This window comes from Hymenobacter daecheongensis DSM 21074, from assembly GCF_900141805.1.
In the GTDB taxonomy this organism is placed as follows: domain Bacteria; phylum Bacteroidota; class Bacteroidia; order Cytophagales; family Hymenobacteraceae; genus Hymenobacter; species Hymenobacter daecheongensis.
Window position 1 is genome coordinate 230687 of the sequence record NZ_FQYN01000005.1, and the last position, 114822, is coordinate 345508.

At 61.8% G+C, this 114822-nt stretch carries 99 protein-coding genes and 1 tRNA gene (1 of these 100 running past the window's edge); 41 read left to right on the forward strand and 59 right to left on the reverse strand.

Annotated elements, in window-relative coordinates; translation table 11 throughout:
• Positions 1-1546, reverse strand: partial view of a T9SS type A sorting domain-containing protein gene (locus BUB62_RS11535; RefSeq protein WP_073110198.1) — the 5' portion only. 590 nt of this gene lie to the left of the window's left edge; 1546 of the gene's 2136 nt are visible here — the first part of the coding sequence; its start codon is at positions 1544-1546; its stop codon lies beyond the left edge, outside the window.
• A 216-nt stretch (positions 1547-1762) separates the two neighbouring features.
• Between BUB62_RS11535 and BUB62_RS11540 the strand changes: the two genes are divergently transcribed.
• From BUB62_RS11540 to BUB62_RS11550, 3 genes are all read left to right on the forward strand, one after another.
• Complete coding sequence (locus BUB62_RS11540) at positions 1763-2623, forward strand: M48 family metalloprotease (RefSeq protein ID WP_073110200.1); 861 nt, start codon at positions 1763-1765, stop codon at positions 2621-2623.
• A gap of 195 nt (positions 2624-2818) precedes the next feature.
• Positions 2819-3649, forward strand: coding sequence for a DNA-formamidopyrimidine glycosylase (gene mutM, locus BUB62_RS11545; protein ID WP_073110203.1), 831 nt, complete (start codon positions 2819-2821; stop codon positions 3647-3649).
• Between the two features lie 302 nt (positions 3650-3951).
• Positions 3952-4461, forward strand: a complete 510-nt coding sequence (locus BUB62_RS11550) for a hypothetical protein (RefSeq protein ID WP_073110205.1) — start codon at positions 3952-3954, stop codon at positions 4459-4461.
• A gap of 88 nt (positions 4462-4549) precedes the next feature.
• On the opposite strand, the gene BUB62_RS11555 is transcribed toward BUB62_RS11550, so the two are convergent.
• The 7 genes from BUB62_RS11555 to BUB62_RS11585 form a co-directional block, all read right to left on the reverse strand.
• On the reverse strand, positions 4550-6250 hold the full coding sequence (locus tag BUB62_RS11555) for a flavin monoamine oxidase family protein (RefSeq protein WP_234988682.1): 1701 nt from the start codon (positions 6248-6250) through the stop codon (positions 4550-4552).
• A gap of 334 nt (positions 6251-6584) precedes the next feature.
• A complete protein-coding gene (locus tag BUB62_RS11560; RefSeq protein ID WP_073110208.1) occupies positions 6585-6884 on the reverse strand; it encodes a hypothetical protein in 300 nt (99 codons plus the stop codon).
• 27 nt (positions 6885-6911) lie between these two features.
• Positions 6912-7187 carry a hypothetical protein gene (locus BUB62_RS11565; RefSeq protein ID WP_073110211.1) on the reverse strand — a complete coding sequence of 92 codons (276 nt, stop codon included), beginning with the start codon at positions 7185-7187 and terminating at the stop codon, positions 6912-6914.
• Complete coding sequence (locus BUB62_RS11570; RefSeq protein WP_073110213.1) at positions 7187-8584, reverse strand: radical SAM protein; 1398 nt, start codon at positions 8582-8584, stop codon at positions 7187-7189. Before BUB62_RS11570 ends, BUB62_RS11565 begins: the two co-directional genes overlap by 1 nt.
• A 9-nt stretch (positions 8585-8593) precedes the next feature.
• A complete protein-coding gene (locus BUB62_RS11575; RefSeq protein ID WP_073110216.1) occupies positions 8594-9394 on the reverse strand; it encodes a hypothetical protein in 801 nt (266 codons plus the stop codon).
• Positions 9395-9423: 29 nt separating this feature from the next.
• Positions 9424-10209: a prolipoprotein diacylglyceryl transferase gene (locus BUB62_RS11580; protein ID WP_073110219.1), complete on the reverse strand. Its 786-nt coding sequence runs from the start codon at positions 10207-10209 to the stop codon at positions 9424-9426.
• A 300-nt stretch (positions 10210-10509) separates the two neighbouring features.
• The gene (locus tag BUB62_RS11585; RefSeq protein ID WP_073110222.1) at positions 10510-11535 is read right to left on the reverse strand and encodes an SDR family NAD(P)-dependent oxidoreductase; all 1026 of its coding nucleotides are present in this window, start codon (positions 11533-11535) and stop codon (positions 10510-10512) included.
• A gap of 216 nt (positions 11536-11751) precedes the next feature.
• On the opposite strand from BUB62_RS11585, the gene BUB62_RS19320 reads away from it, so the two are divergent.
• Entirely contained in the window at positions 11752-12252 is a 501-nt protein-coding gene (locus BUB62_RS19320; protein WP_073110225.1) for a hypothetical protein, read from the forward strand.
• A gap of 109 nt (positions 12253-12361) precedes the next feature.
• Here BUB62_RS19320 and BUB62_RS11595 read toward each other — a convergent pair whose 3' ends face one another.
• On the reverse strand, positions 12362-13129 hold the full coding sequence (locus tag BUB62_RS11595) for a sulfite exporter TauE/SafE family protein (protein WP_073110228.1): 768 nt from the start codon (positions 13127-13129) through the stop codon (positions 12362-12364).
• A gap of 143 nt (positions 13130-13272) precedes the next feature.
• Here BUB62_RS11595 and BUB62_RS11600 point away from each other — a divergent pair, with 143 nt between their 5' ends.
• From BUB62_RS11600 to BUB62_RS11620, 5 genes are all read left to right on the forward strand, one after another.
• Entirely contained in the window at positions 13273-14877 is a 1605-nt protein-coding gene (locus tag BUB62_RS11600) for an MDR family MFS transporter (RefSeq protein WP_073110231.1), read from the forward strand.
• A gap of 158 nt (positions 14878-15035) precedes the next feature.
• Positions 15036-16085 carry an LLM class flavin-dependent oxidoreductase gene (locus BUB62_RS11605; RefSeq protein WP_073110456.1) on the forward strand — a complete coding sequence of 350 codons (1050 nt, stop codon included), beginning with the start codon at positions 15036-15038 and terminating at the stop codon, positions 16083-16085.
• A gap of 212 nt (positions 16086-16297) precedes the next feature.
• Entirely contained in the window at positions 16298-17335 is a 1038-nt protein-coding gene (locus BUB62_RS11610) for a bile acid:sodium symporter family protein (RefSeq protein ID WP_073110234.1), read from the forward strand.
• Positions 17336-17517: 182 nt separating this feature from the next.
• Positions 17518-17970 carry an ankyrin repeat domain-containing protein gene (locus BUB62_RS11615; protein WP_073110237.1) on the forward strand — a complete coding sequence of 151 codons (453 nt, stop codon included), beginning with the start codon at positions 17518-17520 and terminating at the stop codon, positions 17968-17970.
• Between the two features lie 149 nt (positions 17971-18119).
• Entirely contained in the window at positions 18120-18386 is a 267-nt protein-coding gene (locus tag BUB62_RS11620) for a hypothetical protein (RefSeq protein ID WP_143164129.1), read from the forward strand.
• 428 nt (positions 18387-18814) lie between these two features.
• Here BUB62_RS11620 and BUB62_RS11630 read toward each other — a convergent pair whose 3' ends face one another.
• From BUB62_RS11630 to BUB62_RS11675, 10 genes are all read right to left on the reverse strand, one after another.
• A complete protein-coding gene (locus tag BUB62_RS11630; RefSeq protein ID WP_073110246.1) occupies positions 18815-21445 on the reverse strand; it encodes an MGH1-like glycoside hydrolase domain-containing protein in 2631 nt (876 codons plus the stop codon).
• Positions 21446-21670: 225 nt separating this feature from the next.
• Positions 21671-24310 (reverse strand): TonB-dependent receptor, encoded by a 2640-nt coding sequence (locus BUB62_RS11635; protein WP_200799921.1) that lies wholly within the window; start codon positions 24308-24310, stop codon positions 21671-21673.
• Positions 24311-24379: 69 nt separating this feature from the next.
• Entirely contained in the window at positions 24380-24739 is a 360-nt protein-coding gene (locus BUB62_RS11640; protein ID WP_073110249.1) for a winged helix-turn-helix domain-containing protein, read from the reverse strand.
• Between the two features lie 239 nt (positions 24740-24978).
• Complete coding sequence (ygiD, locus tag BUB62_RS11645; RefSeq protein ID WP_073110253.1) at positions 24979-25812, reverse strand: 4,5-DOPA-extradiol-dioxygenase; 834 nt, start codon at positions 25810-25812, stop codon at positions 24979-24981.
• Positions 25813-25944: 132 nt separating this feature from the next.
• Complete coding sequence (locus BUB62_RS11650) at positions 25945-26874, reverse strand: carbohydrate kinase family protein (protein WP_073110256.1); 930 nt, start codon at positions 26872-26874, stop codon at positions 25945-25947.
• 27 nt (positions 26875-26901) lie between these two features.
• Positions 26902-28089: a glucosidase family protein gene (locus tag BUB62_RS11655; RefSeq protein WP_073110258.1), complete on the reverse strand. Its 1188-nt coding sequence runs from the start codon at positions 28087-28089 to the stop codon at positions 26902-26904.
• Positions 28090-28234: 145 nt separating this feature from the next.
• Positions 28235-29596: an MFS transporter gene (locus BUB62_RS11660; RefSeq protein ID WP_073110261.1), complete on the reverse strand. Its 1362-nt coding sequence runs from the start codon at positions 29594-29596 to the stop codon at positions 28235-28237.
• 215 nt (positions 29597-29811) lie between these two features.
• On the reverse strand, positions 29812-31881 hold the full coding sequence (locus BUB62_RS11665; protein WP_073110264.1) for a kojibiose hydrolase: 2070 nt from the start codon (positions 31879-31881) through the stop codon (positions 29812-29814).
• A gap of 192 nt (positions 31882-32073) precedes the next feature.
• Positions 32074-33639, reverse strand: coding sequence for a RagB/SusD family nutrient uptake outer membrane protein (locus BUB62_RS11670; protein WP_073110267.1), 1566 nt, complete (start codon positions 33637-33639; stop codon positions 32074-32076).
• Positions 33640-33658: 19 nt separating this feature from the next.
• Positions 33659-36652, reverse strand: a complete 2994-nt coding sequence (locus BUB62_RS11675) for a SusC/RagA family TonB-linked outer membrane protein (RefSeq protein WP_073110270.1) — start codon at positions 36650-36652, stop codon at positions 33659-33661.
• 284 nt (positions 36653-36936) lie between these two features.
• Between BUB62_RS11675 and BUB62_RS11680 the strand changes: the two genes are divergently transcribed.
• The 3 genes from BUB62_RS11680 to BUB62_RS19745 are packed head-to-tail and all read left to right on the forward strand — an operon-like array spanning position 36937 to position 39163.
• A complete protein-coding gene (locus BUB62_RS11680) occupies positions 36937-37977 on the forward strand; it encodes a LacI family DNA-binding transcriptional regulator (protein WP_073110273.1) in 1041 nt (346 codons plus the stop codon).
• A 16-nt stretch (positions 37978-37993) separates the two neighbouring features.
• On the forward strand, positions 37994-38662 hold the full coding sequence (locus BUB62_RS19740; protein WP_317041379.1) for an MFS transporter: 669 nt from the start codon (positions 37994-37996) through the stop codon (positions 38660-38662).
• 6 nt (positions 38663-38668) lie between these two features.
• Complete coding sequence (locus BUB62_RS19745; RefSeq protein WP_317041380.1) at positions 38669-39163, forward strand: MFS transporter; 495 nt, start codon at positions 38669-38671, stop codon at positions 39161-39163.
• Positions 39164-39225: 62 nt separating this feature from the next.
• Here the strand turns inward: BUB62_RS19745 and BUB62_RS11690 are convergent, their stop codons facing one another.
• Both BUB62_RS11690 and BUB62_RS11695 read right to left on the reverse strand, forming a co-directional pair.
• On the reverse strand, positions 39226-39627 hold the full coding sequence (locus BUB62_RS11690) for a hypothetical protein (protein WP_073110276.1): 402 nt from the start codon (positions 39625-39627) through the stop codon (positions 39226-39228).
• 87 nt (positions 39628-39714) lie between these two features.
• Positions 39715-39999 (reverse strand): hypothetical protein, encoded by a 285-nt coding sequence (locus tag BUB62_RS11695; RefSeq protein WP_073110279.1) that lies wholly within the window; start codon positions 39997-39999, stop codon positions 39715-39717.
• 182 nt (positions 40000-40181) lie between these two features.
• Between BUB62_RS11695 and BUB62_RS11700 the strand changes: the two genes are divergently transcribed.
• Both BUB62_RS11700 and BUB62_RS11705 read left to right on the forward strand, forming a co-directional pair.
• Complete coding sequence (locus BUB62_RS11700) at positions 40182-40421, forward strand: DUF433 domain-containing protein (protein ID WP_073110282.1); 240 nt, start codon at positions 40182-40184, stop codon at positions 40419-40421.
• Positions 40405-40731 (forward strand): DUF5615 family PIN-like protein, encoded by a 327-nt coding sequence (locus BUB62_RS11705; protein WP_073110285.1) that lies wholly within the window; start codon positions 40405-40407, stop codon positions 40729-40731. The genes BUB62_RS11700 and BUB62_RS11705 overlap by 17 nt, the downstream gene beginning before the upstream one ends.
• Positions 40732-40881: 150 nt before the next feature.
• Here BUB62_RS11705 and BUB62_RS11710 read toward each other — a convergent pair whose 3' ends face one another.
• The 3 genes from BUB62_RS11710 to BUB62_RS11720 form a co-directional block, all read right to left on the reverse strand.
• Positions 40882-43113: a xanthine dehydrogenase family protein molybdopterin-binding subunit gene (locus BUB62_RS11710; protein WP_073110288.1), complete on the reverse strand. Its 2232-nt coding sequence runs from the start codon at positions 43111-43113 to the stop codon at positions 40882-40884.
• Between the two features lie 5 nt (positions 43114-43118).
• On the reverse strand, positions 43119-44138 hold the full coding sequence (locus BUB62_RS11715; protein WP_073110291.1) for an FAD binding domain-containing protein: 1020 nt from the start codon (positions 44136-44138) through the stop codon (positions 43119-43121).
• 90 nt (positions 44139-44228) lie between these two features.
• Positions 44229-44762 carry a (2Fe-2S)-binding protein gene (locus tag BUB62_RS11720; RefSeq protein ID WP_073110294.1) on the reverse strand — a complete coding sequence of 178 codons (534 nt, stop codon included), beginning with the start codon at positions 44760-44762 and terminating at the stop codon, positions 44229-44231.
• A gap of 656 nt (positions 44763-45418) precedes the next feature.
• Here BUB62_RS11720 and BUB62_RS11725 point away from each other — a divergent pair.
• The 4 genes from BUB62_RS11725 (at position 45419) to BUB62_RS19325 (ending at position 51014) form a co-directional block, all read left to right on the forward strand.
• Positions 45419-47947, forward strand: coding sequence for a TonB-dependent receptor (locus BUB62_RS11725; RefSeq protein WP_073110297.1), 2529 nt, complete (start codon positions 45419-45421; stop codon positions 47945-47947).
• A 118-nt stretch (positions 47948-48065) separates the two neighbouring features.
• Positions 48066-49277: a PepSY-associated TM helix domain-containing protein gene (locus BUB62_RS11730; RefSeq protein WP_073110299.1), complete on the forward strand. Its 1212-nt coding sequence runs from the start codon at positions 48066-48068 to the stop codon at positions 49275-49277.
• Between the two features lie 204 nt (positions 49278-49481).
• The gene (locus tag BUB62_RS11735) at positions 49482-50738 is read left to right on the forward strand and encodes a pyridoxal phosphate-dependent aminotransferase (protein WP_073110302.1); all 1257 of its coding nucleotides are present in this window, start codon (positions 49482-49484) and stop codon (positions 50736-50738) included.
• 117 nt (positions 50739-50855) lie between these two features.
• Positions 50856-51014 (forward strand): hypothetical protein, encoded by a 159-nt coding sequence (locus BUB62_RS19325; protein ID WP_159437450.1) that lies wholly within the window; start codon positions 50856-50858, stop codon positions 51012-51014.
• Positions 51015-51111: 97 nt separating this feature from the next.
• Here BUB62_RS19325 and dnaB read toward each other — a convergent pair whose 3' ends face one another.
• Positions 51112-52662: a replicative DNA helicase gene (gene dnaB / locus BUB62_RS11740; RefSeq protein ID WP_073110458.1), complete on the reverse strand. Its 1551-nt coding sequence runs from the start codon at positions 52660-52662 to the stop codon at positions 51112-51114.
• Positions 52663-52938: 276 nt separating this feature from the next.
• Here dnaB and BUB62_RS11745 point away from each other — a divergent pair, with 276 nt between their 5' ends.
• A complete protein-coding gene (locus BUB62_RS11745) occupies positions 52939-54324 on the forward strand; it encodes a UDP-N-acetylmuramate--L-alanine ligase (RefSeq protein WP_073110305.1) in 1386 nt (461 codons plus the stop codon).
• On the forward strand, positions 54321-55019 hold the full coding sequence (locus BUB62_RS11750) for an alpha/beta fold hydrolase (protein WP_073110308.1): 699 nt from the start codon (positions 54321-54323) through the stop codon (positions 55017-55019). The genes BUB62_RS11745 and BUB62_RS11750 overlap by 4 nt, the downstream gene beginning before the upstream one ends.
• A gap of 313 nt (positions 55020-55332) precedes the next feature.
• Here the strand turns inward: BUB62_RS11750 and BUB62_RS11755 are convergent, their stop codons facing one another.
• Both BUB62_RS11755 and BUB62_RS11760 read right to left on the reverse strand, forming a co-directional pair.
• Entirely contained in the window at positions 55333-55905 is a 573-nt protein-coding gene (locus BUB62_RS11755; RefSeq protein WP_143164130.1) for a hypothetical protein, read from the reverse strand.
• A gap of 24 nt (positions 55906-55929) precedes the next feature.
• The gene (locus BUB62_RS11760; RefSeq protein ID WP_073110314.1) at positions 55930-56724 is read right to left on the reverse strand and encodes a M48 family metallopeptidase; all 795 of its coding nucleotides are present in this window, start codon (positions 56722-56724) and stop codon (positions 55930-55932) included.
• A gap of 246 nt (positions 56725-56970) precedes the next feature.
• On the opposite strand from BUB62_RS11760, the gene BUB62_RS11765 reads away from it, so the two are divergent.
• Together BUB62_RS11765 and BUB62_RS11770 are read left to right on the forward strand one after the other, a co-directional pair.
• A complete protein-coding gene (locus tag BUB62_RS11765; protein ID WP_073110317.1) occupies positions 56971-57585 on the forward strand; it encodes a fumarylacetoacetate hydrolase family protein in 615 nt (204 codons plus the stop codon).
• 136 nt (positions 57586-57721) lie between these two features.
• Positions 57722-59713 carry a M23 family metallopeptidase gene (locus tag BUB62_RS11770; protein WP_084539018.1) on the forward strand — a complete coding sequence of 664 codons (1992 nt, stop codon included), beginning with the start codon at positions 57722-57724 and terminating at the stop codon, positions 59711-59713.
• A gap of 18 nt (positions 59714-59731) precedes the next feature.
• Here BUB62_RS11770 and BUB62_RS11775 read toward each other — a convergent pair whose 3' ends face one another.
• From BUB62_RS11775 to BUB62_RS11805, 7 genes are all read right to left on the reverse strand, one after another.
• On the reverse strand, positions 59732-60400 hold the full coding sequence (locus BUB62_RS11775) for a response regulator transcription factor (RefSeq protein ID WP_073110320.1): 669 nt from the start codon (positions 60398-60400) through the stop codon (positions 59732-59734).
• A 4-nt stretch (positions 60401-60404) separates the two neighbouring features.
• A complete protein-coding gene (locus BUB62_RS11780; protein WP_073110323.1) occupies positions 60405-61238 on the reverse strand; it encodes a sensor histidine kinase in 834 nt (277 codons plus the stop codon).
• A complete protein-coding gene (locus BUB62_RS11785; protein ID WP_073110325.1) occupies positions 61217-61882 on the reverse strand; it encodes a hypothetical protein in 666 nt (221 codons plus the stop codon). The genes BUB62_RS11780 and BUB62_RS11785 overlap by 22 nt, the downstream gene beginning before the upstream one ends.
• Positions 61883-61931: 49 nt before the next feature.
• On the reverse strand, positions 61932-62723 hold the full coding sequence (locus tag BUB62_RS11790; RefSeq protein WP_143164131.1) for a hypothetical protein: 792 nt from the start codon (positions 62721-62723) through the stop codon (positions 61932-61934).
• A 233-nt stretch (positions 62724-62956) separates the two neighbouring features.
• Positions 62957-64315, reverse strand: coding sequence for a hypothetical protein (locus BUB62_RS11795; protein WP_143164132.1), 1359 nt, complete (start codon positions 64313-64315; stop codon positions 62957-62959).
• 34 nt (positions 64316-64349) lie between these two features.
• Positions 64350-65015 carry a glycosyl hydrolase 108 family protein gene (locus BUB62_RS11800; RefSeq protein ID WP_073110334.1) on the reverse strand — a complete coding sequence of 222 codons (666 nt, stop codon included), beginning with the start codon at positions 65013-65015 and terminating at the stop codon, positions 64350-64352.
• Between the two features lie 148 nt (positions 65016-65163).
• Positions 65164-66579, reverse strand: coding sequence for a hypothetical protein (locus tag BUB62_RS11805; protein WP_073110337.1), 1416 nt, complete (start codon positions 66577-66579; stop codon positions 65164-65166).
• Between the two features lie 391 nt (positions 66580-66970).
• Between BUB62_RS11805 and BUB62_RS11810 the strand changes: the two genes are divergently transcribed.
• From BUB62_RS11810 to BUB62_RS11835, 6 genes are all read left to right on the forward strand, one after another.
• Positions 66971-67519 carry a lipocalin family protein gene (locus tag BUB62_RS11810; protein ID WP_159437451.1) on the forward strand — a complete coding sequence of 183 codons (549 nt, stop codon included), beginning with the start codon at positions 66971-66973 and terminating at the stop codon, positions 67517-67519.
• Positions 67519-67965 (forward strand): thioredoxin-dependent thiol peroxidase, encoded by a 447-nt coding sequence (bcp, locus tag BUB62_RS11815; RefSeq protein ID WP_073110343.1) that lies wholly within the window; start codon positions 67519-67521, stop codon positions 67963-67965. Before BUB62_RS11810 ends, bcp begins: the two co-directional genes overlap by 1 nt.
• A gap of 284 nt (positions 67966-68249) precedes the next feature.
• The gene (locus tag BUB62_RS11820; RefSeq protein WP_084539019.1) at positions 68250-69155 is read left to right on the forward strand and encodes a transketolase; all 906 of its coding nucleotides are present in this window, start codon (positions 68250-68252) and stop codon (positions 69153-69155) included.
• 133 nt (positions 69156-69288) lie between these two features.
• Entirely contained in the window at positions 69289-70689 is a 1401-nt protein-coding gene (locus BUB62_RS11825) for a vWA domain-containing protein (protein ID WP_073110345.1), read from the forward strand.
• 162 nt (positions 70690-70851) lie between these two features.
• Positions 70852-71151: a GIY-YIG nuclease family protein gene (locus BUB62_RS11830; RefSeq protein WP_073110348.1), complete on the forward strand. Its 300-nt coding sequence runs from the start codon at positions 70852-70854 to the stop codon at positions 71149-71151.
• A gap of 127 nt (positions 71152-71278) precedes the next feature.
• The gene (locus tag BUB62_RS11835) at positions 71279-72238 is read left to right on the forward strand and encodes a transketolase family protein (protein WP_073110351.1); all 960 of its coding nucleotides are present in this window, start codon (positions 71279-71281) and stop codon (positions 72236-72238) included.
• Between the two features lie 83 nt (positions 72239-72321).
• Here the strand turns inward: BUB62_RS11835 and BUB62_RS11840 are convergent, their stop codons facing one another.
• Both BUB62_RS11840 and BUB62_RS11845 read right to left on the reverse strand, forming a co-directional pair.
• Positions 72322-72744: a hypothetical protein gene (locus BUB62_RS11840; protein WP_073110354.1), complete on the reverse strand. Its 423-nt coding sequence runs from the start codon at positions 72742-72744 to the stop codon at positions 72322-72324.
• A gap of 11 nt (positions 72745-72755) precedes the next feature.
• Positions 72756-73397: a hypothetical protein gene (locus BUB62_RS11845; RefSeq protein WP_073110357.1), complete on the reverse strand. Its 642-nt coding sequence runs from the start codon at positions 73395-73397 to the stop codon at positions 72756-72758.
• Positions 73398-73615: 218 nt separating this feature from the next.
• Here BUB62_RS11845 and BUB62_RS11850 point away from each other — a divergent pair, with 218 nt between their 5' ends.
• The 4 genes from BUB62_RS11850 (at position 73616) to BUB62_RS11865 (ending at position 76694) form a co-directional block, all read left to right on the forward strand.
• Complete coding sequence (locus BUB62_RS11850; protein WP_073110360.1) at positions 73616-74167, forward strand: RNA polymerase sigma factor; 552 nt, start codon at positions 73616-73618, stop codon at positions 74165-74167.
• Positions 74168-74197: 30 nt separating this feature from the next.
• The gene (locus BUB62_RS11855) at positions 74198-74647 is read left to right on the forward strand and encodes a hypothetical protein (protein ID WP_073110363.1); all 450 of its coding nucleotides are present in this window, start codon (positions 74198-74200) and stop codon (positions 74645-74647) included.
• Positions 74648-74681: 34 nt separating this feature from the next.
• On the forward strand, positions 74682-75167 hold the full coding sequence (locus BUB62_RS11860; protein ID WP_084539020.1) for a hypothetical protein: 486 nt from the start codon (positions 74682-74684) through the stop codon (positions 75165-75167).
• A gap of 318 nt (positions 75168-75485) precedes the next feature.
• The gene (locus BUB62_RS11865) at positions 75486-76694 is read left to right on the forward strand and encodes an aspartate aminotransferase family protein (RefSeq protein WP_073110365.1); all 1209 of its coding nucleotides are present in this window, start codon (positions 75486-75488) and stop codon (positions 76692-76694) included.
• 136 nt (positions 76695-76830) lie between these two features.
• Here BUB62_RS11865 and BUB62_RS11870 read toward each other — a convergent pair whose 3' ends face one another.
• Positions 76831-77286, reverse strand: a complete 456-nt coding sequence (locus BUB62_RS11870) for a tellurite resistance TerB family protein (protein WP_073110367.1) — start codon at positions 77284-77286, stop codon at positions 76831-76833.
• A 246-nt stretch (positions 77287-77532) separates the two neighbouring features.
• On the opposite strand from BUB62_RS11870, the gene pfkA reads away from it, so the two are divergent.
• Positions 77533-78504, forward strand: a complete 972-nt coding sequence (gene pfkA / locus BUB62_RS11875) for a 6-phosphofructokinase (protein WP_073110462.1) — start codon at positions 77533-77535, stop codon at positions 78502-78504.
• Between the two features lie 168 nt (positions 78505-78672).
• Here the strand turns inward: pfkA and miaA are convergent, their stop codons facing one another.
• Both miaA and BUB62_RS11885 read right to left on the reverse strand, forming a co-directional pair.
• Positions 78673-79569 (reverse strand): tRNA (adenosine(37)-N6)-dimethylallyltransferase MiaA, encoded by an 897-nt coding sequence (gene miaA, locus BUB62_RS11880; RefSeq protein WP_073110370.1) that lies wholly within the window; start codon positions 79567-79569, stop codon positions 78673-78675.
• Positions 79566-80693, reverse strand: a complete 1128-nt coding sequence (locus BUB62_RS11885; protein WP_084539021.1) for a glycosyltransferase — start codon at positions 80691-80693, stop codon at positions 79566-79568. Before BUB62_RS11885 ends, miaA begins: the two co-directional genes overlap by 4 nt.
• A 153-nt stretch (positions 80694-80846) precedes the next feature.
• Here BUB62_RS11885 and BUB62_RS11890 point away from each other — a divergent pair, with 153 nt between their 5' ends.
• The 3 genes from BUB62_RS11890 to BUB62_RS11900 all read left to right on the forward strand — a co-directional run bounded on the left by BUB62_RS11890 (position 80847) and on the right by BUB62_RS11900 (position 86352).
• Positions 80847-84959, forward strand: a complete 4113-nt coding sequence (locus tag BUB62_RS11890; protein WP_073110372.1) for a PAS domain S-box protein — start codon at positions 80847-80849, stop codon at positions 84957-84959.
• A gap of 65 nt (positions 84960-85024) precedes the next feature.
• A complete protein-coding gene (locus BUB62_RS11895) occupies positions 85025-85402 on the forward strand; it encodes a response regulator (protein ID WP_073110374.1) in 378 nt (125 codons plus the stop codon).
• A 179-nt stretch (positions 85403-85581) separates the two neighbouring features.
• Positions 85582-86352 (forward strand): MBL fold metallo-hydrolase, encoded by a 771-nt coding sequence (locus tag BUB62_RS11900; protein WP_073110376.1) that lies wholly within the window; start codon positions 85582-85584, stop codon positions 86350-86352.
• Positions 86353-86361: 9 nt separating this feature from the next.
• On the opposite strand, the gene BUB62_RS11905 is transcribed toward BUB62_RS11900, so the two are convergent.
• Positions 86362-86844 (reverse strand): hypothetical protein, encoded by a 483-nt coding sequence (locus BUB62_RS11905; RefSeq protein ID WP_143164133.1) that lies wholly within the window; start codon positions 86842-86844, stop codon positions 86362-86364.
• A gap of 191 nt (positions 86845-87035) precedes the next feature.
• Here BUB62_RS11905 and BUB62_RS11910 point away from each other — a divergent pair, with 191 nt between their 5' ends.
• A complete protein-coding gene (locus BUB62_RS11910) occupies positions 87036-88604 on the forward strand; it encodes an NFACT RNA binding domain-containing protein (RefSeq protein WP_073110381.1) in 1569 nt (522 codons plus the stop codon).
• 40 nt (positions 88605-88644) lie between these two features.
• Here BUB62_RS11910 and BUB62_RS11915 read toward each other — a convergent pair whose 3' ends face one another.
• The 5 genes from BUB62_RS11915 to BUB62_RS11935 form a co-directional block, all read right to left on the reverse strand.
• Positions 88645-90984, reverse strand: coding sequence for a xanthine dehydrogenase family protein molybdopterin-binding subunit (locus BUB62_RS11915; protein ID WP_073110383.1), 2340 nt, complete (start codon positions 90982-90984; stop codon positions 88645-88647).
• Between the two features lie 153 nt (positions 90985-91137).
• The gene (locus BUB62_RS11920; protein ID WP_073110385.1) at positions 91138-92121 is read right to left on the reverse strand and encodes an FAD binding domain-containing protein; all 984 of its coding nucleotides are present in this window, start codon (positions 92119-92121) and stop codon (positions 91138-91140) included.
• A gap of 132 nt (positions 92122-92253) precedes the next feature.
• Entirely contained in the window at positions 92254-92889 is a 636-nt protein-coding gene (locus BUB62_RS11925; protein WP_073110388.1) for a (2Fe-2S)-binding protein, read from the reverse strand.
• Positions 92890-93098: 209 nt separating this feature from the next.
• Entirely contained in the window at positions 93099-93545 is a 447-nt protein-coding gene (locus BUB62_RS11930; RefSeq protein ID WP_073110390.1) for a guided entry of tail-anchored proteins factor 1, read from the reverse strand.
• A 202-nt stretch (positions 93546-93747) separates the two neighbouring features.
• Positions 93748-94605 carry an AraC family transcriptional regulator gene (locus tag BUB62_RS11935; RefSeq protein ID WP_073110393.1) on the reverse strand — a complete coding sequence of 286 codons (858 nt, stop codon included), beginning with the start codon at positions 94603-94605 and terminating at the stop codon, positions 93748-93750.
• Positions 94606-95318: 713 nt separating this feature from the next.
• Here BUB62_RS11935 and BUB62_RS11940 point away from each other — a divergent pair.
• The gene (locus tag BUB62_RS11940) at positions 95319-96530 is read left to right on the forward strand and encodes an MFS transporter (RefSeq protein ID WP_073110395.1); all 1212 of its coding nucleotides are present in this window, start codon (positions 95319-95321) and stop codon (positions 96528-96530) included.
• A 144-nt stretch (positions 96531-96674) separates the two neighbouring features.
• Positions 96675-97010 carry an ASCH/PUA domain-containing protein gene (locus BUB62_RS11945; RefSeq protein WP_073110397.1) on the forward strand — a complete coding sequence of 112 codons (336 nt, stop codon included), beginning with the start codon at positions 96675-96677 and terminating at the stop codon, positions 97008-97010.
• 106 nt (positions 97011-97116) lie between these two features.
• On the opposite strand, the gene BUB62_RS11950 is transcribed toward BUB62_RS11945, so the two are convergent.
• The 7 genes from BUB62_RS11950 to BUB62_RS11980 form a co-directional block, all read right to left on the reverse strand.
• A tRNA-Ser gene (locus tag BUB62_RS11950) sits at positions 97117-97204 on the reverse strand.
• 59 nt (positions 97205-97263) lie between these two features.
• Complete coding sequence (locus tag BUB62_RS11955; protein WP_084539023.1) at positions 97264-98355, reverse strand: asparaginase; 1092 nt, start codon at positions 98353-98355, stop codon at positions 97264-97266.
• Positions 98356-98531: 176 nt separating this feature from the next.
• Positions 98532-99299: a TatD family hydrolase gene (locus BUB62_RS11960; RefSeq protein WP_073110399.1), complete on the reverse strand. Its 768-nt coding sequence runs from the start codon at positions 99297-99299 to the stop codon at positions 98532-98534.
• A gap of 24 nt (positions 99300-99323) precedes the next feature.
• On the reverse strand, positions 99324-100436 hold the full coding sequence (locus tag BUB62_RS11965; RefSeq protein ID WP_084539024.1) for a glycosyltransferase: 1113 nt from the start codon (positions 100434-100436) through the stop codon (positions 99324-99326).
• A 3-nt stretch (positions 100437-100439) separates the two neighbouring features.
• Positions 100440-101057, reverse strand: coding sequence for a polysaccharide deacetylase family protein (locus tag BUB62_RS11970; protein WP_073110400.1), 618 nt, complete (start codon positions 101055-101057; stop codon positions 100440-100442).
• A gap of 203 nt (positions 101058-101260) precedes the next feature.
• Positions 101261-102478: a glycosyltransferase family 4 protein gene (locus BUB62_RS11975; RefSeq protein ID WP_073110402.1), complete on the reverse strand. Its 1218-nt coding sequence runs from the start codon at positions 102476-102478 to the stop codon at positions 101261-101263.
• A 143-nt stretch (positions 102479-102621) separates the two neighbouring features.
• Positions 102622-104061, reverse strand: coding sequence for an oligosaccharide flippase family protein (locus BUB62_RS11980; protein WP_073110403.1), 1440 nt, complete (start codon positions 104059-104061; stop codon positions 102622-102624).
• A gap of 197 nt (positions 104062-104258) precedes the next feature.
• Here BUB62_RS11980 and BUB62_RS11985 point away from each other — a divergent pair, with 197 nt between their 5' ends.
• The gene (locus BUB62_RS11985; RefSeq protein ID WP_143164134.1) at positions 104259-105329 is read left to right on the forward strand and encodes a GumC domain-containing protein; all 1071 of its coding nucleotides are present in this window, start codon (positions 104259-104261) and stop codon (positions 105327-105329) included.
• A gap of 154 nt (positions 105330-105483) precedes the next feature.
• Complete coding sequence (locus tag BUB62_RS11990; RefSeq protein ID WP_073110406.1) at positions 105484-106926, forward strand: O-antigen ligase family protein; 1443 nt, start codon at positions 105484-105486, stop codon at positions 106924-106926.
• A 109-nt stretch (positions 106927-107035) separates the two neighbouring features.
• Here BUB62_RS11990 and BUB62_RS11995 read toward each other — a convergent pair whose 3' ends face one another.
• The 7 genes from BUB62_RS11995 to BUB62_RS12025 all read right to left on the reverse strand — a co-directional run bounded on the left by BUB62_RS11995 (position 107036) and on the right by BUB62_RS12025 (position 114617).
• Positions 107036-108295 (reverse strand): PP2C family protein-serine/threonine phosphatase, encoded by a 1260-nt coding sequence (locus BUB62_RS11995; protein WP_073110466.1) that lies wholly within the window; start codon positions 108293-108295, stop codon positions 107036-107038.
• Between the two features lie 74 nt (positions 108296-108369).
• The gene (locus BUB62_RS12000; RefSeq protein WP_084539026.1) at positions 108370-109560 is read right to left on the reverse strand and encodes an ABC transporter permease; all 1191 of its coding nucleotides are present in this window, start codon (positions 109558-109560) and stop codon (positions 108370-108372) included.
• Between the two features lie 2 nt (positions 109561-109562).
• Complete coding sequence (locus tag BUB62_RS12005) at positions 109563-109883, reverse strand: hypothetical protein (protein ID WP_234988683.1); 321 nt, start codon at positions 109881-109883, stop codon at positions 109563-109565.
• Between the two features lie 88 nt (positions 109884-109971).
• On the reverse strand, positions 109972-110898 hold the full coding sequence (locus tag BUB62_RS12010; protein ID WP_073110410.1) for an NAD(P)/FAD-dependent oxidoreductase: 927 nt from the start codon (positions 110896-110898) through the stop codon (positions 109972-109974).
• 194 nt (positions 110899-111092) lie between these two features.
• On the reverse strand, positions 111093-111686 hold the full coding sequence (locus BUB62_RS12015; protein ID WP_073110411.1) for a hypothetical protein: 594 nt from the start codon (positions 111684-111686) through the stop codon (positions 111093-111095).
• A 51-nt stretch (positions 111687-111737) separates the two neighbouring features.
• Positions 111738-114167, reverse strand: a complete 2430-nt coding sequence (locus tag BUB62_RS12020) for a TonB-dependent receptor (RefSeq protein ID WP_084539027.1) — start codon at positions 114165-114167, stop codon at positions 111738-111740.
• Positions 114168-114272: 105 nt separating this feature from the next.
• Entirely contained in the window at positions 114273-114617 is a 345-nt protein-coding gene (locus BUB62_RS12025; protein ID WP_159437452.1) for a hypothetical protein, read from the reverse strand.
• Between the last annotated feature and the right edge of the window lie 205 nt (positions 114618-114822).

Here is a 114822-nt window from a genome sequence, read left to right on the forward strand (position 1 = left end):
ACGGGAACGAAGCCGTGCAGGGGTTGCTGGCGCTAAAGGTGAACACATCAGTGCCGCCGGCAATGTCGCTATCGGCATCCAAGGTGCGCTTGTTCACCCCGTTAGGCACGGAAAAGTGCATTACCGCGGGCGGGTCGATAAGGTGCGTGAGTTGGGTGCCGTGGCCCAGCTCGTGCAGGGCTACGGTTTCAAAATCATAATCGGAGCCGGAAGCCAGCGCGGGGCCGAACTGCCAGCTGGTGCTAGTATTGAAGGTATAATCCATTTCGACCAGCGAAAAGGCCGCTACACCGTTGACGCTGCAGCCCGAATAATAGGAGTTGGTAACGCCCAGCACCCCGCTGGGCACTTCTACCGCCGAGCCGAACCGCACCACGTTGACGCCGTCGCTAGCCGTCGCCTCGGGGCCGGCAGCAAGAACCATGACCCGGCGCAGGCGCGTGGCGCAGGCCCAGGTAGTGAGCGTGCGCTCGAAAGCCGCTTCCGCGCCCGCCCGGCTCGTGAAGCTGGGGCTGTATTGCAGCGAGTAGCCGCCCTGCCCGTCGTCGTTGATGAGGCGCGGCCGGTTGGGCGTGTCGCCGTTGTTGGGCACCAGGTTGATGAGGGCGTAGGTGACGGTAAGGGCCGTGGGACTGGTGCCGGTTTCGCCGGTGCCGTTCGTAACGCGGAACACGCCGGTGCCGGCCGTGTTGCCCGTTCCGTTCGAGACGGAGCCGCCTACAATCGCCGACGGTACGCGCAGCTGAATCCTGGTATCCGACCATAGCACATAGTCAGTCGGGTTGGCCGTGACGAACGTGGCCCCGCCATTGTCGGCGTTCGGGAAGCTCACGCTGCCGCTGCCGCGCAAGGCCCCGAAGTTGCTGCCGTCGATGGTGAGAACAGCGCCGGTGCCGGCCGTAAGCGCCTGCGGGCTGAACGAACTGATGCCGGGCTGGGCCGCGGGCCGGGCCTGGGGGAGCGGCGCGGCCAGCAGCAGATTGGGCCGCACCGGACGTGCTGCCTGCCCGGCCAGCTGCTCCAGCACCGGATACAGCGCCCCGGCAATGGAGGCGTAGCGGGCAAACGGCTCGACGGCCGTGCGGCGGGCCACATCGTAGCGAATAATGCCCTGGGGGCCGGCCTGCAGCCGATACAGCCCCGCTGTGCCGGAGGCCGGGTCGGGCTCCAGCAAAAACACACCCTGCTCATCGGGCAGCAGGCCGGCCGCGCTGCTCACCTCTTCGCGGCGCAGGCCCAGCGTGCCGCCGGGCTCAGCCAGCCGCACGCCCCCGGCCGGCAGCTGGCCCTGAAACACCTTATAGATGGTCAGCTCGCTGACCGTGAACAGGTGCCCGCCCCGCCCGGCCAGCACCTGCTGCGGGCCCACGCTGGCTTCTACCACCAGCGTGGCCGCCGCCATCCGCTCGGGTAGCGGCACGGGGCGCAGCATACAGCCTGTTTGGGCGACTGCCGCGCCGGTCCAGGCGCTCAGTATCAGCAGAAAGATAAAGAGCCGTGCCCCGGCGAAGGCAGCAGGCAGGCAGTAGCGTTGGTGTGCTTTCATGGCTCAAGAAGTAGAAAAGACCACACTTACCGGCCGGCCGCAGAGGGGCGGGCCAGCCAACCGTAACTCCGACCGGCCATTTGCGGGCCGCGAAGCACGAAAATGACGGGTTCAGCGTTTCATTCCCGTAGCTGATTTCTGGCCCGGCAGGCTACTGCTGGCTAAATTCTGGCTGAATTATTGAATTACGTCCGCCCTACTCAAAAGGATATCTGCATGATTGCTGACCGCATTTTCCGCCGTATTCCGAGCCTGCTGCTCACCGCCGGCCTCCTGCTCTCGGGCCGCCCGCAGGCCCAGGCCGCCCCCGCCCCGCGCGACGTGCTCCGCGAGATAACCGACGTGGTGGGCCTGAAGCCCCGCTTCGAGCTGCGCGCCACCACGGCCGTGCAGAATGCCGCCGCCGTAGTCTACGACGGCCACCGCTACCTGCTCTACAACCCCCGGTTTGTGGCGGCCGTGAACCGCGCCGGCCGCACCGACTGGGCCGGCATCAGCATTCTGGCCCACGAAATGGGCCACCACCTCAACGGCCACACCCTGCTGGCCGGCGGCAGCAAGCCCGCCGATGAGCTGGAAGCCGATGAGTTTTCGGGCTTCGTGCTGCGCAAGATGGGCGCCAGCCTGGCCGAAGCCCAGGCCGCTATGGCCCTGGTTTCCGACGAGGCGGCCTCGCCCACGCATCCCGGCCGCTTCAACCGCCTCACGGCCATCAGCCAGGGCTGGCAGCAGTCGAACAGCCAGATTGCGGCCAGCGCCCGCACGGCCGCGCCGTCGGCCACGCCGGTGGCGCTGGCCCGGCCCACTCCCACCGCCGAGCCGCTGCAGGTGGTGGGCAAAATCACCTTCCGGGCCAACCCTGACGAGGCCTACCTGCTCACCAGCCGCCTGAACGTGATGCGCGTGGATGCCGACAATGGCGCGCCCCAGCTGGTGGGCCGCCTCACCCGCTCGGCCAGCCCCGAGTTTCCCTACGTGCTGATCGATGGGCAGCAGCGCCGGCTGTATGTGAGTGCCAGCGGCGGCGTGTTCAACCCGCAGGGCCAGCAGGTGGGCCTGCTCTCCGACCCGTCGTAGCGCGGCTGATTCGGCCTGAGTGCCGGTTTGCAACGCCCCTCACCAGTTTGTGGTGAGGGGCGTTGCGCGTTTTGGGCCCGTTGGGTTGGGCCAAAATGGGCAGCCACCTGCTTCGGTCCAACCCAATGGGCCCAATGGCTGTTAAGCCCGACCAGCCCGCAAATTCTCCCTTTTCCATCCTCTTTCGTTTCTCCCGTGCCCGAGCTACCCGAAGTTGAAACCTACCGCCGCTTTCTGAACGAAGTCATTCTGCACCAGGCCATCGTGGCCCTAGAAGTGCGCGACGCGCATGTACTGGGCACACCCGAAGACGTGCTGCGCGAAAACCTGGTGGGCCGGCAAGTAACGGCCACCCGCCGCATCGGCAAAAACTGCTTTCTGGAGTTGAGCAGCGGCCAGGTGCTGGCACTGCACTTCGGCATGAGCGGCGACGTGGGGGCCTACCGCCACGACCACGACGCGCCCCGCTTCACCCGCGTGGCCCTGCACCTAGCCGACGGCCTGCGCGTAGCCTTCATCGACCCGCGCAAGTTCGGCCGCATCCGCCTGACCGAAAGCGTGGCCCACTACCAGCAGGCCAAAAAGCTGGGGCCCGATGCGCTGGACGTGACGGCGACGCAGCTGCAGCAGCGGCTGAGCCCCAAGAAAACCATACTCAAGCCGCTGCTGCTCGACCAGAGTATCACGGCCGGCCTGGGCAACTGGATTGTGGATGAGGTACTGTTTCAGGCCAAAATTCATCCCGAGCGGCGGGCCAATACGCTGGTGACGGCCGAATTTGAGGCGCTGCACGCGGCTATTCAGCTGGTGCTCACCACCGCCATCAGCCACGAAGCCACCTACCGTCACTTCCCGGCCTCCTTCCTTATTCATGCCCGCGGATGGGACGAATCGGCCACGCCGGGGACCGAAAAGCACTTGTTCTGCCCCAAACATTCAAAAACCAAAATTGCAAAAAGCTACGTTGGCGGAAGAGCCACTTATGTGTGCCCGCGCTGCCAGCCCGAACCCGTAAAATCAGAATAGTTATATATAATTTTATTAATAATGCCATTTAAAGCCCTTTTTGAGGGCTTTTTTGCTTCTTTTCAATTAACCGACTATGCTTTGCCATAATTTTGTTTTGCTAAATTCGAATATTAATTTCCTGACATAAAGTTTGAATTATTGTCTTTTTCCGCGAAAAGCCGAACTATTTGAAAATCCGGCAGGTTAGCACCGCAGATTCGAGGCAGCGTGCCCCGATAAAAGTGTTGTTGGACCCGAATATCATCGCTCATACTGCTTGGCGGGATATTCAAATCACCTAAATCACCTAATTCGTTGCCATGAAGAAAATGTCCGTTTTCCTGAGCCTGGCCGCCGCTGCCACCCTTTCCTTGTCCTCGTGCCAGAAAGAGCTGGAAGAAGTACAGCCCGCCACTCAGGAATCTGCCGCCGCTACGCAGAACCTATCGAAGAGCGACCTATTGACGGCCAGCCCATGGCACCTCACCGGCCTGACTACCACCGCCGTAGCCGCCGACGCTAAAGAAACCACTACCATCAGCCTGCTCGACCGCCTCAAGCCCTGGGTGCGCGACAACGTATTCTCCTACAAAGTAGGTGGCACTTACATCGTTGATGAAGCCGCCGTCAAAGTTCATCCGCAGGCTGCGCAGCAGCTCACCGGCTCGTGGAAGCTCAGCGAGCAGGGCGATTCGCTGATCGTGACCCAGTCGCATGGCGTGCACCGCTTCGCCGTGGCCGAGCTGAGTGCCACCACGCTGCGCCTGACCCACACTGAGGCCGGCACCAACGGCGCTGCTGCTTCGTTCACGAACGTGTATTCGCACTAATCACCCCTAGTTCCACCGTTCAGCTTAAACAGAAACACCCCGCCGTGCTGGCGGGGTGTTTCTGTTTGAGGCCAGCAGCTGGGCGGCGCTATACCAGCGCCTGGGCCCGCTGCCGCAGACGGCCCTGCAGCGCGGCGATGCCCTTGCCGCGCAGGGCCGCCTGCACATCGGAGGCCGCCATGCGGCCGGTTTCGGCGGCCCCGTTCATGAAGCCCTGGTACCAGGCGCTACAATGCTCGCCGGCAAAGAACAGGTTGCCAACTGCCTTGCCTTCAGCCCCGGCGATGGTGGTGTACTGGCCCGGCGCGTAGCAGGCATAGCTGGCCAGCGTGTGCGGGTGCGTGGGCCAGTGCATTCGCTCGGCGCGGCCATTGTATTGGCCGCGGGCGGCCGGCCAGGCCGCTTCCAGCACCGGCAGGTAGCGGCTCACCTGCGACTGGGCCGAGCCCGTGCCGACGCGCACGCCTTCCTGCCCACCCAAATACACCGTGAAGGCCGATTGGGTGGTGGGCTGCAGCTGGCCCGAATCCCAGCCGCCCTGCGCGGCGCGGTCGGAGAAGAGGTAGCCGGTGTAGCCTTCGGTGCGCCAGGGGCGGCCATTGAAGCCCAGAATCAGTTTGGCATTGGTGCCGTAGCCCAGGTTGCGGATGGCGTTGGTTTTCCAGGCGGGCAGCGCCATCTGCATATCCACCTGCCGCAGCAGCGTGAAGGGCAGCGTGAGCACCACGTAGTCGGCTTCTACCTGCACGCGGCGGCCATTGGCCTGCTCAAACGTGAGGACGTAGGCACTCCCGGCGGGCTGGGCCACCGCTACCAGCTTGTGCTGCAGCACGATCTGGCCGCTGAGCTGCTGGGCCAGCGCGTCGGTGAGGCGCTGATTGCCGCCCTGAATCTTGTAGCGCTCATCGCTGATGCCGAAGATGTCGAACGTGCCCTTGTGCGTATCGGCCGAGAACAGCCACAGGAAGTTGATGGCGGTCTGCTCGCTCACTTCGCGGCCGTATTCGGTGAGGTAAGCCACTTCCAGCAGCGTCCGGATCAGGCCCGTCAGGCCGATGGAATCGAAATAGGCGGCAATGGAAAGCTGGTCGAAGCGGGCAGCGGCGGCGGTCAGGTTGTCGTAGGTGATGGTGCCCGGCAACGAGCGGCAGTCGGCCTCAATCTGGCGGGCGTAGGGCTGAAAGGCTTCAATTACTTGCGCCACGGTGTAGTGCTGGCCGCCAAAAAAGTAGGCGTCTTTGCGGAGCACGGTTTCGCTGGGGGCTTCCACGTCGAGCAGCGGCAGGCCAAACTCCTGGGCCAGCAGCAGCATGTCGCGGTGGCCGCTGTCAATGAATTCGCCGCCCAGCTCGGTGGTCAGGCCGGGGGCCATGAGGCCGGTGGCGGTGAAGATGCGCCCGCCCGTGCGGGAGCTGGCATCGTAGATGGTGGCGCGCTGGCCAGCTTTGCGCAGCTGGTAGGCGCAGTTCAATCCGGCCATGCCCGCTCCTACTACCACAATGCGTGCTGGCGAAGCCTGGGCATCGGAGGCGGCCTGGCCGCGGGGGCCGGCGGGTTCCACCACGTCGGTTTCGCAGGCCGCGAGCAGGCCGCCGGCGCTTACCAGCAGGCCCATTTTGGCGGCGTTGGTCAGAAAGTCGCGGCGGCTTTGGGTGGTGGCCATCTCGGCCAGTACTTCCGCCGAGGGTGCTTCGGGCTGGTTGGCCGCCACGGCCAGACCAAACGCTTGTTGCAGCGCCCGCAGCAAAGGAGTACGGGCTTTGGGAAAAGGAGTAGAAGTATTCATCATATGCAAAAAGTGAAAGAAACAGATCCTCTAAACATACCTATTCTCGCTTGAATAAAAGCAAGTGAATGTGAATCAACTTAGAGAAAACAGGAATTAAGGCAAACGCCGCGCACTGGATTTTCCGTTCAGGCAGAGCATAGCGCCTGAAGCAATTCAGTTCCGCGTAGCGGCGGCAGGTTTGTAGGATCGACGGGAGCCTAAACGACCAAGCCGCGCAGCGGTGACAGAGCCGCCTCAACGACTTCACCACCGCTACGCGGCTTGGTTCTCTTTACGCACAGCTCTCTACAAACCTGTCTTATTCAGCCCTGGAGCTTGCCAGCTTCCGCACCCGTTAATGCATGTTGCCCAGGTTGGTTACCACCATCAGCCCGCAGGCTCCGAAGCCAATGAGCAGAACCAGCAGGGCACTGAGGAAATAGGGCGCGGCTCCCGGCGGCGTGGCGTTGCCCAGGCGGGTGATGCCGAGAATCACATTCACGAGCACCTGCACGCCGTAGCCCAGCGCAAACACAACGGTGCTGGCACTATCGGTTACTCTGGAAAGCAGGCCCAACACCACGGCCGCGGCCAGCACGCCCAGCAGGTTGTTGCGCAGAATGTGGTTTGGTGGGATGGGTTTAACAGGCTCCATAGTACCCGGAAGATACTGAATGGCAGCTCATAAAGACTTGGCGCAGTCGCTGAAGCCGACCAGCAGGATCACGAAGGCCGATACCAGGCAGGCCAGCTTGTTTTCGCTCTCGTCCCGCTCGATGAAGAAAATCAGCATCACCAGATTGATAAGCACCACCCCGAACAGGGCGCCGAAGATATGTACATCCGGGGCCAGCTGCTGCCGGCCCACATGCAGCAGCACCACCACCGCCAAGTTGAGGGCCAGAATCCGGCCGAAGTAGCTGTCGGGCTTCTTCTTTTCTTTCTCTATTTTCTCCATCACAGCACCGATTTGGCGCGCAGCTCGGCCAGGCGGGCCAGCTTTTCCGGGTCGCGGTAGAATATATTCATTGTCTCGAAAGGAATGATTTTCAGGTCTTTGCTCACGATATGAACGCAGGACTTCTTCACGGCCCGCACGTCAAAATTCCAGGCATCCATGAACTGCAGGATGATGACGCGAAACAGGTTTTCGTACTTCAGATTGGGGGCCTGAATGCTGGGCAGGCAGCACAGCAGCTGGTTCAGCTCCGGGATAATGGTATCCACGGTATTGGCGGTGCTGAACAGGCGCAGCAGGTGTTGGCGCAGGCGCTTATCGTGCTCATACACAATGGTGTTGCCGCCGCTCCGGAGCAGCTCGGCGGGCTGCACGTAGCGCGTGAGCGGAAACACCTGGCCGTCCAGCTTCAGGGCGTAGCCCATTACCAGCGCGTCGGGGTTGCAGGGCACGGGCAGCAGGTCCGCGGCCGTAAACAGGCTTTGGTCGATGATGCGCTGGCGGGTTTCGGTGAGGGTGAGGCGGTCGGTGGCGGGGTCGAAATTGGTGAGGCGGCCAGCGGACTGGGTGGGCTGAAACGTGACGCCGCGCACGCACCGCTGCTGCAGCGCAAAGTCGATGATTTCGCCCATCTCATCATCGTTCAGGCCCTTTTGCAGCGTCACGACCAGCGTGGTGCTGAGGTTGTACTTATTCAGGTGCGCCAAGGCCTGCAGGCGCACGTCGCGCAGGTCGCGGCCGCGCAGACTTTCCAGGGCTTCCTTCTTGAAGGAGTCGAATTGCAGATACACCTCGAAGGCTCCTTCGTAGGTAGCCAGCCGGGCCACGAAGGCTTCGTCTTTGGCCAGGCGCACGCCGTTGGTGTTCACCATCAGGTGCTTGATGGGCTTGCGCTTGCACATATCCAGAATCTCCCAGAACTGCGGGTGCAGCGTGGGCTCGCCGCCCGAAATCTGCACCACGTCGGGCTCCCCCTCGTTTTCGACCAGCACATCCACCATTGCCTCCACCTCTGCCAGGGTGCGGTGCCGGCCGTGGGTGGGGCTGCTTTCGGCGTAGCAGGTGGGGCAGGTCAGGTTGCAGCGGTCCGTTATCTCAATGACGGTGAGGCAGCTGTGCTGCTCGTGGTCGGTACAAAGGCCGCAGTCGTAGGGGCAGCCGTAGTGGGTGGCGGTATTGAAGCGGCGCGGGGTTTCGCTGGGCTTCACGTAGTTGCGGATGCTCTTGTAGTACTCGATGTCGGTGGCAATGAGCACGCGCTGCCGGCCGTGGTCGGGGCAGCGCTTGAGCATATACACTCCCCCGTCCTCAAATACGATTTTGGCCTCCACGCGGCGCAGGCAGTGCGGGCACAGGCTCAGGGTAAAGTCGTAGTAGGTGTAGGGGCGTTCGGGCATGAGCAGAAGTTATTTTTTATTGATCAGAAACTCTAAGAATTCCTTTCCAAATTCAGTTATACCCATTGCAGCAAAGGGTGTATAACCATAACTATCACCTCCAGTTGCGCTATCAATTAGCAAAGCTTTTGAATACAGATTTTGTTTGTAATACAAAAATTGTTTTTCCGAAATATTATAAAAATGCGCCTCTCTACGAACATCATAAACTAATAACTCAGCTTCTAAATTCACAATACCATCTTCTACTAGGGTAATATTATCCTTTACTTGTGACTTATTATTCGCATGACCTTCAATTGAAAGCTTGAATTCATCTCTGTATTGAGACATCAATTGGGTCTTTTGTTGCCTGAATGATTCGAGCAGTTCACTATCCTGTTTATAATGCTCGTCAAAGACCCTATGACTATCTAAAATAGCTATTTCACTTTCATTAAGAATTGAAACTAAATCAAGATACCTGGCTGAGTTATTTTCATCCGGCAAAGTATTTTCAATTTTCTTAATCAAAATATCCCTATATCTAATATGCTTTGCCTCTGACTTCGTTTGAATAACATGGTTTATTACAGCCTCAAACAAATCCCCAAAGTCCTCGGTTCTTAAAGCATCTGTATCGAATTCTGGTTTACCAATAAAATACTCGGCAAACATTTCCGTAAATTTATTAAGCCGATCTTGTTTTACGCGGCCTCTAATATCAAAAACAAGCTCATTGAGTACTGGCCCAACATACGGCACTAGGTTGAAGGCTAAGCGCAATACTGCTACATCTGCTTCTCTCGAGTACTTACCCAATTCTTTCATATGCAAAAACTGCGTTCGATAGCCTACAATTAATGGATCGAATGTACTTTAAATACATTACTTGATGGGTTATCACCCTTGCGACCGTTTATCCACAGCCACCCATAATACCCCAGCCCCGCCACACAGGCCCACTGAATGGCCGTAAGCCCCCAACCACTGGGCGCGGGCGTAGGCTTGAGGAATTCGACCAGCAGACGGAACAGCAAGTAACCTACCATAAAAAGCCGAAACCGCCAGCCATCCGGCAGCGGGCCGCGCCGCTCCAGCAGCCACAGCGCAGCGCCCAGTAGCCCGAGCCACCCAATTTCGTAGAGGTTGGTGGGGTGGCGCAGGATTCCGTCGCCGAAGTTGATGCCCCAGGGCAAGGTGGTGGCGGTGCCGAACGTGCCGTCTTCGAGGCCGGCGAGGTGGCAGCCCAGGCGGCCGATGCCCATGGCCAGCAGGATGGGAAACACCATCAGGTCGCCGCTGGAGGCCGTGATGCCGAGGCGCTTTTTGGTTAGCTCCACTCCTATCAGGCCGCCCAGCAGGCCGCCCACGATGGTTTTGTTGGTGAAGTAGTGGAGCCAGCCGCCGGGCGGGTGCCGCAGCAGCTCGGGGTGCTCCAGCAGGCCCAGCAGGCGCGAGCCCAGCAGCGCCCCGGCCGCGCAGCCCACAAAAATCCAGAGCCGGTGCTCATCGGAAATCGGGTCGGTGGTGCGCGTGCGCAGGTGCTGATACAGGCGGTAGCCGATGGTGTAGGCCAGCACTTCCAGCAGCAGGTGCACCGGCAGCACCAACGGGCCCAGAGCAAGGTGAACGGGGTAGGTCAAGCTGGTTTTCGGTGGGTGGTGGTAGCGGGCTTCCTCTCGCCTGCCAGCTGGGGCGGGGAAGGCGGCGGGAATTCTTTGGGCAAGTACGCAAGCTTTTGTAAAGCGCAAAGCCCATTGCCGTTGGTACGGTAATGGGCTTTCGGAAATTGAAGCTGTTTAGAAGCGTAAATCGTCTGTCATCCTGAGCAAAGCGAAGGACCTTATGGGATAAGCACGAGCCGTTACCACGATTATCGTTCTCATCCTGTAAGGTCCTTCGCAAGCTCAGGATGACAGACGATTTGCGCTTCCAAATACCTTCTACAGCTCATTGTTCTGCTTCTCCGCCTTCTTCGTCAGCGTCGTCAGCCACGACTCGGAGAGGGCTGACTGGCTTTCGGAGCCGCGGCGGCGCTCGTTGCCGAACACGTCGGCGGGGCCGGGCAGGGTGCGGTTGGCCCAGCTGAGCAGGTCGGCGGTGGTGCCGGGCAGCAGGCCGTGGAAGGCCGCGAGCAGCTTGGCGGGCAGGCCCAGAATCACCTCGGCATCGCCGCGGCGGCAAGCGTTCCATATGAGGCGGCCGGCGCTGTCGGCATCCATCGAAATAACGGGCAGCGAGTCGGCGATGCTGAAGGCGGCGTATTCCTTTTCGTGCTGGCCCTTCACGGTGGCGTTGCGCGGGCTGCCGGTACGCATCAGGCCGGGGCATACGGTGGTTACCTCAATACCGTACTGGAGCAGCTCGGCCCGGAAGCCTTCGGAAAGGCCCACCAGCGCGAATTTGCCGGCGCTATACGGCACTAAGTGCGGCACGGCCACCTTGCCGCCCACCGAGGCAATGTTCACGATTTTGCCCTCGCCCCGCCGCCGCATGGCGGGCAGCACGGCCTGCATGGCGTGCAGCGGGGCCCAGAAATGCACATCCAGGGACTCCTCATAATCACGCACTTCCATGTGGTCGAGCGGGCCGGCCGTGATGATGCCAGCGTTGTTGATGAGCACATCGATGGGGCCGAGCCGCTGCTCCACTTCGGCCACCAGGGTGCGGACTTCAACGGCATCGGAAAGGTCGCGCACCAGGGCCATTACCTCGGCCCCGGAGGCGGCAAGCTCCTGGCGGGCCCGCTCCAGCTCGTCGGCATCGCGGGCGCAGATGGCCACGCGGGCCCCTTCGGCTACGGCCTGCCGGGCCAATATCAGCCCCAGGCCGCGCGAGCCGCCGGTAATGAGCACCACGCGCCCCCGCAGCTCGTAGGAGCCCCGGCGATTGGCGAAAAGAGTAGCAGCGGCCAGCAATACGCCCGCGCCCGCGGCGGCCAGCCAGTTGTTTCGGGTAGATTGCTTCATAGGCCTATGTAAGCAAACCCGGCCGGAAAGGTTACGCTCCGGGCCCCGCAGAATTTGGCAGCGGGCTGTATGAAATGACCGTCTGCCCACGTTATGAGGGCCGCAGTGTGGTTTTTGGCACCATATTTACGTGCCCGAACCGCCCAGCCGGCACTTTTGCCCCACCAAAGGCCGGCCCCTTTGCGTTGCCCTATGTTCTCTCCTGCTCTCTCTTCTATGAAAACCTCCCTGCTCGCCGCCCTGGCCCTGCTGACTGCCACCGCCACCCAGGCCCAAACCGCCCCCGTCAAGACGAAAACCAAGACGGAAACCGCCGCGGCCACCACCAAAACCAAGGTCAAAGCTCCGGCCGCCGCCCCGCCAGCCATCAAGCCCGCCCCTACGCCGGCCGCCGACAAAGTGGAAGCCAAAGCCACGGCTCTCACCGCCAACATGCGCCAAGCGCTGAATCTGACCCCCGCCCAGGCCGAAAAAGTGCAGACCATCAATGAGGTGAGCGTGCGCAACGTGGAAACCGCCCGCCTGCGCTACCGCACCGACCTGCGCAAGCTCAACGCCGTCGTCGACGACATCGGCCAGTCGCGCCTGGCGGCGCTGAAAGACGTGCTGACCCCCGACCAGTTTGCCCGCTACCAGCGCAAGCGGGAGGAGAAAATGGGCGTGCCCAGCCTGAAAGGCAACCAGGGAAACCCGGTGCCTGGCTTGCCGGGGGAATAGGTGGTGAGATAGTGAACTGGTGAGATAGTGAGTTTGATGTTCGGTTTGCGCAAGTGGCGCATATAGCGCAAACCGAACATCAAACTCACTATCTCACCAGTTCACTATCTCACTGTATCACCGTCTCATAACCCAGCTTCAGAATAATACTGCAGACCACCACTAGAAACAGCCCCCGCACGAAGCCGGTGCCGCGTTGCAGGGCTAGTTTGGCGCCCAATGCCGAGCCGAGCATGTTGCAGGCGGCCATGGGCAGGGCCACTTGGTAGAGAATCTGGTGGGTGAAGGCGAAGTAGGCCACGCCGGCCACGTTGGTGGCCACGTTCACGAGCTTGGCGGAGGCGGAGGCGGTGAGAAAATCGTAGCCGAACAGGCCCACAAAGGCGAAGAGCAGGAAGCTGCCCGTGCCGGGGCCGAAAAAGCCGTCGTAGAAGCCCAGCACCACGCCGATGGCAATGCCGTAGAGCGGCTCCCGATTTGGGGGCAGGCGCGGGGCATGAATGGCTCCGAAATCTTTGCACCAGAAGGTGTAGATGGCAATGACCACCAGCAGCCCCAGCACCAGCGGCCGCAGCAGCGCCGCGGGCAGCAGGCTCACAATGCGGGCCCCGAAAAACGAAAACAGCGCCGCCGTGATGGCCGCCGCGCCCACCGCCCGCCACCGCATGGGCACCTTGCCCGCGTAGCGCCGCAGCGCCATGGAAGTGCCCGCCAACGACGACACTTTGCCCGTGCCGAAAATGGTGGGCACCGGCACGCCCTTGAGCAGCAGCAGCATAGCCGGCAGCTGGATGAGCCCGCCCCCGCCCACGATGGAGTCGACGAAACCGGCCAGAAAGGCGAACAGGCAGAGTAGGGCAAGCGTGGTGGTGAGCATAGGGCCGGCAGCAAAACGGGGCCGCGAAGATAGCGGCCCGCGGCCCGCGCAAGCACAACCGCCACCGATAATATCTGCCGCCGGCACCAACACCGGCCCCCAAAGGCACGTACCTTCGCCCGGCCTTCCCGCTCCGTTTCGCTATGTCCCCTATTCTCACCGCTACCGCGCCCGCTACGCTCACCCGGCGCACCAAGCTCTTCACCCTGGCCGGCGTGCTGCTGGCGCTGTTTCTAGGCTCCCTCGACCAAACCATCGTTTCCACGGCCATGCCCCGCATCGTGGCCGATCTGCATGGCTTCGACCGCTTTACGTGGGTGGCCACGGCCTACCTGGTAGCCAGCACCACGCTGGTGCCGGTGTATGGCAAGCTGGCCGATATGTACTCGCGCCGCGCCATTGAGGTGGCGGCCATCCTGATATTTCTGGCCGGCTCGATGCTGTGCGGGCTGGCCGGCGAGTTTGGCCCCTTGCCCCTGCTGGGCGATGGCATGAGCCAGCTCATCATCTTCCGGGCGGTGCAGGGGCTGGGCGGCGCGGGCTTGTTTGCCATGGCCTTCATCGTCATTGCCGATCTGTTTGCGCCCGCCGAGCGCGGGCGGTATCAGGGGTTTGTGGGCGCTACTTTCGGGCTTTCGTCGGTGCTGGGGCCGTTTCTGGGCGGGCTGCTCACCGACCACGGCACGGGGCTGGTGCCGGGCATTGCGGGCTGGCGGCTGGTGTTCTACGTGAATCTGCCGCTGGGCCTGCTGGCGCTGTGGTTTATCCTCTCGAAGATGCCGCGGCTGAAACCGCGCGGCGAAAAGCAGCCGCTCGACTATATCTCGGCCCTGCTGCTGATGCTCGGGCTGGTGCCGCTCATTATTGCCCTGCAGCTCAATAAAGCGCACTATGGCTGGGCCTCCGGCACCACGCTGGGGCTGCTGGCCCTGGCGGCGGCGGCACTGGCGCTGTTTGTGGTTCGCTCGCTGCGCTCTGCCAATCCTATTCTGGATCTGAATCTGTTTCGCAACCACGTTTTCCGGCCGGCCATTATTGCCGTGTTTCTGCTGGGCGGCTCGTTTCTGAGCATCGTCATTTTCGAGCCTTTGTTTATGGTCAATGTACTGGGTGTATCGGCTACTAAGGCCGGCGTAAGCCTTATTCCGCTGTCGTTGGGCGTGGTGGCGGGCTCCATGCTGGCGGGCCGGATGGTGTCGCGCTTCGGCCACTACAAGCGCTGGATGCTGGGCGGACTGCTGCTGCTGCTAACTGGCCTGCTGCTGCTGGCCACCATGCCCATGACGGTTTCCTACGCCCAGGTGCTGGGCTACGTGCTGCTCTGCGGCCTCGGCCTGGGGCCCACTATGCCGCTCTACACGCTGGCCATTCAGAATGCCATTGAGCCGCGCTTCATGGGCCAGGCCACGGCTGCCAGCCAGTTTTTCCGCCAGATTGGCGGGGCCGTGGCGGCGGCGCTGCTCGGCACCATGCTCACCGTGAGCCTGGCCGGAGCCCTGCCGCCCGCCGGGGCTGTGGCTCCGGCCAGCCGGCCGGTCGTGGTGGCTGAGGGCGCGGCGGAGCTGGCCGGCACCGCGCCGGGCGGGCTGCCGGTGTCGCCGGCGCTGCGGGTGGCGTTTGCGCGCGCCATCTCGCACATCTATCTGTTTACTATGTGCCTGGTGGCGGCCGGCTGGGTGGTGTCGCTGTTTATCCCGGAGCTGCCGCTGCGCCGCTCCAATGCCGAGCCGGGCGCAGCGAAGCAATAGCTGATAGCCAGCGCTTTATACAGCCTGAAAACCCGTCATTTCGCCGGCCGGCGTGCGGCAAAGCGTGGCTTTTATGATTGGATTGAAGCGAATCGGGCCCGTGGGTTGTTATGCTCCGAATGCCGCGCCGCGGCATTTCCACCCGCAATTTCAACCTCATGTCTGATAAAAAGCTTCAACTCAGCGTCCTCGACCAGTCGCCCATTCGGCAGGGCGGCACGGCCCGGCAGGCGCTGCTGGAAACCATAGAATTGGCCCGCCTCACCGACCGGCTGGGCTACAGCCGCTTCTGGGTATCGGAGCACCACAACGCCGGCTCGCTGGCCGGCTCGGCGCCGGAAGTGCTGCTGGCTCGCCTGGGGGCCGAAACCAGCCGCATCCGGCTGGGCTCGGGCGGCGTGATGCTGCCGCACTACTCGGCGCTGAAAGTAGCCGAAAACTTCCGCCTGCTCGAAGCCCTCTACCCCGGCCGCCTCGACCTGGGCATTGGCCGCGCCCCCGGCACCGACCGCCTCACGGCCCACGCCCTGAACCCGCACAACCAGTTCCGCGACGAGGAATTCGCCGAGCAGCTCATGGATCTGCGCGCCTACCTGCACGACGAGGTGGTGCCCGATACCATTCATGCCCGCGTGAAAGCCGCGCCCTTCATCGATACGGTGCCGGAGCTGTGGCTGCTCAGCTCCAGCGGCCAGAGCGGGCTGTTTGCGGCCGAAATCGGGGCGGCGTTTTCCTTCGCTCACTTCATCAACCCCGTCGGAGGGCCGGATATGGTGCGGCTGTACCGGGAGCGGTTCAAGCCCTCGGCCGAGCTGGCCGCGCCCCAGGCCAACGTGGCCATCTTCACTTTCTGCGCCGATACCGAGGCCAAAGCCCGGGAGCTGGCCGACGGTCTGGCACTGCAGATGCTCAAGCTCGAAATGGGCGACCGAACGCCCATCGGCCCACCCGACGCGGTGCGCAATTTCCCCCTCGCTCCCGAGCAGCGCGCCCGCCTGGCCTACCACCACCAGCGCATCATCAGCGGCACGCCGGGGCAGGTGAAAGCGAAATTTGAGCGCCTGGCCGCCGCGTATGGCGTAGAGGAAGTGGTGGCCGTGACGATCTGCTACGACTTTCAGGACCGGCTGCGCTCGTATGAGCTGCTGGCGGAGGCGTTTGGGCTGCAAGCGGCTGAAGGAAAAGCGAAGATGGCGGCGGCGCATTAAACCCGTCTGTCATCCTGAGCAAAGCGAAGGACCTTCCTCGGTTAAGTGACAAGCCTTGTAAAATGAACAAAGCCCTTTACCACGTGCTGGCATAGGGCTTTGTGCGTCGAATAACAAGTGCAGTAAACTGTGAGGAAGGTCCTTCGCAAGCTCAGGATGACAGACGACAATTAGGACGGTTCCCGCCATATTTACGCCTATAAGAACCCGTTATGACCAACCCAACGCTCCCCCAGCCGCCCGCCAAACCCGCCCATCCGCTCGTGGCTCTGCTCAGCAGCGCCGGCCTCGACTGGTTTCTGTTCGGGCTCCTGGGCGTGGTGGCGCTGGCCTATTTCTTCCCCGAAACTGGCAGCAAAGCCAGCCCGCTCCCGTGGAAAGCGCTGACGACCGGCGGCGTGGCCCTCATTTTCTTTTTCTACGGCCTGCGCCTCAGCGCCGCGAAGCTCACGGCTGGGCTGCGCAACTGGCGGCTACATACAGTGGTGCAGCTCACCACGTTTGTCTTGTTTCCGCTGCTGGCCCTGGCCGCCCGGCCCTTCCTTACTTCAGAGAAGGGCGAGTTGCTGTGGCAGAGTATTTTCTTTCTCTGCACGCTGCCCAGTACGGTTTCTACCTCCGTGGTGATGGTAGGCATTGCCGGCGGCAACCTGCCGGCGGCCATCTTCAACGCCAGCATTTCCAGCCTCATCGGCATCTTTGTTACGCCGCTCTGGTGCAGCTTTATTCTGCACACCGGCACTACCGACGGGCAGCTTGGAAGCCTGGTTTTGAGCTTATTGTGGCAGGTAGTATTACCGGTAGCGGCGGGGGTGCTGCTCAACCGTCGCTTCGGCCACCTGGCCGAGCGGCACCGCCAGGGCCTGCGCACCTTCGACCAGCTTATCATTCTGGTCATCGTTTTCACCTCGTTCTGCGACTCGTTTGCCGAGGGCGTGTTCCGCAGCTACCGGCTCACCGATATTCTGGCGCTCAGCGCGGGCATGGTGGCCCTGTATTTCCTCATTTTCGGGCTGGTGTGGGGGCTGAGCCGGCTACTGAATTTTTCGCGCCAGGACCGGATTGTGGCGCTGTTCTGCGGCTCCAAGAAGTCGTTGGTGCATGGCAGCGTGCTGGCCAGCCTGCTGTTTCCGGGCGCGGCGCTGGGGGCGCTGCTGTTGCCGCTGATGCTTTATCACGCTCTGCAGATTATCATGGCCAGCGTAATGGCGCAACGGATGGGGCGACAAGTGGCGGGGCAGGCGCTATAGCCAAACGGAATATTGAATAATATCACTATTCACCTGACCAAAATCCGGCAATCGGCTTTGTCAAAACCCGTATTATTCAGCAATTAGGTTTCCTGATGACCCTTTCTGCGGAAGATTGGGAACAGCCGCGGTATTTTGTACTTTTGCCGCCCCCTATGTTTTTGCTTCCGCCGGTTCCATTTATGAAAAAGAGCTTCCTTCTCATCGCCCTGCTCACTAGCCTTACTCTAGCCGCCCTGGCTACGCCCCCCAACAAGGAGCTATTTGTGGCCGTGATGAAAAATAATGCACCTCAGGTAGAAACCCTACTGGCCGCCGGCGCCGACCCCAACTCTCCCATCGAGGTTGTGCCCGGTTTCCCAACCACCTATCTCATCACGGCCGCCGGCAATGGCAGCCTGGAGGTGGTGAAAGCTCTGCTCAAGCACAAGGCCCAGGTAAACCAGCCCGATGCCTTCAAGAGCACGGCCCTGATGGCGGCGGCCGGCAAAGGCAACAAAGCTGTGGTGGAGCTGCTGCTGGGCAGCGGGGCCGATGCCAAAGCCAAAGACGACGATGGCAAAGACGCGTTGGCCGCCGCTAAAGAAAGTGGCAACGCGGAGGTAATCAAGCTGATAGAGGCCAAGCTGAAATAGAACGTCTCTTCGGACAGTATAGCCAGTATAGCACAAGCGGCCGGGTAAATTGCCCGGCCGCTTTTTTGTGGTTACTGCTCTAGTAGCTGGTTTTCGGAATATTTAAAAAACTATTTATCCAATAGGAACTATCTTAGTAATCCTTGCATTTGGGTGGCACAAACCAATTCTACCTGATAATGCTGAACGTGCAGTTGGCCAACGCTGGATTCTACGAAATTGCTACCCCCGACCATTCTGCGGCGGGCGTGACGCTTGTCCGGCCCGGCCGGCGCGAGGCAGTTCGTGTGTTTCTGCCCTACCATTCGCCGGAAGTAGAAGTGTATGCCGGATCGGTGAAAGAGGGCCGGCTGGTGTACCAGGGGCCGGCCGAAATTGCGGCTCAGCTGCCGCTGCTGGCGGTTCAGAGAAACTGACTGGCGGCTGGCGCAGCTTGTTGGTAAGTCACAGAAGTTTCACAATACATATGCTGGCCGTTTGCTTCGGTCCGATGGCAGAAGCCGCCGGACCGGAGCAAACGGCCGTTTTGCTGCTCAGCGCTGGGACAAATTGCGGTTTGGTTTAATGCGGGGGTGAGCCGGCTTAGGACAGGATTGAACGTTGTAGTTTTTGCGGCTGCAGATTGAAATTACATCCGATCAGGAAATTTGAGCCGCAGCTGGCGGTCTACATCGAGGGCACCAGCAATACACCACGCCAGCATCTCTTCCGAATCGGAACCGGTTGCCTCTACTTTCGGCCCGTGCCGCGAGGTCAGACATATATAATACTGCCCTCTCGACCGCTCATCGAACGTCAGCATCCAGCCTTCCGGAATTTTTTCATCTTCACTCATACGTCATTTTCACATCTGCAATAGTCTCACAATCAACCCCGTCCAGCCGGTTTGGTGGCTGGCGCCCATACCGCGGCCGTTGTCGCCGTGGAAGTATTCGTGGAAGAGCAGGTGGTCGCGGAAGTGGGGGTCGGTCTGGAGTAGGTCGGAGTCGCCGAAGGCGGGGCGGCGGCCGGTTTCGTCCTTCAAAATCAGCTGGGTGAGGCGGCCGGCCAGGGCGTGGGCTATTTCCTGCAGGTTGAGCTGCCGGCCCGAGCCGGTCGGGTATTCCACCATAAACTTCTCGCCGTAGTAAAAATAAAACTTCTGCAACGACTCGATAATCAGGTAGTTGATGGGGAACCAGATGGGGCCGCGCCAGTTGGAGTTGCCCCCGAACATACTTGATTCGGCCTCACCCGGCACGTACTGCACGGTGAAATCGGTATCCTCGGTGCTGTACACGTAGGGCGTGTCGAGATGGTGGCGCGACATGGCCCGGATACCGAACTCGGATAGAAATTCCTGCTCATCCAGCATGCGGTGGAGCAGGCTTTTGAGCCGGTCTTGGCGCATGAGCGAGAGCTTGTGGCGGGCCCCCTTGCCGGGCTCGTCCCAGCGGCTGACCAGCCGGGCCAGGTGGGGCCGGTTTTCGAGCAGCCAGCGGGCCCGGGCCGTAAATTCGGGCAGCGCATCGAGCAGCTCCTGCTCAATTACTTCTACCGCAAACAGCGGAATCAAACCCACGATGGAGCGCACCTTGAGCTTGGTCCGCTCGCCGTCGGGGGTGTGCAGCACATCGTAGTAAAACCGGTCCTCGGCGTCCCAGAGGTTGAATTCGCCGTCGCCGCCGTGGGTCATGGCCTCGGCGATGTAGAGGAAATGCTCGAAGAACTTGCCGGCCATTTCCTGGTACACGGGGTTGGTGCGGGCCAGCTCCAGGGCCATGCGCATCATGTTCAGGGCAAACATGGCCATCCAGCTCGTGCCGTCGCTCTGCTCGATGAAGCCGCCGGTGGGCAGCGGGGCCGAGCGGTCGAACACGCCAATGTTATCCAGCCCCAGAAAGCCGCCCTCAAATACGTTCCGCTCGCTTTTATCCTTGCGGTTTACCCACCAGGTAAAGTTCAGGGCCAGCTTGTGGAACACGGCTTCCAGAAAAGCCCCGTCGCCAACGCCCGCGTTCAGCTTTTTATCCATTTGGTACACGCGCCAGGTGGCCCAGGCGTGTACCGGCGGGTTCACGTCGTTCAGGTTCCACTCGTAGGCCGGCAGCTGGCCGCTGGGGTGCATGTACCAGTCTTTGGTGAGCAGGCGCAGCTGCTGCTTGGCAAACTCGGCATCGACCATGGCCAGCGGAATGCAGTGAAAAGCCAGGTCCCAGGCCGCGTACCAGGGGTATTCCCACTTGTCGGGCATCGAGATGATGTCGGCGTTGTGCAGGTGCCGCCAGGTGCTGTTGCGGCCGGTGCGGCGCTCCTTGGGGGCTTTCTGGCCGGTGGGGTCGCCGTCGAGCCACTGCGTTACATCGTAATAGTAGAACTGCTTGCTCCAGAGCATGCCGGCGAAGGCCTGGCGCTGCACGTTGCGGGCGTCGGGGTCGGTGAGCGGCTCCTGGAGGCAGTCGTAGAACTCGTCGGCCTCCAGCTTGCGCTCGGCAAAGAGCTGGTCGAAAGTGGCGAAGGGCTGATCGAACTCCATCTGGCTCAGGCGCAAACGAATCGTCTGGCTCTCGCCGGCCGGCAGCCGCAGCTTGTATTGTGCGGCCACTTTGGTGCCCTCCTGCTGGGCATTTATGGCGCTGCGCACGCCCTCCACCACGTAGTCGTTGATGCCGTCTTTGAAGTACAGCCCCTGGGCGGGCAGATCGTAGAGGCGGGCGCCGTTGGTGTCGTTTTCGCAGAACAGCAGCCGGGGCGGCTCGTTGGCGTGCTGGTCGCAGTAGAGGTGGTAGCGGCCCAGCGTGGGGTGCTCGGCCCGCACCGCGCCGGGCTGGGTTTCGCGCAGCGTGGGGCGCGCCTCCCGGGCATCCCAGCTCCAGGTATTGCGAAACCAGAGCTGGGGCAGCACCTGCACGCGGGCGGCTTTGGGGCCGCGGTTGTGTACCGTTATCTGCAGCAGGATATCATCGGGCCCGGCCTTGGCATACTCGATGAACACATCGAAGTAGCGGCTGTCGTCGAAAATACCGGTGTCAATCAGCTCATATTCGGGCTCCTGGCGGGTGCGGGCGGCGTTTTCGGCCACCAGCTCATCATACGGAAAAGCCCGCTGCGGATACTTGTAGAGCATGCGCATGTAGGAGTGCGTGGGGGTGCTGTCGAGGTAGTAGTACAGCTCCTTCACGTCTTCGCCGTGGTTGCCCTGACTATTGGTGAGACCAAAGAGGCGCTCCTTCAGAATCTCGTCCTGGCCGTTCCAGAGGGCCACGGCCAGGCACAGGCGCTGCTGGTCGTCGGAGATGCCGCCTAGGCCTTCCTCGCCCCAGCGGTAGGCCTTGCTGCGGGCCATATCGTGGGTGATGTAGTCCCAGGCGTCGCCGTGGGCGCTGTAGTCTTCGCGCACGGTTCCCCATTGCCTTTCAGTGAGGTAGGGGCCGAATTTCTTCCATTGGGCGCGCTGGGCGTTGGTATCCAGTAAGCGTAGTTGTTCCTGCGTCATGGGGGTGTGGCTCCGGGTTCCCGTATTGAATATAAGGATAACCCTATGATTGCGGGGCCGCGGGTGGGAAGGGCGGCTTCGGCAGAGCGGGCGGGCAAACCGGGCCTGGAGTGGCCGGGCCGGTTCGGGGTGAGTGAAGTTCTGCCGTACTGGTTTTGGGGGGTTTGGGTTGCTTGCTGGCCGTATTGAGCTGACCAGTTTTACTACCCAGCCAATAAACTACTGCTACCGTCCCCCATACGTCACTGACATATAATACAGCCCGCCCACGCTCGGCCCGCCCAGATACGACACGTAGTACCGGTTCAGCACGTTGGTAGCGCCCAGCTTGAGGCGGAGCAGCTGTTGCGGCGGCGCGTAGCTTAGCTGGGCATCAAGCGTGTGGTAGCTGGGCACTTCGCCGCTCACCAGGAAAGTTTGGGAGTAGTAGCGCTGCTGCCAGCGGTAGGCCAGCGCGAAGCCGAAGCCGCGCCAGGCATCCTCGTTGCCGAGGCCGGCCGTGTACATCCAGCGCGGCGTGTTGAAGCCGTCTTCCAGGCCGTCGCCGGATTCCGTGCGGGCCAGGCGGGCGTAGGTGGCGCTGGCGGTGGCCTGGTAGCCGCGGGGCAACTCGTAGCGCAGGCCCAGCGAGCCGCCGTAGGTATATACTTTGGTCTGGGCGTTGGTCCAGAGGCGGTAGCGGCTTTGGGTGGCGCGGCTGTTGAGGTAGATGGCGGCCGAGTCGGGGTTGGTGGTTTTGGGCACGTAGGCTTCTACCTGCGCAATAAAGTCGCGGTAGGCGTTGTAGTAGAAATCCACGTCGGCGAGCAGGCGGCCGCCGGGCAGCAGCGCCGCCTTGTAGCCCAGCTCCAGGGAGCGAATATGCTCGGGCCGCAGATACGTGTAGGGCGTGCGGCGCAACAAACTCTGGCTCTGCTCAATGGCCTGCTGGCGCTTCTGCGCCGCTGTGGCCGCCGAGGTATTGGCGTTGATGGCCGCCGTTACGGCCGCATTGAACGCATCGATGCTACTGCGCAAATAGCTGTTCTCAAACACGCCTTCCGACATCACCCGCAGCCCGCCGATGCGCTTCACCTGCCCGCTGTTCACGTTGGAAAAACCCTCGAACAGGCTCGGGAAGCGGTAGCCGCTCTGGTAGCTCGCCCGGAAGTTGTGGCGCGGCGCGGGCGAATACCCGGCCGTGAGGCGCGGATTGAAGCGCGTGGTGAAGTAGTCGTTCTTATCGGCCCGCAGCGTGGCCGTGAGGCGGATTTTGTTCTGCAACAAGTGGGCGCCGGCCTGCACGAAGCCGCCGGTTTTGGCGTAGGTCAGGTTGTCGCGCAGCGGGTCTTTGCCCCTTTCGGGGTTGATGAAGTAGTTGCCATCGGGCACCACGATATAGGTGCGGTGGTCGGCGCCGGCCAGCAGATCAAGGCCCGCGGGCAGCCAGAGCCGGCCGGCCCGGCGCAGCGCCTCGGCAATGTTCACCTGGCCCTCGGCGTGCAGCATATTGGCTTGCACGCGCAGGGCCGCGCCCTGGTCCCAGTTGTTGATGTTCTGCAGCTCGCGCAGGCGCTGGCGGAACTCCGGCGTGCCGGGCTGCAGGCGGCCGGCATCGGCGGCGGCGCGGGCCGTGGCGTGGGCCTGGGCCACAGTCTGGCCGTTTTGGGTGGCCAGGTTCCACTCCCGGGTATAGTCCTTGTTCCAGGCATCATCGGGTTTAAAGCTGCGGTCCAGGTTTTCGGCGGCGGAGCGCAGGTTGTAGCTCCGGCCGGTATTTTCCTGGGTAAGGTAGGCCCGCGCCTGCACCACGGGGCCGCTGAGCTGCAGCGCGTGCTGCTGCAGGCGGTAGTTTTGCAGGCGGAAGCGGTTGGCGCGCTGGTACACATTATCGAGCACGGCCACGCGGTAGGTGTAGGCCAGCTCGGCGCGGGCCCCCAGCTTATAGTGTAGCGCCGCATCGGCCCTGATGGTTTGCAGGTGGTAGTCCACCACGGCGCGCTCCTGGTAGCCGGTGCGGGCCACCGAGTAGCTTTTGCCGCCCAGCGTGAGCGTGCTGCGGTCGGAGGACTCGTTGCCGTAGCTGTTCACCGGGTCGCGGGCGGGGTTGTCGCTCCCGAAAAGGCCGGTGGTGGCGTTGCCGTTGGGGTTCAGGTCAGTTTGGTCGGTAGCCATCCAGTCGTAGCCGCGCAGGTAGGTGCCGTTTACTTTGAAGGCCAGCCTGGAAGCCAGTACTTTGGCGTAGCGCAGGCTGGTTTCGGAGTAGGGCCGCGCCCCGGTATGCGGGTCGTGCAGGTGATTGACGCCGGTTTTTTGCTGTATGCTGAGCCCTGCCGAACTAAACGGGTTGCGGGTGCTGAAATTGGCCAGCCCGTTGATGGCGTTCAGCCCATACAGCGCCGCCGCCGCGCCCGGCACAATTTCCACCGTGCTGATATCCAAATCACTCGGCCCCAATACATTGCCAATGGGAGCCCCGAGGTGCGGAGCCTGGTTGTCGATGCCGTCCACGAGTTGGGCAAAGCGCACGTTGGTGGTGTTGGCGAAGCCGCGGGCATTCAGCACCCGAAAGCTCAGGCTGCTGGTGAGCACCTGCACGCCCTTCACCTGCTCCAGGGCCTCAAAAAACGACGGGGCCGGCGCCAGCCGCAGCTCCCGCACCGTGAGCTTCTCCACCGTCACCGGCGACTGCAGCAGGCTTTCCTCCACTTTCGAAGCCGACACGACCACCTCCCCCAGCGACACGCTCCGGCGGGTGGTATCGGCTGTTGCCGCTGCTTTTTGCGGGTTCGGGCGGCTGCGCTGGGCCGCCACGGGCATGGCCAGGAGCAGCAGGACGCAGACAGCAAGTGGAGCGCCGGAGCGCCAGGATAAAGCTGGGGACATAAAAACCGAAAGAATGCTTTGCGTTATATTTTCAAAAATACAACGCAAAACGCTGGTCGATGTTTGCCCCTACTCCGCCAGCCGCTGCGTTTCTGCCTCAAGAAAGGCCTGAAACCGCGCCTGCATAGCCCGAAACTCCATAATCAGCTGCTGCCCCTCGGCCGTGACGACGGCCCCGCCGCCGCGCCTGCCGCCTGTTTGAGTGCTCACCAGCGGCTGCCGTGCCTGCTGGTTCAGCGAATTCACCAGGTCCCAGGCCCGCTTATACGACATCTGCATGGCCTGCGCGGCTTTGGAAATGGAGCCGAATTCCTGGATCTTCTCCAGCAATTCCAGCCGCCCGATGCCCATAAACCGGTCATCCGGCCCTTCCATCCAGAGGCGGCCGTTCAGGCGAAACGGCAGATCAGGGCGCAGCAGGTCTTTCATACCCGCAATTTTAGGGAAATATGCGGGGCGGGTGTTGCCCCTCGCCTGTCATCCTGAGCTTGCGAAGGACCTTCCTCTTCGCCACTGCAAAGCCTTATAAAATGAGTAGAGCCCTTCAGCATAGTAAAGGGCTTTGAGCATTGAAAGGCGTTTTGCAGGGTGGAAAGAGGAAGGTCCTTCGCTTTGCTCAGGATGACAGATGTTTACAAAAGACAGACGACTAAAATTGGCACCTTCACTTACCCCACCACAAAACTCCGCATACTCAACCCGCCAAAGCTCACCTCCTCAAACACATGCCGAATATCCTCATCCGGCTCCGCCAGCGCCAGGCTATACAGCATCGGAATATAATGATCGGGGGTGGGCACGGCGAGTGGGCCGCTGGCGCCGGCCTGCTGGTAGTGGGCCAGCGCGGCCAGGTCGCGCTGCTCGATTCTGGTTTTGGCCCAGGCATCGAACTCCGCGGCCCAGGCGTAGGGCGTGGGGTCGTCGGCCATGAGCTTGGGCATGCTCTGGCGCAGGTTGTGCACGATGTTGCCGCTGCCGATGATGAGCACCCCGCGCCGCCGCAGAAACTGCAGCTGCCGGGCCAGCTCGGCGTGGTAGGTGATGGGTTTGTAATAGTCGATGCTGAGCTGGAAAACGGGAATATCGGCTTCCGGAAACAGGTGGTGCAGCACGGTCCAGGAGCCGTGGTCGAGGCCCCACTCGTCGGAGGGGTGCGCGTCGGGCAGGGCGGCCAGCACTTCCTGGGCCACGTCGGGCGCGCCGGGGGCCGGGTACTGCATGTCGAACAGCGCCTGCGGGAAGCCGCCGAAGTCGTGGATAGTTTCGGGCCGCTCGTTGATGGTGACGAATGAGCCGCGCGTGAGCCAGTGCGCCGACACCACCAGAATGGCCCGCGGCGGCTGCCGGTTGCGGATATCCAGGCCCAGCGCGTGCAGGGTTTGGGTGAAAGGGTTATCGGCCAGCGCGTTCATCGGCGAGCCATGGCCGATGAAAAGCACGGGCATCCTGGCCGTTTGCTGGAAGGCGGAGGCGGTTTTGTGGAGGTCTTGCAGGGTGCTCATTGAATAGTCAGGATAGCAACCGGAGCCGAAGTGGCGCGGGCAGTCATTGAAACGCTCTCTTAACAGGCACCCGGCAAAAAGTATTTCGCCCTCCCCCTTCCAGTTCCCACAATTCTTTCACCCTCCGGCGGCCTATGCCAGCTGGCCCTGCAGGCGGCGGGCGGCGGTCTGAATTCCGAGCTGCACGCACTCGTCCAAGGGGCGGTGCTGCATCCAGCGGGTGAGGAAACCAGCCCAGAAGGCATCACCGGCGCCGGTGGCGTCGTGCACGGTTACGGCGGGCGCGGATTGATGCTGCCAGAGGCCGCCGGCCCCCCGATACCACACGCCATCGGCCCCGCAGGTGAGGCACAGCACGCGGGCCGGCACCGCGTGCAGGAAAGCCTGGGCGGCCTCCACGGTGGCCGGCCCGCCGCTGAAGCGGGCCACATCATCGAGGCTGACCTTGAGCAGGGGCTGATAGGAAAGCAGCTGCTGCCACACGGCCGGGGCGTTGTTGCTGCGCCGCCAGATGGGCGCGGCATAGTTCCAATCAACCGACACCTGGCGGCCGTGGGCGGTGGCGGTGGCCAGGGCGGCCAGAATGTGGTCCTGGGCAGGCAGGCGACTCAGGGCGAAGGCCGTGGTGTGTACCACGGCGGCATCGAGCACCAGCGCAGGCTCTACGGGCGGCAGGTGGCGGTCAGCGCTGCGGTAGGGAATGAATGTGGGCGTATCGCGCGAGCGGCCCACCACGATGATGCTGGTGGCGCGGTCGGGCAGCTGGTGAATGTGCTCGGTGCTCAGGCCGGCGGCGGCCAGTGTGCGCAGCAGAATTTCGCCTAGCCCATCCTGCCCCACGGCAGCCACCAGCCGGGCTGTGCCCCCGCAGTCCTGCACGAAGCGGCACAGGTTGGCCGGACTGCCCCCGGCCATAGCCCGCAGGGTGGTCACCTGCGAGAGGTCGCCCACAAAATCGGTGGTCAGAATATCAATCAGCGCTTCGCCAATGGCCAGCAGGCCGTGACCGGCCGCGGCCGGGGGCGCAGCAAAATAAAGTGAGGAAGGCCGGGGCTGGATCATAAGCGGAAGCCTGAGTGGTGAGAAAAACTAATAAACCAACCGCTGCCCCCGGCCATACGCTTCGGCCAACACGCTGCCCGCGGCGCTCCAGGTGCAGAAGGGCACGCCAATGGGCTGCTGGATCTGGCCGTGCAGGTTTTCGTAGAAGCCCCAGGTGGCGGGTTCCGTCGGGTGGCGGCGGTTGGCGGTGGCCAGCCGGGCCGTCACGTCGGTGGCCAGCGCGGGGGCGGCGTGCTGGTGCAGGGCCGCCGCCAGCCAGCCGTTCCACACCGGCCAGAGCCCGCCGTTGTGGAATTCGTGGGGATGGTTGCGGAAAGTGTAGGCGTAGTTATCGGCCAGCTCGGCCATCAGCGGATTGGGGGGCGCAATGGCGGGGTCGAAGGCGGGCAGCAGGCCGGGGCGGGCAGCCAGCCGGGCCCCGAGCTGGGCCACCACGGCCGCTGCCTGAACAGCCGTGCCCAGCCCCAAGAGCAGCGCCAGCGCATTGGCGGCCAGATCGAACTGGGCATAAACGCGGGCCGGGTTGAAGCCCATGAGCCAGTGGCCAGTGGGGGCCTGCCGGAGCTGGTGCGCCAGGCTGGGCGCGTAGAGCGTGGCCGGGTCGGCGGCGGGGTCGTTCCAGTAGTTGCGGACCAGCACCGCCCGGATGCGGGCGGCCTGCTCGGCCCAGGCCGGGCGGCGGTAGTGGCGGGCGGCCAGCTCCAGGGCCCATACCCGCAGCAGCTGGTCGTAGAGCACGTAGCCGTGCTGCACATACTCGTCGGCCCAGTCGCCGCTCTGGGGCACATATACCAGGTTTCGGCCGTTGAATTCCCAGGCATCGAGCACGCCCAAGGCCCGCTCCACCGGCCGCGCGTAGGTGGCGGCCAGCGCGGCATCGTTGGTGAGGGCCGCGTATTGCAGCAGCCCGATAACGGCCCAGCTCACGTTATCGACGCGGCCGCAGTTGCCGCCGTAGCTGGCCCGGCCGGTAGCGGGGTCCACGTTGGAAGGGAAAAAGCCGGTGAGATGCTGATGACTGAAAATGGTAACCAGCGTGGCCCGGAACGTGGCTATCAGGGCCGCGTCGTCGGTGAGCAGGGCGGCCAGGCCCGTAATCACGCCGTCGCGGGTCCAGACGCGCTGGTAGTTGGCGGTGGGCTGAATGCTGGCCACGAAGCCCGGCGGCGTGGCGGCGCGGCGCATCAGGTCCAGACTTTGCTCGTAGGCTTGCATAGGGGTGGCAGTAGACGAAGGTTAGAGGGCTGATCAGAGGTTATTTAGCTTCTCTGCCCAACGATTCGCCTCACCCCCCGACCCCCTCTCCGAAAAAGAGAGGGGGAGCCAGGCGAAAAAGACGACGATATCTGAGTTGGACCAGTTAGTGCTCGGGCCGCGCCAGGGGCGGCACAAACAGCACGCAGGCGGCCCCGCAGAGCAGCAGCGCGCCGGCCAGGTGAATTACGTTTTCGGGCCGCGAGGCGAGCAGGTGGCGATAAATCCAGGAAAACGTGACCGTCTGGAGCAGCATGGGCAGCACGATAAACAGGTTGAAAATGCCCATGTACACGCCCGTTCGCTCCCGCGGAATGGCCCCGGCCAGCATCACGTAGGTGGTGCCCATCATGCTGGCCCACCCAATGCCCAGCCCGATCATGGGGGCCAGCAGCAGGGCCGGCGTGTGCAGCAGCGGCAAGCTTAGCAGACCCAGCCCAGCCAGGCTCAGGCTCAGCATGTGCACCGCCCGCGGCCCCCACTGCCGGGCCAGCCACGCCAGCCCGAAGGCCGCGCAAAACGTGACGACATTATAGGTGCCATTGATGCGCCCGGTGAGCAGCTGGGCCGCGCTGAAGCCCGCCGCCTGCTGATCCTGAGTGTGGTAGATGGTGCTGGCCAGGCTCAGGGTAATGTATTGCCAGTAGCAGAACATGGCGTACCAGGTACACAGCATCATCGGGGCCATGCGGCGCATCGTGGGGGGCATCTGGCGGATGGCACTGCCGATTTCGGCCAGCGTGTGGCCCAGCCCCTTCGGCTGCGTCCGGATGGCGGCCACCTCGGCCGCGCTCAGCGGGTGCTCTTTGGTGGTGATAACCGAGTACAGAATGGCTCCGATGCTCACGGCCGCCCCGATCAGAAAGGCGGCGTAGGTGGTGTGCGGAATGTTGTTGGCACTACGAGCCGTGCCGCTCACCAGGCCCAGATACACCAGCACCGAGGGCGTGAAATTGGCCAGCGTGATGCCCAAGCCGGTGAAAAAGCTCTGCGTCAGAAAGCCCAGGCTGTGCTGAGGCGCGGGCAGCTTGTCGCTCACAAAGGCGCGGTAAGGCTCCATGGTGATGTTGTTGGCCGCGTCCAGAATCCAGAGCAGGCCGGCGGCCATCCAGAGGGCGCGGCTGAAGGGCATGGCCAGCAGGCACAGACTGCACAGCACCGCGCCTACCAGGAAATAGGGCGTGCGGCGGCCCCAGCGGCTCAGGGTTTTGTCGCTCAGGGCACCCACGATGGGCTGCACCAGCAGGCCCGTCATGGGGCCGGCCAGCCACAGAAAGGGCAGCATGTCCGGATTGGCCCCCAGGTAGGAGTAAATCGGGCTCATATTGGTCTGCTGGAGCCCGAAGCTGTACTGGATGCCGAAAAAGCCCAGGTTCATGTTCAGTATCTGCCAGAAGGCCAGCCGGGGCCGGGGCAGGCCGGTGGCCAAGTCGGTAGGCGCGGTAGAAACGGTAGAGCTGAGAGCCATAAGGAGAGTCAGGTAGAGGAATAAAGCGGGAAGAAGCGCGGGCGAAATACCAGGGCAAGCGCCGCCCGCCTCGCGGCGGACGGCGGGCAGGCAGCCCTTCCCACAAGGCTTTCTGCCACCCCATACATCAGCAAAGGAGGCCTGCTGGTTGCAGCCAGCCAGGGGGTTGCTGAGGCGGTTTTAGAACAATCCAGTAGATCCGGGACGGCGGCCGTTTACCGCGTCACGGAGTACGTTTTACGCTCCACTCCCACCCCCGTTATCCGCACCGATTTCCAGCCCGTGGGCAGCGTGGCTTTGCGCTGCACCAGGCCCGCGGGCGTAATATCGAGGCCGCCGAAGCCCATGAGCACGGCCTGCAGCACCCCGCCCGCGCCGGTGGCGAAGTAAGGATTGGTGCCGCCCTTGGTTTCGGCAATCACCCGGAAAGGCGGCAGCAGGTTGGGCTCGTAGGCGTCGCGGAAGAAGTGTGCCGCCTTGCCGGCATCACCAAGGCGGGAATAGAGCAGGGCAAAAATGGCCTGAGTCATGGCGGGCGTGCCTTCGTTGGGCACGCGGGTTTCGTAGTAGGCCAGGTCCTTCCTGATTTGGGCAGGCTCAGTAATTACGCCCAGCGGATAGGCCAGCAGGTTCACATCGCCCTGCTTGATGCCTTCGCCCTTGTAGGTGGCGTGCTCCTGGGTGGTGCCGTCGGGCATTTTAAGAATGGGAATGTTCTGGGCCACGTGCAGCCAGTCGGGGTTGGCCCGCCGGCCCAGCACTTTGGCGGCGGCCGTGGCGTTGCGCAGATTCACCTGGGCGGCGGCGTTGGTGAAGGCGTTGTTGTCCACGTTTTCGGCCCACTCGTCGGCGGCCACCACGTTCTTGATGTCGTAGCGGCCGGGGCCGTTGCGCTCCACCCGGCTGGCCCAGAAATCGGCGGTAGCCGATAGAATCGGGTAGCCTTTCTCGCGCAGCCATTCCTTGTCCTGGGTCACGCAGTAGTACTGCCAGGCGGCCAAGGCCACGCAGGCCGAAATATGGTGCTCAAACGGCCCGCTCAGCGCCCACACCGGCGTTTCTTCCACGCCCGAGTCGGCACTTTCCCAGGGGTACATGGCCCCCTGGTAGCCATGGGCGAAGGCATTGCGCTGGGCCGCCTCCAGCCGCCGGAAGCGGTACTCAACCATCGACTTCGCAATTTCGGGGTGCAGCACCAGCAGGGCCGGAAACATCCAGATATCGGTATCCCAGAACACGTGGCCGTTGTAGCCCAGGCCCGAGAGGCCCATCGGCGAAGGTGAAAAATCGGTGCCGGCGCGCGAGAAGCTGTAGAGGTGGTAGAGCATGCTGCGCACGTCCTGCTGGGCCTGCGCGTCGCCCTCAATCTGAATGTCGCTTTTCCACAGCTCCTGCCAGGCTTTAGCATGAAACGCCAGCAGCCGCTCCTTGCCTTCGAGGCGGGCGAAGATGGTCAGGCGCTCGGCTTCGTTCAGCGGGTCGGCGTGGTGGGCCGAGGTGATGCTGGAGCCCGCCACGGCGTAGCTGTAAGTCTGGCCCGCCTTCAGGGCCTTGCTGAACTTCATCAGGTGCATGTTGCTGTCCCACATCTCATGAATCACCTTGGGCTCCTGGCCGTGGCCTTCCTCGAAGAGAAAAGTGTTGGAGGCGCACAGCTGCATCTTGCCCGTGGGGCTCTGGGCCACCGAGCTGAGCAGGCTCAGCGTGACGTGGGGCCTATCGATTTCGTTGTAGTAGTTCTGGGCCTCGCGCAGGGCATCGGGCGTTTCCATAATGCTGGCCGCGCCCAGATTCAGGTCTTTTTTGGCCGTGATGCTCACGTCGAGCAGCACGGTGAAGGGCAGGTGACGCAGGGCGTAGTAGGTGTAGCGGATGGTGGCCCGGTCCTGGTAGTCGAAGGTGGTGGTGAGGCTGGCGCGCTGCATGTCCAGCTCCTGCTGGAAGTTGGTGGCATCCTTGCCCGAGAGGCGGCGGCCGTCCACTTCCAGGTACATGTTCAGCAGGTTGAAGCTGTTGAGGAAGTTGCTCACCCGGCCCCGGCCATACTGATCGTAGGCCCCGGCCAGCACCACGCTTTTCACCTTAAACGGCTCCGGCGACGACACAATGCCCAGCATGCCGTTGGCCACCGTCACGCCGTAGTAGCTGGTGGGGTCAATCTTGTCGGCCGCAATGCGCCAGGGGTCGGGCGCGGGGGGTTGGGCCACGGCCGGCAGATGCACGGCCAGCAGCAGCGCCAGCGCGCCCAGGCCAGGCGCTAGTTTTTTGAATCGGGTGGTGAGCATAGAGCAGAAATGGGATGGAACGGGCAGAGCCGCCAACGCAGCCCCGCAGGAAGAACCCGGCGGCGGAAAAACCGTCCGGTGTACGGGCGCGCCGCTAAAAAGTCAGCACGGGCGGCCCCGGATGCAAACAGACCGCTGACCACTGCCAGCCGGCAGTACCCAACGGCCTGTTCGGGGGCTTTTGCACCAGCGCTAGTACCCCGGATTCTGAGTGATGTTGCTGTTTACATCTACCTGAGTCTGCGGAATCGGGTAAATCAGGTATTTCGGGGCGCTCTGGGGCTTGTCGGGGCGCGCCTGCAGAAACTTGCCGAACCGGATCATATCCTGCCGCCGCCACGACTCGCCGTACAGCTCGCGGCCCCGCTCGTTGAGCAGCTCATCCAGGCTGAGGCTGCCCAGGGCGCTGGCCCCGCGCGAAGGATGCGTGCGCACGGCGTTGACGATGGCCACCGGCGTGGCCCCATAGGTGCCGGCGCTGGTGCCCGTGCCGCCGCGCAGAATGGCTTCGGCCTTCATCAGCAGCACATCGGCCAGTCGGAAGGTCACATGGTCGTTGTCGCAGCCGCCACCTTTCACCTCGTTCGGGTAGTCCACGGGGTATTTCAGGGGCCGGATACCCTTCACTTCGAGGTCGTTGCCGGTTTCCAGCAAGCTGACTTCCTTGGTGAAAATCAGCGGCGTGCCGGCCCGCCGCGACTCCAGCGGCGCATCGTTCGTGAGATTGTACTGCTGGCCGGCCAGAAAGCCCACGTTGATGCGGCGGCCGGGGTTGGCGGGGCCGCCGGTTACGTCGTAGGCCACGCCCCGGCGCTTGTCGGTGGACTCAAATAGGTCGTAGAACGCGGCCGTGGTGGCCGGGCCGTTGTAGCCATCCACGGGCCGCATGTTGTAGTGCGACACAAACTTCCAGAAGTCGCGCGTGGGGCCGGCGTTGCCGTTGGAGTTGGCCTGGGTGAAGATATTCTCCCGGCCGATGGCCCCGTTGTTGGGCGCGAAATTATCGAAGAAGTTGGCAGTGAACGAGTACTTGCCGCTGATAATCAGCTCATCGGCCAGCGTGATTACCTGGTTCATATCGGCGGCGGCGAAGGTGGGGGCCGCGCGGTTGGCATATACGCCCTTGTTGAGGTAGCACTTCATCAGCAGCACGCGGGCGGCATCTTTGGTGGCGCGGCTCACGGGGGCATCGGGCAAATCCTTTTGCACTGCCGTGATTTCACCAATGATGAAGTTCAGTGCCTCGGTGCCCTTGCGCACCCGCGCCAGCTTGCTCAAGGTTTCGCCCGGCTCCCGGTAGAGCACCTGGTCGTAGAGGTCGAGCACCAGGTAGCTGGCCCAGGCCCGCAGAAACCGCGCTTCGGCCTGCTGCTGCGGATTGGGCGCGAAGCGCAGCAGGTCGGTGGAGGCGTAGATGATGCCGTTGAGCTGGGTGTAGGTTTCGCGCACCCGCTCGTTGCTGGGGTCCCAGGTGTGGTTGAACAGGGCCCGCCACTTACCGTTGTCGTCCCAGTCGGGCCCGCGGGTGGGCATGATGCGGGCATCGGTGGATACTTCTTCGAGGGCAAACACGCTCACACAACCCTGAATCGGGTCGCGCTGCGAGTTATACACGCCCTGGAGCAGCGCCGCCGGGTCGCCGCGCGGAATCTGGTCTTCCGTGAGCTGACCGTCCAAGGTTTCATTCAGCTCACAGCTGCCGGCTACCTGCAGCAACGCCAGAAGGGCGGCCGCACAAGTAAGTTTGGGGTATCGCATGGTGGGAAGAAATTAGAAGTTACAGGGAGAAGTTGACGCCGAACGTGAAGGTGCGGGCGCTGGGGTACGGCAGGTAGTCGATGCCCACGGAAGGTACTTGGTTGGCCTCGCGCTTCACGGTGTTCACCTCCGGATCAAAGCCGTCGTACTTGGTTATCACGAACAGATTCTGGCCCGTGGCATATATCCGCGCCCCTTTCACGAAGCTGCCCACATCGCCGAAGGCATAGGAGAGCGTGACGTTGGACATCTTCAGGTAGTTGCCCTTCTCCAGGTAGCGCGTGGAGGCCGCCGAGGCGTTGCCGGTGGCTTCTTTAATCGGGTTTTCAAACGTGGCCAGCGCAATGTTTTTGCCGCCCCCGATCTGTCCCACGTTCCCTACCGCGTTCAGCGTGTTGTTGTAAATCATCTGGCCCAGCACGCCGGTCATGTTGGCAATCAGGCTGAGCTTGCCGTAGCGGGCATTGGCGCTCAGGCCCAGCAGCGTGCGCGGGTTGGGGCTGCCGCTGTAGGCAATAGGCCCAAAGGGATTAGACAGCCCCTGCTCGTTCAGGCCAGTGTACTGGGGCAGGAAAAAGGCGTTGACGGGATACCCGTTGCGGATGCTCTGCGACAGCGCCCCCGACAGGCCCTGGCCGTTGATGGCCCCGGTCGGAATGGCCGCCCCGACCAAGTCCGACACTTCGTTGCGGATGAAGGTGGCGTTGGCGTTGAAGCCTATTTCTACCTGCTCGCGGCGCACCAGCGTGGTGCCCAGGGCCAGCTCCACGCCTTTGTTCACGATTTTGCCATTGAGGTTTTCCCACCGAATGGCCGCCACGGAGGGCCGGGGCTCGCCGGGCGTGGTCGGAAACAGCAGGTCGGTGGTGGACTTGTGGAAGTAGTCGACCGTGAAGGTGAGGCGGTTGTCGAACGCCCCAATGTCGATACCCGCATTGTACTGGGCATCCGACTGCCACTTCAGGTCGTCGTTCCGGTCGTTGAGCGGCGACTGCGCCCCGTTGTCGTCGAGGGTGTAGCGGTACTGAGCCGCACCGGCCGGAAACTCCTGGTTGCCGGTGCGGCCGTAGCCGGCCCGCAGCTTGAGTTGGGTGAGCTTTTCGGCCGGGAAGAACGATTCCTGGCTTAGGTCCCAGGCCGCGGCAAACGAAGGGAAGTAGCCCACGCGGCTGTTAGGACCGAATTTGCTGCTCTGGTCGCGGCGCAGCGTGCCGGTCAGCACGTAGCGGTCCTTGTAGTTGAGAATGGCGCGCCCAAAAACCGACTGCAGCTCCGACGAAGGGTCTACGAACGAGGATATCTTGCGCAGCGTGGCGCTCGAATACTGAATGTAGTTGGTGTAGTCGAGGCCGAAGGTGCCGAAACCGCCCACGGCGGGGTCAGAGTTGCCGTAGGCATTCACGTTGGAGCCGGAGTTGGCAAATTTCGTGTACTCGTAGCCCAGCAGCGCATTCAGGTTCAGGTCGGTGGTCACGGCCCGGTTGAAGCTGAGCGTGTGCGCAATCTGCTGGGTGGTCAGCTCATTGTTGCTGATGCTGGCAAAACCCTGGTCCTTGATGCCGGGCAGAGTGATGAGCCGCTGGTCGATGGAAGTGCGCCGCCCGCCCGTGTTGTAGTTCACGCTCAGCAGCGTGCGAAATTCCAGCCAGTCGGTAAACCGGAAATAAGGCGAGGCGCTGGCCAGAATGGTGGTCACCCGCGAGTTGTCGTTGTAGTACTCCTGGGCGGCCAGCGGATTCACGATGGCCCCTTCCTCAATGAAGAACGTGCCGTTGGAGTTGCGCAGCGGCTGCGTAGGGTTCCACTGCAGGGCCTGCCCGATCAGGCTGCCCCGAAAGCCGGCATCGGTTGTGATGGGGGCCAGCTGCTCACGAAACTGACTGGTCGTCAAGTTCATATCCAGGCCCAGCTTCTTGCTGGTCAGAAACTGCAGGTTGGTGGAGAGGTTGGCGCTGTATTTTTGGAAGCCGGTTTTGCGCACGATGCCATCCTGGTCGAGGTAGCCCAGGGAGAGGCGGTAGCGGCCGGTTTCGCCGCCCCCGCTCATGGCCACGTTGTAGTTTTGCAGGTAGCCGGTGCGCAGAATTTCGTCGAGGGCATCCACGTCGCTGCCCTTGTCGGTAGCGGCGGGCACGCCGTAGTATTTGATGGCTTCCCGGTACTGGCCGGCATCAAGGAACGTAGGCCGGCGCAGCAAGGTCGAGAAGCCGCCCGACACGCCCACGTTGAGTACCGGAGCCCCCGTTTTGCCCTTCTTCGTGGTGATGAGCACCACCCCGTAGGCGGCCCGCGAGCCGTAGATGGCCGTGGCCGAAGCGTCTTTCAGCACCGTCAAAGACTCAATATCGTCGGGGTTGAGGAAGTTGAGCGGATTGCTGTCGGCCCCGCTTCCCACGTCGGTGGAGGCCACCAGGCCGGGCCGGGCCGAGCGGCCGTCGAGCGGCACGCCGTCCACTACATACAAAGGCTGGCCGGTGCCCGTCACGGCCGAGTTGCCCCGGATGCGGATGGTAGAAGGCCCGCCGGGCTGGCCGCTGTTGTTGCTCACCTGCACCCCCGATACGCGCCCCTGTAGCAGCTGATCGGGCGACGTAAACGTGCCTTTGTTGAAGTCCTTGGTGCCAATCACGGCCACGGACCCGGTCATGTCCTGCTTGCGGGCCGTGCCGTAGCCCAGCACCACTACTTCGTTCAGCGCCTGGGCATCTTCCTGCAGCGTCACGTTCAGGGTGGCGGGCTCTGTTCCGGCCGTCACGCTCCGCGTTTGCGCCTTGTAGCCCACCGACGAAAACACGACCTCGTAGCTGCCCGGCGCCACGCGCAGCTCGTAGCGGCCGGCCACGTCGGTGGGGGCGGCCGTGGTGGTGCCCTTCACGAGCACCGTAGCCCCGATGACGGCGGAGCCGTTGGCTTCCGTCACGGTGCCCTGAATAATGCTTTGCCCCAGCACCGCATTGGCCAGTGCCAGAAAGACTACGAGTAGTCCGGCACGAATCGGTAGAAATACTGACATAGGGAAGTGGGATTTTAGGTGGAAAAAAAGCGACCTGTTTTGCTAAAGGTGGAGTATTAACTCCAACAAAATCAAGTAATAACAGCATTGTGAAGCCCGTTTTCTTTCCGAAATCGGTTACGTTATCGATTTCGGCGAGCCAACTTTTTTTTGCATTCTGGTGCCCGGCCGTATGGTTTCCCCCCGAAGTAGCCGACCTTACCGGCCCGGTGCTCCGGCCCTTCCCCTGGGCTGGCGGCCGCGGACATTTTCGTCCGTCTCCTAAATCCGTCCGGTTTTCCTCCATGAAGCGAGCTACCCTGCGCGACATTGCCCAAGCCCTCGGCATCACCGTGGCTACCGTGTCGCGGGCCCTGAAGGACTACCCCGACATCAGCGCCGCTACCAAGCTGGCCGTGCTGACCACCGCCGAGCGCCTGCACTACGCCCCGCACCCGCTGGCCGTGAAGCTGCGTCAGAAAGCCTACAAGGTGGTGGGCGTAGTGGTGCCCGACATCGTGCACCCGTTCTTCGCCGATGTTATCAGCGGCATCGTGGATGTGGTGGAGGCGCTGGGCTACCACGTGATTCTGAGCCAGAGCAATGAGAGCTACGAGAAGGAAATCCGCGTCACGCAGATGCTGCAGGCCACCGGCGTAGACGGCCTGCTGGTATGCCTCTCCAATGAAACCGTAGCGGTAGACCACCTGCGCGCCCTGCAGGACTACAACCTGCCCGTGGTGCTGTTCGACAAAATCAGCTCCGGCCTTGATGCCAGCACCGTCGTCACCAACGACTTTCAGGGGGCCTACGATGCCGTAGCCCACCTGCTCGACCAGGGCTACACGCGCGTGGCCCACCTCAAAGGCCCCGCCCACCCCGAAAATACCCGCCAGCGCTTTGCCGGCTACCAGGCTGCCCTGGCCGCCTACGGCCTCCCCTTCCGCCCCGAATATGTATTGGAGTGCCAGGCCGTGACCCACGCCGAGGGCTTCGCCTTTGCCCAGCAGCTGCTGGCCCTGCCCGAGCCGCCCCAGGCCATTTTCGCCGTCACCGACTCGGTGGCCATCGGCGCCATCACGGCCCTGAAGCAGGCCGGCCGCCGCGTGCCCCAGGATGTGGCCGTCATCGGCTTCAGCGACTGGGCCGTGTGCCAGCTGCTCGAACCCACAGTCAGCTCAGTGGCCCAGCCCGGCTACGACATCGGCCGCCGGGCCAGCGAGCTGCTGCTGCGCGAAATTCAGCAGCTGCGCGACGAGCAGCCCCCCGAGCATAGCCACCTGGTCCTCGATGCCACCGTTCGGGTGCGGCAGTCGTCGCAGCGGCCCCTGCCGGGCGGTGCCTGACCCCGCTCCGCTTGCTATGCGTCGGATTCTCCCGGTCATCGTTCTCGCGCAGTTTTTCTGCACCTCGCTCTGGTTTGCCGGCAATGCCGTAGCGCCCGATATCGCCGCCCGGTTTCAGCTGGGGCCGGGCTTCGTAGCCTCGCTCACCAGCGCCGTGCAGCTGGGCTTCATCAGCGGCACGCTCACCTTCGCCCTGCTGGCCGTCGCCGACCGCTTCTCCCCTTCCCGGGTGTTCTGCGTGAGTGCCCTGCTGGCCGCGCTCTGCAACCTGGGCCTCACCCTCAGCGGCCTCGATACCGCGGGCCTGCTGGCCTGCCGCTTCCTGACCGGGTTTTTCCTGGCCGGCATCTACCCCGTGGGCATGAAAATCGCCTCCGACTATTACCAGGCGGGGCTGGGCCGGTCGTTGGGGTTTCTGGTGGGGGCGCTGGTGCTGGGCACGGCGTTTCCGCATCTGTTGCGGGGCCTTGTTGGGCCGCTGCCCTGGCAAACCGTGGTGCAGGGCACCTCGGCGCTGGCCGCGCTGGGCGGGCTGGCGCTGGTGCTGCTGGTGCCCGATGGCCCTTACCGCCGCACCGGGCAGCATCTGCGCCTCACGGCTTTTCTGGCTGGGTTTCGGCAGCCGCAGTTCCGGGCCGCCGCCTTCGGCTACTTCGGGCACATGTGGGAGCTGTACACGTTCTGAGCCTTCGTGCCGGTACTGCTGGCGGCCTATGCGGCCCGCCACCCGGCGGCGCACTTTTCGGTGCCGCTGCTCTCGTTTGGCATCATTGGGGCGGGCAGCGTGGCCTGCGTGGGCAGCGGACTGCTCTCGCAGGTGATGCCGGCCCGCACGGTGGCGGCGGGGGCGCTGGCGCTGTCGGGGCTGTGCTGCGTGGTGTCGCCGGTGGTGCTGGGCAGCGGCTCGGCGGGGCTGCGGCTGGGGTTTCTGGAGTTCTGGGGCCTGGTGGTAGTCGCCGATTCGCCGCTGTTTTCTACGCTGGTGGCCCGCCACGCGCCGGAAGCCACCCGCGGCACCTCGCTCACCATCGTCAACTGCCTGGGCTTCGCGCTGACGATTGTCAGCATTCAGCTCACCAGTTGGCTGGCTCTCCGGCTGGGGCCGGAGTGGTTTTTGGTGCCGCTGGCGCTGGGGCCGGTGCTGGGGTTGTGGGGGTTATGGCGGGGAAGGGAAGTGGTGGGGTGATAATACTGTTACCAGAGAGCAAGAGAAAGCCCCGCTCCAGCTATCGGAACGGGGCTTTTGTTTTACTGTTTCTGTAAAGTCGGCAAATCCTGGTAGTACTCTCGCTCGTGGCGCACATCATTATCATCAGGCCGACGCTCGGGAATGTACTGACCCCACTTCGCCACGTTGGGGTAGTTCAGCGGGGTCTTGGGAAACACGTCCAGCCGTATTCGCTCCCCGTTCACCACCTTCACCGGCAGCGAAATATCGGGCCGCTCAAAGCCCCACATAATAAAGTGGTAGTCCGCGTTCAGCGTTTCTTTGAGCAGCGGAATCCAGTAGGCCTGCACCACGCCCTGCCCGCGCCGGGCTTTGTTAATCATGTCCAAGTCGGTGTGCAACTGCCCGCAGATCCATTTCTTGTTCAGAATACGGCCCTCGCGGGCGCACCGCTCCAATTCCTTCACCAGCCGGTAGCGCATCCACGCATCGAGCCGCTTGATCGTATCACGGGGTGGAATGCCCGAGGTGGCCGCTTTGTACTTGCCGCGCCGCTCGGGGTCGGGGTCTTACACCCCAAACAGTATAAAGTGGTAGTCGGCCCCGTACACGTCTTTCAGGCGGCGGGCGAGGGCCAGCTGCGCCCGCCGCAGCCCGCGCCGCATCTCGGAAATGACGGTGCGCCCAACGCCCAGGTGGCGGGCAATGTCCAGCTCGCTCGGGGCGAAGCCGTGGGCCAGCAGCGTATCCACCTCTTGCAGAAAGCGGGTAGTAATCTGGGTGCTGCGGAGCGCAATTTCAGGGTCTACCCGGCCGGAGTTCGGCGCGGGGGCATTAAGGTCTTTGTTTCCCATTCTGTGTATAAAAAGAAGATAAGAGGAAGTTTAAAGCATTGCACACCGGTCATACAAAGCACTTCAATTAACGGTTTTTATTTTGTCAAACCATGTAATAAGAATAAATAGTTTATAAAATTCATCCGCTTAGTTTTGAAACTATATCGACCTGTACCGGTTAGCACCCGTACCTTTAAACTATGGACATCAAAGAACTTATAACCATTGACCCGGACATCCTGGGTGGGCAGCCCGTGTTTGCGGGCACCCGCGTGCCGGTAGAGTCGCTGTTTGACCATCTGGAGGCTGGGGTATCACTGGATGAATTTCTCGACGACTTTCCGACGGTCACGAAAGAGCAGGCTATTGCCTTGCTTGACGTGGCAAATCGACTATTGACCTCCCGCAACATTGCTCAGCTCTATGCGGCTGTTGCTTGATGAGAACCTGCCAAAACGCCTTAAGCTGGACTTTCCAGAGCACGAGGTTTTCACGGTGCGCGACAAAGGCTGGAATGGGATTAAGAATGGCGAGTTGTTGAAACTGATGCTGGCAGAAGGATTCGACGCATTGCTAACCTTCGACAAGAATTTGCAGCACCAGCAGAATTTCTCCAGATACACGCTGGCGGTGTTTGTGTTATCTGCGCCAATTAATCAGTACAAAGTTCTGACTGGGCTTTCCCCAATCATCATCAAGTATCTGGCTGCTTCTACCCTTCCTGTTGGCCCGATTGTGATTCAAGGTTGATGTTTGGCTGCTATTGCGCTAGAGATGCTTCGACAAGCGGATGCCAGATGAGGCATGACGTTCTGATTGGAATAAATTAAACGCAAAGAGCCCCGAAACCTGCCGGTTTCGGGGCTCTTTCACTTCTTGCAGCCTCAGCCGCCGCTACCGTTACAGCAGCTTATCAATCATAATCGGCAGCTCGCGGATGCGCTTGCCGGTGGCGTGGTACACGGCGTTGGTGATGGCGGCGGCCACGCCCAGCATGCCCACTTCGCCAATGCCCTTCACCCCCAGCGGGTTCACGATATCGTCTTCCTCCTCCACAAACAGCACGTCGATGTCGTGGATGTCGGCGCAGACGGGAATGTGGTATTCGGCGTAGTTGTGGTTCACGTAGCGGCCAAACTGGTGATCCATCACGGTTTCCTCCATCAGGGCCATGCTGAGGCCCCACACCACCGAGCCCAGCACCTGCGAGCGGGCCGTTTTGGGGTTCATGATGCGGCCGGCGGCCACGGCATTTACCACCCGAGTTACGTGCAGGGTGCCCAGCTCCTCATCTATCTGCACCTCCACAAATACCGCGTTGTGGGCGTGCAGCGAGTATTGCTTCTGCTTAATCAGGTTCGGCATGGCCGTGGCGTCGGCTTCCACTTTGGTTTCCCCGCTGGCCTGCACTATGTCGCGCACCACCACGGCCTGGCCGGGGTCGAGGCGCAGGCGCAGCTGGCCGTTCACGAACTCCACGTCCTCAAACTTGGCATCTTTCAGCGGCGAGCCTTCCATTTGCTGGGCCAGCTTGAGGAGCTTTTCGCCCAGGGCCTCGCAGGCGTTTTTCACGGCGGTGCCCACCGAGGCGGCCGTCCAGGAGCCGCCCTGCACGGGGGCGGCGGGAAAATCGGTGTCGCCGAGCTGGAAATCCACGGCTTCCAGCGGCAGGCCCAGGTATTCGGCCGCCACCTGCGTCATAATGGTGTAGGTGCCGGTGCCGATTTCGTTGGTGGCGCTCTGCACGGTCAGCTTGCCATCGGCCGACAGCGAGACTTTTGCCCCGGCCTTCTGCTGGCTGGCATCCCACACGCCGGTAGCCATGCCGTAGCCCACCAGCATGTTGCCCTGGCGCATGGAGCGCGGCGCGGGGTTGCGCTCCTCCCACCCAAATTTGGCCGCGCCCTCGTGGTAGCACTCACGCAGCTTCTTGCTCGAAAACGGCTTATCCAGGTTCTGGTCGCGGTCGGCGTAGTTGCGCAGGCGGAATTCAAGCGGGTCGAGGCCGGCGGCGTAGGCCATTTCGTCCATAGCCACTTCCAAGGCAAACAGGCCGGTGGCAGCGCCGGGGGCCCGCATATCCTGGGGCGTGTACACGTCGAGCTTGGCCAGCTGGTAGCCCAGCTTCACGTTGTCGCACTGGTAGAGCATGCCGCTCCAGTTCACCACGTTTTCGGTGTAATCCTCAAAGCGGGATGTTTCGTGCAGCGCGTGGTGGTGCAGGGCGGCCAACGAGCCATCGGCATTGGTGCCCAGCTTCACCGTTTGGAGGGTGTGGGGGCGGTGGCCGAAGCTGAACATCTGCTGGCGCGTGAGGCTCACGCGCACCGATTTTTTCAGCTCCAGCGCCGCCAGCACGGCCATAAACAGCTGGTACTGGGGCCGCAGCCCCGAGCCGAAGCCGCCGCCGGTGTACTTCGAAATCACGCGGGCGTCGTCCTTGCTCAACCCGAAAATCTGGCGAATGTAGCGCTGGCTGTTGAGGGCGCCTTGGGTTTTGTCGTACACGTTCAGCTTGCCGCCATCGAGGTATTCGGCGGTGGTGCCAAACATCTCCATCGGGTTGTGGTGCTGGGTGCCGTGCACGTATTCCTGGTCGATGCGGTGCACGGCGTTTTCAAACTCCTTGTCGGGGTTGCCGCGGGGCGGTGGCGGCGGCACGAAGCCGGTTTTGCCGGTGCCCGGCTCGAAACCCTCGCCGCGCTTGGTTTCGAGGTCGGTTTCGTGGGCCACCGTTTCGTATTCAATTTTCAGCACCGAAGCGGCGTAGCGGGCCAACTCAAACGTGTCGGCCACCACCAGCGCCACCGGCTGCTGGCTGAACTTGATTTCGGCATCGTGCAGGGGCCGAAACGGCGAGCCGCCGGGCGCTACATCGTCTTTGTAGCTGCGGTCGAGCAGGGCCAGCATGGGCACGTTTTCGTGGGAGAAAACCTGCAGCACGCCCGGCAGGGCCAGCACTTCAGCCGCGTCAATCTTCGTGATTTTGCCCTTGGCAACGGGGCTGCTCACCACGTAGCCATACACCAGGCCGGGCACGTTGAACTCGGCGGCGTACTTGGCCGCGCCGGTCACTTTGGCCGGCCCGTCCACGCGGCTCAGGGCTTTGCCGATATAGTTGGTATTGCTCATCTGGCTCAGGGATTGGAGTTTTGGAAGGCGTCGGCTACGGGCATGCCTTCGGTGGCCTGCTTCAGCGCCCGCATGATGGCCCGCTTGGCCAACTCAATTTTGAAGGTGTTGTGGCCGTAGCCCTTGGCGCCTTCCACCACTTTGGCGGCCACGCGGCGGAAGGTTTCTTCCGTGGCGGGCTGGCCCTTCAGGAGCGCTTCGGCGGTCGTATCGCGCCAGGGCTTGTGGGCCACGCCGCCCAGCGCCAGGCGGCCTTCCTTGATGGTATTGCCTTCCAATTGCAACGCTGCCGCCACCGATATCAGGGCGAAGGCATAGCTGGTCCGGTCGCGCAGCTTCAGGTAGCTGAAGTGCCGGCTGAAATCCTCGGCCGGCAGGTCAATGGCCGTCACGATTTCGTCAGGCTGCAGGGTGTTGTCGAACTGGGGCGTGTCGCCGGGCAGGCGATGGAAGTCTTCGAACTTGACGACCCGCTCGCCGTTTTTGCCCGTTACGCGCACCGTGGCGGCCAGCGCGGCCAGCGCCACGCACATATCCGACGGATGGGTGGCAATGCAAGACTCGCTGGTGCCCAAGATGCCCAGAATGCGGTTGTAGCCGCCAATGGCCGAGCAGCCCGAGCCCGGCTCTCGCTTGTTGCAGGGCGTGGCCAGGTCGTAAAAATAGTAGCAGCGGGTGCGCTGAAACAGGTTGCCGCCGTTGGTGGCCATGTTGCGCAGCTGCGGCGAGGCCCCCGCCAGAATAGCCTGGCTCAGCAGCGGATACCGCTTCTCAACTTCCGCGTTCCAGGCCGTATCGGCGTTGGTCGCCAGCGCCCCCAGCCGCAGGCCGCCATCGGGCGCGGCCTCAATCTTGGTGAGCGGCAGCCGGTTGATGTCAATCAGCCGCGTGGGCCGCTCGACGTTCTCCTTCATCAAATCGAGCAGGTTGGTGCCGCCCGCAATGAATTTGACCTTCCCGGAAGCCGATTTTTCGCGTACCGCCGCCTCAACGGCCTCCGCACGGGTATAAGTGAAACTGTTCATGTTTTCAATTAAAAATTATGAATTAAAAATTAAGAATCACGGCCTGCATCACCGACTTCCGCGCCGGTAAAATCCAGCCATTTTTAATTCTCAATTCTTAATTTTTAATTCCATTTCCACCACCTCCTGCACTGCCGCCAGGATGTTGGTGTAGGCCCCGCAGCGGCAGAGGTTGCCGCTCATCAGTTCCTTGATTTCGGCCGCCGTTTTAGCTTTGCCTTCATTAATCAGGCCCTGGGCCGAGCAGATCTGGCCCGGCGTGCAGTAGCCGCACTGAAAGGCGTCGTGGTCGATGAAAGCCTGCTGCAGCGGGTGCAGCTTTTCCTCAGTGCCCATGCCCTCGATGGTGGTAATGTCGCGGCCTTCCTGCATCACGGCCAGCGTGAGGCAGGCGTTGATGCGCTTGCCATCTACCAGCACGGTGCAGGCGCCGCACTGGCCGTGGTCGCAGCCTTTTTTAGTGCCGGTCAGGTCCAGGTATTCGCGCAGGGCGTCGAGCAGCGTGGTCCAGGGGGCGATGTGCAATTGCCGCTCCTGGCCGTTGATGCGCAGCGTGACGGGGCTGACCGGCGGCAGCGGTGCCGTGATGGCGGCCCCGGAAGTGTGCGTTGGGTTTTCCGGCATATAGTGAGATGGTTGGTGGTTGGAGTGAAACAGAATGAGCCGCCGCCCCGGCCAATAACCGGGGCAAGCTGATCGGAATAGCAAAAACAGGAAAAGTCCGCCGTGAAGCACAGCTGACTGCGCCATGCCCAGCCACGCCGGAAATGCGGCCACCAGGCCGGCAAACGGCTTTACAGATACGCAGGCCACCGCTTTGGGTTCCTACATAGTTTGGCAGTTTCGGCGGGTGGTTTCGGAAGCTGAGCCGTAGGTAAGCCGCAATGCGGCAGCCAGTTTGTGGCCCACAATCAGGTGACAGAACAAAGCCGCGTAGCGGCAGCAGGTTTGTAGTATCAACATCAGACGAAAGCCAAAGCCGCGTAGCGGTGACAGAACCGCTCGAACGACTCTGTCACCGCTACGCGGCTTAGTTCCACTTGCTAGGCCGATGCTACAAACCTGCCGCCGCTACGCGGCTAACTATGGGTATCGGATTGCATAGCCCGGCTTTTTGATGCGGAATTCTAAACCGCTCAGTCCCAGTCCGGCCCGAATCCGCGACCCTTATCCGACTATGGGCGAGCGAGAAAATATTCAGAATCTTCCATCCGTTGTTTTGATGCATTCTAAATAAGCCCTTCCTTTGTCTTATATTTAATCAGTCTAAATAAGGCCGCATGCTTCGTAGTCCTTTCCGCCTGCTTGTTTTTCTTACCGTTTTCATAGTTCCCACATCTGGGTGGGCGCAGGTTGCCGAGGGCCTTATCAAGGGCAACCTCCTGAATACCAAAGGCCAGCCCCTGGAAAACATTTCGGTGAGCCTCAAGAAAGCGGGCATGGGCGTGAATACGGCCGAGGATGGCAGCTTCCAGCTGCGGGCCGGCGCGGGCAGCCAGCTGCTGCACATCAGCGGCCTAGGCTACATCACGCAGGAGCTGACGGTGGACGTGGTAGCCGGCAAAACCACCACGGTGCCCGCCCTTACGCTGGCCATCAACCCGCACCAGCTTTCGGAAGTGACCGTGACGGAAACCCGCACCAACAACCAGCGCCCCACCAGCATCAGCAAGCTGCCCATCGCCTCCCTCGACCTGCCCCAGAGCGCCGTGACCATTGAGCGGCAGGTGCTGGAGCAGCAGCAGGTATTGCGCCTGAGCGACGCGCTGGTGAACGTGAGCGGCCTGTATGTGACCAGCACCACCGGCGGCATTCAGGAAGAGCTGGGCAGCCGGGGTTTCGCCTACGGCTCCAATAATACCTTCAAAAACGGCGTGCGCTTCAACAACGGCGTGATGCCCGAGGCCAGCGCCCTGGAGCGCATGGAGGTGCTGAAAGGCAGCACGGCCATTCTGTATGGCAACGTGGCGGCCGGCGGCGTGCTGAACCTGGTGACGAAGAAGCCCCAGTTTGAGCGCGGCGGCTCGGTGGGGTTGCGCGTGGGCAGCTACGGCTTCTTTAAGCCAATGGTGGACGTGTACGGGGCCATCGGGAGCAGCGAGAAAGCAGCTTTCCGGCTGAATGGCTCCTATGAGCAGAGCAACAGCTTCCGCGATGAGGTGCAGGCCAAGCGCGTGTATGTGAATCCCTCGCTGCTTTTTGAGCTGACGCCTAAAACGACGCTGGTGCTGGAAGGCGACCTGCTGCGCGACAACCGCACGCCGGATTTCGGCATCGGGGCCATCAACTACGAGATTCAGCCCTCCCGCAGCCGCTTTCTGAACGTGGCCGGTGCCCGCAACCAAACCACCCAGACCAGCGCCACCGCCACGCTCACCAGCCGCCTCACCGATATCTGGCAGGTGCGGGCCGTGGGCGGCTATCAGCGCTACGACAACGAGCTGCGCAGCGCCACCCGGCCGGTAGCCAGCGGCGTGGCTGCCACCTACGGCAACCTGACCCGCGGCCTGCAGCGCACCGAAACCGGCGAAAACTACTTCCTGGCCCAACTCGACCTGACCGGCAAGCTGCGCACCGGCCGCCTGGAGCACACGCTGCTGCTCGGGGCCGATGCCGACCAGTACCAGACCACCACGCTGGCCTACAACAACCCCGCCTCGCCCACCAAGGCCAACACCGCCATTTCAACCTTCGACATCATCAACATCCTGGACCGCAGCAAGATAATCGCACAGCCGGCCGAGCGCCTCAATGGCTTCGAGGACCTGGTCCGCCACACGCTCACGCAGGGCAACACGCGCCGCGCGGGCTTCTATGCCCAGGATCTGCTCAGCCTGTCGGAGAAAGTAAAGGTGCTGGCCGGCCTGCGCTGGAGCTACCAGGAAACGCCCAGCGACGTGTATTACTACAACACGGTGCTTAATACCAACAACAAAGTAGCGGGCACTTTTCAGGACAACCGCCGCTTCGACCAGGCATTTTCGCCCCGCGTGGGCGTGGTGTACCAGCCCATCAAAACCACGGCGCTGTTTGCCTCCTACGCCAACTCCTTCCAGCCCAACGCGGGTCAGGATGCCAATGGCGCTTCCCTGGCTCCCTCTACTTTCGACCAGTATGAGGTGGGCGTGAAAAACGACCTGTTCCACGGGCTGCTGTCGGCCAACGTAACGGCTTACCGCATCGTGAACGACAACCTGGCGCAGACCTACCTGGGCCTGCTGACCGGGGCCGACGGCAAAACGGCCCCCAACCTGAATACCAACATCAAAGAGTTGGCCGGCCAGGTGACCAGCAAGGGCGTGGAAGTGGACGTGCAAAGCAAACCCATGCTGGGCTGGACCGTCATCACTGGCTACAGCTACAACCACACGGCCTACACCCGCAGCAACATCTACGAAAACGGCAGCCGCCTGCGCTACAACCCCGCCCACACGGCCAACCTGAGTTTATTCTATAACTTCGGCAACGCGTTTGGCAACAGCACGTTCCTGCGCGGCCTTACCGCCGGCCTCACCACCTATTACGTGGGCGACAAGATGGCCGGCCGCAACACCCGCCAGTACGACCCGCTCACCGGCAAGCCCTTCGTGGATGCCAGCGGCAACCCCACCACCGACGCCTTCAAGCTCATCAGCATTCCAAACTACACCCTGTTCGATGCCTCGCTGGGCTACACCTACCAGCGGTATTCGGTGCGCGTGAAGCTGGCCAACATCCTCAACGAGTTGAGCTACAATCTGCACGACGACAACAGCGTGAACCCCATCGCGCCCCGCACCTTCTCGGCCACGGCCAGCTACCGGCTGTAGGTGAGCTGGTGAGATAGTGAAATGGTGAGTGGTGAAAGCCCGGAAGTCCTGCTGCAACGGGTCGCTTTCCGGGCTTTTGGCTGCCTTGCCGGCTTGTTTTAGTCTTTTTCTGGTAAGTATGAAAATCTTCTTCCGCAACATTCACCTCTACCTTAGCCTGGCGTCGGGGCTGGTTATTGCCCTGGTATGCCTCACGGGCGGACTGCTCGTATTTGAGAGGGAAATCGAGCAAGCCTGGCACCCGCAGCGCTACTTCCTGACCGCCACCGGCCCGCAGCGCCTCCCGCTGCAGCAGCTGGCAGACGCCGTGAAAGCTACTGACGCGAAAGCCAAAGTAAGCGGCCTGAAAGTGTATGCTGACCCCAGCCGCACGGTAGAAATAAGCCTGATGGGTGGCGGGCCCCAAGGCGGCCGCAAGCCGCCGGAAGCCCCCACTGCCACGGGTGCCGGGGCCGGGAAGGCCGGCAAGAAAGAAGCACCCAAAGGCGGGGAAGGCGGCGGGCCAAAACTGTACGTGAACCCCTACACCGGGGCTATCATCGACAAAGTAACTTACCGCGACACGTTCTTTTTCTCCGTAATGGCGCTGCACCGGGGCATGGTGGGCGGCCCGGTAGGCAAGCTGGTGGTGGGCGTGAGCACGCTGCTGTTTCTGTTCATTATCGGCACCGGGCTGGTGCTGTGGTGGCCGGCCACGCGCCAGGCCGTGCGCCAGCGCCTCACCGTGAAGTGGGATGCCAGCTGGAAGCGCCTCAACCACGACCTGCACGTGGTGCTGGGCTTTTACAGCGCCCTGTTTCTGTTCGTTTTCGCCTTCACCGGCCTGGCCTGGTCGTTTGAGTGGTTCAACAACGGCATCTTCACCCTCACCCACTCCGACCCCAAAGGGCCCGAAGCACCCAAATCGGCGCCGGCCGCCGCGGGCCGCATTATCAGCTTCGATGCTGCTTATGCCGCCGCCCGCCGGGCCGCGCCCACGGCCGTCTACTACGCCATCCAATTGCCCAAAGACTCCACCGAAAGCCTGCGCGTAAACACGCTCCGCCCCGACGCCGCCACCGAATCGGCCACCGACGAGCTATACCTGGACCAGCACACCGGGCAGGTGCTGGGCCGGCTGGCCTTTACCGACCGCAACCTGGGCCAGCGCGTACGGCGCACCTTCAAGCCCGTGCATACGGGGGCTATTTTCGGCACTCCTTCTAAAGTGCTGGCGCTGGTGGTGTGTATGCTGGGCGTCACGTTTCCGGTCACGGGCACCGTTATGTGGCTGGGCCGGCTGCGCAAAGCGCGTAGGAAAGCTGCGAAGCAGCGGGTGGCAGTGGGGTGATTATTGCAGCTGTCTGTCATCCTAAGCAAAGCGAAGGACCTGATGCCCCTTGCACGACTATCGTTGTTACGAATCGTGCAAGGGGCATCAGGTCCTTCGCTTTGCTCAGGATGACAGACGTTTGGAATTATGCGCCCTTCGTACAGGCTACCACGGCAGCAGTACCGGATTCCCGATTATCTTGGGGCAAAAACGCGGCTCCCTATGCAAGTCTCCCGAATGGCCGACAGCCTGATTGGCTCCGAGATTATCAAAATCGGCAACGAAGTCAATGAGATGATTCGCCGGGGCGAGGAAATCTGCAACCTCACTATCGGCGACTTCGACCCGGCCATTTTCCCTATTCCGCGGGAGCTGGAAGCCGGTATCTCGGCCGCCTACCAGGCCCGCCAGACCAACTACCCGCCCGCCAACGGAGTGAATGAGCTGCGCCAAGCCGTGGCCCGCTTCACCGAAGAGCGCCTGGGCCTCTCCTACTCGCCCAACGATATCCTGGTAGCCGGCGGCTCGCGCCCGCTCATCTACGCCACCTACCTGGCCCTTATCGACCCCGGCGACAAGGTGGTATTCCCGGTGCCCTCGTGGAATAACAACCACTACTGCCACCTATCCGGGGCCGAGGCCGTGCTGGTAGAAACCCGAGCCGAAAACAACTTCATGCCCACCGCCGCCGAGGTAGCGCCCCACCTGCCAGGAGCCACCCTGCTGGCCCTGTGCTCGCCGCTGAACCCCTCCGGCACCGTATTTTCCCGGGCAGATCTGGAGCAGATCTGCGACCTGGTGCTGGCCGAAAATCAGCGCCGCGCCCCCGGCGAAAAGCCGCTCTACATCCTCTACGACCAGATTTACTGGATGCTCACCTTCGGCGAAACCCGCCACTACGACCCCGTAAACCTGCGCCCCGCCCTGCGCGACTACATCATCTACATCGATGGCATCAGCAAGTGCTTCGCGGCCACCGGTGTGCGGGTGGGCTACTCCTTCGGCCCCGCCGAAGTCATTGATAAGATGAAGTCCATTCTGGGCCACGTAGGAGCCTGGGCGCCCAAGGCTGAGCAGGTAGCCACCGCCGCCTACCTGCCCCAGACCCCGGCCGTGGATGACTTCCTCGACGACTTCAAAATCAAGGTTCAGGAAAGCCTGAACGCGCTGTATCAGGGCCTGCAGGAGCTGAAAAAAGCCGGCTACCCCGTCGATGCCATCGTGCCGATGGGCGCCATCTACCTCACCGCCCAGCTCAACGTGCTGGGCAAAACCACCCCGACCGGCCTGTTGCTGGCCACCAATAAGGACATCACTTTCTATCTCATTTCCGAAGCCCGGCTGGCCCTGGTGCCCTTCGGGGCCTTCGGCACTTCCGATACCTCAACGTGGTTCCGCATGTCGGTCGGCGGCGCGTCGCTAACGTCTATCCAAGCGGCATTGCCCCGCCTGAAAAGTGCATTAGATGCCTTGAAATAACGGTAACAGAGGGCAACCTTCGCGGCGCACAGGCTGTTCAAAAAGAAGGACGCTGCGTTTCGGCTGCCTCAAATGGCGCGTCCCCTGTCAGTACCTTCTCCCCTTTCCTTAGCCGCTATGCTCAGTCCCGAAGAATACGCCCAGCTTCCCGACGCATTAAAGTATCCGCCCCACGAAACCGGCCCGCGCCTGCTGGATACGCCCGAAGAAATGGACCTCAAGCGCAGCTGGTGCTGGTATCCGCGCCCCACGCCGGAACCTCAGCCAGAAGAGTAACCGCCAGAAACGAAATAACAGAAAGGGACTTCCACATTGGTGAAAGTCCCTTTCTGTTATTTCGTTCTACTTCTAAGTCAGTTGCAATAAATGTGGCTTAAAAGGGTAAGGGCTCATCGTCGTTGAAAGTTTTCTTTGGAAAAGGCTGAGCCGGTGTATCATTATTCATTTTGCTAGGGATACGTAACGTATTCGGCTGAAATTCCTCAAAAGTGCTTGGTGGTAAAGCTCGGCCAGCGCTATAATCGGACCCAGCAGGCAAGAAATTACCAGATGCGTCACCGTAAGTTCCGTCGAGGTCGGCGAACTTGGTGAACTTGCCGATGAACTTGAGCTGCACGGTTTCCAGGGAGCCGTTCCGGTGCTTGGCAATGATAACTTCACCCGTTCCCTGAGTCGGGTTTCCCATCTCGTCCTCCGTAATTTTGTAGTATTCAGGTCGGTAGAGGAAGATTACCATGTCGGCGTCCTGCTCGATGGAGCCGGATTCGCGCAGGTCACTGAGCTGGGGCTTCTTGTCGCCGCCGCGGGTTTCGACCGAGCGCGAAAGCTGCGACAGCGCCAGCACGGGCACGTTCAGCTCCTTGGCGATGCCTTTCAGGGCCCGCGAAATCGAGGCAATTTCCTGTTCGCGGTTGCCGGCACCCTTGCCATCCGTGTTGCCCGTCATCAGCTGCAGATAGTCGATGATAATCATCTGAATATCGTGGTGGGCCTTGAGGCGACGGCACTTGGTGCGCAGCTCCCGGATGCTGAGGCCGGGCGTATCGTCGATGTAGATCGGGGCCGACGACAGCGCGGAAATCTTATGGTTGAGCTGGGCCCACTCGTAGTCGGCCAGGTTGCCCTTCTTGATCTTCTCCGAGTCCAGCTCTGCCTCGGCCGAAATCAGACGATTCACGAGCTGCAGCGACGACATTTCCAGCGAGAAGATGGCCACCGGCTTCTTGAACTCGACGGCCGCGTTGCGCATGGCGGATACCACGAAAGCCGTTTTGCCCATGCCGGGCCGAGCCGCAATAATCACTAAATCAGATGGTTGCCAGCCACTCGTTACCCGGTCCAAGGCGGTGAAGCCGGAGGGTACGCCGGTGAGGCCGTCCTTCTGGTTTTTCTTTTCTTCCAGCTCCTTGATGGCCTTGCCCATCAGGCTGCGCATGTCGTCGAAGTTCTTGCGGATGTTGGATTCCGAGACTTCAAACAGATCCTGCTCGGTCTTATCGAGCAAATTGAACACGTCGGTGGTATCCTCGAAAGCGTCGCGCTGGATGGTGCTGGCAATGTTGATCAGCTCCCGCTTGATGGCGTTTTCGGTGATGATGCGGGCGTGGTACTCGATGTTAGCCGCCGAGTTCACCTTGAAGGTGAGGTTGGCCACGTAGTGCGCCCCGCCGGCCGTTTCCAGCTCGCCCATCTCCCGCAGCTCGTGCGTAACGGTCAGGATATCAATCGGCTCCGACTTGTCGAACAGGTTCAGGATGGCCTTGAAGATGCGCGTGTGGCCTTCCTTGTAGAAGCTCTGAGGCTTGAGAATGTCGATGACGGTGGTCAGGGCGTCCTTTTCCAGCATCAATGCGCCCAGCACCGCCGCTTCCAGCTCCAGCGCCTGCGGGGGCAGCTTGCCGGCCGGCCCGCCCATCGGCCCCATCGTGGGCCGATTGATCAGGGCGGCCTTGGCGCGGGCGGCAGATTGTTTCAGGCGGTCGTCCATTCGGTCGTTCATCGTGTACTCAGCAAATCTAACCCAAAAGGGGGCACAAAGCTAACGGCTCAGCCGCAGAATGTGGGGCAGGAAAAAACTCTTTCTTTTCGGTACATTGACCCAAGCGGCCCCGGACAAAACGCCCCGGACGGCGGCCAACGCAGGGCGTTTGCTACCTTTGCGCCCCCTGTAAGCCTATCCGCTCCGCTTTAGTTTAATTGAATGGCCGCTACGCCCGCTTCCCTGAACCGCCTGCACCTGATTGCCACCGGCGGCAGCATCATGCACAACCTGGCCCTGGCCCTGCACCGCCGCGGCGCCCAGGTCACGGGCTCCGACGACGAAATCTTTGAGCCCGCCAAAAGCCGCCTGGCCGCCGCGGGCCTGCTGCCGGCGCAGGAAGGCTGGTTTCCGGAGAAAATCACCGCCGACCTCGATGCCGTGATAGTGGGCATGCACGCCCGCGCCGACAACCCGGAGCTGTTGAAAGCCCAGGAGCTGGGGCTGCGGATTTACTCATTCCCGGAGTTTATTTACGAGGCTTCTAAGGATAAGCAGCGCGTGGTCATTGGCGGCTCGCACGGTAAAACCAGCATTACCTCGCTCATCCTGCACGTATTGCGCTACCACGGGCGCAAGTTCGACTACGCCGTGGGCGCCCAGCTGGAAGGGTTTGACCTGATGGTGCAGCTGACGGAAGACTCGCCCATCATCATCATCGAGGGCGACGAGTACCTGTCGTCGCCGATTGACCGGCGGCCCAAGTTTCACCTCTACCAGCACCACATCGGCCTTATTTCGGGCATCAGCTGGGACCATATCAACGTGTTTCCGACCGAGGAAGACTACCGGGAGCAGTTCCGCATCTTCGCCGAGATGACGCCCAAGGCCGGCGTGCTGATTTATGACCAGCACGACGAGCAGGTGCAGCTCGTGACCGTGCCCACTAACCCCGACGTGAAGTACATCGGCTACGGCCCGCACGAACACACCGTCAAAAACGGCAAAACCACACTCATCACCAAGAAAGACGAGGAAGTGCCCATCCAGGTGTTCGGCGACCACAACCTGCGCAACATCTCGGCGGCCAAGGAAGTGTGCAAGCAGTTGGGCATCAAGGGCAAGGACTTTTATGAAGCGCTGGCCACGTTTAAGGGCGCGGCGCGGCGGCTGGAGCTGGTGCGCGAGGGCGAAGGCTCGGTGGTGTACAAGGACTTTGCCCACGCCCCCAGCAAGCTCAAAGCCACAGCCACGGCCTTCAAAAAGCAGTACCCAAAGCGCCGGCTGGTGGCCTGCCTGGAGCTGCATACATTCAGCAGCCTGAACCCGGCCTTTTTGCCTCAGTACGCCCACACCTTCGATGCGCCCGACGTGGCTATCGTCTACTTCAACCCCCAGGTGCTGGCGCACAAGCGCCTGCCCCCGCTGCCGCCCGAGGCCGTGCAGGCCGCCTTCCAGCGCCCCGACCTCAAAGTATTTACCGACAGCAAGGCCCTGGCCGCCTTTCTGCACGAGCAAAACTGGCAGGAGACCAACCTGCTGATGATGTCCTCCGGCACATTCGATGGCCTCGACCTGAACCAGCTGGCCGAAGAAATAACCCGATGAAACCGAACCTTCTTCTTTTGCACGGCGCGTTGGGCTCCGCCAAATCAGTGCAGCCCCTGGCCCGCGAGCTGGCGCAGTTTTGCCAGGTCCATACGTTTTCATTTAGCGGCCACGGCGGCCGGGCGGTAGTTGCGGGCGAGTTTTCGATGCTGCATTTCGCGCAGGAAATCCAGCAGTATATCAGCCAGCACAGCCTGCAGGCAGTTCACGTTTTTGGCTTCAGCATGGGTGGCTACGCAGCCTTGCTGAGTGCACTGCTGGTGCCGGGCCCCATCAAATCCATTACCACGCTGGGCACCAAGTTCGACTGGAACCCGGAAACGGTGGCGGCCGAAACCCGGCTGCTGGACCCGGCCAAGATTCAGGAGAAAGTGCCGCAGTTCGGCGAGCAGCTGGCGGCCACGCACGCGCCTACGCCCTGGCCCGAGGTGGTAACGGCTATGGCCGCCATGCTCCGGCAGCTGGCCGAAAACCCGCCCCTGACGGCCGAAACCCTAGCCCGCATCACCATCCCGGTACAGGTGTTGGTCGGCGAGCTGGACAAAACGGCCGGCGTAGATGCTTCCCAACGGTTTGCTGGCTACCTGCCCCACGCCACAGTGGAAGTCATCATGAATACGCCGCACCCGCTGGAGCGCGTGAACCCGGATTTTCTGGCGGGGCGCATTATGGCACTGATTTCGGCGGTGGCATAGCGACACAAAAATCACCAAGCCCCAGCGGGGCGGCATATCGGTAGAACCACAGCGGTATAACTAAACAAAAGCCCCAGCGGGGCGGCACCAATCGTTGAACGAGGGTGCCGCCCCGCTGGGGCTTTTGTCATTTCAGAAACTCTGGTTTCTACCCATATGCCGCCTCGTTGGGGCTTCACCCTTACCGTACTACTATGTCAAGGCTGAGGCTTCGTCGGCGGCTGCGGCACTGCGGGCGGCTTGGGGCGGCGCTTGTCGGATACTACCAGCAGGGCCAGCGCCGTCAGGCCCAGGCGTAAGAGCCATTGGCGGTTCATCGGCGGAAGATTCCGTTGGTGTTTTCCACCACCAGGTCGCAGCGGCTGCCGCCGCTGTTGTCTTCGCAGGTGGTGCCTACAATGCGGTTTTTCTCGAAGGAGAAGTAGCAGAAATTGCAGCCTACGCTGGTGATGATGTAGCGCTCGGCGTTGGAGTTCAGGTACAGGCTTTTATCCGTGGAGGTTTCCAGCGGAATGGCCATGGAGCGGAACATACCGTTGCGCAGCCCCATCCCCACCAGGTAGTAGATAGCCTTGTCCTTGGGCGACTCCTGCACCTTGCGGATCATCGTTTTATCGACCACCGTGCCATCCTTGAACTCGCGGATGAAGGCCGATGCCAGCTGGGCGCGGGGTATCAGGTATTCGACTTTGCCCTCGGCAATGCGGGCCACCTGCTTGCTGGTGGCTTCCAGCTGCCGGCGCTTGGTTTCATCGGGGTCGGAGGTGGGGCCGCTGACTTCGGGGAAGCCGCCGCGCTTGGGTTTGGTGGTTTCGCAGGCCGGCAGGGCCAGCAGGGTGGCGGCCGAGAAGCCGGCCAACAGGAAAGAACGGAAGGGTAGTTTCATTCGGAAGGAGCAGAACCCCGGCAGTTAGCGGGGCTTGTAGTATTTACGCGCTTCGGGCAGTTCGCGCTGAATATCGGCGATGCGCGTGCCGCTGGAAGGGTGCGTGGAGAGAAACTCGGGCGGGGATGCCTTGCCCTCGCGCGCATCCATGCGCTGCCAGAACTCGATGGCGCCGTCGGGGTTGTAGCCGGCCAGGGCCATAAAAATCAGCCCCAGGTGGTCGGCTTCCGACTCCTGGCTACGGCCATACTTGAGCAGGCCCACCGTGGAGCCCACCCCGAACGCCTGCAGCGCCAATTGCTGGGTGGCGGGCGCATTGTTGGCCAGCGCTACTGACAGCGCCTGGCCGCCCAGCTGCTGCAGCAGGCCCTGGCTCAGGCGCTCGTTGCCGTGCTTGGCCACGGCGTGGGCCACTTCGTGGGCCATCACCACGGCCAGGCCGTTTTCGTCCTGGGTGATGGGCAGAATACCGGTGTACACGGCTACTTTGCCGCCGGGCATACACCAGGCGTTTTCCTGCTTGTCCTCAATCAGATTGAACTCCCACTGGTAGCCGGCCAGCTGATCCTGAGCATTCTGGGAGCGGAAATACGTTTCCACGGCCTGCTGAATGCGCTGCCCCACGCGCCTGACCAGCGCCGTCTGGGCGGCATTGGTCGAAAGCCGGCTGGTACTGAGCACCTGCGCATACTGCTGCTGGGCCAGGCTGATAATTTCGCCGTCGGAGACCAGGCTGAGCTGGCGGCGGCCCGTGATGGGGACGGTTGCGCAGCCGGCCGCTATGAGCAGGCAGGCAGAAAGGGCGAGCTGTTTGAGCATGGCGGAGGAAAGGCTAGGTGAACGAAAGACCGGCCGCCCTGAGAAGAGTCGCCCGGCCCACAGCGGGCAGCAGCACAGTCCAACAGGCAGCGTAGATCAAAGGCTATACGTCGGGCGGCGGGTAAAATGTTGGGCCGGTGGCGGCCAACCGGGGGCACCGCCGTTGCGTAGGCAGCCTTTCGGGTTTTCCGGGCCGCGAATTAGCGCTATTTTTGACCGAAACCCTTCCCCGCCTGCTTTCTCTCCATGAAAATAATCTGCATCGGCCGCAACTACGCCGAACACATTGCCGAACTCCAGAACGAAACGCCCGACGCGCCCGTCATCTTCCTCAAGCCCGATACGGCGCTGCTGCAGCGCAACCAGCCCTTCTTCTACCCCGATTTCAGCCAGGATATTCACCACGAGATTGAGCTGGTGCTGCGCGTGTGCAAGAACGGCAAGAACATCGACGAGAAATTCGCTCCCACCTACTTCGACGCCATCGGCCTGGGTATCGATTTCACCGCCCGCGACCTGCAGAGCAAGCTCAAAAGCAAGGGCCTGCCCTGGGAGCTGGCCAAGGGCTTCGACGGCTCCGCGCCGCTGGGCACCACCTTCAAGCCCGTGGCCGACTTCGCCGACCTGGCCAACATCAACTTCCATCTGGAGGTGAACGGCGAGGTGCGGCAGCGTGGCAACTCCGGCCTGATGCTGCACCCCTTCGCGGCCATCATCAGCTACGTGTCGCGCTTCATTACCCTGAAAATGGGCGACCTGATCTTCACCGGCACGCCCAGCGGCGTAGGCCCGGTGAAGATTGGCGACCAGCTGACGGGGTACATTGAGGAAGAGAAAATCCTGGAACTGGCCGTTAAGTAAGCCCAAACCCCTCCCCAACCCCTCCCCAAAGGGGAGGGGCTTTAGCTCTAGAATCTAGTTTTCTAGTGGGCTAAAATTAGAGCCCCTCCCTTTTGGGGAGGGGTTGGGGAGGGGTCCACCCCTGCTACTACATTTCATGCCGAATTCCTTTTTGCCTACTGCCCCGCGCCGGCTGCTGAGCCTGGCGCTGCCGTTTGTGCTGCTGCTGGGGCTGCGGCCCATTTCCTGCGGCGGCCAGGAGGCCGATTCTGCCGAAAAGCGCAACCCCAAACCCGCTGCCGGACCGGCAGCGCGGCCCGCGGTGGCCAACGGCTATTTTCTGCTGCCCATCAAGCCCGGCCAGCCCAACTTTCTGGCCGCCAGCATGGGCGAGCTGCGCCCCAATCACTTCCACGGCGGCCTCGATATCAAGACCGACGGGCGGGTGGACTTGCCGGTGTATGCGGCGGCCGAGGGCTACATCTCGCGCCTGAAGCAGAGCAGCTTCGGCTACGGCAACGTGCTCTACATCACCCACCCCAACGGCCTGACGACGGTATATGGCCACCTCAACCGCTTTCTGGGGCCCGTGGCTGGGGCCCTGCGCCAGAAGCAGTATGAGAAGCAGACCTACGAGCAGGAAATGTTCTTTGCCAAAGACCAGTTTCCGGTGAAGCGCGGCGAGGTGGTGGCCCTGTCGGGCAACACGGGCGGCTCGGCGGGGCCGCACCTGCACTGGGAAGTGCGCGACGCGCAGGACAACCAGCTGAACCCGCTGCAGTGGGGCGGCTTCGCCGAAATTCAGGACCACATTGCGCCCATGCTCCAGGCCTTTGCCGTGGAGCCGCTCAGCATTGATGCCCGCGTGCAGGGCCGCTTCGACAAGGCGGTGTTCGTGCCCAAAACCATTCCGACCACCGTCTGGCCCGATACCATCACCGCCTTTGGCACCGTGGGCGTGCTGCTTCAGGCCTTCGACCGGTTTGATAATGCCTGGAATAAAAATGGCCTCCAGCGGGTGGAAGTGCGCGTGAACGGCCAGCCGCTCTACGCCCACACCGTCGATAACGTGCCGTTTCCGGAGGGCACCCGCGCCGTGAACCAGCACGTGGACTACGAGTGGATGATGACCCAGGGCCGCACGCTGCAAAAGCTGTTTGTGGACGATGGCAACCCCCTGAGCATGTACACCACCGGCCCCACCAAGGGCCGCCTGCGGGTGGAAGACGGCAAAACCTACACCGTGGGAGTGAAAATGAGCGACTCTTACGGCAACGTGACCCCGCTCACCTTCGTGCTGCGCGGCCGGCAGCCTAGCTACACCAAAACCCGCAGCGCGGCCGTGCGGCAGCCGGCGCTGCGCTGGGAAATTACCCGCAACATTCTCAAGGTAATTGCCGCCGACCCCGACACGGCCCGGCAAAGCGCCAACGCGGTGCTGCTGCGCGGCAGCCGCCGCCTGGAGCTGAAACCCAGCTACACCACCCAGAGCCAGAACGTGTACCTCTACGACCTGCGCGCCGGCCTGCCCGATTCCATCCGCTTCGGCCCCATCACCAAGCGCTTCGACCGCCAGGCCCTGATTCCCTCGGGCACGGAGCAGGGCTACGCTGATAACTTCCTGAACCTGAGCTTCGGCCCCCAGACGCTGTTTGACACCCTGTATCTGCAAACCAGCTACAAAGACGGCATCTGGACGGTGCAGAGCCCACGCCAGTCGCTGTATCTGCCGTTGCGCCTCACCCTGAAACCTACCACCGAGGTGGCCGACAAGACGCGGTCGGCGGTGTACCTGGTAAATGCGCGGGGCGGCCGCAGCTACGTAGGCGGCAAGTGGGACGGCAACCAGGTTTCCTTCGCCACCAAGGTATTCGGGCGCTTCGGCATCTTCACGGATACCATTCCGCCCACGGTCCGGCTGGTGAGCCGCGCGGGCGGCCTCGTGTTCAAGGTGGGCGACGACCTCTCGGGGCTGGCCAGCTACCAGCTGCTGGTAGGTGGGCGGTTTCGCCTGCTGCGCTACGAGCACAAAAACGCCACTCTCTTCACCGAGCGGCCCGATACGGTGGGCCCGCCCCTGCGCGGCCCCGCCACGCTGCGCATCACCGATCAGGCCGGCAACGAGCGGGTAGTGAATCTGAATTTGTAGAGAAGTATCGGACCAGGGCTATGTTTCTACCATGCCGTGCTTGGTCGCAAACAGGACCAGCCCGGCAACATTGGTGGCGCCGGTTTTCTCGAGCAGCTTTTGCCAGTGCCCTTCCACCGTGCGAGGGCTGATGGATAGCTGATCAGCAATCTTAGCGGCCGTATAGCCTTCGCAGATATAGCGCAGCACTTCCCGTTCCCGGGAAGTAAGCCGTATTAGGTTAAATAATTCTGTGGCCGGCTGCCGGGTGGGCCGCTGCACGTTACGCATCAGTGCCCGCGAAATATGCGGGGTAAAATGGTGGCCCGTTGCGAGAACATCTTCAATGGCTAGGATTAGCTCTTCCTGAGTGGCGTCTTTGGGCAGGTAGCTGCGTGCCCCCAACTTTATCATCTGGGTGACGAATTTATCGGCTGAGAACATTGACAGCACGATGATCTTCAGTTGGGGGAACTCCGCCAGCAGTACCTGAGCGACTTCCATTCCATCGGTATTGGGCATCTGCAAGTCGAGCAACAGAATATCCGGTATCCGCTGTCGGCAGCTGACCAGTAGCTCCGATAGCTCAGCTGCTTCGGTTACGGCCTCCACGTATGGCAGAGTCTGCAAAATATAGCGCAGGCCTTGCCGGAACAGCGGGTGGTCGTCGAGTAGAGCAATCTGCACCGGGGCTATAGGAACTGGCATAAGCCTAAGGTAAAGTCGTAGAGTTTAGCTCGATAGTAATGCGCGTGCCCTGTCCGGCATCAGTGTCGAGGTGTAGTTGGGCCTGCAGCATCTGTACCCGCACGTTAATATTACGCAGGCCGTTGCCGCTGGCGGCCGACGAGCCGGTGGGCGGCAACTGGGAGGAAAAGCCGCACCCATTGTCCTCGACCACCAACTTCAACAGGGAGCCCTGTTGTTGCAGGCGTACGGCCAGCCGAGTAGCGCCGCGCGCGTGCTTTATGGCATTAGATACCAGTTCCTGACAGATACGGTACAATGCCAACTCCTGATCCAAGTCCAGCGGCTGAAAGTAATCCAGCGTTAACTCAATAGGCAGCTTGCCGGTTTCGTTGCAGGTATCCGTTAGGTGCTGAATGGCTTCCGCCAGGCCGAAGCGGGCAAGCACGGCCGGATACAGGTTGTGCGAAATGCCGCGTACCTCCTGTACCGCAGTACTTATCAGTTCTTTTACCAGCCCGAGCAAATGAGCAAACTCTTCCTGGGCCACCTGCTGATCCAAGCGGTAGAGCAACAACTTGGCCGTAGCCAGAATGGAGCCGATACCATCGTGCAGATCCTGTCCGATGTGTTCCCGCTCTCCCTCTTGAGCGGCAATCACGGCAAGCAGGAGCTGCTGCTGCACACGCAGAAGATCCTGCTGATGAGCCGTCTGGATGGTACGCAAACGCAACTGGTGCAGCAGCAGCCGCTTCTGGTAGAGCACCAGAAAAGCCAACAAGATTCCTCCGGCCAGCAGCATGAATCCAATACCGCCGTAGAGCAGTTGGCCAAATGTTAGCTCTTCGGGGAAACCCATAGTGCCCGGCAATAGCAGAGGTACAGAACAATGAATAACAGGGAGTGAACGGCCCAGATATTCATGTTTAGCTGCCGGGAGTAACGCAGCAGATAATTGCTAAAAAGCGCAATTTGGAGGTAGCCCAAAAAATAGATGCATAGCCCAGCGGATACCCAGAACATGGGCTCTTGCCACAGACGCTTCACCTGCAGCTCATTCAGGAGCTGGCGAAAGTAAAACCCGACCATTGCCAGGATGAGCACGCTCTGCAGCACCTGCTGACCCGGCCGGAACCGAGTTAGCATCGTTGCCGCCAGAAGATCTACTACTGCGTAGCTAGCAAACCCGGCCGTCAGCCACAGCATGAGGCGGGTGAAGAATACTGAGTGCAGGGTACGGTGGTACACGGCAGCCAGTATCCCCAACTCGCCAAGTGTATAAATAGGCATCAGAAACAAGTTGTTGCGATGCAGCACCAGTAGCAGCAGGCCTAGCAAGCCCATAGGCAGCAGGAAAAAGCCCACCCCTGCCGCCAGATACCGTAAGTTGGGCGGCAGATGGCGGAAGCGCACCAGCCCGATCAGGCTGGCGGCTAGCACTGGAAGCAGCGTCAGCCGCATCAATATCTGCTGCAAGGGCAGATGAGTGCTGGTAGTATCCATAAAACGAGAGGATAGAATCTATGAATCCGGGGTAGGCACACGGCCAGGGCTAAAAGCCGGGAGGGCAAGGGGTCGACATGTCGTAGAAGGGTTCTGCGCTTTGCTGAGCCGCTGGGCTCTGCGAGTCGGCGGTGCCATCGCTGGCTTCCTGTACCTGTAGCAGGGGCTGATACAGGCGCAGTACCAAGCCAAACGTGTAGGTTGCCTGCGTGCTCAGGGAAGCGGAATAATATTCGTGGAGGCCCAAGTCTACCCACAGTTCCCGCGCCCCGTAGGGCTGCGACTCGAACAAAGATTTCATAAAGTCGCCGACCGAGAAGGTATAGCCCTGCAGAGGGCCGTAGCTATTGACAAACATATCCGGCTTGAGTTCGGGCGCATCCCGCCAGTTCGCTAGCCATTTTTTTACCATGTAATGCGGTACCTGCTCTGCACCGGCACCTGGGTCAGTCAGGGCGTGTAGCGGAGGGGTTGGCGCGGTGGCCGCTATCTGGGGAGCCGACAGGTAGTAAGCCGAAATGCGCAGGCCACGAGCATCTGCCGCATAAAGGGCCAAGGCAAAGCGGGGGCTTTCTTCGTCCTCGCTCATTACCAGAAAGCGTGCTTCAATGTGGTGGATTCCGACCGTTGATACCAGCCACGCAATGTGCTGCATAGGAAAGCGCACGTACTGCATGCGGGCATCTTCGGCCGTATGGAAGCAACGTTGCAGGTGGTGGTGGTGCCGGCTAGTAATTATCTGCTGCCATTTGGCGGCGTGGCGGTCAAAATCAACCTGCGAAATAATTTCGGGCGAAACGAAAGAATCAATCATCAGACAAGAAAAAAACAGTTGAAACAAAACTTGACAGGAGAGGAAAGGCAGCCTGGGAATTTCCGGGTTCCCGTGCTGTATGCAGAACCAGACGAACAAGTTCGACCAGCTTTAGAAATGCAGAAGTTGACGCAGAGGTGACCAACAACCTGCGATAAGCGGGCAAGTATATCGATTCTGCTCAGCAACTGCGGCTGGGCTGGCACGGTAGCCTCCGGGCAGCACCATGCCGAACCTTTTAGCCAACAGCAGCGACGCTACTACGCTTGCGCTACGGACACCGACGCGCCGGGCAGCGCCCCCCCGGCACCCGTGACCTGCGGATTGAAGACGGCATCTGAAGAAGACCCAGACGAAGGATTCTGCGGAAAGGCAGGTAGCGACGGCGAAGCTGACGGCGGGATAGTATTCGGCGCGGCAGCAGCATCGGGCTGACGGTTTTCCTGCCACTTCAGGCCCAGGTACGTAGCGCTGCTCACGGCTAGCAGCAGCATCTGGTTGGTGGTCCAGTCGGGCATCGCCACGGTTTTGTAGACCGAGCGCACGAAAAAGTAGCCCATCATCAGAGAAATTACCACTTTCTGGAGCCGGTGCATACTCACGCCATGCCCGTCGGATAGAATATCGGTCAGCCAGCCCCGACTTGGGTATACAGGGAGCGGCTGCGCTCCCGCGGCGGGCGTAAGCAGGCCGTTCAGGGCGGTGGTGCCGGCGCTGATTCCCAGCAGGCCCAGCGAGGTTACTGACAGGTCAGGCATTTCGCCGGTGACGCAATAGATAATCAGATAGCAGCTCAAGATGATAAACGTCCACCAGGCTAGCTGCATTTTGGCCAGGCTGTAGGCAGGATTCGCCACGGTTACTATGGCTCCGTCGGGGCCGGTAGCTTGGCCGTCCGTTTCGCGCAGCAGCCAGGAGCGGGATGCCAGCAGCAGTATACTCAGCCCCAGCACGGCCGTACCCAGCAATGAGCCCCATAAGGCACTGGGCTGAATCAACTCGAACCGGACAATGCCCGTAGGACCGGGATAAAGTTCGGTGATGACCTGGTCGTCGTAGCCCAGGCCAATGTGACCGGGGTGCGAAAAAGCCCAGGGTGAGCTGTAGACCACGTTCCAGTAGCGGGCATTGTCGATGGTCCGGCTCAGCTTGAATACCACCTTGTCGTCGCGGCGGCCGGCGGCCTGGCCGGCCGCCGGGGCCTCATCGGCGTATACGGCCAGCGGCGGCATGCCAATCAGCGGGGCATCGTCGATATAGAGCACCAAGTTGCGGGCCTGGGTGTGCGCCTGCTGCGCCGGGACACCGCGCTGCACCAACAGTCCTTCCTGGTAGCGCAGCCACGGACTCAGGCCACCAACTTCGAGAGTGATGATACTACCCAGCTGAAATACCGAGTCATTCTGCCGGGCATCAGCCGTCAGGTGAATGTGGTGGATAACCGGCTTGGCCACCTCCCCGGCGGGGCTGCCCGGTACCGGGGGTGGCGGCGCGTCCGCTGGGGCGGACGAAGCGGACGGAGCTACCTGACTGGCCTGGCTGGCCGGAGCCGAAGAGCTGAGCTGTGCGGCTACGGGCAAAACCAGCAAGACCACCCGTAGGAAAAGTAAACTGAACATAAACCGGATGATTAAAGCTGCTGGAGTGGCAAAACTACGCGGTGAAAGGGACCTGCGTGCGGCTTAGCCAGCTGTCCAGGTCATGGTTCAGATTGGGGTTGCGGGGCAAGCCTAGGTCGACGGCAAAGAACTGGTACCATGCCGCTAGTTCGGGTCCGGGCGCGGGGGCAAGGCTGGCCGCCAGGTAGTGGTAAAACGCTTGGCGCATTGCTACAAAGTGACCGTAGAAAGTTCTGGCATCCACGGCATTCAGCGCCGCGACGGTTTGCGGAATCTGTTGACCATTTGTGGGCAGCGAGCAGCCAAACTCGGTATTGAGTAGCTGCTGTACCATGCGGGCAGCCCGCCCAACTCCCGCGTTGACGCCGTGGTCGGCTATCTGGTCGGCTACCGACTGAGAAGTCAGCTGATCGAGGCCGAGCGTATCCCAGTACTGGGGCTTGTAAAAGGCTAGCACCCGGTCGCCAATGGCGGGGTCCGCTTCGAGCGTGTGGCTCAGCGGCAGCCAGTCGGTGGCGGGCACCAAGCCTCTCCCGTACAGCCGCGCTTTGGTGGCATCTACCAGAGCCCAGCCATTCCACTGCGGGTTCTTCTTGCGGGCAATGCCGCGGTAGGTTTCGCCGCCCGAGTCGTCGGGCCGGTTGCAGTAGCCTCCTTCATTGGCGCGCAGAATTTGGAAGTAAGCAGTAAAGTCAGCCATGATGGATGGGGAAATAAGCGTGAGGAAATAAGGAGGAACCCCGAGTGCCCACTTCAAGGAAAAAGCAGCTGGCGGCCCACCAGATACGAAGGGCCACCAGTTACTTCACTTCTCTACCGGCAGAGTGGTTGCTTTCGGAGGCAATGCCTTACGAAGCCGGTGGATAGGAAACCACCCCACCCATTACGTAGGCCACTTGGCCAGCTGGGTCGCTGCCGTCAGGAGTAGGCCCGAAGGTCACGGTCACGGAGCCTTGGCTCGAAGTGTCATCAATCGAATGCGTCTGATAAGAGCCCGATCCGCCGACATGAAACAGCCCCATAATATCCACTTCGGTATTCGCGTTTGCCGTCAGATCTTTGCTTAGCTGGCTGGAATTGCTGCCGCTGAGAGTTAGCGTGATGGTGGGCTGTTGGCTAAGTACAAACGTGCGCATATGGGCAAAGGCCTTACCCGTGCCGAAGTATTCCGCTACGGGGTACTGAGTCGTCGAAATCAGCGCATAGCCCGTTTTATCCTGACCACTATTATTCATCAGCCCCTCCACAATGTCATGATCGTACCAGCCGGTTTTGTTATCGGCCGATAGCGCCACTGGGGACACCGAGAAAGTCGTCACCCCGGGATAATTGATGTCGATAGTCATAGCGGCATCCGACGAGCTGAATTGCGAGGAATTATACTGGGCATCGCCCGAACCGCCGAAGTCGAAGATATCAGCGATGCCCATCCCAAATGACCCATAGCCCGACATGCTGACTTGCGAGGAACTGGAGGAGAAATCACTGATTGCCAGATGCACATCCACCGCATTCGTAGCAGTTTCCAGCGAACCACTCAGAGCTTGAGCGTCGGGCAGGCTGTAAGCAGGATACCAGGTAGTAGCCCCAGTTTGAAGGCCACCATTGGCGGCAGATGGGTTAGTCACGTTGGCTGCCGCCGCCGCCAGGCGTGTCATAGCATCGTTGAGTTCCTTGTTGAGCCGGATGCTGTTCACGGCTTTGCTCTCATAGGTTCCCAGAGCATTTTGCAGCTCCGAGTACATGGGCGGCAGATTATCCGTGTTTCCGGCATAATTGGTTTGCAGCCAAGCGTACACGTAGCCGACCTTGTTAGTAGTGCCAGCCGGAAAGTCTTCAACTTCGCTGGTAAAGGCACTCAGGATGGCTGGAATAACCTCTTGGGCGTCACCCTCTTCCTGGGCAATGAGTTCAGCGTCGGCCTTAGAGAACTGAAACTTAGCGCCGTTTATCAGCTCGGCGTACATGCCGGAGAAAGTGGCCGTGGGGTCGAGTCTCAGCGGCTGGCCCTCGTCGACCAGCTTGTCGATGTCGAGCAGGGTGCGGGGGTTGTAGTAGCCATCATTGCCAACCATCAGCACTTTGTGGAAGCCAGACGGGTAGTTGAAAGCCTGAAAGGGGCCATCGAGCTTGGTGCTCAAAAATTTACCTACTTGGTCCTGCATGTTTTGAATGAACGTCTGCTGGCCCGGGGTAATGCCGGGAGTGGCAGCCGGGGCGGCTGGGGAGTCGAGGGCAACGGGGGCAGTGGTTAGGGTATCCATAAGGTGAAAACTGAGAGAAACTACCTACTCTATTCTTCAGGCTTTTCGGTATCCGCCTTCGTCAAACTATTTTGACAAGGGCAAAGCACGACCATTGCGCCAGCTGATTTCAGCGTAGATTCACCTGTTTTAAAAACCACGTATTTTTACGGGTGTTGCCTGCTACTCCCTCGTGAGAAACCATAGCGGCGGAAGCAGTACACTACAGGACAACGGTGAGCGTCGAAGCACTGGAAAAGAATTATTGCTAAACCGCGGCCTTCCCTGCACAGCGTTGCTAACGCCTGTTTGCACTAACACTGCCTCGCTTCCCGCGTAAGCATACGTTTGGGCTCAAGAATATCACTTTCTAAATCTCATGACTAAGAATCTGCCTCACCGGCGTCAGCCCATGTTACTTACCGCGGCGGCGGCCGTGCTGGGCACGGGCGTGGCGGCTTTTATGTATGCCCGCCGCAAGCTGCTGCCCGAGCTGCCCACCGTGCCGCACGTGGAACTGCCGCGCTACATGGGCCTCTGGTATGAGGTGGCGCGCCTGCCCACGCGCTACGAAAAGAACTGCCAGCACGTGACGGCTGAGTACCGCCTGATGCCCGACGGCCGGGTGAGCATTCTCAATACCTGCCACAAGCACGAGCTGGAGGGCCCCATCGAAAAAGCCAAAGGCACCGCCCGCGTGGTAGACAAGGAAACCAATGCCAAGCTGAAAGTGAGCTTCTTCTGGCCGTTTGAAGGCGACTACTGGATTCTGGACCTCGATTATGCCGACTACCAATACGCCCTGGTGGGCGAGCCGGGCCGCAAGAACCTCTGGATTCTGAGTCGCAAGCCCCACCTGGAGCGCGCCTGGCGCGACCAGCTGGTGGCCAAGGGCCGCGAGCTGGGATTCCCGGTAGAAAACCTCATTTTTACCGGCCAACCCGTAACCGAAACCGACTGATGACCCTCACCCCCGGCTCCTACGCCCCCGATTTTGAAGCCCCCGACCAGGATGGCAACCTCATTCGCCTGCGCGACCTGCGGGGCAAAAAAGTAGCCCTCTACTTCTACCCCAAAGACGACACGCCCGGCTGCACCGCCCAGGCCTGCAACCTGCGCGACCACCAGGAAGAGCTGACCGCCGCCAACGTGCAGGTTATCGGCGTGAGCACGGACGACGCGAAGTCGCACAAGAAATTCACGATGAAATACGAGTTGCCCTTCCCGCTGCTGGTGGATACGGAGAAGAAAATAGTGGAAGCCTACGGCGTGTGGCAGGAAAAATCGATGTACGGCCGCCAGTATATGGGCACCATGCGCACCACGTTTCTGATTGATGAAAACGGGGTGATTGAGAAGATTATTGAGAAAGTGGACACCAAGAACCACGCGGCGCAATTGGTGTAGCCGTGGGCCTCACCCCCGGCCCCTCTCCTAAGGGAGAGGGGAGCCGAACAGCGCTAACGGACAAGAGCCGCAGCTGAGAAGCTGCGGCTCTTGTGTTCAATCTTGTGTTCAATAACATTCTGAATTTACTCTTGGTAGCGGGGTCGGAGGCGAGAGCCGACGCCCCCGCCCCGTTCGCGCCGCCGTGGCTCCCCTCTCTCTCTTAGGAGAGGGGCCGGGGGTGAGGCCCGCCCACTTCGCCAAGAACCTTACCTTTGCTTACCTAAACCCTCCTACTCAATTCCATGTCGCAGGACGCCCCGCTCACCCAGAACGCTACCCCCGAAACCGCCGCCGCGCAGGCCCCCAAAAGCCTGGCAGAGCTGAAACAGATTGCCGCGCAGGTGCGCCGCGACATCGTGCGCATGGTGCACGCCGTGAACTCCGGCCACCCCGGCGGCTCGCTGGGCTGCACCGATCTGCTGGTGGCGCTCTATTTCCGCATCATGAAGCACGACCCCAGCTTCAACATGCATGGCGACAACGAAGACCTGTTTTTCCTGTCGAACGGCCACATCTCGCCGGTGTTCTACTCGGTGCTGGCCCGCTCGGGCTACTTCCCGGTGAGCGAGCTGAGCACGTTCCGCAAGCTGAACTCGCGCCTGCAGGGCCACCCCGCCACCCACGAGCACCTGCCCGGCATCCGCATTGCTTCCGGCTCTTTGGGTCAGGGCCTGAGCGTGGCCATTGGGGCCGCGCAGGCCAAAAAGCTGAACGGCGACCCGCGCCGCGTGTACGTGCTGATGGGCGACGGCGAGCTGGAAGAAGGCCAGGTGTGGGAAGCGGCCATGTATGCCCCCCACCACAAAGTTGACAACCTCATTGCCATCGTGGACCGCAACGGCCAGCAGATCGACGGCAGCACCGACGAAATCGGGGGCTTGGGCAACCTGCGGGCCAAGTTCGAAGCCTTCGGCTGGCGCGTGCTCGAAGCCGACGGCAACCAGTTTGAAACCCTACTCCCGGCCCTCGAAGAAGCCAACGCCCTCTGCGGCCAGGGCGTGCCCGTGCTGCTGCTGATGGACACCCAGATGGGCTACGGCGTGGATTATATGATGGGCACCCACAAATGGCACGGCACTGCTCCCAACGACGAGCAGCTCGAAAAAGCCCTCCAGCAGCTGCTGGTAGAAACCTACGGCGACTACTAAATCACGGCGTCCGCTGATTCGGCACCAAGTGCGCAGAGTCGGTTCTGTTGCTTTTCTATTCTCCCCAAAAAAAGCCCGTCGTCTGGCTCCCCCTCTCCCCAAGGAGAGGGGGCTGGGGGGTGAGGCCCCACGTATGCGCCGCCTGCTACTAACGCTGTGCAGTTTCCTGTTCCTGGCCTTCGGGCCGGGCCAGGCATTGCGCGCCCAGAACGCCGAGCCGGAGAAGCCCCGCACCACCCGCATCCTGTTCGTGCTGGATGCCTCCGGCTCGATGATGGCCCCGTGGGAAGGTCGCCCGCGCTGGGACGTGGCCCGCGGCCTGCTCTCGAAGATGGTGGATTCGCTCAATGCTTACCCCAATCTGCAGCTGGGCCTGCGGGCCTACGGCCACCAGCACCCCAACTCCGAGAACAACTGCGAGGATTCCCGGCTGGAAGTGCCCTTCGCGCCCAAAAATGCCAAAGCCATCAAGGCTCGGCTTAGCACGCTCAAGGCGCAGGGCAACACGCCCATCACCTACTCCATTCTGCAGGCCGCCAGCGACTTTCCGCCCGACAAGACTTCCCGCAACGTGCTGATTCTGATTACCGACGGCCTCGAATCGTGCAAGGGCGACCCGTGCGCTACCTCGGTGGCGCTGCAGCGCAAGCACGTTTTTCTGCGGCCGTTCATCATCGGCTTGGGCGCGGAGCGGGACTTTGGCAAGCAGCTCGAATGCCTGGGCCAGTACTACAACGCGGCCGACGTGAACACCTTCCGCACCATTCTCGACAACGTCATTTCCCAGACGCTCACCAAAACCACCGTCAGCGTGAACCTAACCGACGAAAACGGCCGGCCGGTGGAAAGCAACGTGAACATGACGTTTGTGAACAACGTGACCGAGACGCCGGAGTACAACTACGTGCACTACCGCGACGCCCAGGGCAAAGCCGACGTGCTCGACATCGACGCGCTGCAGAGCTATGATCTGGTTATCAACACCGTGCCGCCGGTGCGCCAGCCGAACCTGCCCATCCGGCCCGGCAAGGCCAACGTGCTGACCTACAAAACGCCCCAGGGCACGCTCAGCCTGCAGTCGCCGAACATTTCGCCCAACCCCTACGGTAAGGTAGAGGCCGTGGTGCGGGCCGCCGGCAACCCGGCCACGGTTGTCAGTCTGCCCTTCGGCACGAAGCAGAAGCTGCTGGCCGGCAACTACGAGGTGGAACTGCTCACGCTGCCCCGCATCGTGCGCCGCATCAGCATCCGGCAGGGCCAGGAAACCGCCGTGGCCTACGACGCCCCCGGCGCCCTGAACATCGTGACGGATCTGAAGGGCTACGGCAGCATCTATAAGTTGAACAACGACGAGTCGCAGACCTGGGTGTACAATCTGCCCGAAGGCAGCAGCAAGCTCACGCTGCCCATGCAGCCCGGCGCGTACCGGCTGGTGTTCCGCACCAAAACGGCGACGGGCAGTAAGTTTACGGATGTGCGCAATTTCACCATTCGCTCCGGGCAGACCAGCTCGGTGAGCATGTTCGGCAAGTAGAATGCAAAACGAAATAGTCTGTCATCCTGAGCCTGCGAAGGACCTTCCTCTGATAACCTAGAAACCATTTTCAACACACCAAGCATAAAACCTGTCATCCTGAGCAAAGCGAAGGACCTTCCTCCCCTACCCCACAAAGTCCTTTTCAACGCTCCCAACTAAATGTTCGCGCATTGCTACTACGTCAATATCGTCACGAACCCCGCCAAAACTTCGGTTTACACGGGCGTAACCAACGACATCCGGCGCCGCATTCAGGAGCATTTTGGTAACCGCGGCAACCCGAACACCTTTGCCGGCCGCTACTTTTGCTACAACCTGGTTTATTATCAGCCCTTTGAGCACATCGACGGCGCCATTGCTCGCGAGAAGGAAATAAAAGGCTGGACGCGGGCCAAAAAAGATGCTTTGATTGAGCTTGATAATCCGCAGTGGCTGACCTTGAATTATGCGGAGTTGTGAAGCAGCATTGAACAGAGCTTTTCACTTATCAGAGGAAGGTCCTTTCAGAGGAAGGTCCTTCGCTCTGCTTCGCTGCACTCAGGATGACAGTTTAAACAACGACAAACCCAAGTCCCCAAGACCCCAAATGAAAGATTTCCCTTACACCGAATCAAAAGACACCCGCTCCGGCTTTGGCGTGGGTTTGCACGAGCTGGGCAAAACCAATCCCAACGTAGTGGCCCTCACCGCCGACCTCACCGGCTCGCTCAAAATGGATGCCTTCAAGAAGGATTTTCCCGAGCGGTTTTTCCAGGTCGGCATTGCCGAGGCCAACATGATGGGCCTCGCAGCGGGCCTGACCATCGGCGGCAAAATCCCCTTCACGGGCACCTTCGCCAACTTCAGCACCGGCCGCGTGTATGACCAGATCCGCCAGAGCATTGCCTATTCGGGCAAAAACGTGAAGATCTGCGCCTCCCACGCCGGCCTCACGCTGGGCGAGGACGGCGCCACCCACCAGATCCTGGAAGACCTGGGCATGATGAAGATGCTGCCCCACATGGCCGTCATCAACCCCTGCGACTTCAACCAGACCAAAGCCGCCACCATCGCCATTGCCGACTACGAAGGCCCCGTGTACCTGCGCTTCGGCCGCCCCGTAGTCCCCAACTTCACGCCCGCCGACCAGAAGTTCGAAATCGGCAAAGCCGTAATGCTGAACGAAGGGGCCGACGTGAGCATCTTCGCCACCGGCCACTTGGTCTGGAAAGCCATCCTGGCCGGCAAGATCCTGGCTGAGAAAGGCATCGACGCCGAAATCATCAACATCCACACCATCAAGCCCCTCGATGCCCAGGCCATCCTGGCCTCGGCCCGCAAGACGCGCTGCGTAGTCTCGGCCGAGGAGCACCAGATGAACGGCGGCCTCGGCGACTCCATCGCCCAGCTGCTGGCCCGCGAGGAGCCCCTGCCCCTGGAAATGGTGGCCGTCAACGACTCCTTCGGCGAGTCCGGCACCCCGGATCAGCTTATGGAGAAATATGGCCTGATGGAAAATGACATCGTGAAAGCCGTGGAGAAAGTGATGGCGCGGAAGGCGAAGTAGGTTGCTTTAGTCACGAAAAAGGTCCGTCGAAGCAATTGCTTCGACGGACCTTTTTGTATATGCAGCTTGGAGGAATTCAGCAATTATTCTAGATCATTGCCATAAATCATGGCAATGATGAATGGAATAGTAACCAAGGCAGAAATAATGAGCGCTTTCCATATTTTCTTGGGCTTAAAATTTTGATGCATATGTTTTTGAAAAAAATATTCAGACAGAAAAGCTCCGCCAATTCCATTAAATATATAAGTGAGGCTCGAACTTGAGTTTGGAAGTGAGTTCAGCGCAAAAATACCTAGTACGGTATAGAGACTCGCGAATAGCAAAACCAGCTTTGCCTCATATTTCTTATCTAAATCCCGTAAGTTTTGATAAAGCAACACGCCTCCAAATATGGTTGAAAAGAAGATGGAGAATCCCCAGATAGCCCTTTTAGAGTAAAGGCGTGGCAATGCCTCCTCGGTTTCGGGCTCCAACAATAAAGCTTCGTTATTTTGCGCGTACATCCGTATTCAGGTTATGTAGATGGTGTCATATTTTCCTCACCCTTTATCTGTCGGGCTGCTATTCCACCTTTATAGAGCAGCATAATCAGAAGGAATCGGAGAAACAATCCAGCCGTACCTGGAGGACGACCGTCATCTCCAATATTGACGAACATGAATACAACATCAAGCACCATGAGCCCAATAGCAGTAAAAAAAGGCAAGGCTGCATTTTTTGTTTTGGCCCACCAAGCTAAGCCTAAGTAAATCAATCCAATAAATACGGTCCCGTATCCGAGACCTATTTTTTGGAGAACCTGCACATTGACAATATCTGCCACCAAGCCCAGCCCTATATTTAAGCCAGCCACGATCAACAGGGTATAGAGAGCCTGCCGCACCCGATAGCGGGGATGAGTGGCACTGCCTTGCAAAGGCTTACCATCCAATAGCAATTCGAGTTCCTCCTGGTTTAGCTGTCGCCGAAGTTGGGCGCTGAGCACGCGCCCGTCTGATAGTGTATAGGAAGCTCCCTTCTTCAACTCGCTACGACCAGCTACCTGCACGAGTGTCTCATCGTCTTTGCTGATAGTAAAATTTTTCCAAAAAAAGCCCCATTTGAGGGTAATTGGCTCTTGTTCAGCAGAGTCAAGGTAATAAGTTTTTGTAGGCATGAAGCAAGTATGATTAAAAGTTGGAATGAGTAGCGGACACAATATTGCTGAAAATAAATCGATTTTTGAGTAGTAAAACCGGCTTCCGGGCCCCTGATTTGTCATTCGCTTGTGCAATGCAACACGATTCTTTAGACGTATTTTGAGCACTTATTTAAACCTTGGCTATCCCTCTGCCTCCAACCTCCAACCCCGCCGCTCCTAACCCCGCTCCCTGCTTGGAAGACCAGGAAATCCTCGCCAAGTTCGCCGACCCGGCCAGCCGCAACGTGGCCTTCAACCAGCTCGTGCGCAAGTACCAGCAGAAGGTGTACTGGCACGTGCGCAAGATGGTCATCGACCACGACGATGCCGACGACCTGACCCAGGACACGTTTGTGAAGGTGTGGAACCACCTGGGCAACTTCCGCCAGGATGCCTCGCTCTACACCTGGATTTACCGCATTGCCACCAACGAGTGCCTCAACTTCCTGAGCAGCAAGCGCCGCAAGTTCTTCCTGCCTCTCAACGACGTGGGCGCCGAGCTCTCGGCCAAAGTGGAAGCTGACCCCGGCCTGGCCGGCGACGAAATCGAGCTGCGCCTGCAGAAAGCCATCCTGCGCCTGCCCGACAAGCAGCGACTAGTGTTCAACATGCGCTACTACGACGAGACGCCCTACGAGCAGATGGCCGAAATAACCGGCACCAGCGTGGGGGCGTTGAAGGCCTCGTATCATCACGCGGTGAAAAAAGTGGAGCAATACGTCAACGAAGAATCTCACCACGATTAAACCCGGCGGCCCCGGCCGCATCTTAGCTGTATGAAAACTCCTTTCCACCTCGACGAGCATCCGCGCCGGCCCCAGCCGCTGGCCGGGCCGCCCGCGGGCTACTTCGACCGGCTCCCGATGCAGATCATGGCCCGCGTGCAGCCCAGCGCGCCCCGCGAGTCGACCGCGCCGGGCTGGCTGACGGCGCTTTCTATGCCGCTGCGCACGGCGCTGGCTTCGGTGGTGGTGCTGGGGGGCTTTACGGTCAGCTTCCTGCTCAGCCCCACGGCCACTGCTCCCGCCAAGGCGGTGGCGCTGGCTCAGGTGCCGGAAACCGAAATGGTGCAGTACCTGCTGGCCAGCGACACCCGCGTTTCCCTCACCGACCTGGCCGACCTCGCGGCCACCGACCGCGCCCTGACCAACACCTACCTGCAAGCCTCGCCCAACGAGTTGCAGGATGCCCTGGATGCCCAACCCACCGACGAAATCTATCTATAGCCTTTATTTTTCAACCCTTTTGCCTTCTCTCCCCATGAAATACCTGCTTCACAGCCTGTTGGCCCTTCTTCTGCTCACTGCTTCCGCTGGCTCGGCGGCGGCCCAGGGTGGCCGGGGCGGTGGCCGACAAGACCGCCTGAGCCAGCTCGAAAACGCCAAAATCGCCTACCTCACCGATAAAATCTCGCTGAGCCAGGACCAGGCCCAGAAGTTCTGGCCCGTCTACAACGACTTCACCGACAAGCGCCGCGACATCAATAAGCGGATGCGCCTGCTGCGCATGGATAACGCCGATGGCCTCACCGATCAGCAGATCAAGGATAACCTGACCCAGGCCCTGGCCCTGCGCCAGAGCGAGGTAAATCTGGAAAAAGAATACTTCGACAAATTCCAGAAAGTGTTGAGCATCCGGCAGGTGGGCAAGCTGTTTCAGGCCGAGCGGCAGTTCACGAAGGAAGTGCTGCGCCGCGTGGCCGGCGGCCGGCCGGGCGGCCCGCCCCTGCCCGGTGCCGACGACTAATCGGCGTTTTTCTTCCGGTATCAAAAGGCTGCTTCGGCAGCCTTTTTTGTTTTACAGTGTTCTCCTAAAGCTCCCGCCCGGCATGCGTACCTTTGCGGCCCAGGGCTGTTTAAAGTTCGGGCGGCAAGAACCAGAGGCTAAAAAGCTAGTTCCCCTCCTTTTTTCAAGGAGGGGTTAGGGGTGGTTCAATCGTTGAACGACTTGTTAGCTCTAGTTTCCTAGTTCTAGCAACCACCCCGCCCTTCGGGCACCCCTCCTTGAAAAAAGGAGGGGAATTAGTTTGCTAGCTCCCAGCTTCTATCACCCAGTTCTTCCACAATGCTTACCCCCCGCCAGCTTTTCCTGCGCCACCAGGCTCAGACCTCCGACACCCCGCTGCTGCTCGAAATTGAGCGGGCCGAAGGCGTGTACATGTATGCCCCCGACGGCCGCCGCTACCTCGATTTGATTTCCGGCATCGGGGTGAGCAACGTGGGGCACCGCCACCCGCGGGTGGTACAGGCCATTAAGGACCAAGTGGATAAATACCTGCACCTGATGGTGTACGGCGAGCTGGTGCAGGCCCCGCCGGCTGCGCTGGCCCAGGCCCTGCACGAAACGTTGCCCGCGCACCTCGATAACGTGTATTTCACCAATTCCGGCACTGAGGCCATCGAAGGGGCGCTGAAGCTGGCCAAGCGTCACACCGGCCGCACCGAGCTGATTTCCTGCCACAATGCCTACCACGGCTCCACCCACGGCGCGCTGTCCATCACCGGCTCCGAGGACTTCCGGCAGAGCTTCCGCCCGCTGCTGCCCGATGTGCGCCACATTCACTTCAACGACTTAGCCGATCTGGCATTAATCACCACGCGCACCGCCGCCGTCATCATCGAAACGGTGCAGGGCGAGGCTGGCGTGCGGGTAGCCGCGCCGGGCTATCTACCCGCGTTGCGCCAGCGCTGCACCGAAACGGGCACCCTGCTAATTCTGGACGAGATTCAGTGCGGATTCGGGCGTACGGGCTCGTTCTGGGCCTTCGAACAGTTCGGCCTCACCCCCGATATTCTGGTGTGCGCCAAGGGAATGGGCGGCGGCATGCCCATTGGCGCGTTCATTTCCTCGCAGCACATCATGGCGGGTTTCAAGAGCCAGCCGGTGCTGGGCCACTGCACCACATTTGGCGGCCATCCGGTGTCGTGCGCGGCTTCGCTGGCCACGCTGCGCGTGATTCAGGACGAAAACCTACTGGCGGAGGTGCACGAAAAAGCCGCCCGGTTTCGGCGGCTCCTGCGGCATCCGGCTATCCGCGCCGTGCGCGGCCATGGCCTGCTGATGGCGGTAGAATTCGATTCCTACGCGGTGCTAAAGCCCATCATCGACCGGGCGCTGGAGCACGAGGGCATTCTGACGGACTGGTTCCTCTTCTGCGACAACTCCCTGCGCCTGGCCCCACCCCTCACCATCTCCAACGCCGAAATCGACGAAGCCTGCGCGGCGCTATTGCGGGCTGTTGAGTTTGTGACGAGTGAGCAAGTGACGCGTTGAATAGAAAAGAACGGCAGGCTGAGCGAAGTCGAAGCATATCTACCGCTTCGTTGCAATACTATTGATTAACGTTGCAGTAGAGATGCTTCGACAAGCTCAGCATGACCCGTTCTTGTAAACCTGAAAATGGGTTACCCTACAGCCCCGGGCCGTGGCCGTCTTTCTGGAAGTTCAGAAATGCCTGGCTCTCTTCTTTGATCTGCTCGCGGGGCAGGCCGTCTTTCACGCCCATTGAAATCTTGCGCACCAGCACGCCCACAATGGCTTTGCGGAAGCCCAGCTTTTCGGCCATATCAATGCAGAAGTCCATTTCCAGGTCGTCTACCACGCCGTCGGCCAGCATCATGTCCACGAGGTCAAAAATCTGGTCGAAGCGCTCCGAGTCATTGTCGGGAATGACCAGGTTGACGCTGGCGGAGTTGGCTATTACGCTCTTTATCTCGTCGGAGCGCATCCCGTTTTTCTTCCCTACCGTCATAATGAAAGTCATTTCCCGCTCGTCAATGTGCCCGTCGGCTTTGGCCAGGGCCGCCAGATTGGTGAGGTGACTTTTCACTTTCTTGGTTTGCTCGTTTTCAAAAAAGCCAAACATAGGGCGTGATGCTTAAGAGGGGGTGGGAAATAGGCGGGGAAGCGGGCAGCAACGCTGCGAAATGGGTTGGCAGGGGCTGTTAAGATAGCAGCTACCGCGGTATCATCCAATACGACGTTTTAAAAAAAACAGCCAGCCAGCCCCGGCCACGCCGCCGCTAATGCACCTTGCGGGCTTTGATTTTGCCCAGGATTCCGCACCTTTGCCTGCTTCATTCGGAACTGATTCTGACTACCTGAAAATATGATGAAACGCATTGCAGTTTTCACCAGCGGCGGCGATTCGCCGGGCATGAACGCCTGCATCCGGGCGGTGGTGCGCACGGCTGTATACCACGGCATTGAGGTGTATGGCATCATGCGGGGCTACAGCGGCATGATTAACGGCGAGTTTGTGAAGCTCGACTCGGCCTCCGTATCCAATACGGTGCAGAAGGGCGGCACCATTCTCAAATCGGCCCGCAGCCAGAAATTCCTGACTAAAGAAGGCCGGCAGCAGGCGTTCGACCAATTGGTAAACAACGGCATCGACGGGCTGGTGGCCATTGGCGGCAACGGCACGTTCACCGGGGCAATGCTCTTCGAGCAGGAATTCGGCATTCCGACGGTGGGCGCGCCCGGCACCATCGACAACGACCTCTACGGCACCGACTACACCATTGGCTACGACACGGCCGTGAACACGGCTCTGGAGGCCATCGACAAGATCCGCGACACGGCCGACTCGCACGACCGCTGCTTTTTCATTGAAGTGATGGGCCGCGACTCGGGCTACATTGCCATTCCGTGCGCCATTGGCGGCGGGGCCGAAATTGTGATGATTCCGGAAACGCAGATGAGTACCGATGCCGTGATTGACACGCTGCGGGCGGGCTGGAAGCGCTCCAAAACGTCGTTTATCGTCATTGTGGCCGAGGGTGAAGAGGAAGGCAGCGCCACCATTGTAGCCTCCAAAGTGAAGGAAGCCATTCCCGAGCTGGATACCCGCGTCACCATCATCGGGCACGTGCAGCGCGGCGGCTCCCCCACCGCCGCTGACCGCCTGCTGGGCTCCCAGATCGGTATTGCGGCCGTAGAGGGCCTCATGAACGGCATGCGCAACGTGATGGCCGGCATCGTGGACCGCAAGCTGGTTTACACGCCGTTTACGGACACGATTCACAAGAAAAAGCTTATCAATCAGAGCTTTATGCGTATGGTGGAGATTCTAAGCGTGTAACCCTGTCATTGCGAGGAGGCACGACGAAGCAATCCGTCCTGTACAATGAACCGAGCTTTGTGAAAGCAGAAAGCCCTGACGTATGCGTGCGTCAGGGCTTTGTGGTGAAAAAGAGCTTTCAACATTTCAGAGGACGGATTGCTTCGTCGTACCTCCTCGCAATGACAGTCAGCCTAACTTCACCTCTTCATACGCCGCGTCGCGGCGGAGCCAGCTTAGCTGGCGCTTGGCGTAGTGGCGCGTGTTGCGCTTGAGCAGGCGCACGGCTTCGGGCCAGTCGTGGAGGCCGTCGAGGTAGTCGAAGATTTCCTGGTAGCCCACAGTTTGCAGCGCATTGTGGTGGCGGTAGGGCAGCAGAGCTTGCACCTCGGCCAGCAGGCCGGCTTCCAGCATGTGCTCCACGCGCTGGTCGATGCGCTGATACAACACCTCCCGCTCCCGTGTGAGGGCCACTTTGCGGATGGCAAACGGGCGCGAAACGGCGGTCTTATCGGTGTGGAAGCTGGAAAACGGCTGGCCGGTGCCCCTGGTCACTTCCAGCGCCCGTAGCACCCGCTGGTGGTTCTGCCGGTCGATGCGGCCGTGGGTTACCGGGTCGAGGCGCGCCAGCTCGGCCACCAGCGGCCCCAGCCCGTGCGCCGCCAGCTCCTGCTGCAGCTGGGCCCGAATTTCGTGGTTGGCAGTCGGCATATCATCCAGCCCTTCCGTGACGGCCTGCAGGTAGAGGCCCGAGCCGCCGGTGAGAATGACGAGCGGGTGTTTTTCAATTAGCTTGCTAAGCAAAGCCAGACAATCTACCTCGAAGCGGCCGGCGTTGTATGCTTCCGTAATGCTGTGCGAATCAATGAAATGGTGGGGCACGCCCTGCATTTCGGCGGCCGTGGGCTTGGCCGTACCGATGCTCAGCTCCCGGAAAAACTGCCGCGAGTCGGCCGACACGATTTCGGTGCCGTAATGCTGGGCCAATTGCACGCACAGGGCGGTTTTGCCCACGGCGGTGGGGCCGGCTACCACCAGCAGCGTGGGGCCTTCGAGTGGCAGGTCAAATAACTGATTCTGATTCATGCGGGAATGGAATGCGGGGCGAGTAGCTCGCCGTAGAGGGCCAGCAGCTGCTTTTCCTCATGCTGCCAGCTCAGCTCCCGGCGGGCGCGGCGGCAGTTCTGAGCCAGCTGATGGTAGCGGGCGGGCTCATCGCGGAGCAGGCGGTTGAGGGCGGCGGCCAGGGCTTCGGGCGTAAGGGCCACTACTTCGGCCACATCGTACTGGTCGTTAAGGACGCGGTACTCGGGAAAATCGACGATAAGCTGCGGAATGCCGGCATGCAGGTAGTCGAAGAACTTGTTGGCCAGCGAGTAATAATAGCTCAGCCCCTGGTTTTCGAGCAGCATGATGCCCACGGCCGCGTGGCGCGTCACCTCGCGCAGCGCCGCGGGCAGCACGAAACCCCGAAACTCGACCTGGCCCGTAGCCAGCAGCCCCAGCGCTACGGCCCGCTCTCGCAGCGCCGCCGACAGGTCGCCTTCGCCGCAAATCACCAGCCGGCCGGCCACCTGGGGCATGGCTTCCAGCAGCGCCTCCAGCCCCCGGCCCGCGTTCAGCGCCCCCTGGTACAGAATATAGCCGCCGGGCGGCGCGGCGGCCGGGGCGGGCGGCAGCTCCTGCTCTTCCAGCCGGCTGATGTTGCGAATAACTGAAAAAGGCCGGCCGTAGCGCTGCTCAAACACCCGCGCCAGCGCCGGCCCCACGGTGTAGGCCCGCGCCGCCCGCGGCACAATGAGCCGCTCGATGGCCAGCCACACGCGCCGGATGCCGGGCCGCGCCACCACCTCGGGCACCTCCGTAAACAGCTCGTGGGCATCATACACAAAGGGCTGGCCGGCCAAGCACGCCCGCAGCCACACGGGCAGCGCCGTATCCAGGTCGATGGCGCACCAGAGGCTGGCTTTTTGGGTAAGCAGATAGAAAAACAGCCGCAGGCTAAACTCCAGATAGAACAGCTTGCCCTTCGTGAAATAGCAGCGCAGCCGGTGCTGACGGTAGCTTTGGGGCGTGAGCGGCCGCGACGTGGGCCACTCGCGGCCCACCAGCAGCACCGGGTAGCCGTGGGCCGCCAAACTGCCGCAGATGCGCTGCATCCGCTGGTCGTAGTTCAGATCGGTGGTCACGGTGAAGAGCAGTGGGTACATATAAAGCAGTGGAAGCTACCGCACTTGCGCCGGACGGCGGGAAAAAGCCGGATTGTCTGGGATATTTTTGACAAATTTAAGGAGTTAAAACGCGTGTGCTGTCTGAGGGCCTTCCCAGCGGGCCATTGCACCCGGCTCATATCCCCTTATCTGATGCCTGTTCGCCCTGTTCCTCCGGCTGCCGCTGCTACGGAAGTCGCTCCGACCTCCTCCGCAGATTTTTACCGCGCCCTGTTCGATGAGGCCTACGATGCCATCCTGCTCTACGACGAGCACGGCACGCTGCTGGACTGCAACCAGACGGCCGTACGGTTGCTGCACACCACCCGCGCCCAGCTGCTGCACGATGGCCTGATGGCCTACAACGTGCCCCCGGCCGACGAAAACCAGGATCATCTGCTGTCGGAGCAGATGCTGCGCGAGGCGCTGCTGCACACGGCCCGCACGGGCGAGCAGTTTTCGAAGGTGTGGTATGGGCAGCACGCCGATAAGCAGCGCTTTGATGGCTGGGTGACGCTGCACCGCCTGATGCTGCCCGAGGGCCTGGTGCGCGTGCAGCTCACCATCCGCGACGTGACGCAGGGCTACCGCCGCCACGCCGCCACCGCCCTCGACCGCAGCCAGCAGCAGCTGCGCGACCTGCTCAGCCGCACCAACCTGAGCTACGTGCTGGTTGACCGGGAGGGGCTTATTCTGGATGTCAATGACTTTTTCCTCGACTACACGGAGTATACCCGCCAGGAAGTGCTGGGCCGGCAATACCAGGAGCTGTTTGCGCCGCCGGCCGAGCGGGCCACGCTGCAGCAGGCCTTTCTGAAAAGCATTGCCGAAGAGCGGCTGCAGGATTTTTATGAGCGCACCCTGATTACCAAGTCGGGGCAGGCGCGCATGATCAACTGGCACGCCGAATTTTCCCGCGACTTCGACGGCAAGATTACGGGCATCCTGGTGGTAGGCCGCGACTTCACCGACCGCCACCTCGCGGCCCGCGCCCTCACCGACAACCGCACCCGCCTTCAGGACTTTCTCGACAACGCCCACGACCTGATTCAGAACCTGAGCATCGACAACCGCTTCCTGTTCGTGAACAAGGCGTGGAAGGAGAAGCTGGGCTACGACGACGACGACCTGCCCCACCTGACCCTCGGCGACGTGGTGCACCCCTACTACAAGGCCAAGCTGCTCTACCAGCTGCGCAACCTGTATAAGGGCGAAAAGGTGAACAAGCTCGAAACCGTGTTTCTGACCAAAACCGGCAAGCCCGTACACCTGATCGGCTCCATCAGCTGCTCCTGGCAGAACGACGAGCCCGTGAGCACCCGCGCCATTCTGCACGACATCACCGACCGTATCAAGGCCGAGCGGCTGCAGAAGGTGTACTACAGCATTGCCAACCTGGCCATTAGCTCCAAAGATCTGCACTCCCTCTACGGGGCCATCCACCGGGAGCTGAGCAAAATCATTGAAACCAACAACTTCTTCATTGCCCTCTGCGACGAGGAGCGCACCCAGCTGCAGTTCGCGTATTTCGTCGATCAGAACACGCCCGGCGAGCAGGGGCTGGTGTCGCGGCCGTTTTCGTCGGGGGTTTCCGAGTACATCATCCGCACCGGGCGGCCCCAGTTTCTGCTGCGGCCCGAGCTGGAGGAGCTTATTGCCAACGGCACCATCACGGCCTACGGGCTGATGCCGGAGGTGATGCTGTGCTCGCCGCTGAGCATCGGCGAGCGGATCATCGGCGTGATTACGGTGCAGGACTACCACCGCGCCGATGCCTACTCGGCCGGCGATATTGAGATTCTGCACTTTATCTCCAACCAGGTGGCCCTGGCCATTGAGCGCAAGGGCAACGAGGTCAAGATTCAGAAGCAGAACGCGCGCCTGAACGCCATCTTCGAGAGCGGCTCGCACCTGATGTGGTCTGTGGACACGCACTCGCGCCTCACTTCCTTCAACCGCAACTACTCGGCTTACTTTCTGCGCCGCAACGGCGTGTATCCCACGCTGAACGTGAACCTGTGGCAGGCCGACCTGGGCATGATGGAGGATGAGGCCCGCGAGCTGTTCGTGGAAAACTACCGGCGCGCGTTTCAGGGGCAGCCGCAGCGCTTCGAGGTGCGCCTGCGCGATGCCCGCGGGCAGGATACGTGGCGCGAAATCTACCTCAACCCGATTTACCTCGACGACGGCTCGTTTGAGGAAATCTCGGGCATGGCCCACGACATCACGGACAAGAAACGCTCGCAGCTGGAGCTGGCGGCCCAGGAAGAGAAATTCCGGGCCATCTTCGAGTCGTTTCAGGATATGTACTACCGCTCCGACGCGCGCGGCCAGCTCACGCTTATCAGCCCGTCGGTGTTCGATATCATGGGCTACACGCCGGAAGAGGTGATGGGTCAGCCGCTTACCCGTTTTTACAAGCACCCCGAAGACCGGATGCGGCTGCTGGAAGAGCTGCGTCAGAACAACGGCACGGCCCGCAACTTCGAGTCGATGCTGGTGCACAAGGACGGCCACGTGCTGAACGTGCTGGTGAATGCGCGGGCCATGTATGATGAGCAGGGCAACCTGTTGGGCACCGAAGGCATTGCCCGCGACATTACGGAGCTAATGCAGATGCAGGACGACCTGCGCCGCGCCAAAGACGAGGCCGAGGCCTCGCTGCACGCCAAAACCCAGTTTCTGGCCAACATGAGCCACGAGCTGCGCACGCCCATGAACGGCATCATCGGCATGATTGATCTACTGCACCAGACCGTGTCGAGCGAGGAGCAGGAAGACTACGTGGATACGCTGCGCAAGTCCTCGGACGCGCTGCTGTCCATTCTGAACGACATTCTGGACCTGTCCAAGATTCAGGCCGGCAAGCTCCAGCTCAGCGAAACGGGCGTTGACCTGCACTATACGCTGGAGAAAATCTACTCGCTGTTTGCCAACCGCGCCAACCAGAAAAAGCTCAAGTTCTCCTACCACATCACGCCCCACACGCCGCACTTCATCATCACCGATGAAACGCGGCTGCTCCAGATTCTGAGCAACTTAACCTCCAACGCCATTAAGTTCACCTCCCAGGGCACGGTGAGCATCGTGGTATCGTCGGTGAGCACCGATGGGCAGGAACACGTGCTGCGCTTCGCGGTGCAGGACTCGGGCATCGGCATTTCGGCCGCCAACGAGAAGCTGCTGTTCACCAATTTTACCCAGCTCGATACCACACCCACCAAGTCGTTTGGCGGCACGGGCCTGGGCCTGGCCATCAGCAAGCAGCTGGCCGAGCTGCTGGGCGGCGAAATCGGGATTTTCTCGAACGAGGGCGACGGCTCCACGTTCTGGTTCACAATGCGCTGCCGCGAGGCCTTCAACGCCGAGGAAATCGTGCAGGAGCGGCAGGCCTCGCGGGAGCGCAGCCAGGAAGTGGTGCGCTTCGAGTCCAGCCCGCGCGTACTGCTGGTCGATGACAACCTGATCAACCAGAAAGTGGCCACCCGCCTGCTCGACAAGCTGGGCTGCCAGATCGACGTGGCCGGCGACGGGTTCGAGGCCATCAGCAAGGCCACCAATCCGGAGGCGCACTACGAGTTGATTTTCATGGATATTCAGATGCCGGAAATGGACGGCGTGACGGCTATGCTTGAAATCCGGCGGCGGCTGGGCCGGCTCTGCCCGCCCATCGTGGCCATGACGGCTTACTCCATGAAGGAAGATGCCGAGCGGTTTGTGCAGCAGGGCATGGACGATTACGTGTCGAAGCCCGTGAAGTCGCAGGCGCTGTATACGGTGCTGCGGCGCTGGACCGGAGCCACCGAGCGCATGGCCACGCTACACCTCACCCCGGCCGCCGAGTCCGCCCCCGCCGCCGAGCCGGATGCCGCCGAGCCGGCCGCCTTGGCCCCGCCCCCGGCGCTGTCCGAACCAGAGCAGGCCGCGCTGATTGACCCGGATATTCTGGAGCAGCTGCGGCAGCTGGGCGGCTCCGATTTCGCGGCCCAGCTCTACACTGACTTCGAGCACGAAGCCCGCCAGCTGCTGGACGAGGCCCAGGCGCTGGTGCAGGCCGGGCAATACGAGCAGATTTTGCCACATTTGCACCAACTCAAGGGAACTGGCTTTACTTTAGGTCTGAATTCGCTGGCCGGCTGCGCCAAACTGCTGGAGCACGAGTTGAAAGAAGGCCAGATGCAGCACGCGGAAGCGAATTTTCAGCTGCTGCTGCGTTACTTTGCCCAGTTCACCGCCGTATATCCCACCGTGGTCAGCCCCACCTGACTGCCGCTTGCTTTCTCACTTCCCTCCCTCACCTCTCTCTGACCCTCACACAAACTTTCTTTCCCATGGCCGATTCCAAAACGATTCTGATTGCCGAGGATAGCTCCGTCATTCTGAACCTGACCAAGAAAATTCTGGAGCTGCAAAAGTACCGCATTGTATCGGCCAAAAACGGGGGCGAGGTTATCAAGCAGATTGAAAGCCAGCCGATTGACTGCGTGCTGATGGACATCAACATTCCGGTGAAAGACGGCATGGAATGCACCCGCGAAATTCGCCGCAACGCCGATCCGCGCATTGCCGCCATTCCCATTATTGCCATCACCGGCAACGCCAACAACTACTCCATGGAGCAGTTCCGCGAGGCCGGCGTGACCGACTACCTGCCCAAACCCCTCGATTTCGACGCCCTGGTGCGGGTAGTAAAGCAGTACGTGGGCTAAATAATTATGAATTTTGAATGCTGAATTATGAATTGGGGGCGATTCAATGCCGTACCTCCGATTCATAATTCACTATTCAATTCTCAATGTGTTGGAATTTTGATCTGCCGGTAGCTGCTGTCGCTGCGGGACAGAAATTAATTCATGATTCAACATTCAGGATTCATAATTCCAACGAAGTGCAGATAACTTTTCTCGGCACCGGCACGTCGCAAGGGGTGCCCATGATTGGCTGCCATTGCCCCGTGTGCCGTTCCCTGGACTACCGCGACAAGCGGCTGCGCGTGTCGGTGCATATTCAGACGCAGGGCAAAAGCCTGATCATCGACTCCGGCCCCGACTTTCGGCAGCAGGTGCTGCGCGAGCGAATCGACCACCTCGATGCGCTCATCTTCACCCACGAGCACAAGGACCACACGGCCGGCATGGACGACATCCGGGCCTACAACTTCCGGCAGCAGCAGGATATGCCCGTGTATGCCGAGCCGCGGGTGCTGGAGCAGCTCAAGCGCGAATACGCCTACATCTTCGCCGAAAACAAGTATCCGGGCGTGCCGAAGGTGCAGACCATGCCCATTGTGAGCGACACGGACGTGTTTATGGTGGAGGGCGTAACGGTGCAGCCCATCCGGGCGCTGCACTACAAGCTGCCGGTGCTGGGCTTCCGCATCGGCAATTTCACCTACATCACCGATGCCAACTACCTCTCACCGGAGTCGCTGGACTTGGTGCGAGGCTCAGAGGTGGTGGTGCTGAACGCGCTGCGGCACGAGCAGCACATTTCGCACTTTTCCTTGCAGGAAGCCGTGGACATTCTCACCGAGCTGGCCCCGCGCCGCGGCTACCTCACCCACATCGGCCACCAGCTGGGCCGCCACCACGACGTGGAAGCCACACTGCCGGATTTCGTGCGCCTGGCGTACGACGGACTGCGGGTGGAGGTGGCGTAGCGGGCAGGCTTAGTTGGTGGCCGATGTAGGCTTCAGCACGCGCAGCCGCACGGAAATATCTTTGATGCCGGGCTGGTCGCAGCCGGGCTTCACATCCCATTTGGTGTAGTAAACCACGTAGCGCTGGCCATTGGCCCGCACGCTGATCGTGTCAATCCAGGTGGGGTTGTAGTTTCGGGGTTGGTTGGCGGGCAGCTTCACCTGCTGCGACTGGCCTTGCGCGTCGGTTATGGTCAGCGTGGGGTCCACGAAGTTGGGCACGAAGCAGCAAATCACATCTTTGGGGCAGAAGCTGTACTGCATAGCTGAAACTGCTACCGTCAGCTCGGGGTTCGTGGCGGCGGGCAGCGTGGCCTGTTGGCGGTAGCTCAGGGCGAAATCCTGGTTGAAGGCAGTCGTGATGGAAGCGGGTATCACGTCGTTTTCGCGGTCGGCTTTTTCGCAGGCCAGCAGGCTCAGGCTCAAGGCGGAAAGGAGTAGGTGTTTCTTCATTTTCGCAGAATTTTAAGGAATGAGAGCAGGCAGCAGTCAGTTTGGTATTGGTTGGAGCATATTTGCCGGCTGATGGTTGCACTCCGTGCGCCCGTTTTTCTATTTCCGTATTTACGCGCCGTCATTCGGCTGAACCAAGCGGCAGCGCCTAAACACGGACGAAAGCTTGCGGCTTGTGGCTCAACTCTCCCATGCACAACAACTATTACTTTCTGCGCCAGCTGGCCCCGGCTCTCACGCAGGCGCTGGCTGGCTTTCGGGTGGCGGCGTGCTTCTCGCAGGAAAAAGATGAGCTGGTTGTCGGGCTGACTAAAGGCGAGGAAGAATTCTGGCTGAAGGCCCAGCTTTCGGCGGCCTTCCCCCTGCTGGCGTTGCCGGAAACCTTCAACCGCGCCCGCGCCAACTCTGTGGACCTGCTGCCCGACCTGCTGGGCAAAGTGGTGATGCGGGCCAGCGTATTTCTGGACGACCGGGTGCTCCAGCTGCATTTTCAGGGCGATGCTACGCTGCTCTTCAAGCTCTACGGGCCGCGCCCAAACGCCATTTTCCGCCCCGCCCCCGATGCGCCGGCCCAGCTCTTCCACGCGCGCTACCTGGCCGATGCCGAACTGGCCCCCGCGCCCACCGCGCCGCCCGCCGACCCGCAAAACCCGCTCCGCCAGTACCCCGCCCTCGGCGACCTGCCCCCGCGCTACCTCCGTGCCCACGGCTACGACGCGGCCGATGCTGCCACGCGCTACCAACTGGTGCATGACGTGGTAGCGCAGCTGGAAAACCCCGCCCATTTCTACCTGACGGCCATCGAAGGCAAAACCCGCCTGAGTCTGCTGCCGCTGGGCGAGATTGAGCAGACGCTGCCACCCGATGCCATTGCCGCGTTGCGCCTGTTCGTGCGCCTCACGCTGGGCCGGCGGGCCTACGAAACTGAGCTGCGCCAAGTGCGCCAGCAGCTGGAAAAGCGGGCCGACGAGGCTACCACCAGCGCCGCCCACGCCCGCGCGCGCCTGCACGCGCTGGAGCATACCGTGGGCTACCGCCAGACCGCCGACCTGATTATGGCCAATCTGAGTCACATTCCAGCCGGCGCGGCCACGGTGGAAGTGCTGGACTTTTACCAGGACGATAAGCCGCGCGTCATCAAGCTGAAGCCCACCGAAACGCCCCAGCGCACGGCCCAGAACCTGTACCGCAAGGCTAAAAACCAGCAACTGGAAACCCGGGAGCTGCGGGAGCGCAGCGAGCGGCGCGAGGCCGAAGCTTTCTGGTGCCTGGAGCGGCTCGAGGAGCTGGCCGGCATCACCGAATTGCGCGCCCTGCGCGCCTGGCGCAAAACCCACGACCTGCTGCCCGCCACCAAGGCCCAAGAAGCTACCGGGCTGCCCTTCAAGGTGTTTACCGACTCCGGCTTCACCATTCTGGTAGGCCGCAACGCCCAGAACAACGACCTCCTCACCCAGCGCTACGCCCACAAAGACGACCTCTGGCTGCACGCCAAGGACGTGACCGGCTCCCACGTAGTGATAAAGCACAAGGCCGACCAGCCCACGCCGGAGCCGGTGGTAGAGCGGGCCGCGCAGCTGGCGGCCTGGTATTCACGCCGCAAAAACGACTCGCTGTGCCCCGTCACCGTTACACCCAAAAAGTTCGTGCGCAAGCGCAAGGGCGCCATTGCCGGGCAGGTGGTGGTGGAGCGCGAGCGGGTGGTGCTGGTGGTGCCCGCCAACCCCTTTGAACGCAGCAGCGGGGAGGCCCAGCCGTAGCTACACCTCCCCGCTTTTTGGCTGCAGCGCCAAATCAGATTTACACCTGCACGGCTTTTGTTTCCAGCACCTTATCCGGCGTGATGGGCAGGCTGCGGATGCGCTTGCCAGTGGCGTGAAACACGGCATTGGCCACGGCGGCGGATACGCCCACCATCGAAATTTCGCCGATGCCCTTCACGCCCATGGCATTGATGTAGGGGTCATGCTCTTCCACGAATTCCACCGTCATGTCCGGAATGTCGGCGTTGACGGGTATGTGGTAATCAGCGAGGCTGGCATTGGTGTAGCGGGCGTAGTTCGGGTCGCGCACGGTGCCTTCCATCAGGGCCGCGCCGATGCCGAAGATGCTGCCGCCGATGATCTGGGAGCGGGCGGTTTTGGCGTTTAGAATGCGGCCAGCACCGTGCACGCTCACCCAGCGCGTGACGCGCACGGTGCCCAGCTCGGGGTCCACTTTCACCTCGCAGAAGTGCGCTCCGAACGAGTGCATGGAGTGGTGCGCCGCCTCGTCCTTTTTGGTGGGGTCGGCGTTGGCGGCGGCCTGAGCATCTTCGTAGCCGCTGCCGTAGCGGCCCTGGCCGTTGCCTTCCACGTCAGTCATCTCGGCCCGCTTCATCAGAGCACCAAACTCCTCCCCTTTCTGCGGATTGCCTTTGAGCTGCAGACGGCCCTGCTTCACCTCCACATCGGCGGGCTTGGCGCGGTATAGCGGCGACTTTTTATCCAGCACCGCCACCTTGATTAGCTTCTGCCACACATCCTGCACGGCCATATATACCGACGACGACACCGTACCGGCCGCCACCGAGCCACCTGAGTTGGGAGCCGTGGGCAGGCGGGTGTCGCCCAGTTCGAAGCGCACTTTGTCCATGGGCAGGCCCAGGGCATCGGCGGCCACCTGGGTCATCACGGTGTAGGTGCCGGTGCCCAGATCGGTAGCGCCGGCCTGCACCACGGCGTGGCCGTCGGCGTAGAGGCGGGCGCGGGCCGTGCCCTGCGAGTTGTGGACCGGGTAGCTGGCCGTGGCCATACCCCAGCCCACCAGCAGGCGGCCATCGCGGGTAGCCCCGGCCTTGGGGTTGCGCTTGCTCCAGCCAAACAGCTCGGCCCCGCGGGCGTAGCACTGCTTCAGGCTCTTGCTGCTCCAGGGCTGGCCGGTGCTGGGGTCCTTCTCGGCGTAGTTGCGCAGCCGGATTTCAATGGGGTCGATACCGATTTGATAAGCCAGATCATCGAGCGAGCATTCGATGGCGAACGAGCCCGGCGCCTCGCCGGGAGCCCGCGTGAAGGTGGAAGTCATCACATTAGCCCGGGCCAGCTGGTACGAGGACTCAAAGTTCTCGCACGCATACAGCATATTGATAATCTTGCTGTTGGGTTCGGCGTAATTATCCCAGGGCGAGGTGGTGGAGGTTTTCTCGTGGATGAGGGCCGTGAGCTTGCCGTCCTGGGTGGCCCCCACTTTCAGGGTCTGGGTCTGGTCTTCGCGGTGGCCCATGCCGGTGAACATCTGTGGCCGGGTGAGCGAGAGTTTGACGGGGCGGCCCACCGCTTTGGCGGCCTGCACCGTGAGAATGGTGTGCGGCCAGCTGGAGCCCTTGCAGCCAAAGCCGCCACCGATGAACTTCGTCACCACTCGCACCTGCTCGGTGGGCAGGCCCAGCATGGTGCTCAGCGCCTTTTGCGTGCGCGTCACGCCCTGGGTGGCATCATACACCGTCAGCCGGTCGGGGGCCTCCCAGTGGGCGGTGGTAGCGCCGGGCTCCATGGGGTTGTGGTGGTTGATGGCGTGCGTGTATTTGTGCGTGAGCTGCAGCGGGGCCGCCGCGAAGGCCGCCTGCGCGTTGCCGCGCACGGTATGGGCCGGCGTTTTGCCATCCTGCACTTTGGTGGGGTCAAACAGCTCGGCCCGCGGGTCCTCGTAGGATGCCAGCGGCTTTTCAGCAGCCACCTGCACCTTCAGCAGTGCGGCGGCATACTGGGCCCGCTCCAGCGTATCGGCCACCACAATGGCGACGGGCTGGCCGGCGTAGTGAATCTGGTCCGAAGTCAGCGGCATAAAGCCCATGGGGGCCCCAATGGCCTTTTTGCCTTCGGCGTCGTTGGGGGTTTTGGCCAGCTTGGGCAGGTTCTGGTGGGTAAGAATAGCCAGCACGCCCGGCTGCTTCAGCGCGGCACTGGTATCGAAGCCCGTGATGCGGCCTTTGGCCACGTCGCTGGTTTTGAGCACCGCGTGTACCAGGCCCGGCAGGGCGTTGAACTCGGCCGAATACTTGGCCTTGCCGGTTACTTTATCCCGCCCTTCCACGCGGTCCAGCGGCTGGCCTACCACGCCGGCTTTCGGGTTGGTTTCAAAGAATTGTGGTTCGGTATCCATGTTGGTGCTTGGTGCTAGGCGTTACCTAAAAATCGGCTGTCATGCTGAGCTTGTCGAAGCATCTCTATTGCTTCGTCAGTTCTATCCAACAAAGCGTTAGAGATGCTTCGACAAGCTCAGCATGACGTTCTGTTCAACTTCCTGGACAGGCTCTTACCCCGCCACTTTCAGCAGCGCCTGTACCAGCGTATTCTGGGCCAGCTCTATTTTGAAGCGGTTGTCGTCGCGGGGCTGTGCACCGCGCAGAGCAGCGGCGGCGGCGGCCCGGAAGGTAGCCTCGGTAGCCGGCGCGCCGGTAAGCACCTTTTCGGCCTCTGGGCTGCGCCAGGGTTTGGAGCCCACGCCGCCCAGCGCCACCCGCGCCGACCGGATGGTGCCGGCCTGCACATCGAGCCCCACGGCGGCCGAGGCCAAGGCGTAGGCGTAGCTGCTCCGCTCGCGCACCTTCAGGTAAGTAGAGCGGCGGGTATGGGCAGCAGTCGGAATGGTCACGGCCACGATCAGCTCACCGGGCTCCAGCACGGTTTCCCGGTGGGGCGTTTTGCCGGGCAGCAGGTAGAAGTCCGTAACGGGCACGCGGCGCTGCTTGCCCTTCTGGTTTTCCAGCGTGAGCACGGCATCAAACGCGGCCAGCGCCACCGACAGGTCGCCGGGGTAAGCCGTGGCGATGCACGCCTCGGACGTGCCCAGAATGGCCAGGTTATGATTGTCGCCGGTGAGAGCGGGGCAGCCGGAGCCGGGCACGCGCTTGTTGCACGGAAACGCCGCGTCGCGGAAGTAGCCGCAACGAGTGCGCTGCAGAATATTGCCCCCAATGCTGGCCATGTTGCGCAGCTGCGGCGAGGCCGCCAGCAGCAGCGACTCCGACACGGCCGAAAACTGCTGGAGCACCAGCGCATTTTCGCCCACGTCGCTCATGCGCTCCATCGCCCCGATGCGCAGCCCGTCCGCCGTCTGCTCGATGCCCTTGAACGGCAGCATATTGATATCGACCAGCTGCGGATGCTCCTGCAGGTGAGCCTTCATCAGGTCCAACAGCGTGGTGCCGCCGGCAATGTAGGCCGCCGCGGGCTTGTCTTTCAGAATGCCGGTTGCCTCTTTCGCCGTGCTGGCCTGCGTGTAGCTGAAGTTATTCATCTTATCAGTAGTGAGATGGGGGAATAGTGAGATGGTGAGATAGTGAAATAGTGAGTTTGATGTTCAGTTTGCGCCAACTGCGCCACTTGCGCCGCCAAAACATCAAACTCACCATTTCACTATCTCACTATTTCACTTCCGCTGCGCCACTTCGCGTACGGCGGCCACTATGTTGGGGTAAGCGCCGCAGCGGCACAGGTTGCCGCTCATCCACTCTCTGGCCTGGTCGTCGGTTTTGGCGTGGCCTTCCTGCACGCAGGCTACCCCGCTCATAATCTGGCCGGGAGTGCAGTAGCCGCACTGGAAGCCATCGTGCTTCAGGAAAGCCTGCTGCATGGGGTGCAGCTCCTCGCCCTGCCCCAGGCCCTCAATGGTGGTTATTTCCTTGTTCTGGTTCATCACGGCCAGCGTGAGGCAGCTGTTCACGCGGCGGCCATCCACTAGCACCGTGCAGGCCCCGCACTGGCCATGGTCGCAGCCTTTTTTGGTGCCGGTCAGGTCCAGGTTTTCGCGCAGCGCGTCGAGCAGCGTCACGCGGGGCTCGGCCTGAATGGTGCGCACGGTGCCGTTCACTTTCAGCTGCATGGCGGCCACGCCCGCCACCGTTTTGGAAAAAGCGGTGAGGCGCTCGGCCTGACTGATAAGCGGCGGGGCCAGGGCCAGGCCCAGAATGCCACCGGCCTGCTTCATAAAGGTGCGGCGCGAGCCATCGTTGGGCGCGCTGCCGGGCGGCTGGGCGGCCGGGTCGGGCGTAAAGTCGTGGGGCATAACAGACGGGAATTAGCGGTGAGCCGGCCAAAGCGGGCCGCCGGTCTGGCTCTCTACGGCCCACCTCCACAGCCCCACACAAAGCCAACGATATGAAATACTGTTTGGCCGCCAAAAAGTTGGCCGGCCGGGCCTGAAAGCGAGGCCGCCGGGCACAAAAAAAGCGCCGACGAAATCGTCAGCGCTTTTTCCTGCTTCAAGTGGAGCCGCTAGCTTTTCGCCTTAAACTTGTCCTTGCGCGGGCCCATGCCCTGCTGGTGCTTGTGCTGGCGCTCGGTGCGCAGTTGGGCATATTTGGCGTACTGGTCGGCGCTGAGAATCTGCTTGAGCTGGGCCTCGTACCGCTCCCGGTCGGCTTTTCTTTCGGCCTGCATTCCGGCTTTGGTGCCGGCGGCGGCAAATTTGGCGCGGTCGGCCTGCTTTTCCTGGGCTTGCGCCAGGGCCAGCTGCCGCACTTTACCGGCCTGCTCGGGAGTCAGATTCAGGGTTTTGGTGAGGCGGCGCGCCGTATGGTCGGCGTGCTGCTCGGGGGTTTTAGGAGCTTTGGCAACGTGCTCTTTCTTTTCTTTGTGCCGGGCAGCGGGCGCAGTAGTCTGGGCCGAAGCGGCGCTGGCGGAAAAGGCAAAAGCGGCGAGCAAAACAAGCATCTTTTTCATGGCTGCAATGGATAATCGGGGTGAAGACAGAAAGGACAATGGTCAGTGAGAAGAAGCCGGCGGCCTGCTCCTCTATAGCCCTCCAGACAACCAGCGTGCCATTTCCCGGCCTCGCCCCCGCCGCGGCCAAAAATTAAAAATATACTTTTCGGCCTTAAACCAACCCGCTTTCGGGCCTTCTAAGGCGGCCTCCGCGCCCGGCTCAGGCCAGCTCGCTCATCTTCTGCCGCCGATACTCCGAGGGGCTCTGCCCCGTGAGCTTGCGAAACGTCTTGTTGAAGTGCGACATATTGTTGAAGCCGCTGGCGTAGCTCACCTCCGTGATGGTGGCATCGGTGAGCAGCAGCAGACACGCCTGATTCACCCGGTATTCCTGCACGAAATCGGTCAGCGTCTGGCCGGTCATCTTCTTGAAATAGCTGCAAAACGCCGGCACCGATAAGTTTGCCAGGTCGGCCAGCTCGCGCACCTCAATGCTGCGGCTGTAATGCTGCTGCACGTACTGGTAAATCTGGGTGAGGCGCTCCTTTTCCTTGCCGTATTTGCCCAGCTTCCCGCTGCCGGCGTGCAGCACCGTCACATCGGGGGCCTCGGCCAACTGCCGCAGCACCTGCAGCAGCGTGAGCAGGCGCTGAAACGAGGGTTGGGTGGTCATCTCGCGCAGGGCTGCACCTACCGCCGCCCGCGTGTCGGGCCCAAACGAGAGGCCCTGGTGCGAACGGGCGAAGAGCTGCTGCACGGGGGCCAGCTCCGGCAGCTGCCAGAAGGCTTCGCCCATCATATCGGCCCGCAGCTGCACCACAATCTGCTCGTAGGGGTCCTGGCGGCCGTAGCTGAAGCTTAGGTGCGGCAGATTGGGGCCAATGAACACCAGCTCGCCATCCTGAAAGCGGGAAATGTGCTTGCCGATGTGCCGCCGCCCGCCCCCGGCCGGAATATACACCAGCTCATACTCCGGATGATGATGCCACACCATGCCGCTATCTTGCACGCTGGTATGGTGCAGCAGCGTGAAGGAGCTGCCGGTCGAAGTCTGAATATTTTCGAATTGAAGCTGCATAAATTGGTGCCTGAGTAAGGCAATGCAAACGTTTGCTCAGCATTTTTGCTGAATGTAGCACCAAAACAAATAAATACAGGCGTAGTAAGCGGCACTATTGTCTGATACCTTTGTAACAGTAGCAGGCCGAAAAATAAGGCCCGCGGCATTCAACCAGATTTTTCGCTCAGAGCATCGGTTCTTACTTTTTAGAATAACAATATCGCGGCCCTCAGCTAGCAGTTGGGTAGCCGCCAAGGCCTGACCACGACGACGATGCTGTTTCAGCATTATCTGAGCGGCCAGAATCGGACCGGAGTTGGGTGGGAATTTTTCTCCGGCTTCTGATTCCACTAAAAGTCGTTCCGGGTGGGGCGGCTTTTTTTATGCCCCTGCCCCAAGGTCAGGCTGCAGTCTGGGCGGCCCAGAGCTGGCTTCGATAGCCAGGCCAAGAAGCTGTTTGAGTTAGCGAAAGAGGTGTGAAAAAGGTGTAGAGTTGCGTCTTGTCGTTGAACGGCAATCGTTGGGCCGACGCGGCTGACGAGACGCCAGTAGGCGTCTCTACACGGTTCAACGCCCTGAAAAATCAACGCAAACAGTCCGAAAGCAATGCCCGGCTACGCCGAAACGGCAAACAACAGGCCACGAGTCGATTAATCCAGCATCATCATTCAATAAATCGGTGGTAGTGAGCCCTTTGCCGGGCCGCTACCTTTGCTGTTTACTTATTCGCCATGCCTCAGCTGCTGTCCCGCCCTTCCGACGTGCTGCGCGCGTCGGGCCGTGCCCGCTTCGCCGTCACGCTGATTTTCTTTCTGCACGGGCTGCTGTTTGCCAACTGGGCCGCCCGCCTGCCCGAGCTGGAGCAGCGCTACGGCCTGAACCACCGCGACTTAGGCCAGGTGCTGTTCTGCCACGCCATCGGGGCGTGGTGCGCCATGCCCGTGGCCGGCTGGCTGATTCAGCGCCTGGGCAGCGCCCGCCTCACCACGGTGGGGGCGCTGCTGTTCTGCAGCCTGATTCCGGGCATGGCGGTGCTGCACAGCCCCTGGCAGCTGATGGCGCTGTTTCTGCTGCTGGGCGCTTCCACCGGCCTGCTCGATGTGGCCATGAACAGCCAAGCTCTGCATGTGGAAACCCAGCACCAGCGGCCCATTATGTCCTCGTTTCACGCCGCGTTCAGCTTCGGCGGCATGCTGGGAGCCGGCGCGGGGGCGCTGAGTGCGCGGCTGGCGCTGGGCCTCGCGCCGCCGCTGCTGGGCCTTTCGGCGCTGAGCGTGCTGCTGGTGTTTGGGGTGGTGAAGAGCCTGCTGCCGGACACCGCGCCGGCCGAAACTGACGCTGCGGCCCCCAAAACCGGATTTCGCTGGCCCAGCCGCGCTATGCTGGGCCTGGGGGTGGTGGCCTTCTGCTGCATGCTGGGCGAAGGAGCCATGGCCGACTGGAGCACGATTTATCTGGTGGAAAACGCGGCGGCCACGGCCGCGCTGGCCCCGCTCGGCTACGCGGCCTTTTCCCTCACCATGACCTTCGGCCGCCTTTTCGGCGATGCGCTCGTGCTGCGGTTTGGGCCGCGCCGGGTGGTGGCGCTGGGCGGGGCACTGGCCTTTGTCGGGCTGCTGGGCATGCTGCTGGTGCCCCGGCCGGCGGTGGGCATCGGCGGCCTGTTTCTTATCGGGCTGGGGCTGGCGGGCATCGTGCCCACAGTGTTCAGCGCCGCGGGCCGGCAGCCCAACATGGCCCCCGGCGTGGCCATCGGCCTGGTTTCAACCATCGGCTACGGCGGGTTTCTGCTGGGGCCGCCGCTCATCGGCTGGCTAGCCGACAGCATCACGCTGCGCCTGGCGCTGGGCGTGGTGGTGGGCCTGTTTGCCGTGCTGGTGGTAGTGGCGCTGCGCCTGCGCTTTGCCCCCGCGGCCCAGCCGGCCGGGCCGGAGCCGCACTAGCCGCCCCCACCGGCCGCGCTATATCCCGCCGCAACTATTTGGTGTTACCTGGTTGTTATTATTTGCTGATAACGAGCCACCTGGCATCATTATAAAGTCGGAATCAGTAGTATTTATTGTCTGCTAACTCCAACCACGACTTCCATGATTCCTACCACCACTTTCTTCACCTCCGGTACGCTGCCAGCTCAGCATCGCACCCACGAGCTGAAAACCTGGCCCGCCTGTTTCGCCGCCGTCGAGGCGGGCATCAAGCCGTTCGACGTGCGCGAGAATGACCGCGACTTTCAGGTGGGCGACGAGTTGCTACTACGCGAATACGAGCCCGAAACCGAGCAGTACAGCGGCCGAACCACCACCCGCTGGATCAGCTACGTGCTGTCGGGCGGCGGCTTCGGCATCGAGGCCGGCTGGTGCGTGTTGGGCTTCGGCACGCTGCCGCCTCTGCCGCCGGGCATCAATGACACCAGACTTTGGTAGCCAACTACTGGCTGATAACCGCTTGAAATTCAACTTTCAGCCGAACAAACTAAAACTCTTCGCAAACGAAAAAGCCCCGTTTGCGCAGGGCAAACAGGGCTTTCAGTAGAGAGGATGGGATTCGAACCCACGATGACCTTTTGAGCCATACACACTTTCCAGGCGTGCTCCTTCGACCACTCGGACACCTCTCTAGGGGTAGCAATCGGGCACAAAGTAACGTCCGAATTTTCGGATACGCAAGCTTCGGGCGCTAGGCCAGCGTTATTTCCCCGCGCAGGTCGTGGGTGAGCAGGCGGGCGGTTTCGGCGGCAGGCAGGCCCAGGCCCAGCACAAACATCAGCTTGGTGATGGCCGCCTCGGTGGTGATGTCGTCGCCGCCGATAACGCCCAAGGCGGTGAGGTGGGCGCTGGTTTCGTACTGGCCCTGCATCACGCGGCCTTCTTCGCACTGGCTCACATTGAGCAGGTGCACGCCCCGCGCGTGGGCTTCGCGCAGGCACCGCAGAAACCAGGGCGCGGTGGGCGCGTTGCCGGAGCCGTAGGTTTCGAGCACGCAGCCGCGCAGGCCGTCGAGCCCGAGAATAGCGCGCACTACTTGCTCTGTGATGCCGGGAAACAGCTTTAGAATCACCACCCGGTCGTCGAGCTGCTGGTGCACGCGCAGGGGGCCGCCGGGCAGCAGCAGAATCTGCTTGTCGTCGAAGGCTACTTCGATGCCGGCGCGGGCCAGCGGTGGGTAGTTTTCGCTGCGGAAGGCATTGTACTGCTCACTCTCCACCTTTTTGGCGCGGTTGCCGCGAATGAGCAAATCGTTAAAAAACAGGCACACTTCTGGCACGCGCACGGTGCCGGCCATGGGGTGGCGGGCGGCCGCAATGTCGAGGGCCGTGATGAGGTTGCGGCGGGCATCGGTGCGGATGCGGCCCACGGGCACCTGCGCCCCGGTAAAGACGACGGGCTTGCCCAGATTTTCGAGCAGGTAGCTGAGCGCCGCCGCCGAGTAGGCCATGGTATCGGTGCCGTGCAACACCACGAAGCCGTCGTAGTGAGCGTAGTTTTCGCCGATGATCCGGGCCAGCAGCAGCCAATCGGCGGGCGTTACGTTGGAGGAGTCAATGGCCTCGGGCAGACTCAGCACCGACAGATTCATGGGCAGCTGCCGCAGCTCGGGCATCTTCTTGCGAATGCGCTCAAACTTCATCGGCACCAACTCGCCGCGCTTATTATACTCCATGCCCACCGTGCCGCCGGTATAAATAACCAGGACGGAAGCCGGCGGCCGGCCATCAGGCGCGAGGTCGTGGGTTTGGATGATGGTGGGTTGGGGGAGCGTGGCGGGCATTGGGAGCGGGTAAAAAACTGTCATTGCGAGCAGAGCGAAGCAATCCGTCCTGAGCAACAAAGAAAGCCTTGTTTACCCATAAAGCCCTGACGTATGCGTACGCCAGGGCTTTGTGGGTTAACAGAGTTTTTTACATTTCAGAGGACGGATTGCTTCGCTTTGCTCGCAATAACAGGCTATAACTTAAACAATGCCTGTGCGTTGCGGATGGTGGCTTCGGCTACTTCGGCTTCGGTTTTGCCCAGCAGCGTAGCCACGCGCAGACCGATGAGGGGCAGGTAGGACGGCTCGTTGCGCTTGCCGCGGTGCGGGGCCGGGGCCAGGTAGGGGCAGTCGGTTTCGAGCAGCAGGTGCTCCAGGCTCAGGCCGGGCAGGAACTGGGCGGCGCCGCCGTTTTTGAAGGTGGCCACGCCACCGATGCCCAGCTTGAAGCCCAGCTTAATGGCCCGCTCGGCTTCTTCCTTGGTGCCCGAAAAGCAGTGAAATACGCCGCGTAGCGTGCCGTCCTGGGCTTCTTCGATGAGGTCGGCGGTTTGCTGGAAGGCGTCGCGGGTGTGCAGCACCAGGGGCAGGCGGTGCTTTTTGGCCAGCCCGATCTGCACGCGCAGGGCTTCCTGCTGCTGGGGCAGGGTGGTTTTGTCCCAGTACAGATCGAGGCCGCACTCCCCTACCGCCGCAAACGGGCGCTTATTCAGCCAGTCTTCCACCAGGTACAGCTCGCGCTGAAAATCCTGCTTCACCGAGCACGGGTGCAGGCCCATCATGGCGAAGCACCGCTCCGGGTAATTCGCCTCGGTTTCGAGCATTACGTCCACACTGGTGTGGTCGATGTTGGGCATGACAATGGTGGTCACGCCCGCGTCGAAGGCGCGGCGCAGCGCGTCGTCGCGGTCGGGCTTAAACTGCTCGGAATAGATGTGGGCGTGCGAATCGGTGTAGTGCATGGGGCAAAGGTAGCAACCCCGCTCCTACCGGTACTGCCGGCCTTTCCAGTCGAATTTCAGCCCAAAAACCCGGAACAGCCCCAGCCCCAGCGTGAGGACAATGGTGTACAGCTCGAAGGCCGGCAGCAGCGCCCAGCGCAGCCGCAGCCCCGCCCGGTGAAAGCAAAAATGCGCCAGCAGGCCCTGCAACAGCATTTTGGCGGCCAGCACCGTCAGCGCCGTCAGCGGCCCGCCCACTACGGCCAGCAGCGCCAGCATCAAATAGAAAGCGCCATAAAACAGCAGCCCGCCCTGCAGCCATCCTGGCAGCGCCTCTACCCCGCCCAGCCAGCGCCGCCGCTGGTGCAGCAGGCCCGCGGGCGTGCCGATGGGCAAAGAAAACGCCAGCACCTCGGGCCGGAACACGTGGCGAAACGTGAAGCCCCGCGCCAGCACGGCCTTGAATAGGGCGAAATCCTCGGTCACGGAAAACGGCAGGGCCTCGTAGCCGCCGGTGGCCTCGTAGGCGGCGCGGGTCACCAGCATGTTGTTGCCCATGGCCGTCACGGGCCGGCCCCGGTCCGATACCACCTGCACCAGGCCCAATGACAGCAGCCAGTCGAGGCCCTGGAGCTGGTCGAACAGGCGCGGGCCGCGCACCACCGTGAGGCCCGTGACGGTGCCCACGCGGCTTGCCGGAGGCAGCGCGGGTGCCAGCAGGGCCGCTACCCAGGTGGGCGGCACGGCAATGTCGGCATCGGTGAGCAGGAAAAAATCGGTGGTGGCGACGCGGGTGAGGTGAGCCAGCACGTTGGCCTTGCCACGGGCACTGCCCAGCGTATCGGTGATGCGCAGGCAGCGGAAATGGCCCGCGTAGCCGCGCATGGCGGCCTCGGCTACGGCGGTGGTGCGGTCGGTGGAGGCATCGTCGCCGAGCAGCACTTCAATCAGGTGGGCCGGGTAGTGCAGCGCCCGGATGGCAAGCAGGCAGCGGCTGATAGCGGCCTCCTCGTTGCGGGCCGCAATAAGAATGCTCACGCGAGGCAGCGGCGCGGCCAGGGGCGCGGCGGCCGGCCGGGGGTGCCGCCAAAACAGCACGGTGGCCGCGCCCAGCACCAGAAACCACAGGCCAAAATAGATGGTGAGCAGCGTCAGCATGCGCTACAGCGTCTCGAACCGGAAGCCCAGTCCGGCAAAGTGCGCCAGGTAGCGCGGCAGCACGTAGCGCAGGTTGCGGCTGGCTTTCAGGCTATCGTGAAACACAACGATGGAGCCGGGCTTGGTGTAGCGAATGGCCGTTTCCAGGCAGCGCGGGGCCGCAAAGTCCTGGTCGTAGTCGCAGGTGAGCACGTCCCACATCACCACCTGGTGGGTGACGCTGAGCGTGCGGGCCAGCGGCGGCGTGATGCGGCCGAAGGGCGGGCGCAGTAGCGGCCGGGCCTCCGGGACGGGCAGCAGTTGGTCCAGTTCGCGCTGACAGCGGCCCACATCGGCCACGAAGTCGGGGCGGGAGTGGGTCCAGCCGCTGATGTGGCGGTGGGTATGGTTGGCCAGGCGGTGGCCGGCGGCCAGGGCCTGCCGGGCAATATCGGGGTGGCGGGCCAGGTTTTCGCCCACGCAGAAGAAGGTAGCTTTGGCCTCAAAGCGGGCCAGTTGCTCCAGCACGAAGGGCGTTTCTTCGGGAATGGGGCCGTCGTCGAAGGTCAGGTAGAGCGTGCGGCCGGTGCCGGGCATTTCCCACAGACACTGGGGCAACAGCCGCCGTACGGGGTTTGGCATTCGGATCAGACGCACCTTTTTAGGAATTATGAATGCTGAACTGGGCGGTTTCGGGTGTGCAAGATACGGCAAATCGGGCGGGGCCTGTGGCCAGACCTCACCCCCAGCCCCTCTCCTTGGGGAGAGGGAGCCTGACTATTTTGACGATTTACCTATCACAAACAATTGTATTTCAAATAGATAAAACTTAAATACAATTGTAATTAATATAAATCCGCTGGCGAATTGCTAGGCTCCCCTCTCCCCAAGGAGAGGGGTCGGGGGTGAGGTCTGGCACCTGCCCCGCCCAAACAGCCGTTCAGCGCTGCCTCCACCGCTTCCCAGAGCGAATCAGCGCTTTTATCCCACGAAAACCGCTCGGTATTGCGCAAGCCCAGTTCCACCAGCTGCCGGCGTAGCGCCGCATCGGCGTGCAGCACTTTCAGGCCCGCGGCAATGGCATCGACGCTGTGCGGATCGACCAGCAGGGCCGCGCCGCCGGCCACTTCGGGCATGCTGCTGCACTGAGAGGTGATAACGGGGCAGCCGCAAGCCTGGGCCTCGATAATAGGAATACCAAAACCCTCAAAATAAGGCACATACACCGTGGCCAACGCCGCTCCGTAGAGCTGAACCAACTCCTCGTCGGTCACGCGGCCGGTGAGATGCACGGCGGCGCGGTGCTGCATCTGCTGGTAGGCATCGAACATGGGGCCGGCCTTCCAGGCGGTACGGCCCACAATGAGCAGCTTGACCGGCGAGCCGGTGCGGGTTTTGAACTGGTCGAAGGCCCGCAGCAGATGCACCAGATTTTTGCGCGGCTGCAGGGCCCCCACGAACAGAAAATACGGCTCGCCCGCGCTGAACCGCGCCCGCACGGCCGGCTGCTCGGCAGCCGGCAGCGGCCGAAAATGCGCGTCGACGGCGTTGTATACGATGCGGATACGTTCGGCCGGAATCCGGTAGGTCGCCATCAGATCCTGCTTCGTGGCTTCCGATACGGCCACCAGCACCTGCGAGGCGCGGGCGAAGCGGGGGGCGAAATACTGGTAGTAGCGGCGCTGCAGCAGGCCCACATCCTGCGGAAAATGCTCGAAGGCCAGATCGTGCATCACCGTGACGCGGGGCACGCGGGTGTTGAGCGTGGTGAAGCCATCGGGGCTCAGGAACACGGCCGGGCGGTGCCGGGCCAGCCACGCCGCCACGGCCCCCTCAAACCAGGCCACGAACAAAAACGGGTGCCGCGCCGAGGGGTACAACACGTGCGGCACCACATTGGGCCCGAACAGGTAGCGCGGGTCGTAGGCGCGGTCGAACAGGAAGTGAAACGTGTGCTCCGGGTGCCGGCGCACGAGGCGGCTGAGCGTTTCGTAGGTGAAGCGCCCAATGCCTTCGAGTTTGTCGCCGGGCAGCAGGAAGCGGACGTTGACGGCTATCTGCACTGGAATTATGAATTATGAATTATGAATTATGAATTGTTCCGCAGGGCTGGCTGGCATTCTTGGCGGGCAAATTCATGGATCATAATTCGGTACGCGCTACATCATATTTCAGCTCAGGCACTCAGTTCACCCAAATTCATAATTCATCGAAGTGCTTTCAGCTCGCTGAGCTTCACGATGCCAGTGGCGAACAGAATACCTACGAACACCAGCCCCGCTCCCACCGCTTCCAGCAACCATTGATTGAATAGCAGACGCAGGCCGCCGAAGGTGGCGCACAGCAGCCCGAAGGCCAGGGCCAGCCGCGCCAGCAGGCTCCACGGAATCTGCACGCCGGCCCGGCGGTGTACCAGCCACAGGTAGCCGCCCGACACGAACACGGCGCACAGCAGCGTATCCAGGGCGGCGGCCACGGCTCCGTAGCGCGGCAGCAGTGCCACGTTCAGCCCCACATTCAGCCCGATGCTGCCGGCCACCAGCCAGCTCACCGGCTTTTCCTGGCTGGTGCTGGTGAGCAGCGTGCTATAAATGGCAAAAAAGGAGTGGACCAGCACATTGATAAAGAGAATTTTCAGCGCCACCGTCATGTGGGCCAGCTCCTGGGGCGTGCTGTGGGTGAACTGCCAGAATACTACCTCGCCCCGAAACAGCACAAACCCCACCACAAACAGCAGCGGCACCGTGACGATGCGCTGCCCGAACCAGAGCAACTCCTGCTGCTCGCGGGGCTGGTCGGTGGCGCGGGCAAACTTGGCGAAAAACAGCGGCAGCACCGTCCACATATACATCATCACGGCATCAACCCAGCGGTAGGCACCGGCGTAGTAGCCGGCCTCGGCGGGCGTGGCCAGGCGCTCCAGCATCACCATGTCAATGCGCTCATTCAGGCCGTAGAGCAGCGTAATCATGGCAAACGGCAGGCTGGCCCGCAGCACCAAGCGGGCCTGCTGCCAGCGCAGGCGGTAGCGCACCAGGCCGTAGAGCCGGCTGACGAGCCCATACAGCACCACGAAGGTAAACAGCGTGGCGACTGAGCGGGCTACCACGTAGTTATCGAGCGTGAGGCCCACCGCCAGCAGGCCCAGCACCAGCAGCAGCAGCAGCGCCTTTTCCAGCACCGAGAGCAGCGCATCGGTATTGAAGCGTTGATGGGCCTGCAGCGTACCGCGCAGAAAACCAGTGTATTGGGTGAGTAGCAGCCCCGTGCCGGTGAGGGCCAGCAGCGTGAGCGTATGGCCGCGGTGGCCGATGCCGTAGCCGGTCAGCACGATCAGGCCCAGAAACAGCAATGACAGGCCGCCTTTCAGGGGTAGAATGGTGGGGAAATATTCGGGCAGAAACGCCGCGTCGGCGGCCACGCGCTTGGTGGTGAGCTGGGTAAGGCCGAGGTCGGAAACGGAGGCAAAAATCAGCGTGAGGGCATACAGGGCCGTAAACGTGCCGAAGGCGGCGTGGCCTAGGCGGTCCTGCACCAGGTTTTCCACCACCACCCAGCCCGGCTTCACCAGCAGGTTGAGCAGCACGACGAAGCTGATATTTCCGAAAAACTTTTTGATGCGGGCGGCTGGTGGAGTGGGCGGCAAAATTATGGAAAAACCGGCGGCGCACCGATATTTTCTCCGGCAGCATGAACTGACGGCGGGGCAGCGCGGCCTGGTGAGAGGCAGGGCGCGGCCGGCCGGCCGGGGCTATTCATTGCGGCAAAAATCGAGTAGCTTTGCCCCCGCTGTCCGCCGAAAACCGGCTCTGGCAGCGCCCCTTGCCCTTTCCTATATCCTGCATGTCATCCCGCTCTTATTCGTTGCTGGGCCTGTGGCCCGTTATCAATCGGTGGAAAACCCTGGTGCTCGCGGCCGTTGGCCTGGCGCTGATTATCAGCGTTATCGTAGCCCTGATGCTGCCGAACATCTACAAATCGACGGCCGTTTTCTACCCTACCAACCCCAACACCACCGACCCTGACCGCATCTTTACCGAGGGTGGCAAGCTGGAGCTGGGCGGCCGGGCCGAAGACTTGGACCGCGTGATTACCATCGGCGAGTCGCAGACCGTGGCCGAGTTGATTATCAAGCGCTTTAAGCTGCATAAGCACTATAAAACCGGCGTGGCCGGCGACGACCAGGCCGACCAAGCTGCCCTGGACGAGTTCAACAGCAACCTGACGGTGGTGCACAACGACCGCGACGCCATTGAGCTGACTTTCAAAGACCGCGACAAGGTGCTGGCCGCCAAGATCACCAATACGCTCACGCAGGTTATCGACTCTATCAACCAGCAGCTTACGTTTGAAAACCGCCGCAAGGTAATTGAGCTGTATGGCGAGCGGAAAGAGTTTCTGGAACGCGAATATGCCCTCACCCGCGACAGCCTGGTGCAGGGCCGCCGCCGCTACGGCATCTATGGCATGGACCGCGAGTCGCGGTATCTGGCCAAGGAAATCATTGAAACCGAAGCTGATCTGCGCCGCGCCGAGGGCGAAGGCGACTCGCGCCGCGCCGCCGGCCTGCGCCGCGCCCTGAAAGGCCTCACCCAGGCCGACGGCGGCAACCTGCTGAACCTGGAAAGCTACGTGGCCGGCACCGACCTGATGAGCACGCTCTACGCCCGCTTCAACGACATTCAGGGCCGCCTCATCGGGGCCCGCAGCGCCTACGAAACTGCCCGCCTGGCCATCAGTGGCAAGATTTCATCGATTTATGTGGTGCAGAAAGCCTTCCCGGCCACCAAGAAATCCGCGCCCGTGCGCTGGCTCATCGTCTTCTCCTCGGTGCTGATTACGCTGGTGCTGTCCATCATTTTCATTACCCTGCTGGAGCTGTACCGCGGCAACCTAAGCGTAGGAAAGAAGTAAATTTTGAATTAACTCAGATTTAGAACGTCATTCCGAGCGAAGTCGAGGAATTTCGCGTGCTGATGTTGGATTACTATTCATACGTCAGCATGCGAGATTCCTCGACTTCGCTCGGAATGACGTTCTGTTGACTTTCTAGATAGCTTCTTAATTCATGCAAAGCATATTGTGGCCGCGCGATGCTGCGCAGCGCCTTTTCGTGGTCTTCATTGGCGTGCTGCTGCTGGCAGGCTCGGCGGCGCTGCTGCTGGAGTCGCCGGCGCTGCTGGCGCTGCCGCTGGCGGTGCTGGGCGTTGCCGTGCTGCTGGTCGACTGGCGCTGGGTGTACTACGTGCTGCTGTTCTGCCTGGCGTTTTCGCGCGAAATCGGGCTGCCCGGCGGCCTGAGCATGGACGTGCCTTCTGAGCCGCTGCTGCTGGTGCTGCTGGGCTGCTTTGGGGTGAGCGTGGTGCTGGGCAAAACCCACGTGCCCGCTCGGTTCTGGGCCCATCCGCTGGTCATTATTATGGGGCTGGCGCTGCTGTGGTCGGTGGTTTCCACGGTGTTTTCGGTGGCTCCTATCAAATCGGTGAAGTACCTGCTGGCCAAGCTCTGGTACATCGTGCCGTTTGTGTTCGTCACGCTAACCATCGTACGGCGGCCCGCCGATGTGTGGCGGCTAGCGGCGTTCTACGTCAGCGGGGCCATCATCACTATTCTGTACACGGCTTCGCGGCACGCCACCAAGGGCTTTTCCTTCGATTCCATCAACTGGGCCATTCAGCCATTCTACATCAACCACGTTATTTATGCCGTGGTGGCGGCCATGCTGGTGCCCTACGCCTTCTACGCCGCCCGCGACCAGCAGCCCGGCCTGAAGCGCCTGGCGTGGCGTCTGGCGCTGGGCATTCTGGTGTTTGGCGTGCTGCTTTCCTACACGCGGGCTTCCATTCTGTCGTTGCCGGTGGCGGGGCTGTTTTATCTGGTGCTGCGCCTGCGCCTCACGCGGCTGGTGCTGGCTGGGGCGGCCGTGGCAGCCCTGAGCGGGGCATTCTACTTCATGAGCCAGAACAACTACATGCTCTACGCCCCGGACTTCGAGAAGACGATTTTCAACGGGCACAACTTCGAGCAGCACCTGGAGGCTACTTACAAGCTGGAGGACGTATCGGGCATGGAGCGGGTGTACCGCTGGGTGGCGGCAGCCCGCATGATCAGCGAGAAGCCTATCACCGGCAGCGGCCCCAGCACCTTCTACCCCGAGTATAAGCGCTACACGGTCAAGAGCTTCCGCACCTACGTGAGCGACAACCCCGAGAAATCGACCACTCACAACTACTTCCTGCTCCAGTTGGCCGAGCAGGGCGTGCCGGGCTTTCTGCTGTTCGTCATCCTGTTCAGCACGGCCCTGGTGATGGTCGAAAACATGTACCACCGCAGCCGCTCGCCCCAGCACCGGCGCGTGGTGCTGGCCGCCGGCCTGTCGCTGGTCGTCATCATCTTTCACCTGCTGCTGAATGAGCTGGTGGAGGTCGATAAGATCGGCTCCTTCTTCTACATCGCCCTAGCCGTGCTGATGCGGGTGGAAAGCTGGATTGAGGAGGAAATAGCGATATAGTGAGATAGTGAAATGGTGAGTTTGATGTTCGGCTTGCGCAAGTGGCGCATTCGGCGCAGTTAGCGCAGCCAGAACATCAAACTCACCATTTCACTATCTCACCATCTCACTACTTAAACCGGCAGCTCAGAATGGTGATGTCGTCGGAGAACTGGGTTTTGTTCACGTTGAAGGCTTCGATTTCCTTGAGCATTTCCTTGTGCAGGCCGCTCAAGGGCAGGTAGCGGTTGCGGCGGATCAGTTCGATGAGGCCCTCTTCGCCATACTCGTCGCCGCTGGCGTTGAAGACTTCGGTGAGGCCGTCGGTGTAGTTGAGCAACAGCGAATGGGGCGGAATATCGGTTTCGCCCACCGTCAGCATGGGCAGCTCCTCCATGATGCCGAGCATCACGGTGCCGGTTTTCAGGTACTGCACCGGGCCGCTGTCGGTGAGCAGAATGGGGTCGTTGTGGCCGGCATTCACATACTGCAGGTGGCGCGTGCGGCGGTCGTAAATACCGAAGAAGACGGTGATGAACTTCTCGCCGCCCGAGTTGCGAAACAGCAGGTGGTTCAGCTCGTGCACGATGGTGGCCAGGTCCACGTTTTGGCGCAGCAGCGTGCGCAGCCCGGCCTGGAAGTTCGACATCAGCAGCGAGGCCGGCACGCCCTTGCCCGACACGTCGGCCACGCAGAACATGAACTTGTCCTGGTCGATGGTGACTACGTCGTAGTAGTCGCCGCCGATGGCGGTGTGGGGCACGTAGCTGGCGTGCACGGCCACGTGGGCATCGTTGGGTAGCTGGCGCGGAAACAGCATATTCTGCACTTCCTGCGCAATTTCAATCTCCTTGCGAATGGCAGCCGCGGCCACGCGCTGGCGGTTCAGCCGCCGGTTTTCGATGGCCCCGATCAGAATGTTGCTCAGCGTCTGCAGAAAGCTGGTGGCTTCCTCGTTGGCGTAGTCTTCCTGCACGTTGCCGATCAGCACGTAGGCCAGCACCGTGCCCTTCTGCACCACCGGAATGATGGTTTCGAGCTGCTGCCACTCCGTACCCAGCGCGTAGGCGCTGATGGGGCAGGGCACCTCGGTGCAGTTCTCAATAATTTCGTCGGGCAGCTCAATCTTCTTGAAATCAGCTAGCTGGAAGCCAAACGACACCACACACTGCCACTGCCGCTCCTCCTTCAGATACACCACGATGCGGCGAATATTCAGCTGCCCGAGCAGGGTAAACTGGAATATCTTGTACAGCGCTTCCTCGGTGGTATCCAGGTTGATGGCCTGCGTAATCTCCAGCAACGCACTTAGCTCCTGCTTTTTGAGCAGCAGCGATTTTCGCAGCGTCAGCACGTCGGCGTTGGTGTGGAGCAGGTTGGAATCAGGCATTTCGTTGGTTTTTGGTTTCTGGTTGTTGGTGCTTGGATTCAGATGGGAGTCAGAAAACAAGCACCATCAACCACTCAGCCTCCAATCGGAGTTTTGGGGTCGTAAGCGTCGCGCAGGCCGTTGCCCAGCAGGTTAAAGCTAAGCACTAGCAGACTGATAGCCAAGCCGGGCAGCAGCGTGAGCCACAGGCCGGCGCGGGTGCCCAGCAGCTGGAAGCCCTCATTCACCATCAGCCCCCACGAGGGAGCCGGCGGCTGCACGCCCAAGCCCAGAAAGCTCAGGCCGGCTTCGAGCAGAATGGCCGCCGCGAAGTTAGAGGTTGCAATGACGATGAGCGGGCCCGTCATGTTGGGCAGCAAGTGGCGGATAATCAGCCGGCTCTGGGGCAGGCCCAGCACGCGGCCGGCCTCCACGAAGGTTTTTTCGCGCAGGCCCAGCATCTGCCCGCGCACCACGCGGGCCACATCTACCCACATAGTCAGGCCCACGGCCACGAAGGAGGTCCAGACGCCCTTACTATCGAGCGCCAGCGAAATGGCAATGACCAGCATGATACCCGGAATGCTCCACACCACCGTCATCAGCCCCAGCAGCAGACTATCGACCCAGCCGCCGAGGTAGCCGGCCAGCGCCCCCACCAGCATACCCAGCGCCAGCGAAATGAGCACCGCTACCAGCCCGATACCCAGCGAGATGCGTGTGCCCAGCAGCAGCCGGCTCAGCTCGTCGCGGCCGGCTTTGTCGGTGCCCAGCCAGTAGGTTCTTTTTATAATACGCTCCTGCTCCACCACGCGGCGCAGCTCGGCCGTCGGACCGGTGCGGCCGGCTACGTCGGCCAGGGCGTAGGTTTTTGGCCGCTCGGCCAGGGCGCTGTGGTTCTGGTAGGGCTCAATGCGCACGGAGTCGCCGATGATGCGGTAGCCGCCGATGGGCACGTCGCGGAACTGCGGGGCGCGGCCCTGCTGCCAGGTGCGCAGCGGGTTGTCGGCGGCGGTGCGGGCGGAATCGGGCAGCGGCAGGCGCAGAACAGTGGCCCGGAAGCCGGGTGGTTCCTTCTGCAGCTGCACCAGGCCGTTGTTGGCATCGGGCGAGTTGTCGGGCAGCACCCAGTAGCCGGCCAGGGCCACGAGCACGCACAGCACGATAAAGCCCAGCCCGAGCATGGCGGGCCGGTTTTGGAGCAGCCGCTGCCGCACGTAGTAGCCCGGCGCCCGCGCCACGGGCACCGCCCGAACGGGAGCAGCAGAAGCGGGGGCGGCGGCCACGGCTAGCGGGAATTATGCGCCAGCAGCCCGGCCTTGGTAGCCAGGTAGTAGCAGTCGCGGGCAATGGCCCCGAAGGACGTGATTTCGTAAGCCAGCTCCGTGTCGGGGTCGGGGTAGAAGCACTTCACGTAGTCCTGCTCCAGCAGGCCGCGCAGGCCGTTTTCCAGGGCCGGAACGGGCAGGCTGGTTTTCTGCAGCAGGTCGCGGAAAGAGGTGACGAAGTACAGCTCGTCAAGAATGTCAAATTCGGAGTTGGTCACGGAAGCGGGAGGGCAGGTGAGGCAGGCAAATGTAGCGCCGGGCAGCGGGAATGGGAAATACACGGCAGCAGAATCCGGCTTTCGTCCGCTATCTGTCCGCATTGCCCGCCCAGGGCCGCCTGAATGTACGTTTCTGCCGGTAGAGGCTGGTTCAGGCGGCGGCGCTGCGGCCAAAGATCAGCGCGTTGTTCAGCGCGGCGGCGGCGCGGGTGCCACTGGCCGCCGCCAGAATGGCCGGCTGAAATGCCCCGGTCATGTCGCCCACGGCGTAAATGCCGGGCAGGTTGGTCTGGCCCGCCTCATCTACCTGCACATACACGCCATCGGGGCTGAAGGCGCAGCCCAACTGCGCCGCCAGGGGGCTGCGCTGCCGCTGGCCGGGGCGCAGAAACACGGCATCCACTGGCTGCCGGCGACCATCCTGCAGCACCAGCGCGTGCAGGCATTTGCGGGAGCCGTCGAGTGCCGCGACGGGCGTTTCCTCTACCACCACGCCCAGCGCCATCAGATGTTCTCGTTGCGCCGGGGTCAGGCCGGCGGCACCGTCGGTGTTGAGCGTGAGGCGCGGGCACCAGTGGTGCAGCAGCACCGCCTGCTCGTAGCCGGTCGCGCCGCGACCATATACTGCTACCTGATTGTAGCGGTTTTCCCAGCCGTGACAGTAAGGGCAGTGGTATACGCCCCGCCCCCACAGCGCGGGCAGGCCCGGCACGGCGGGCAACTCATCGGCCACGCCGGTGGCCAGCACCAGCGCCGGGGCCGTCACCACGGTCCCGGCCGCCAGCGTCAGGCGAATGCCGGCCGCGGTCAGCTCCGGCTGTTGGGGCTCAAGCCCGCAGAATTCTACCGGGTAGGGCAGCAGCTGCTCGCGCCCCAGGCCCAGCCCGGTTTGGGCACCAGCCCCTTCGCGGGCAAAAAAATCGGGCGTATGTAACCCGGCACGCGGCGGGGGCGCATCCAGTACGAGCACACGGCGGCGGGCCCGTCCGAGTACCAGCGCGGCGCTCAGGCCGGCATTGCCGGCCCCCACGATAATCATGTCGTAGGCAGTATGAGCAGGTAATAAGATTTTAGGCATTGCAGAAGCCGGAGAAAAAGTAAAAAGCAAAGAAGCACGCGCCTGCGCTCAGGCTTCCTTCCCAAAAATAAGCCGGGACAGCGGGTGCTTGCAGACACCCGCTGTCCTTGGGCCCGGCCAGCGCTCCTCACCAAGAGCATGGGGCCAGGCCGCGGCTATTTCCGAAAAGCAGCGTCAGCTAGTCGCATGAGGCGCTACTGCACGGCCACCGGCACGGTAGCCTCCACGTCGGTATCGCCGGGGCTGGCGTTGCCATTTTTGGTGCCGGGCTGGTGGCGCAGCGTAATTTTCAGGGTGCCCGTGGCGGCCGTCGTCGTCACGAGGCGGGTGGTCAGGCCCACTTCCAGGTTCTTGGAATCCTTATCGGTGCGCGTGATGCTGAGCAGGACGGTCGGGGCCGGCTCGTAGAGGAAAAGGTGGTCTTCCTTCTCTTTGGCCACTTCGTCCGTGACGTTGGCGGCCGGGGTTTTGGTTTTGTCGAGCAGCGTGATGGTGCCGGTATAGGTGGTGCCGGCGCGCAGGGCCAGCGGCCCGCCGGTGATAACCGGAGCAGCTCCGCCGGCCCCGTCCAGGTCTTCCCAGGTGATGGTAGCAGCGGGCGCGCTGCTGCCGGCTACCGGAGTCAGGGTGTAGGTCACGGTCGTAATCAGCTCGTTGTCTTCTTCGGGCTCCGGGTCGTCTTTGTCGTCGCTGCAGGCGGCGAAGGCCAGCGGGGCGGCCAGCAGCAGGGCGAGGGCAAATCTGGCAGGAGCCAGCGGGCGGGCGGAAACAAAAGCAGTTTTTTTCATGATGCAGGAAAAATGGGAAGGGGTTGAAAAGTTGGTGCTTGACTTGAAAACTTAAAAGCTGAGCTTGAGCCGCAGCGTGACGTTGCGGCCCAGTTCGTCGAGGTAGTAGCGGTAGCGGTTCAGGTAGTCGCGGTAGCGCCGGTTAAGCAGGTTGGTGCCGCTCAGGCCCACACTCAGCGGGTGGTGCGAGGCGGGCCTGAGCACCAGGCCCGCTTCGGCATTGAGCAGGTAGTAGCCGGCCGGCGGGGCCTGGTAGTCCTGCCCGTTTTCGGGGCGGGGCACGCGGGTCTGCCGAGCCACGGCCTGCCCACCCAACTGGGCGTAGATGCCGGCCACGCGCCGCGCTGCCGCCGGAGCCGGCTGCTCATAGCGCGCCCACAGCTCGGCCCGGTCGGCGGGGGCCAAAATCAGGTAATCATTCCGCGTGAGGTCGCGCTGCACCACCGTGGCTGCCTTCATGCCCAGCGTGAGCGGAGCCAGCAGGTGGTAGGTCAGCAGTACATCAGCCCCCCGAAACCGGGCATCGGTTTGCTGGTAGCGGAACGAGGGAAACAGCCCCCGCACGCTCAACACCTCCGAAATAGGCGTCTGGTAGATGTAGCCGCCGAAGCCGGTCTGGTAGAGGGTCAGCTCGCCATTGAAGCGCGGATTCTGGTGCCAGGTCGCACTCAGGCTGATGCCCCGGACCGTTTCGGGGCCAAGGGCCGGGGCTCCGGCCGGGCGCGAAATGTCGTAGCCCTCCTCATAGATACCGCCGTGCACGCCCTGGCTGGCCCGCTCGTTGGCGGCGGGGGCCCGCTGGCTTACGCTGGCATCGGCCCGCAGCACCAGATGGGGCGAAGCATCCCACACGGCCCCCAGCGACGCGGCCGGCGTGGTGTAGGCAAACTCCTCCTCCACCACTGTAAATACCCCCACCGGCCGGGTGGGCCGCCGCGTGTTCAGGTGGCGTCGGTCCAGGCGCAGGCCGGCTTCGAGCAGCCACCGGGTGCCCGGCCGCCAGCGTCCTAGGCCGTAGGCCCCCAGCGCCTGATTGGTGTAGTAGGGCATAAAGAAGCGGGAGCCGGGCCGGTAGGTGTTGTTCTGATACGTGCCGCTCAGGCCCACTTCGCCACTGACGTGGCCTCGCGCCCGCGGCTCCCAGCGCAGCTCGGCGGTGGTGGTTTCGTTGCGGTAGTCCAGCTCGGGCAGATTGCGGGCCGCGGCCGCGTCGTCGCGGGGCCGGAACTTGTCGTATTCCCCGCGCTCGTCCCACTGCCGGGCCACCGTGAGCCCCAGCCGCCCGCCTCCCCCGCCAAGTCGGTAGAGGCCGCTGAGCTTCAGCAGCGAGTGGCGCAAATCCTGGTAGCCGCGGCCGATGGCGTAGGTGAAATCCTGCGCCACGCGGGGCGGGTTCTGCTGGGCGGCCCGGGCATTTTCGGGCAACGGATACAGTCCCAGCTCGGCGTTGAACTGGCTGAAAAACACCTCGGCCTCCCACCGTTCCCGCTGGTAGCCCAGCGTGCCGGCGTAGCTGTACTCGGCCAGAGCCGAGTTGGCAATCCGGTAGTCGGGCGTGGCGGCCAGACCGGCGCGGCGCACGGTGCCCACGGCCCGCCCGGCCAGCCCCGGCAGCCGGCGGCCTCGGCCCTGCACCGTGACGGAAGTGGTACCCAGCCCATTGTTGGTGGCTCCCACCAGGTGCGCCTCCCCACTCAGCCCCACCGAGTCGGGCAGGGCGGCCGGCTCGGCCAGCACCACCCCGCCGATGGCATCGGCCCCGTAGCGCACGGCGGCCGCGCCCTTCACCACCGTGAGGCGGGCCGCCACGAAGGGGTCTATTTCCGGGGCGTGCTCCTGCCCCCACTGCTGGCCTTCCTGCCGCACCCCGTTGTTAAACAGGGCCACCCGGTTGGAGTGCAGGCCATGAATCATGGGCTTGAACACGCTCGGGCCGGTCTGGATGGCCGACACGCCGCCCACTTTCAGCAAGGCCTCGCCTAGCGCCTGGCCCCGGGTGGCCTGCAGCGTTGCGCCGCTCAGCACGGCCGTGGGCTGGGGCGCAGGGGCCGCCACGCGCTGCCCGCGCACAGTTGCGCCCTGCAACAGCACGGCATCGGGGTGCAGGCTAAAATTGCGCACCGTGGCGCTGCCCACGCGCACCTCCACAGTTTCGGGGCGGTAGCCCACGAAGCTAATTTCGAGGTGATAAAGGCCGGGACAGACGTGGAAGTGGTAGTTGCCGAACTCGTCGGCGGCACTGACGGCGGTGGTTTCGAGCAGGCGGGCGGTGGCGCCGGGCAGCAGCTGCCCGGTTTCGTGGTCGGCTACGCGGCCGGCCAGAGCCAGCTGGCACGCCGCGGCCGAGGCATCCCGACGGACAGCCGCAACTGCCGCCGCTGCCGTCTGGGCATATGCCGGGGCGGGCAGCAGCAGGGCCACGCACGAAACCACGCGCCAACTCCCTCTTCCCCAAGGGAAAGAGCAGAAAAAGACACGCATGAAAAGAAAAAGAAGCCGCAGGGCGAAGTGGCACTTCGCCGCACCGGTAACGCGGGCCCGCGCTAACTAGCGCGGCCTATCGGGAGCCCACCGTGCCACGAGGGGCTAGGCCCGCGGCGGCCCGCGACCGGCCCGGTCGCACCCGGCCACGACGGGCAGCGCCTGCGTGCGGGGAATAAGCAGGGCGACAAAGGAGGCCTGACGTTTGGGCTCGGGCACCACCACGGCGCCGGCCCGCAGGGTGGGCACGTTGTAGAGCTGATCAACGTGGCAGTGCTTGTGCTTGGCCGTGAGCAGCGGCTGACCCTTGCGGGCGGCAGCCGCTAGCTGCGTCGGCGTTTCGCGGGTGTGCTCGTGGGTATGCAGGGCCAGCAGCCATGCCTCCGGAGCCAGCACCCGCCCGAAGAGCAGGAGCAGCAGCACCGAGAGTGGCAGACGCAGAGCAGACAAACGAAACATGAGCAGCAGCCAGAAAGGAACTGCCGGCCCGGACTTGAAGCCCAGGTAGCCGGCAGGCGGTAAATATAGGCAGCCAACCGCAAAAGCCGGCACGCCCCGCCCATGCGGCCAGCACATTTTTGCTTCGGACATCAGGCACCAGGAACAAAAACAGCCGACAGTTGAAGCATGCCGGTGCTACTTTCAGGCCGAAACG

Bases quoted from the DNA above. Each gene is read 5' to 3' on its own strand.
- BUB62_RS11730 (WP_073110299.1), top strand. From the start codon at position 48,066: ATGAAAATCTTCTTCCGCAACATTCACCTCTACCTTAGCCTGGCGTCG.
- BUB62_RS11720 (WP_073110294.1), bottom strand. From the start codon at position 44,762: ATGCCGGAAAACCCAACGCACACTTCCGGGGCCGCCATCACGGCACCG.
- BUB62_RS11845 (WP_073110357.1), bottom strand. From the start codon at position 73,397: ATGCCTACAAAAACTTATTACCTTGACTCTGCTGAACAAGAGCCAATT.
- BUB62_RS12010 (WP_073110410.1), bottom strand. From the start codon at position 110,898: ATGCCTAAAATCTTATTACCTGCTCATACTGCCTACGACATGATTATC.
- BUB62_RS11600 (WP_073110231.1), top strand. From the start codon at position 13,273: ATGTCCCCTATTCTCACCGCTACCGCGCCCGCTACGCTCACCCGGCGC.
- BUB62_RS11635 (WP_200799921.1), bottom strand. From the start codon at position 24,310: ATGTCCCCAGCTTTATCCTGGCGCTCCGGCGCTCCACTTGCTGTCTGC.
- bcp (WP_073110343.1), top strand. From the start codon at position 67,519: ATGACCCTCACCCCCGGCTCCTACGCCCCCGATTTTGAAGCCCCCGAC.
- BUB62_RS11570 (WP_073110213.1), bottom strand. From the start codon at position 8,584: ATGCCCGAACGCCCCTACACCTACTACGACTTTACCCTGAGCCTGTGC.
- BUB62_RS11930 (WP_073110390.1), bottom strand. From the start codon at position 93,545: ATGAAAAAGATGCTTGTTTTGCTCGCCGCTTTTGCCTTTTCCGCCAGC.
- BUB62_RS11770 (WP_084539018.1), top strand. From the start codon at position 57,722: ATGCCGAATTCCTTTTTGCCTACTGCCCCGCGCCGGCTGCTGAGCCTG.
- BUB62_RS11870 (WP_073110367.1), bottom strand. From the start codon at position 77,286: ATGTTTGGCTTTTTTGAAAACGAGCAAACCAAGAAAGTGAAAAGTCAC.
- BUB62_RS11710 (WP_073110288.1), bottom strand. From the start codon at position 43,113: ATGAGCAATACCAACTATATCGGCAAAGCCCTGAGCCGCGTGGACGGG.
- BUB62_RS11700 (WP_073110282.1), top strand. From the start codon at position 40,182: ATGGACATCAAAGAACTTATAACCATTGACCCGGACATCCTGGGTGGG.
- BUB62_RS11615 (WP_073110237.1), top strand. From the start codon at position 17,518: ATGAAAAAGAGCTTCCTTCTCATCGCCCTGCTCACTAGCCTTACTCTA.
- BUB62_RS11765 (WP_073110317.1), top strand. From the start codon at position 56,971: ATGAAAATAATCTGCATCGGCCGCAACTACGCCGAACACATTGCCGAA.
- BUB62_RS11670 (WP_073110267.1), bottom strand. From the start codon at position 33,639: ATGCGATACCCCAAACTTACTTGTGCGGCCGCCCTTCTGGCGTTGCTG.
- BUB62_RS11755 (WP_143164130.1), bottom strand. From the start codon at position 55,905: ATGAAACTACCCTTCCGTTCTTTCCTGTTGGCCGGCTTCTCGGCCGCC.
- BUB62_RS11655 (WP_073110258.1), bottom strand. From the start codon at position 28,089: ATGCAAGCCTACGAGCAAAGTCTGGACCTGATGCGCCGCGCCGCCACG.
- BUB62_RS11595 (WP_073110228.1), bottom strand. From the start codon at position 13,129: ATGCTCACCACCACGCTTGCCCTACTCTGCCTGTTCGCCTTTCTGGCC.
- BUB62_RS11840 (WP_073110354.1), bottom strand. From the start codon at position 72,744: ATGTACGCGCAAAATAACGAAGCTTTATTGTTGGAGCCCGAAACCGAG.
- BUB62_RS11910 (WP_073110381.1), top strand. From the start codon at position 87,036: ATGCACAACAACTATTACTTTCTGCGCCAGCTGGCCCCGGCTCTCACG.
- BUB62_RS11785 (WP_073110325.1), bottom strand. From the start codon at position 61,882: ATGGATACTACCAGCACTCATCTGCCCTTGCAGCAGATATTGATGCGG.
- BUB62_RS11560 (WP_073110208.1), bottom strand. From the start codon at position 6,884: ATGGAGCCTGTTAAACCCATCCCACCAAACCACATTCTGCGCAACAAC.
- BUB62_RS11890 (WP_073110372.1), top strand. From the start codon at position 80,847: ATGCCTGTTCGCCCTGTTCCTCCGGCTGCCGCTGCTACGGAAGTCGCT.
- BUB62_RS11585 (WP_073110222.1), bottom strand. From the start codon at position 11,535: ATGAAGCAATCTACCCGAAACAACTGGCTGGCCGCCGCGGGCGCGGGC.
- BUB62_RS11745 (WP_073110305.1), top strand. From the start codon at position 52,939: ATGGCCGCTACGCCCGCTTCCCTGAACCGCCTGCACCTGATTGCCACC.
- BUB62_RS11940 (WP_073110395.1), top strand. From the start codon at position 95,319: ATGCCTCAGCTGCTGTCCCGCCCTTCCGACGTGCTGCGCGCGTCGGGC.
- BUB62_RS11775 (WP_073110320.1), bottom strand. From the start codon at position 60,400: ATGCCAGTTCCTATAGCCCCGGTGCAGATTGCTCTACTCGACGACCAC.
- BUB62_RS11835 (WP_073110351.1), top strand. From the start codon at position 71,279: ATGAAAGATTTCCCTTACACCGAATCAAAAGACACCCGCTCCGGCTTT.
- BUB62_RS11960 (WP_073110399.1), bottom strand. From the start codon at position 99,299: ATGCACTACACCGATTCGCACGCCCACATCTATTCCGAGCAGTTTAAG.
- BUB62_RS11565 (WP_073110211.1), bottom strand. From the start codon at position 7,187: ATGGAGAAAATAGAGAAAGAAAAGAAGAAGCCCGACAGCTACTTCGGC.
- BUB62_RS11805 (WP_073110337.1), bottom strand. From the start codon at position 66,579: ATGGATACCCTAACCACTGCCCCCGTTGCCCTCGACTCCCCAGCCGCC.
- BUB62_RS11605 (WP_073110456.1), top strand. From the start codon at position 15,036: ATGTCTGATAAAAAGCTTCAACTCAGCGTCCTCGACCAGTCGCCCATT.
- BUB62_RS19320 (WP_073110225.1), top strand. From the start codon at position 11,752: ATGAAAACCTCCCTGCTCGCCGCCCTGGCCCTGCTGACTGCCACCGCC.
- BUB62_RS11695 (WP_073110279.1), bottom strand. From the start codon at position 39,999: ATGGGAAACAAAGACCTTAATGCCCCCGCGCCGAACTCCGGCCGGGTA.
- BUB62_RS11990 (WP_073110406.1), top strand. From the start codon at position 105,484: ATGCAAAGCATATTGTGGCCGCGCGATGCTGCGCAGCGCCTTTTCGTG.
- BUB62_RS11680 (WP_073110273.1), top strand. From the start codon at position 36,937: ATGAAGCGAGCTACCCTGCGCGACATTGCCCAAGCCCTCGGCATCACC.
- BUB62_RS11725 (WP_073110297.1), top strand. From the start codon at position 45,419: ATGCTTCGTAGTCCTTTCCGCCTGCTTGTTTTTCTTACCGTTTTCATA.
- BUB62_RS11865 (WP_073110365.1), top strand. From the start codon at position 75,486: ATGCTTACCCCCCGCCAGCTTTTCCTGCGCCACCAGGCTCAGACCTCC.
- BUB62_RS11665 (WP_073110264.1), bottom strand. From the start codon at position 31,881: ATGCTCACCACCCGATTCAAAAAACTAGCGCCTGGCCTGGGCGCGCTG.
- BUB62_RS11970 (WP_073110400.1), bottom strand. From the start codon at position 101,057: ATGCCAAACCCCGTACGGCGGCTGTTGCCCCAGTGTCTGTGGGAAATG.
- BUB62_RS19325 (WP_159437450.1), top strand. From the start codon at position 50,856: ATGCTCAGTCCCGAAGAATACGCCCAGCTTCCCGACGCATTAAAGTAT.
- BUB62_RS11795 (WP_143164132.1), bottom strand. From the start codon at position 64,315: ATGTTCAGTTTACTTTTCCTACGGGTGGTCTTGCTGGTTTTGCCCGTA.
- BUB62_RS19740 (WP_317041379.1), top strand. From the start codon at position 37,994: ATGCGTCGGATTCTCCCGGTCATCGTTCTCGCGCAGTTTTTCTGCACC.
- BUB62_RS11690 (WP_073110276.1), bottom strand. From the start codon at position 39,627: ATGCGCTACCGGCTGGTGAAGGAATTGGAGCGGTGCGCCCGCGAGGGC.
- BUB62_RS12015 (WP_073110411.1), bottom strand. From the start codon at position 111,686: ATGAAAAAAACTGCTTTTGTTTCCGCCCGCCCGCTGGCTCCTGCCAGA.
- BUB62_RS11915 (WP_073110383.1), bottom strand. From the start codon at position 90,984: ATGGATACCGAACCACAATTCTTTGAAACCAACCCGAAAGCCGGCGTG.
- BUB62_RS11640 (WP_073110249.1), bottom strand. From the start codon at position 24,739: ATGAAAGACCTGCTGCGCCCTGATCTGCCGTTTCGCCTGAACGGCCGC.
- BUB62_RS11550 (WP_073110205.1), top strand. From the start codon at position 3,952: ATGAAGAAAATGTCCGTTTTCCTGAGCCTGGCCGCCGCTGCCACCCTT.
- BUB62_RS11985 (WP_143164134.1), top strand. From the start codon at position 104,259: ATGTCATCCCGCTCTTATTCGTTGCTGGGCCTGTGGCCCGTTATCAAT.
- BUB62_RS11715 (WP_073110291.1), bottom strand. From the start codon at position 44,138: ATGAACAGTTTCACTTATACCCGTGCGGAGGCCGTTGAGGCGGCGGTA.
- BUB62_RS11540 (WP_073110200.1), top strand. From the start codon at position 1,763: ATGATTGCTGACCGCATTTTCCGCCGTATTCCGAGCCTGCTGCTCACC.
- BUB62_RS11920 (WP_073110385.1), bottom strand. From the start codon at position 92,121: ATGAATAACTTCAGCTACACGCAGGCCAGCACGGCGAAAGAGGCAACC.
- ygiD (WP_073110253.1), bottom strand. From the start codon at position 25,812: ATGAGCACCCTGCAAGACCTCCACAAAACCGCCTCCGCCTTCCAGCAA.
- BUB62_RS11825 (WP_073110345.1), top strand. From the start codon at position 69,289: ATGCGCCGCCTGCTACTAACGCTGTGCAGTTTCCTGTTCCTGGCCTTC.
- BUB62_RS11955 (WP_084539023.1), bottom strand. From the start codon at position 98,355: ATGCCCGCCACGCTCCCCCAACCCACCATCATCCAAACCCACGACCTC.
- BUB62_RS11855 (WP_073110363.1), top strand. From the start codon at position 74,198: ATGAAAACTCCTTTCCACCTCGACGAGCATCCGCGCCGGCCCCAGCCG.
- BUB62_RS11575 (WP_073110216.1), bottom strand. From the start codon at position 9,394: ATGAAAGAATTGGGTAAGTACTCGAGAGAAGCAGATGTAGCAGTATTG.
- BUB62_RS11675 (WP_073110270.1), bottom strand. From the start codon at position 36,652: ATGTCAGTATTTCTACCGATTCGTGCCGGACTACTCGTAGTCTTTCTG.
- BUB62_RS11830 (WP_073110348.1), top strand. From the start codon at position 70,852: ATGTTCGCGCATTGCTACTACGTCAATATCGTCACGAACCCCGCCAAA.
- BUB62_RS11895 (WP_073110374.1), top strand. From the start codon at position 85,025: ATGGCCGATTCCAAAACGATTCTGATTGCCGAGGATAGCTCCGTCATT.
- BUB62_RS11965 (WP_084539024.1), bottom strand. From the start codon at position 100,436: ATGCTGACGCTGCTCACCATCTATTTTGGCCTGTGGTTTCTGGTGCTG.
- pfkA (WP_073110462.1), top strand. From the start codon at position 77,533: ATGAAACGCATTGCAGTTTTCACCAGCGGCGGCGATTCGCCGGGCATG.
- BUB62_RS12020 (WP_084539027.1), bottom strand. From the start codon at position 114,167: ATGCGTGTCTTTTTCTGCTCTTTCCCTTGGGGAAGAGGGAGTTGGCGC.
- BUB62_RS11810 (WP_159437451.1), top strand. From the start codon at position 66,971: ATGTTACTTACCGCGGCGGCGGCCGTGCTGGGCACGGGCGTGGCGGCT.
- BUB62_RS11935 (WP_073110393.1), bottom strand. From the start codon at position 94,605: ATGCAGCTTCAATTCGAAAATATTCAGACTTCGACCGGCAGCTCCTTC.
- BUB62_RS11750 (WP_073110308.1), top strand. From the start codon at position 54,321: ATGAAACCGAACCTTCTTCTTTTGCACGGCGCGTTGGGCTCCGCCAAA.
- BUB62_RS11905 (WP_143164133.1), bottom strand. From the start codon at position 86,844: ATGAAGAAACACCTACTCCTTTCCGCCTTGAGCCTGAGCCTGCTGGCC.
- BUB62_RS11820 (WP_084539019.1), top strand. From the start codon at position 68,250: ATGTCGCAGGACGCCCCGCTCACCCAGAACGCTACCCCCGAAACCGCC.
- BUB62_RS11650 (WP_073110256.1), bottom strand. From the start codon at position 26,874: ATGATCCAGCCCCGGCCTTCCTCACTTTATTTTGCTGCGCCCCCGGCC.
- BUB62_RS11735 (WP_073110302.1), top strand. From the start codon at position 49,482: ATGCAAGTCTCCCGAATGGCCGACAGCCTGATTGGCTCCGAGATTATC.
- BUB62_RS11885 (WP_084539021.1), bottom strand. From the start codon at position 80,693: ATGTACCCACTGCTCTTCACCGTGACCACCGATCTGAACTACGACCAG.
- BUB62_RS11945 (WP_073110397.1), top strand. From the start codon at position 96,675: ATGATTCCTACCACCACTTTCTTCACCTCCGGTACGCTGCCAGCTCAG.
- BUB62_RS11660 (WP_073110261.1), bottom strand. From the start codon at position 29,596: ATGGCTCTCAGCTCTACCGTTTCTACCGCGCCTACCGACTTGGCCACC.
- BUB62_RS11860 (WP_084539020.1), top strand. From the start codon at position 74,682: ATGAAATACCTGCTTCACAGCCTGTTGGCCCTTCTTCTGCTCACTGCT.
- BUB62_RS11555 (WP_234988682.1), bottom strand. From the start codon at position 6,250: ATGATGAATACTTCTACTCCTTTTCCCAAAGCCCGTACTCCTTTGCTG.
- BUB62_RS11800 (WP_073110334.1), bottom strand. From the start codon at position 65,015: ATGGCTGACTTTACTGCTTACTTCCAAATTCTGCGCGCCAATGAAGGA.
- BUB62_RS11705 (WP_073110285.1), top strand. From the start codon at position 40,405: ATGCGGCTGTTGCTTGATGAGAACCTGCCAAAACGCCTTAAGCTGGAC.
- BUB62_RS11610 (WP_073110234.1), top strand. From the start codon at position 16,298: ATGACCAACCCAACGCTCCCCCAGCCGCCCGCCAAACCCGCCCATCCG.
- BUB62_RS11760 (WP_073110314.1), bottom strand. From the start codon at position 56,724: ATGCTCAAACAGCTCGCCCTTTCTGCCTGCCTGCTCATAGCGGCCGGC.
- BUB62_RS11630 (WP_073110246.1), bottom strand. From the start codon at position 21,445: ATGACGCAGGAACAACTACGCTTACTGGATACCAACGCCCAGCGCGCC.
- dnaB (WP_073110458.1), bottom strand. From the start codon at position 52,662: ATGGGGCCGATGGGCGGGCCGGCCGGCAAGCTGCCCCCGCAGGCGCTG.
- BUB62_RS11780 (WP_073110323.1), bottom strand. From the start codon at position 61,238: ATGGGTTTCCCCGAAGAGCTAACATTTGGCCAACTGCTCTACGGCGGT.
- miaA (WP_073110370.1), bottom strand. From the start codon at position 79,569: ATGAATCAGAATCAGTTATTTGACCTGCCACTCGAAGGCCCCACGCTG.
- BUB62_RS11995 (WP_073110466.1), bottom strand. From the start codon at position 108,295: ATGCCTGATTCCAACCTGCTCCACACCAACGCCGACGTGCTGACGCTG.
- BUB62_RS11925 (WP_073110388.1), bottom strand. From the start codon at position 92,889: ATGCCCCACGACTTTACGCCCGACCCGGCCGCCCAGCCGCCCGGCAGC.